General features: G+C 65.4%; 118 protein-coding genes and 1 tRNA gene (1 of these 119 only partly in view). 29 read left to right on the forward strand and 90 right to left on the reverse strand.

Annotated features, from left to right (window positions below):
* The 6 genes in view from NGK62_RS05780 to ccmA are tightly spaced (at most 12 nt apart) and all read right to left on the reverse strand, a layout consistent with a single transcriptional unit that may run on beyond the window.
* Positions 1-1,417 carry the 5' portion of a heme lyase CcmF/NrfE family subunit gene (locus NGK62_RS05780; protein WP_020204482.1) on the reverse strand. The gene continues 545 nt to the left of window position 1, outside the view, so the window shows 1,417 of its 1,962 coding nt (coding positions 1-1,417); the start codon lies at positions 1,415-1,417; its stop codon lies beyond the left edge, outside the window.
* A 3-nt stretch (positions 1,418-1,420) separates the two neighbouring features.
* Positions 1,421-1,867, reverse strand: coding sequence for a cytochrome c maturation protein CcmE (gene ccmE, locus NGK62_RS05785; RefSeq protein WP_020204483.1), 447 nt, complete (start codon positions 1,865-1,867; stop codon positions 1,421-1,423).
* Positions 1,851-2,042 carry a heme exporter protein CcmD gene (ccmD, locus tag NGK62_RS05790; RefSeq protein ID WP_081651476.1) on the reverse strand — a complete coding sequence of 64 codons (192 nt, stop codon included), beginning with the start codon at positions 2,040-2,042 and terminating at the stop codon, positions 1,851-1,853. The genes ccmE and ccmD overlap by 17 nt, the downstream gene beginning before the upstream one ends.
* Entirely contained in the window at positions 2,039-2,776 is a 738-nt protein-coding gene (ccmC, locus tag NGK62_RS05795) for a heme ABC transporter permease CcmC (RefSeq protein ID WP_020204484.1), read from the reverse strand. The genes ccmD and ccmC overlap by 4 nt, the downstream gene beginning before the upstream one ends.
* A 12-nt stretch (positions 2,777-2,788) precedes the next feature.
* Positions 2,789-3,475, reverse strand: coding sequence for a heme exporter protein CcmB (gene ccmB, locus NGK62_RS05800; protein WP_020204485.1), 687 nt, complete (start codon positions 3,473-3,475; stop codon positions 2,789-2,791).
* A 4-nt stretch (positions 3,476-3,479) separates the two neighbouring features.
* Complete coding sequence (ccmA, locus tag NGK62_RS05805; protein ID WP_029043916.1) at positions 3,480-4,091, reverse strand: cytochrome c biogenesis heme-transporting ATPase CcmA; 612 nt, start codon at positions 4,089-4,091, stop codon at positions 3,480-3,482.
* A 180-nt stretch (positions 4,092-4,271) separates the two neighbouring features.
* On the opposite strand from ccmA, the gene NGK62_RS05810 reads away from it, so the two are divergent.
* Positions 4,272-4,940 (forward strand): response regulator, encoded by a 669-nt coding sequence (locus NGK62_RS05810; RefSeq protein ID WP_020204487.1) that lies wholly within the window; start codon positions 4,272-4,274, stop codon positions 4,938-4,940.
* Positions 4,937-6,322: an ATP-binding protein gene (locus tag NGK62_RS05815; protein WP_251877735.1), complete on the forward strand. Its 1,386-nt coding sequence runs from the start codon at positions 4,937-4,939 to the stop codon at positions 6,320-6,322. Before NGK62_RS05810 ends, NGK62_RS05815 begins: the two co-directional genes overlap by 4 nt.
* A gap of 154 nt (positions 6,323-6,476) precedes the next feature.
* On the opposite strand, the gene lnt is transcribed toward NGK62_RS05815, so the two are convergent.
* From lnt to NGK62_RS05865, 10 genes are all read right to left on the reverse strand, one after another.
* Entirely contained in the window at positions 6,477-8,075 is a 1,599-nt protein-coding gene (lnt, locus tag NGK62_RS05820; RefSeq protein ID WP_020204489.1) for an apolipoprotein N-acyltransferase, read from the reverse strand.
* Between the two features lie 24 nt (positions 8,076-8,099).
* A complete protein-coding gene (locus tag NGK62_RS05825) occupies positions 8,100-10,358 on the reverse strand; it encodes a heavy metal translocating P-type ATPase (RefSeq protein WP_020204490.1) in 2,259 nt (752 codons plus the stop codon).
* Positions 10,339-11,436 carry a c-type cytochrome gene (locus NGK62_RS05830; RefSeq protein ID WP_020204491.1) on the reverse strand — a complete coding sequence of 366 codons (1,098 nt, stop codon included), beginning with the start codon at positions 11,434-11,436 and terminating at the stop codon, positions 10,339-10,341. The genes NGK62_RS05825 and NGK62_RS05830 overlap by 20 nt, the downstream gene beginning before the upstream one ends.
* Positions 11,420-12,226, reverse strand: a complete 807-nt coding sequence (locus NGK62_RS05835; RefSeq protein WP_020204492.1) for a c-type cytochrome — start codon at positions 12,224-12,226, stop codon at positions 11,420-11,422. The genes NGK62_RS05830 and NGK62_RS05835 overlap by 17 nt, the downstream gene beginning before the upstream one ends.
* A gap of 8 nt (positions 12,227-12,234) precedes the next feature.
* Complete coding sequence (locus NGK62_RS05840) at positions 12,235-12,876, reverse strand: cbb3-type cytochrome c oxidase subunit II (protein WP_020423863.1); 642 nt, start codon at positions 12,874-12,876, stop codon at positions 12,235-12,237.
* Positions 12,873-14,429 (reverse strand): cbb3-type cytochrome c oxidase subunit I, encoded by a 1,557-nt coding sequence (locus NGK62_RS05845; RefSeq protein WP_020204494.1) that lies wholly within the window; start codon positions 14,427-14,429, stop codon positions 12,873-12,875. The genes NGK62_RS05840 and NGK62_RS05845 overlap by 4 nt, the downstream gene beginning before the upstream one ends.
* A gap of 525 nt (positions 14,430-14,954) precedes the next feature.
* Positions 14,955-16,625 carry a bifunctional protein tyrosine phosphatase family protein/NAD(P)/FAD-dependent oxidoreductase gene (locus NGK62_RS05850; RefSeq protein WP_020204495.1) on the reverse strand — a complete coding sequence of 557 codons (1,671 nt, stop codon included), beginning with the start codon at positions 16,623-16,625 and terminating at the stop codon, positions 14,955-14,957.
* 47 nt (positions 16,626-16,672) lie between these two features.
* Positions 16,673-17,596 (reverse strand): MBL fold metallo-hydrolase, encoded by a 924-nt coding sequence (locus NGK62_RS05855; protein ID WP_052165952.1) that lies wholly within the window; start codon positions 17,594-17,596, stop codon positions 16,673-16,675.
* Between the two features lie 142 nt (positions 17,597-17,738).
* Positions 17,739-18,266 (reverse strand): rhodanese family protein, encoded by a 528-nt coding sequence (locus NGK62_RS05860; protein ID WP_020204497.1) that lies wholly within the window; start codon positions 18,264-18,266, stop codon positions 17,739-17,741.
* Between the two features lie 22 nt (positions 18,267-18,288).
* Positions 18,289-18,600 carry an ArsR/SmtB family transcription factor gene (locus tag NGK62_RS05865; RefSeq protein WP_020204498.1) on the reverse strand — a complete coding sequence of 104 codons (312 nt, stop codon included), beginning with the start codon at positions 18,598-18,600 and terminating at the stop codon, positions 18,289-18,291.
* Positions 18,601-18,815: 215 nt separating this feature from the next.
* Between NGK62_RS05865 and NGK62_RS05870 the strand changes: the two genes are divergently transcribed.
* From NGK62_RS05870 to NGK62_RS05880, 3 genes are all read left to right on the forward strand, one after another.
* Complete coding sequence (locus NGK62_RS05870) at positions 18,816-19,976, forward strand: MFS transporter (RefSeq protein ID WP_020204499.1); 1,161 nt, start codon at positions 18,816-18,818, stop codon at positions 19,974-19,976.
* Positions 19,977-20,052: 76 nt separating this feature from the next.
* Positions 20,053-20,430, forward strand: coding sequence for a carboxymuconolactone decarboxylase family protein (locus NGK62_RS05875; protein WP_020204500.1), 378 nt, complete (start codon positions 20,053-20,055; stop codon positions 20,428-20,430).
* A gap of 110 nt (positions 20,431-20,540) precedes the next feature.
* Positions 20,541-20,912 (forward strand): DsrE family protein, encoded by a 372-nt coding sequence (locus NGK62_RS05880; protein WP_020204501.1) that lies wholly within the window; start codon positions 20,541-20,543, stop codon positions 20,910-20,912.
* Positions 20,913-20,971: 59 nt separating this feature from the next.
* Here the strand turns inward: NGK62_RS05880 and NGK62_RS05885 are convergent, their stop codons facing one another.
* On the reverse strand, positions 20,972-21,766 hold the full coding sequence (locus NGK62_RS05885) for a crotonase/enoyl-CoA hydratase family protein (protein ID WP_029043919.1): 795 nt from the start codon (positions 21,764-21,766) through the stop codon (positions 20,972-20,974).
* A gap of 404 nt (positions 21,767-22,170) precedes the next feature.
* On the opposite strand from NGK62_RS05885, the gene NGK62_RS05890 reads away from it, so the two are divergent.
* Complete coding sequence (locus NGK62_RS05890) at positions 22,171-23,166, forward strand: AraC family transcriptional regulator (protein WP_020204503.1); 996 nt, start codon at positions 22,171-22,173, stop codon at positions 23,164-23,166.
* 46 nt (positions 23,167-23,212) lie between these two features.
* Here the strand turns inward: NGK62_RS05890 and mobH are convergent, their stop codons facing one another.
* The gene (mobH, locus tag NGK62_RS05895; protein WP_251877737.1) at positions 23,213-25,141 is read right to left on the reverse strand and encodes a MobH family relaxase; all 1,929 of its coding nucleotides are present in this window, start codon (positions 25,139-25,141) and stop codon (positions 23,213-23,215) included.
* Positions 25,142-25,456: 315 nt separating this feature from the next.
* Between mobH and NGK62_RS05900 the strand changes: the two genes are divergently transcribed.
* The 3 genes from NGK62_RS05900 (at position 25,457) to NGK62_RS05910 (ending at position 27,161) form a co-directional block, all read left to right on the forward strand.
* A complete protein-coding gene (locus NGK62_RS05900; RefSeq protein WP_029043920.1) occupies positions 25,457-26,083 on the forward strand; it encodes a hypothetical protein in 627 nt (208 codons plus the stop codon).
* A 12-nt stretch (positions 26,084-26,095) separates the two neighbouring features.
* Positions 26,096-26,728, forward strand: a complete 633-nt coding sequence (locus NGK62_RS05905; RefSeq protein WP_020204506.1) for an RES family NAD+ phosphorylase — start codon at positions 26,096-26,098, stop codon at positions 26,726-26,728.
* Positions 26,729-26,801: 73 nt separating this feature from the next.
* Entirely contained in the window at positions 26,802-27,161 is a 360-nt protein-coding gene (locus tag NGK62_RS05910) for a DUF3742 family protein (RefSeq protein ID WP_020204507.1), read from the forward strand.
* Positions 27,162-27,176: 15 nt separating this feature from the next.
* Here NGK62_RS05910 and NGK62_RS05915 read toward each other — a convergent pair whose 3' ends face one another.
* The 23 genes from NGK62_RS05915 to pilL2 form a co-directional block, all read right to left on the reverse strand.
* Positions 27,177-28,724: a conjugal transfer protein TraG N-terminal domain-containing protein gene (locus tag NGK62_RS05915; protein ID WP_231522157.1), complete on the reverse strand. Its 1,548-nt coding sequence runs from the start codon at positions 28,722-28,724 to the stop codon at positions 27,177-27,179.
* A 14-nt stretch (positions 28,725-28,738) separates the two neighbouring features.
* On the reverse strand, positions 28,739-29,098 hold the full coding sequence (locus NGK62_RS05920; RefSeq protein ID WP_020204509.1) for a hypothetical protein: 360 nt from the start codon (positions 29,096-29,098) through the stop codon (positions 28,739-28,741).
* Positions 29,095-30,489, reverse strand: a complete 1,395-nt coding sequence (locus NGK62_RS05925) for an integrating conjugative element protein (protein ID WP_029043921.1) — start codon at positions 30,487-30,489, stop codon at positions 29,095-29,097. Before NGK62_RS05925 ends, NGK62_RS05920 begins: the two co-directional genes overlap by 4 nt.
* A 9-nt stretch (positions 30,490-30,498) precedes the next feature.
* Entirely contained in the window at positions 30,499-31,449 is a 951-nt protein-coding gene (locus tag NGK62_RS05930; protein ID WP_020204511.1) for a TIGR03756 family integrating conjugative element protein, read from the reverse strand.
* On the reverse strand, positions 31,446-31,892 hold the full coding sequence (locus NGK62_RS05935) for a TIGR03757 family integrating conjugative element protein (protein WP_029043922.1): 447 nt from the start codon (positions 31,890-31,892) through the stop codon (positions 31,446-31,448). Before NGK62_RS05935 ends, NGK62_RS05930 begins: the two co-directional genes overlap by 4 nt.
* A gap of 163 nt (positions 31,893-32,055) precedes the next feature.
* Entirely contained in the window at positions 32,056-32,550 is a 495-nt protein-coding gene (locus tag NGK62_RS05940; RefSeq protein ID WP_020204513.1) for a JAB domain-containing protein, read from the reverse strand.
* Positions 32,551-32,725: 175 nt separating this feature from the next.
* Complete coding sequence (locus tag NGK62_RS05945; RefSeq protein WP_021195316.1) at positions 32,726-33,490, reverse strand: DsbA family protein; 765 nt, start codon at positions 33,488-33,490, stop codon at positions 32,726-32,728.
* Between the two features lie 13 nt (positions 33,491-33,503).
* Entirely contained in the window at positions 33,504-36,392 is a 2,889-nt protein-coding gene (locus NGK62_RS05950; protein ID WP_021195315.1) for a conjugative transfer ATPase, read from the reverse strand.
* Positions 36,392-36,841, reverse strand: coding sequence for a TIGR03751 family conjugal transfer lipoprotein (locus NGK62_RS05955; RefSeq protein WP_031329484.1), 450 nt, complete (start codon positions 36,839-36,841; stop codon positions 36,392-36,394). The genes NGK62_RS05950 and NGK62_RS05955 overlap by 1 nt, the downstream gene beginning before the upstream one ends.
* The gene (locus NGK62_RS05960) at positions 36,822-38,240 is read right to left on the reverse strand and encodes a TIGR03752 family integrating conjugative element protein (RefSeq protein WP_021195313.1); all 1,419 of its coding nucleotides are present in this window, start codon (positions 38,238-38,240) and stop codon (positions 36,822-36,824) included. Before NGK62_RS05960 ends, NGK62_RS05955 begins: the two co-directional genes overlap by 20 nt.
* Complete coding sequence (locus NGK62_RS05965) at positions 38,230-39,144, reverse strand: TIGR03749 family integrating conjugative element protein (protein WP_020207102.1); 915 nt, start codon at positions 39,142-39,144, stop codon at positions 38,230-38,232. Before NGK62_RS05965 ends, NGK62_RS05960 begins: the two co-directional genes overlap by 11 nt.
* Positions 39,141-39,833, reverse strand: a complete 693-nt coding sequence (locus NGK62_RS05970) for a PFL_4703 family integrating conjugative element protein (RefSeq protein ID WP_020207103.1) — start codon at positions 39,831-39,833, stop codon at positions 39,141-39,143. The genes NGK62_RS05965 and NGK62_RS05970 overlap by 4 nt, the downstream gene beginning before the upstream one ends.
* On the reverse strand, positions 39,830-40,240 hold the full coding sequence (locus NGK62_RS05975; protein ID WP_021195312.1) for a TIGR03750 family conjugal transfer protein: 411 nt from the start codon (positions 40,238-40,240) through the stop codon (positions 39,830-39,832). Before NGK62_RS05975 ends, NGK62_RS05970 begins: the two co-directional genes overlap by 4 nt.
* An 11-nt stretch (positions 40,241-40,251) precedes the next feature.
* Positions 40,252-40,611, reverse strand: a complete 360-nt coding sequence (locus NGK62_RS05980) for a TIGR03745 family integrating conjugative element membrane protein (RefSeq protein WP_021195311.1) — start codon at positions 40,609-40,611, stop codon at positions 40,252-40,254.
* A gap of 16 nt (positions 40,612-40,627) precedes the next feature.
* On the reverse strand, positions 40,628-40,861 hold the full coding sequence (locus NGK62_RS05985; RefSeq protein ID WP_003821106.1) for a TIGR03758 family integrating conjugative element protein: 234 nt from the start codon (positions 40,859-40,861) through the stop codon (positions 40,628-40,630).
* Entirely contained in the window at positions 40,858-41,241 is a 384-nt protein-coding gene (locus tag NGK62_RS05990) for an integrative conjugative element protein, RAQPRD family (RefSeq protein ID WP_041106340.1), read from the reverse strand. Before NGK62_RS05990 ends, NGK62_RS05985 begins: the two co-directional genes overlap by 4 nt.
* Before the next feature lie 98 nt (positions 41,242-41,339).
* On the reverse strand, positions 41,340-42,089 hold the full coding sequence (locus NGK62_RS05995) for a TIGR03747 family integrating conjugative element membrane protein (RefSeq protein ID WP_041106338.1): 750 nt from the start codon (positions 42,087-42,089) through the stop codon (positions 41,340-41,342).
* Positions 42,086-44,275 (reverse strand): type IV conjugative transfer system coupling protein TraD, encoded by a 2,190-nt coding sequence (traD, locus tag NGK62_RS06000; RefSeq protein ID WP_029044392.1) that lies wholly within the window; start codon positions 44,273-44,275, stop codon positions 42,086-42,088. The genes NGK62_RS05995 and traD overlap by 4 nt, the downstream gene beginning before the upstream one ends.
* 4 nt (positions 44,276-44,279) lie before the next feature.
* Positions 44,280-44,828 carry an integrating conjugative element protein gene (locus NGK62_RS06005; protein WP_041106336.1) on the reverse strand — a complete coding sequence of 183 codons (549 nt, stop codon included), beginning with the start codon at positions 44,826-44,828 and terminating at the stop codon, positions 44,280-44,282.
* Complete coding sequence (locus tag NGK62_RS06010) at positions 44,825-45,415, reverse strand: transglycosylase SLT domain-containing protein (protein WP_029044393.1); 591 nt, start codon at positions 45,413-45,415, stop codon at positions 44,825-44,827. Before NGK62_RS06010 ends, NGK62_RS06005 begins: the two co-directional genes overlap by 4 nt.
* Complete coding sequence (locus tag NGK62_RS06015) at positions 45,397-46,119, reverse strand: TIGR03759 family integrating conjugative element protein (RefSeq protein ID WP_020206710.1); 723 nt, start codon at positions 46,117-46,119, stop codon at positions 45,397-45,399. Before NGK62_RS06015 ends, NGK62_RS06010 begins: the two co-directional genes overlap by 19 nt.
* Positions 46,120-46,133: 14 nt before the next feature.
* On the reverse strand, positions 46,134-46,778 hold the full coding sequence (locus NGK62_RS06020) for a hypothetical protein (protein ID WP_029044394.1): 645 nt from the start codon (positions 46,776-46,778) through the stop codon (positions 46,134-46,136).
* Positions 46,775-47,353 (reverse strand): PFGI-1 class ICE element type IV pilus protein PilL2, encoded by a 579-nt coding sequence (gene pilL2 / locus NGK62_RS06025; protein ID WP_029044395.1) that lies wholly within the window; start codon positions 47,351-47,353, stop codon positions 46,775-46,777. The genes NGK62_RS06020 and pilL2 overlap by 4 nt, the downstream gene beginning before the upstream one ends.
* A 477-nt stretch (positions 47,354-47,830) precedes the next feature.
* On the opposite strand from pilL2, the gene NGK62_RS06030 reads away from it, so the two are divergent.
* The 5 genes from NGK62_RS06030 to NGK62_RS06050 all read left to right on the forward strand — a co-directional run bounded on the left by NGK62_RS06030 (position 47,831) and on the right by NGK62_RS06050 (position 51,413).
* Positions 47,831-48,037 carry a hypothetical protein gene (locus NGK62_RS06030; RefSeq protein WP_251877739.1) on the forward strand — a complete coding sequence of 69 codons (207 nt, stop codon included), beginning with the start codon at positions 47,831-47,833 and terminating at the stop codon, positions 48,035-48,037.
* A 2-nt stretch (positions 48,038-48,039) separates the two neighbouring features.
* Positions 48,040-48,861, forward strand: coding sequence for a TlpA family protein disulfide reductase (locus tag NGK62_RS06035; RefSeq protein WP_029044396.1), 822 nt, complete (start codon positions 48,040-48,042; stop codon positions 48,859-48,861).
* 290 nt (positions 48,862-49,151) lie between these two features.
* Entirely contained in the window at positions 49,152-49,709 is a 558-nt protein-coding gene (locus NGK62_RS06040) for an OsmC family protein (protein WP_020206716.1), read from the forward strand.
* A 96-nt stretch (positions 49,710-49,805) separates the two neighbouring features.
* Entirely contained in the window at positions 49,806-50,489 is a 684-nt protein-coding gene (locus NGK62_RS06045) for a DsbA family oxidoreductase (RefSeq protein ID WP_020206717.1), read from the forward strand.
* 39 nt (positions 50,490-50,528) lie between these two features.
* A complete protein-coding gene (locus tag NGK62_RS06050) occupies positions 50,529-51,413 on the forward strand; it encodes a DMT family transporter (protein WP_199861596.1) in 885 nt (294 codons plus the stop codon).
* A 13-nt stretch (positions 51,414-51,426) separates the two neighbouring features.
* On the opposite strand, the gene NGK62_RS06055 is transcribed toward NGK62_RS06050, so the two are convergent.
* The 35 genes from NGK62_RS06055 to NGK62_RS06225 all read right to left on the reverse strand — a co-directional run bounded on the left by NGK62_RS06055 (position 51,427) and on the right by NGK62_RS06225 (position 83,055).
* Complete coding sequence (locus tag NGK62_RS06055) at positions 51,427-52,332, reverse strand: DMT family transporter (RefSeq protein ID WP_020424017.1); 906 nt, start codon at positions 52,330-52,332, stop codon at positions 51,427-51,429.
* Positions 52,333-52,415: 83 nt separating this feature from the next.
* Positions 52,416-52,994 carry a TetR/AcrR family transcriptional regulator gene (locus NGK62_RS06060; RefSeq protein ID WP_020206720.1) on the reverse strand — a complete coding sequence of 193 codons (579 nt, stop codon included), beginning with the start codon at positions 52,992-52,994 and terminating at the stop codon, positions 52,416-52,418.
* A 253-nt stretch (positions 52,995-53,247) separates the two neighbouring features.
* Positions 53,248-55,467: a c-type cytochrome gene (locus NGK62_RS06065; RefSeq protein ID WP_079388664.1), complete on the reverse strand. Its 2,220-nt coding sequence runs from the start codon at positions 55,465-55,467 to the stop codon at positions 53,248-53,250.
* Between the two features lie 306 nt (positions 55,468-55,773).
* Complete coding sequence (locus tag NGK62_RS06070; protein WP_020206722.1) at positions 55,774-56,202, reverse strand: hypothetical protein; 429 nt, start codon at positions 56,200-56,202, stop codon at positions 55,774-55,776.
* Between the two features lie 112 nt (positions 56,203-56,314).
* Complete coding sequence (locus tag NGK62_RS06075; protein WP_041106332.1) at positions 56,315-58,594, reverse strand: helicase-related protein; 2,280 nt, start codon at positions 58,592-58,594, stop codon at positions 56,315-56,317.
* A gap of 99 nt (positions 58,595-58,693) precedes the next feature.
* Positions 58,694-59,014, reverse strand: a complete 321-nt coding sequence (locus NGK62_RS06080) for a hypothetical protein (protein ID WP_020207191.1) — start codon at positions 59,012-59,014, stop codon at positions 58,694-58,696.
* Positions 59,015-59,103: 89 nt separating this feature from the next.
* The gene (locus NGK62_RS06085; RefSeq protein WP_020207192.1) at positions 59,104-59,424 is read right to left on the reverse strand and encodes a hypothetical protein; all 321 of its coding nucleotides are present in this window, start codon (positions 59,422-59,424) and stop codon (positions 59,104-59,106) included.
* A gap of 51 nt (positions 59,425-59,475) precedes the next feature.
* A complete protein-coding gene (locus tag NGK62_RS06090) occupies positions 59,476-60,609 on the reverse strand; it encodes a DUF6094 domain-containing protein (protein ID WP_277914973.1) in 1,134 nt (377 codons plus the stop codon).
* Between the two features lie 40 nt (positions 60,610-60,649).
* A complete protein-coding gene (locus NGK62_RS06095) occupies positions 60,650-61,300 on the reverse strand; it encodes a hypothetical protein (protein WP_041106327.1) in 651 nt (216 codons plus the stop codon).
* A gap of 76 nt (positions 61,301-61,376) precedes the next feature.
* A complete protein-coding gene (locus tag NGK62_RS06100) occupies positions 61,377-61,637 on the reverse strand; it encodes a hypothetical protein (RefSeq protein ID WP_041106326.1) in 261 nt (86 codons plus the stop codon).
* Positions 61,638-61,653: 16 nt separating this feature from the next.
* Complete coding sequence (locus NGK62_RS06105) at positions 61,654-62,061, reverse strand: hypothetical protein (protein ID WP_020207129.1); 408 nt, start codon at positions 62,059-62,061, stop codon at positions 61,654-61,656.
* Positions 62,062-62,165: 104 nt separating this feature from the next.
* A complete protein-coding gene (locus tag NGK62_RS06110; protein WP_020207130.1) occupies positions 62,166-62,507 on the reverse strand; it encodes a hypothetical protein in 342 nt (113 codons plus the stop codon).
* 94 nt (positions 62,508-62,601) lie between these two features.
* Positions 62,602-63,291 carry a DUF3275 family protein gene (locus tag NGK62_RS06115; RefSeq protein ID WP_020207131.1) on the reverse strand — a complete coding sequence of 230 codons (690 nt, stop codon included), beginning with the start codon at positions 63,289-63,291 and terminating at the stop codon, positions 62,602-62,604.
* 56 nt (positions 63,292-63,347) lie between these two features.
* The gene (locus tag NGK62_RS06120; protein ID WP_041106323.1) at positions 63,348-64,268 is read right to left on the reverse strand and encodes a DUF3577 domain-containing protein; all 921 of its coding nucleotides are present in this window, start codon (positions 64,266-64,268) and stop codon (positions 63,348-63,350) included.
* A gap of 262 nt (positions 64,269-64,530) precedes the next feature.
* On the reverse strand, positions 64,531-65,040 hold the full coding sequence (locus tag NGK62_RS06125) for an XF1762 family protein (RefSeq protein ID WP_020207039.1): 510 nt from the start codon (positions 65,038-65,040) through the stop codon (positions 64,531-64,533).
* A gap of 150 nt (positions 65,041-65,190) precedes the next feature.
* Positions 65,191-65,544 carry a DUF3085 domain-containing protein gene (locus NGK62_RS06130; protein ID WP_020207038.1) on the reverse strand — a complete coding sequence of 118 codons (354 nt, stop codon included), beginning with the start codon at positions 65,542-65,544 and terminating at the stop codon, positions 65,191-65,193.
* A 123-nt stretch (positions 65,545-65,667) separates the two neighbouring features.
* Entirely contained in the window at positions 65,668-66,492 is an 825-nt protein-coding gene (locus NGK62_RS06135) for a hypothetical protein (RefSeq protein ID WP_020207037.1), read from the reverse strand.
* A 288-nt stretch (positions 66,493-66,780) separates the two neighbouring features.
* A complete protein-coding gene (locus NGK62_RS06140; RefSeq protein WP_020207036.1) occupies positions 66,781-67,059 on the reverse strand; it encodes a hypothetical protein in 279 nt (92 codons plus the stop codon).
* Positions 67,060-67,156: 97 nt separating this feature from the next.
* Positions 67,157-67,894 carry a DUF5983 family protein gene (locus NGK62_RS06145; protein ID WP_020207035.1) on the reverse strand — a complete coding sequence of 246 codons (738 nt, stop codon included), beginning with the start codon at positions 67,892-67,894 and terminating at the stop codon, positions 67,157-67,159.
* A gap of 83 nt (positions 67,895-67,977) precedes the next feature.
* Positions 67,978-68,664 carry a hypothetical protein gene (locus NGK62_RS06150; RefSeq protein ID WP_023110698.1) on the reverse strand — a complete coding sequence of 229 codons (687 nt, stop codon included), beginning with the start codon at positions 68,662-68,664 and terminating at the stop codon, positions 67,978-67,980.
* Between the two features lie 181 nt (positions 68,665-68,845).
* On the reverse strand, positions 68,846-69,238 hold the full coding sequence (locus NGK62_RS06155; RefSeq protein ID WP_003050375.1) for a hypothetical protein: 393 nt from the start codon (positions 69,236-69,238) through the stop codon (positions 68,846-68,848).
* A gap of 21 nt (positions 69,239-69,259) precedes the next feature.
* Entirely contained in the window at positions 69,260-69,481 is a 222-nt protein-coding gene (locus NGK62_RS06160; RefSeq protein WP_003120032.1) for a hypothetical protein, read from the reverse strand.
* A 334-nt stretch (positions 69,482-69,815) separates the two neighbouring features.
* Positions 69,816-70,373, reverse strand: coding sequence for a hypothetical protein (locus tag NGK62_RS06165; protein WP_017512400.1), 558 nt, complete (start codon positions 70,371-70,373; stop codon positions 69,816-69,818).
* A 242-nt stretch (positions 70,374-70,615) separates the two neighbouring features.
* Complete coding sequence (locus NGK62_RS06170) at positions 70,616-72,226, reverse strand: DNA cytosine methyltransferase (protein ID WP_020207086.1); 1,611 nt, start codon at positions 72,224-72,226, stop codon at positions 70,616-70,618.
* A gap of 531 nt (positions 72,227-72,757) precedes the next feature.
* Positions 72,758-74,770 (reverse strand): DNA topoisomerase III, encoded by a 2,013-nt coding sequence (locus NGK62_RS06175; RefSeq protein ID WP_251877742.1) that lies wholly within the window; start codon positions 74,768-74,770, stop codon positions 72,758-72,760.
* Positions 74,771-75,047: 277 nt separating this feature from the next.
* Entirely contained in the window at positions 75,048-75,488 is a 441-nt protein-coding gene (locus NGK62_RS06180; protein WP_017513938.1) for a single-stranded DNA-binding protein, read from the reverse strand.
* A 73-nt stretch (positions 75,489-75,561) separates the two neighbouring features.
* Complete coding sequence (locus tag NGK62_RS06185) at positions 75,562-76,089, reverse strand: DUF3158 family protein (RefSeq protein WP_029043432.1); 528 nt, start codon at positions 76,087-76,089, stop codon at positions 75,562-75,564.
* Positions 76,086-76,883, reverse strand: a complete 798-nt coding sequence (locus tag NGK62_RS06190; protein WP_017513940.1) for a PFL_4669 family integrating conjugative element protein — start codon at positions 76,881-76,883, stop codon at positions 76,086-76,088. The genes NGK62_RS06185 and NGK62_RS06190 overlap by 4 nt, the downstream gene beginning before the upstream one ends.
* A gap of 428 nt (positions 76,884-77,311) precedes the next feature.
* Positions 77,312-78,550, reverse strand: coding sequence for an STY4528 family pathogenicity island replication protein (locus NGK62_RS06195; RefSeq protein ID WP_017513941.1), 1,239 nt, complete (start codon positions 78,548-78,550; stop codon positions 77,312-77,314).
* Between the two features lie 3 nt (positions 78,551-78,553).
* On the reverse strand, positions 78,554-79,114 hold the full coding sequence (locus NGK62_RS06200) for a DUF2857 domain-containing protein (RefSeq protein ID WP_017513942.1): 561 nt from the start codon (positions 79,112-79,114) through the stop codon (positions 78,554-78,556).
* A 14-nt stretch (positions 79,115-79,128) separates the two neighbouring features.
* Positions 79,129-80,814 (reverse strand): ParB family protein, encoded by a 1,686-nt coding sequence (locus NGK62_RS06205; RefSeq protein WP_020202253.1) that lies wholly within the window; start codon positions 80,812-80,814, stop codon positions 79,129-79,131.
* On the reverse strand, positions 80,807-81,076 hold the full coding sequence (locus NGK62_RS06210; RefSeq protein WP_003050422.1) for a hypothetical protein: 270 nt from the start codon (positions 81,074-81,076) through the stop codon (positions 80,807-80,809). Before NGK62_RS06210 ends, NGK62_RS06205 begins: the two co-directional genes overlap by 8 nt.
* Entirely contained in the window at positions 81,060-81,935 is an 876-nt protein-coding gene (locus NGK62_RS06215) for a ParA family protein (RefSeq protein ID WP_017514167.1), read from the reverse strand. Before NGK62_RS06215 ends, NGK62_RS06210 begins: the two co-directional genes overlap by 17 nt.
* A 42-nt stretch (positions 81,936-81,977) precedes the next feature.
* Positions 81,978-82,190 (reverse strand): AlpA family transcriptional regulator, encoded by a 213-nt coding sequence (locus tag NGK62_RS06220; protein ID WP_017514168.1) that lies wholly within the window; start codon positions 82,188-82,190, stop codon positions 81,978-81,980.
* Positions 82,191-82,308: 118 nt separating this feature from the next.
* Positions 82,309-83,055 carry a hypothetical protein gene (locus tag NGK62_RS06225; RefSeq protein WP_017514169.1) on the reverse strand — a complete coding sequence of 249 codons (747 nt, stop codon included), beginning with the start codon at positions 83,053-83,055 and terminating at the stop codon, positions 82,309-82,311.
* Between the two features lie 857 nt (positions 83,056-83,912).
* On the opposite strand from NGK62_RS06225, the gene NGK62_RS06230 reads away from it, so the two are divergent.
* A tRNA-Cys gene (locus NGK62_RS06230) sits at positions 83,913-83,986 on the forward strand.
* Positions 83,987-84,093: 107 nt separating this feature from the next.
* Here the strand turns inward: NGK62_RS06230 and NGK62_RS06235 are convergent.
* Positions 84,094-84,552 carry a hypothetical protein gene (locus NGK62_RS06235; RefSeq protein WP_251877744.1) on the reverse strand — a complete coding sequence of 153 codons (459 nt, stop codon included), beginning with the start codon at positions 84,550-84,552 and terminating at the stop codon, positions 84,094-84,096.
* A complete protein-coding gene (locus tag NGK62_RS06240) occupies positions 84,549-85,523 on the reverse strand; it encodes a D-2-hydroxyacid dehydrogenase family protein (RefSeq protein ID WP_251877746.1) in 975 nt (324 codons plus the stop codon). The genes NGK62_RS06235 and NGK62_RS06240 overlap by 4 nt, the downstream gene beginning before the upstream one ends.
* A gap of 240 nt (positions 85,524-85,763) precedes the next feature.
* Between NGK62_RS06240 and NGK62_RS06245 the strand changes: the two genes are divergently transcribed.
* Together NGK62_RS06245 and NGK62_RS06250 are read left to right on the forward strand one after the other, a co-directional pair.
* Complete coding sequence (locus NGK62_RS06245) at positions 85,764-86,087, forward strand: hypothetical protein (protein ID WP_054451291.1); 324 nt, start codon at positions 85,764-85,766, stop codon at positions 86,085-86,087.
* Positions 86,088-86,089: 2 nt separating this feature from the next.
* A complete protein-coding gene (locus NGK62_RS06250; protein WP_118932886.1) occupies positions 86,090-86,680 on the forward strand; it encodes a DUF2946 family protein in 591 nt (196 codons plus the stop codon).
* A 9-nt stretch (positions 86,681-86,689) separates the two neighbouring features.
* Here NGK62_RS06250 and NGK62_RS06255 read toward each other — a convergent pair whose 3' ends face one another.
* Both NGK62_RS06255 and NGK62_RS06260 read right to left on the reverse strand, forming a co-directional pair.
* Entirely contained in the window at positions 86,690-87,154 is a 465-nt protein-coding gene (locus tag NGK62_RS06255) for a nuclear transport factor 2 family protein (protein WP_502802952.1), read from the reverse strand.
* 96 nt (positions 87,155-87,250) lie between these two features.
* On the reverse strand, positions 87,251-87,652 hold the full coding sequence (locus NGK62_RS06260; protein WP_059371654.1) for a DoxX family protein: 402 nt from the start codon (positions 87,650-87,652) through the stop codon (positions 87,251-87,253).
* Between the two features lie 130 nt (positions 87,653-87,782).
* On the opposite strand from NGK62_RS06260, the gene NGK62_RS06265 reads away from it, so the two are divergent.
* The 5 genes from NGK62_RS06265 (at position 87,783) to NGK62_RS06285 (ending at position 91,966) form a co-directional block, all read left to right on the forward strand.
* Positions 87,783-88,715, forward strand: a complete 933-nt coding sequence (locus NGK62_RS06265) for a LysR family transcriptional regulator (protein WP_251877748.1) — start codon at positions 87,783-87,785, stop codon at positions 88,713-88,715.
* A 10-nt stretch (positions 88,716-88,725) separates the two neighbouring features.
* Positions 88,726-89,307, forward strand: a complete 582-nt coding sequence (locus tag NGK62_RS06270; RefSeq protein ID WP_059371652.1) for an NUDIX hydrolase — start codon at positions 88,726-88,728, stop codon at positions 89,305-89,307.
* Positions 89,304-90,077 (forward strand): leucyl/phenylalanyl-tRNA--protein transferase, encoded by a 774-nt coding sequence (gene aat / locus NGK62_RS06275; RefSeq protein ID WP_251877750.1) that lies wholly within the window; start codon positions 89,304-89,306, stop codon positions 90,075-90,077. Before NGK62_RS06270 ends, aat begins: the two co-directional genes overlap by 4 nt.
* Positions 90,078-90,119: 42 nt before the next feature.
* The gene (locus tag NGK62_RS06280; RefSeq protein WP_251877751.1) at positions 90,120-90,857 is read left to right on the forward strand and encodes an arginyltransferase; all 738 of its coding nucleotides are present in this window, start codon (positions 90,120-90,122) and stop codon (positions 90,855-90,857) included.
* A gap of 68 nt (positions 90,858-90,925) precedes the next feature.
* Entirely contained in the window at positions 90,926-91,966 is a 1,041-nt protein-coding gene (locus NGK62_RS06285; RefSeq protein ID WP_059371649.1) for a quinone-dependent dihydroorotate dehydrogenase, read from the forward strand.
* 145 nt (positions 91,967-92,111) lie between these two features.
* Here NGK62_RS06285 and phaP read toward each other — a convergent pair whose 3' ends face one another.
* Positions 92,112-92,690 carry a TIGR01841 family phasin gene (gene phaP, locus NGK62_RS06290; protein WP_059371648.1) on the reverse strand — a complete coding sequence of 193 codons (579 nt, stop codon included), beginning with the start codon at positions 92,688-92,690 and terminating at the stop codon, positions 92,112-92,114.
* A gap of 381 nt (positions 92,691-93,071) precedes the next feature.
* Here phaP and NGK62_RS06295 point away from each other — a divergent pair, with 381 nt between their 5' ends.
* Positions 93,072-94,049, forward strand: a complete 978-nt coding sequence (locus NGK62_RS06295; protein WP_059371647.1) for a tripartite tricarboxylate transporter substrate binding protein BugD — start codon at positions 93,072-93,074, stop codon at positions 94,047-94,049.
* An 80-nt stretch (positions 94,050-94,129) separates the two neighbouring features.
* Here NGK62_RS06295 and NGK62_RS06300 read toward each other — a convergent pair whose 3' ends face one another.
* The 3 genes from NGK62_RS06300 to NGK62_RS06310 form a co-directional block, all read right to left on the reverse strand.
* Entirely contained in the window at positions 94,130-94,990 is an 861-nt protein-coding gene (locus NGK62_RS06300) for an IclR family transcriptional regulator (protein WP_059371646.1), read from the reverse strand.
* Positions 94,991-95,158: 168 nt separating this feature from the next.
* Entirely contained in the window at positions 95,159-95,974 is an 816-nt protein-coding gene (locus NGK62_RS06305) for a competence/damage-inducible protein A (RefSeq protein WP_059371645.1), read from the reverse strand.
* 34 nt (positions 95,975-96,008) lie between these two features.
* On the reverse strand, positions 96,009-96,818 hold the full coding sequence (locus NGK62_RS06310; protein ID WP_054449954.1) for an EI24 domain-containing protein: 810 nt from the start codon (positions 96,816-96,818) through the stop codon (positions 96,009-96,011).
* 63 nt (positions 96,819-96,881) lie between these two features.
* Here NGK62_RS06310 and NGK62_RS06315 point away from each other — a divergent pair, with 63 nt between their 5' ends.
* Positions 96,882-97,265 carry a thioredoxin family protein gene (locus tag NGK62_RS06315; RefSeq protein ID WP_059371644.1) on the forward strand — a complete coding sequence of 128 codons (384 nt, stop codon included), beginning with the start codon at positions 96,882-96,884 and terminating at the stop codon, positions 97,263-97,265.
* Between the two features lie 81 nt (positions 97,266-97,346).
* On the opposite strand, the gene NGK62_RS06320 is transcribed toward NGK62_RS06315, so the two are convergent.
* From NGK62_RS06320 to NGK62_RS06330, 3 genes are all read right to left on the reverse strand, one after another.
* Positions 97,347-98,837 carry a DEAD/DEAH box helicase gene (locus tag NGK62_RS06320; protein ID WP_118932890.1) on the reverse strand — a complete coding sequence of 497 codons (1,491 nt, stop codon included), beginning with the start codon at positions 98,835-98,837 and terminating at the stop codon, positions 97,347-97,349.
* 322 nt (positions 98,838-99,159) lie between these two features.
* Positions 99,160-99,495 carry an AzlD domain-containing protein gene (locus NGK62_RS06325; protein WP_054449947.1) on the reverse strand — a complete coding sequence of 112 codons (336 nt, stop codon included), beginning with the start codon at positions 99,493-99,495 and terminating at the stop codon, positions 99,160-99,162.
* Positions 99,492-100,241, reverse strand: a complete 750-nt coding sequence (locus NGK62_RS06330) for an AzlC family ABC transporter permease (RefSeq protein WP_059371643.1) — start codon at positions 100,239-100,241, stop codon at positions 99,492-99,494. Before NGK62_RS06330 ends, NGK62_RS06325 begins: the two co-directional genes overlap by 4 nt.
* A gap of 196 nt (positions 100,242-100,437) precedes the next feature.
* Here NGK62_RS06330 and NGK62_RS06335 point away from each other — a divergent pair, with 196 nt between their 5' ends.
* The 4 genes from NGK62_RS06335 (at position 100,438) to NGK62_RS06350 (ending at position 103,235) form a co-directional block, all read left to right on the forward strand.
* Positions 100,438-101,358, forward strand: a complete 921-nt coding sequence (locus NGK62_RS06335) for a branched-chain amino acid transaminase (RefSeq protein WP_059371642.1) — start codon at positions 100,438-100,440, stop codon at positions 101,356-101,358.
* A gap of 77 nt (positions 101,359-101,435) precedes the next feature.
* A complete protein-coding gene (locus NGK62_RS06340) occupies positions 101,436-101,657 on the forward strand; it encodes a zinc-finger domain-containing protein (RefSeq protein WP_059371641.1) in 222 nt (73 codons plus the stop codon).
* 37 nt (positions 101,658-101,694) lie between these two features.
* Positions 101,695-102,117 (forward strand): YybH family protein, encoded by a 423-nt coding sequence (locus NGK62_RS06345; RefSeq protein ID WP_054449940.1) that lies wholly within the window; start codon positions 101,695-101,697, stop codon positions 102,115-102,117.
* 17 nt (positions 102,118-102,134) lie between these two features.
* A complete protein-coding gene (locus tag NGK62_RS06350; RefSeq protein WP_118932892.1) occupies positions 102,135-103,235 on the forward strand; it encodes a YheT family hydrolase in 1,101 nt (366 codons plus the stop codon).
* A gap of 25 nt (positions 103,236-103,260) precedes the next feature.
* On the opposite strand, the gene NGK62_RS06355 is transcribed toward NGK62_RS06350, so the two are convergent.
* Positions 103,261-104,787 carry a M48 family metalloprotease gene (locus tag NGK62_RS06355; RefSeq protein WP_059371639.1) on the reverse strand — a complete coding sequence of 509 codons (1,527 nt, stop codon included), beginning with the start codon at positions 104,785-104,787 and terminating at the stop codon, positions 103,261-103,263.
* A 57-nt stretch (positions 104,788-104,844) separates the two neighbouring features.
* Here NGK62_RS06355 and galU point away from each other — a divergent pair, with 57 nt between their 5' ends.
* Positions 104,845-105,696, forward strand: coding sequence for a UTP--glucose-1-phosphate uridylyltransferase GalU (galU, locus tag NGK62_RS06360; protein WP_059371638.1), 852 nt, complete (start codon positions 104,845-104,847; stop codon positions 105,694-105,696).
* Positions 105,697-105,724: 28 nt separating this feature from the next.
* Here the strand turns inward: galU and NGK62_RS06365 are convergent, their stop codons facing one another.
* A complete protein-coding gene (locus tag NGK62_RS06365; RefSeq protein WP_118932894.1) occupies positions 105,725-107,170 on the reverse strand; it encodes an amino acid permease in 1,446 nt (481 codons plus the stop codon).
* A gap of 84 nt (positions 107,171-107,254) precedes the next feature.
* Positions 107,255-108,670 carry an NAD(P)/FAD-dependent oxidoreductase gene (locus NGK62_RS06370; RefSeq protein ID WP_251877753.1) on the reverse strand — a complete coding sequence of 472 codons (1,416 nt, stop codon included), beginning with the start codon at positions 108,668-108,670 and terminating at the stop codon, positions 107,255-107,257.
* Positions 108,671-108,734 lie beyond the last annotated feature (64 nt).

Here is a 108,734-nt window from a genome sequence, read left to right on the forward strand (position 1 = left end):
GCATTCGACCGAAGATGCCCGTCCCCACGGACACGGCGATCCATGTGGCCAGCATCAAGCCCAACGCCGCGGAGCCTGACCAGTGTCCCAGCACGAATGGAGCGGTCAGGCCCACCACGGGTGCCGCAATCATCGGAACGCGCAACTGCCTGAAGATGGCACCGAACTGGGCGGCCTTCCAATTGGCGACGGGTCCGACCGCAATCAGAAGTAACGCGGGGATCATCAATGGCACGAACACCGCATTGAAGTATGGCGGCCCGACGGAGAGCTTGCCCAGGCCCAACGCGTCGATGAGCAGTGGGTACAGCGTACCGAGTGCGACCGCGCCGGCAGTGACCACCAGCAGCACATTGTTCGCCAGCAGCAAGGACTCCCTGGAGACCGTGTCGAACCGTCCTCCCATTCCGACCTTGGGGGCTCGCCATGCGAACAAAGCGAGCGACGTGCCCACAATGACAGTCAGCAGAATCAGAATAAACAGTCCGCGCCGTGGATCGGTGGCAAATGCATGCACGGAAGTCAGTACGCCCGAGCGCACCAGAAAGGCACCAAGCAACGAGCATGAAAATGCACCGATGGACAGCAGCACCGTCCAATTCTTGAAGCTGGCCCGCTTTTCCGTTACTGCCAAAGAGTGGATCAAGGCAGTGCCCACCAGCCAGGGGATGAACGATGAGTTCTCGACCGGGTCCCAAAACCACCATCCCCCCCAGCCCAACTCGTAGTAGGCCCACCAACTTCCCAAGGCGATGCCGACCGTCAGAAACGCCCAGGCTGCGGTGGCCCAGGGACGCGACCAGCGCGCCCACGTCGAGTCCAGTTGTCCGGCAAGCAATGCGGCGATCGCGAATGCGAAGGCCACCGAAAATCCGACGTACCCCATGTAAAGCAGCGGCGGATGAAAGATCAAGCCGATATCCTGCAAGAGCGGATTCAGATCCCATCCGTCTTGCGGGACCGGGAAAAGTCGTTCGAAGGGATTGGAGGTCAACAGGACGAACAGCAGGAAACCGGCCGTCACCAGCCCGAGCACACCCAGAACGCGCGCCACCATGGCATCCGGAAGCTGCTTCGACAGCCGGCTGACCGCATAGGCCCATCCGGTCTGCATCAGCAGCCAGAGCAGGAGCGAACCCTCATGTCCGCCCCAGACCGCGGCCATTCTGTAGCCCAGCGGGAGCTGAGAATTGGAATTTTGAGCGACGTAGGCGACCGAGTAGTCCTTCGCGACAAAGGCCCAGGTGAGCGCTGTAAAACCGACGATCACCAGCAGGAATTGCGTGCGTGCTGCGGGACGGGCGAACGCGATCCAGGTGAGGTTGGCTCGCGCCGCGCCGGCCAGGGCAAGAACACCTTGAGCGAGTGCCACGAACAAGGCGGCGATGAGGGCGAGGTGGCCGATTTCTGGAATCATGGGTCAAGGCTTCCTTGAAGCTGAATTCTTCTGGGCCTCGTCCAGTGCATGCTGGGCCTCGGGTGGCATGTAGTTCTCGTCGTGCTTGGCCAGCACCTCCTCGGCGCGAAAGAGGCCGGCACTGTCCAGCCGTCCTTGAACAACAACCCCTTTTCCTTCACTGAACAGGTCGGGCAAGATGCCCGAATAAGTGACCGGGATTGTTTTGACCGTATCGGTGATGACGAATTGCACGGCAAGCTCACCACGCTGTCGCTTCAGACTGCCTCGTTCCACCATGCCGCCGACTCGAAAGGTGCGCTCCAATGGTGCCTCCCCGGCACTGATCTGCGAGGGCGTAAAGAAAAACACAAGGTTGCTCTGAAAGGCATTGAGCACCAGCGCCGTGGCGATGCCGATGGCGGATAGCCCGGCGACGATGAGTGCGATGCGTTTATGTCGTGGCTTCACGCCGCACCTCCTTGCCCGGCAATTCCGACTGGATGCGCCGTAGTGCTGCTCGGCGCCGGCGCCGAAGCATTCGGCATTCCGTCCAAAGCAACACCACCGTCATCAGGACGGATCCCCAAACGTACACACCATAACCACCCATCGCCAGGAACTCACCGACACTGGCCCAGTTCATCGCTTCACCTCCTCGATGTCCTGCAACCAGCCGGCGTGATGTTCGCGTTCCAGGATGATGCAGCGCACGCGCGCCAGCGCCGCCGCAGCCGTGTAAGCCCAGGCCGCAAGAACCATGATCAGCATGCCCAGCAACATGACCATCGCCATGGAGGGCGCGCGAGTCAGCGATACCGAGGCACCCTGGTGCAAGGTGTTCCACCATTGCACGGAGAAATAGATCACAGGGATGTTCACCACGCCGACCAGCGCCAGCACGGCGCCTGCCCGATCGGCACGGCGACGATCTTCGATCGCCGATTGGAGTGCGATGAAGCCGACGTACAGAAACAGCAGGACAAGTTCAGAGGTCAGTCGTGCATCCCAGACCCACCAGGTTCCCCACATCGGCTTTCCCCACAAGGCGCCTGTCCACAGCGAAAGGAAGGTGAACAGTGCACCCGTGGGGGCCAGCGCCGAGGCCATCATTGCCGACAGGCGGCTGTTGAACACCAGGCCAATGCCGGCCCAGAACGCCATCGCCAGGTAGATGACCATGGACATCCATGAAACCGGCACGTGCAGGAAGATGATGCGATATCCCTCTCCCTGCTGGGCGTCCGTGGGTGCCAAGAAGAACCCCACACAGACGCCAGCGAGTGACAGCGCCGCGGCGGTCACGCCGAGCCAAGGGATGAGCTTTCCCGCGATAGGGTAAAACGCTTTGGGAGATGAAAATTTGAACCAGTTGACCATTCGCTTCGCTCCTCAATACTCAAGTGCGATGCGCAGCGATGCACTCGTTGCGAATGGCGTGAAGAACGCCGCCAAGACGAACACGGCGGCGAGCAAGGAGAGGTTGGCCGACGCACCCTGACCGAGGATCGACGCATCGACCGCGCCGGCGCCGAAGATCAGCACCGGGATGTAGAGCGGCAGCACCAGCACAGCAACGAGAACACCCCCTGCGCGTACGCCCAGCGTCAGCCCCGCGCCGACGGCGCCGATGAGGCTGAGCACAGGCGTACCGATAGCGAGCGATGCGGTCAGAATCCAGAGGGACGAGGCAGGCAGGTCGAACTGCAATGCCAGCGCGGGCGCAAGCAAGGCCAAGGGCAAACCGGACAACAGCCAATGTGCCGTGATCTTGCCGACGACCAACATGGCCAACGGCGCCGGCGACAGCATCATCTGCTCCAGCGTGCCATCGGCGTGATCCTGCTCGAACAGGCGATTCAGCGAAAGCATGCTGGCCAGCAATGCCGACACCCACAGGACGCCTGGAGCGATCCGCCGGAGTATTTCGCGCTCGGGGCCGATACCCAAGGGAAACAGACTGACGACGACGACAAAGAAGAAAAGAGGTATCAGCGCGTCTGACCTTCGGAGCAAGGCCACTTCCAAGTCCCGGCGAATCACGACAAACACCGGATGGGCAACGAGGGGCTGGCTCACTGGCTCATGCCCCCATCCGGACGGTCTGAGAAGCTTTCACGGCCAGCTCTTGGTGACTTGTCAGAACGACCATTCCGCCACGGGACTGGTGCCCATGGATCACTTCACCAAGCCATCGCGCACCGAATTTGTCCAGCGCTGTGGAGGGCTCGTCGAGAATCCATAATTTCCTCTTGTAGAGGAGCAGTCGAGCCAGGCTTGCACGGCGCTTTTGGCCTTGCGACAACATCCGGACCGGCAGATGCCTGTGCTCGGTCAAGCCAACGTCGTCCAGCGCTGATTCCACACGTTCCGGGGTGAGTGGCTCACCTGCAATGGCGGCTGCGGCGAGCAGGTTGTCCAAGGCATTCAGGTCTTCTTTGAGCCCAATGCCATGGCCGCTGTAGACCAGTTCGCGTTGGTATTCACTCCATTGATTGCGTAGCGGCTTTCCTTTCCATAAAACTCTGCCGGCATCCGGCGTTGCGAAGCCTGCGAGCGATCGCAATAGCGTGGTCTTCCCGCTGCCGTTCTCGCCTTGCACCAACAGGCACTCGCCCGGCGCGATCCGGAAAGTCAAATGGTCAAACAGTCGGTGCTCCCCCCGAATGCCCACCAGATCGAGAGCTTCAAGCATGGGCCGGGTCATAGTTCATACACATGGGCATCCTTGGAAGGTGCGCCCTCAAGGGGCAATCTTCAAAATCATGTCTTCTCCCGATTAACTGAGAATTAGCGGGAACTTGCGTCCTACGTTGCTGTCATTTCTGGCCTAACATGAGCGTGTCAAACAAGCAAACTCAGGTGGGTAGGCGCCATGCGAATACTGTTGGTGGAAGACGACGAACTGATCGGGCGAGGGATCGTGGCCGGTCTGCACAAGCACGGCATCGCGGTGCATCACGTCGCCACCGCAGAAGAAGCCGAAGCCACGCATGCAGAAGACACCTTCCATGCCCTGGTGCTCGATCTCGGGCTTCCCGACCGGGACGGCATGGAGTTGCTGGCCAGCATGCGGGCCGTCGAGCCTCAGTTGCCTGTCCTGATCCTCACGGCGCGGGACGCCATCGAACACAGGCTCAAAGGGCTGCATGAAGGTGCCGACGACTACATGGTCAAACCGTTCGATCTGCGTGAACTCGCGGCCCGGCTGCATGCGCTGGTCAGACGCACGCAAGGCCGTGCGGCCCAGGTCATCTCGGCCGGCCCCCTGCGGCTGGAGCCGGAGAGCGGGCTGGCCTGGTTCCAGGGCGAGTCCGTCTCCTTGTCGCGCCGCGAGGTCGATCTGCTGGCCCATCTCGCCAACGCCGATGGCCGGTGGGTCCCGCCCGACCTGCTCAACGAGCGCTTGTATGGCCTCGGGGAAGAGATCGGCAGCAATGCGCTCAATGTGCATATCCACAACATCCGCCGCAAGCTCGGCGCCGAAGCCATCGAGACGGTCCGGGGGCTCGGCTATCGGCTGGGCTGGAGGCTCGCATCATGAGCCTGCGCCTTCGGGCTGTTCTGATCGCCGGTATCTCGCTGTTGGTTCTGTGGGGTGCTGCCGCCGGCTGGATGATGCGCGGCGTTCATTCCAATCTCGACCGAACCCTCGACGGCCGCCTTGCCATGTCGGCACGCATGGTGTCCGGGCTTCTTGAACGCGCCGCGCTGGCTCCGAATGCGGCGTCCAACGACTTCACCGAGGCGGTGCGCGTCAGCGGCAAGGAGGGCATCGCATGTGAAATCCGGTCCTTGCAGGGAGAGATCCTGGCACAAACGACCACTGGACCTCACTCGGAGTTCGAGTCACTGCCGGCCGGCTTCAGCACGCGGGACGTTTTGGGACATCAGTGGAGGGTCTACGTTCTTCGTGCCAATGGCTACCAGATCACGACGGCGGATCGCGTGGATCAGCGGGATATGCTGATCAACGAACTGCTGAGCGTGGCTGGCGTGCCATTCTTGATTGCTTTCCTTGGCGGCCTGGCTGCCCTTTGGATCGGCATTGGCCGGGGGCTGGCCCCCCTGGAGGCTCTGTCGCAGCAATTGCGCGACAAACACGCGGACGACACGTCCCCCATTGCTGTCAACCATTCGCCCTCGGAACTGCGCCCGGTTCTGGACGCAATGAATGGGCTTCTCAAGCGCCTGGCACGAACACTTGCCAGCCAGCGGGCATTCACCGATGCCGCGGCGCACGAGCTGCGCACACCGTTGACCGTGATCGATACGCATCTGCAGGTGGCCCGGCTCAGTGAAGGCGACGAGGTGGCATCGTCTCTCTCCAGTGCAGAGGAAGGCGTGAAACGACTGCGGCGCACCTTGGACCAGATGATGACGCTGGCCCGCGCCGAGACGTCTGCCGACAAGGCGGACGGTTGCACCTCTGTGGTCGCTTCTGTCGGCGGCGTGCTGGAACAGTGGAAGGCGCACGAAAATGAGCGCTTGTCGTTGAACATCATCGGCGAGGACACCGGAACTCCGGTGCCCAAGTCGATGCTGGAAACGGCAGTTCGCAATCTGGTTGACAACGCAATGCGCTACTCGCCGCGAGATGCGGCGATCGAGGTTGGCGTGTTCCTGGATCCGAATGCACAGCGGTGTGTGGTTACCGTATCGGACCGTGGCCCCGGGCTGACTGCCGAGCAGGCATCCCAAATCGGCCAACGTTTCTGGCGCGGCGACCAGGGCCGAAAGAGTAAGGACGGGGCGGGCCTGGGCATTTCGATCGTGCGGGCCATTGCAGAGAGATTTGGTGGGGCACTGAATCTCGAACCCCGGGAAGGGGGAGGTCTGGTTGCGAAATTTCTCGTGCCCACTGACCCTGCACCCAAAAAAAGCCAAGCCTGGCCTGCAGGACGCAGTTTGGATTCAAAGCCGTAGGTTTGGTGTGCTGCCATGGATGGCGGGGTTACAGCCAAGGGACGGATGCATGCTGATGTGGTTCCCCTTCGTTCGATCTATCGTCTGACTTGGGTGTAACCCGCCGCCGGGGATCGGGCGCATGGCAGTGCTCGTGCGGCTGCCGGTCTTGCGGCTACCGTCGGGTCGGGCGCCATGCGAGACCAGCCAGCACCATCCCTATGAGCAACAGGACGGGCTGGTCGCCATGGCGAACGTACGGCGTCAGGCCGCTCATGCCTTGTACGGTCACGGACAACACGCCCGGCCTGTGTGGCGGCAGAGCGGCAGCGACCCGTCCTTTCGGATCGATCGAGGCTGTGATGCCTGTATTCGTGGAGGTCACCATAGGCCGTGCGGTCTCGATGCTGCGCATCCGCCCGATCTGCAGATGCTGGCGAAGCGCCCAGGTCTGGCCGAACCAGGCGAGGTTGCTCAAGTTCACAAGCACGCTCGCGCCGGGTCCTCCGCCGGGGTTCGGCAGGAGCGACGGGAGCAGCTCGGAACCGAAAACATCCTCGTAGCAAATGTTGAACGCCAAGTGCTGATCATTCACCGAGAACGGTAGCTGGACCGGGGCTCCGCGATCGAAATCGCCCAGCGGCATGTCCAGCATTCGCGTGAACCACTCGAACCCGGCCGGTACATACTCGCCCCACGGAACGAGGTGGTGCTTGTCGTAGCGTAGCGGCAGGGAGGCGTCGACAAGCTGCTGCAAAGGTGTGCCGGCGTCGAAGCCGATGGCGCTGTTGGTGTACCGCGAGCTGCCGTCGGCCGCCATGCTGTGCAAAGGAACGCCCATCGCAATCATGCTGCGCTGGTGCGCGGCGACGTCAAGCCAGGCTTTCCAGATCGTCGGGTTGAGCTGGTCTTGGAATATGGGCACGACCGTCTCTGGCAGGACGATCAGGTCCGGATGCGGCTCTCCGGGACCAGGTGGCTGCGCAGCCAGCCGCAAGTGCCTGACGATGCCGTCTTCGAGCCGCGTCGGATCGAACTTCTGCGATTGATCGATGTTTGCCTGTACCAGCCTCAGATTCAATGGCTCGCCTTCGGCCGTCGACCAATCGAGACGAGCAAGTATCCACCCCATGGCGATCAGGATCAGCACCGTCGCCAGCAAGGACACGTTCCAACGCATGGACGCCGCGGCCGGACGCGACAGGAACGCCACGGTCCCTGAGAGGTACGCCGCGAGCAGCGCGACACCATGCACGCCCAGCAACGGCGCCCAGCCGACCAATGGGCTGTCCACATGGGCGTAGCCAATGTTCAGCCACGGAAAGCCCGAGAACAGCACGCCGCGCAGCCATTCCGAGGCGGCCCAAGCAGCCGACCAGGCCAGCACGTGTGACAGTGCCGCTCGCCGCCGAATGCGGGACTGCAGCCACTTGCTGATCGCACAGGCAAGACCGGGAAACAGCGCGAGAAAGGCAGACAGCGCCACGACGCTGGCCCCGGCCAGTGGCGCGGACAAACCACCGTAGTCATGGATGCTGATGAACAGCCAGTACAAGCCGACCGCAAAATTGACGAAACCGAACCCCCATCCGCGAAGGAATGCCTGCCGGCCGCGCTCGGCGGCGAAGCTGGCGCGTGCCAGAACCGCCAGCGCGAGGATTTGCACGATGGGCAGCGACCACTGGGGCAGCGGATCCGGGGCGAACGTCAACGCATGTGCGCTGCCGGCAAGCGCCAAGGTCACGGCATTTCCCCACCGCACGACCTTGCTCACGGCCTGAGCATTCCAGTGCTCCTTTCAGGATGTAGCAGGGTCGGCCTGCATCGACCTGTCCAAGACAGGGCGGCCGTGCAGCAGCCTGCAGGTGTTCAGAAATACCGACGCACTGCTGGCAAGCATGGCGAGCGCGGCCGCAAAGGGCGTCACGCCTGCTTCGAACAGCACGACAATCACGGCGAGGTTGTACGCGACGGAAAACCCGAGGTTCTGCCGGACGATGCGATCGAACTTGCGAGCCAACTCACGGGTCTCGACGACAGCGCCCACGCTGCCGTGTGCGATCACCACCCCGGCTGCGGAAACAGCCACGGAACTCGATCCTGGAATGGCGATTCCGCAGGCTGCCTGGGCCAGGACCAAGCCATCGTTGGCGCCGTCTCCCACGAAGGCGACAGGCGCTGGGCTCTTTGCCACGATGTCGGCTTTCTCTTCTGGAGAGCAGTGGGTCTCGACCCGGTCGAAGTCTATGCCCAGGTCAGCCGTCAGGCGGTCGGACGCTGCGCTGGAATCCCCGGTCAGCAACCAGAGTTTCAATCCCTGCGCACGCAACTGCTGCAGTGACGAACGAGCATCGTCGCGAGGGGCATCCTGTAGTCGCAAGGAGCCGAGCCAATCCCTGCCTTTGGCAACGTGTACCAGCCCCGGCATGCCATCTTCCGGCGGCATGCCCTCGACACCCGCGGCAAGCAGCCAATTCCTTTCACCCACCCGCACGGCCTCGCCGCCGGGCACCTGCATCGTCACGCCTTTCGCGCATGCCGTCACCTGGCATCCGTCGGGCTCGCACGCGCTGCTCATTCCAGACTGCCGGGCCGCGAGGACCACCGCGTGTGCGATGGGGTGCACGACGCCGGCCTCAGCCCTTGCCGCAAGGTCGATGAGGTCCTGTTCAGACCATCCCTCCCGCGTCTGGATGCTGACGATACGCATCTGACCGCACGTCAACGTACCTGTCTTGTCGAACGCCATGATCCTCGTGCGGGCCAACGCTTCGACGCTCGCAGAGTCTCTTAAGAGGACGCCGCGCCGAGCGGCCTCGCGGCAGGTAAATGCGTAGGCCAGCGGCATTGCCAGACCGACCGCACAAGGGCAGGCTGCGACAAGGATGCTCAGCGCACCGAGCAACGCCCGATCTGCACTTGTGCCGCTCCACAGGTAATGGACGAAGGCGAGCAGAGATGCCGTCACCACGACCGGAAGCAGTATCCGGACGAAGCGCTCGGCCGTCTCGGACAACGACGACCGGGCGCCAAACAGCTCAAGCATGCGCAGGCCGAGGACATCCAATCTTCGCTCTCCCGCACCGGCGGTCACGTGGACCGTCAGAGGACCGCGCAGGTTCACGGACCCGGCGAAGACCCGCTCGCCAGGCTGAACGCTGCGAGGAACGGACTCGCCTTGCAGCAGCGAGAGATCGACGGCCGACTTTCCCGCCACGACGATGCCATCGACCGCGATGCGCTCGTTGGCGCGTATCAGAACGGTATCACCGGGCGCAAGCTCTGCCAGCAGGACGGTGCTCTCGGCCTTTGTGCCGCCGGACGAAGTCAGCTTGGTCACGGTTTCCGGCGCAAGGCTGCGCAATGCTTGCACGGCAAGTCCGCTCTCCTGCCGGGCATGGATTTCGATCAGTCGTCCGATCAGCAGAAAAGTGATCAACATGGTGGCAGCGTCGGTGTAAATCGCCACGGCCCCCATTGCCAGGGAGCCAACCGACACAAAGAGGGAACCCAGGACAGCAACAGAGGCAAAGACGTCCATCCCGGCGATCCCGGCACGCAGTGAACGGGCGGCGGCGCGGTAGAAGTCCAAAGCCGAATATCCGACGACGGGAAGGCTCGCTACGACGCTGGCCCAAGCAATGGCGAGCGCTGCCCCCTCGTCGGCATTGAGGTAAAGCACCCATGAGCCGAGCATGCTCCACATCCCGAAGACGACTGCAACGGTAAGCTGCAAGCGGATCTTCCCAGCCTGCCGCTGCAGGGCCGCTTCCAGCTCATCGGTGCCTTTCAACGGCGACAGTGCGTAGCCCAGGCCCTCGGCCTTTCGCAGCAGCAAGGGGAAGTCGATCGACTCCGGGGCCCAGGTCACAAGTGCCGAGCCCGAGGTGAAATTCACCGTCGCCGAGACCACGCCGGGAACACGCTGCAGGACGCGCTGCAAGGCCATCGCGCAGCTCACGCACCAAAGCCCGTCCACGGAAAACACCATCCGGCCCGCGACACGGGCCTGCTCATAGTCGAAATCCGCGCCGGGACTACGGTCCGCTCGTGGCATCCGTTCCAACCCCAAGCAGCTTCCCACCCAAGACCTTCCCGTAGTAGCTTTGCTCACCTTCGTGGTATTTCTCCAGCGCCTCAGCCACGGTTCCGGTCTGGCGTGTGTCCTTGGGGCGTTCGTGGCTGTTGATGAATGCCGCCACGTCCCAGGCCTCCTGTTCAGTCAGGCTGTACGGCTTTCCAAGGGGCATGTTCGCCCAGATGAAGCCCGCTGCGGTATCGATGCGGGCCATGCCGGCGCCCCAGTTATACGACTCTGCTCCCCAAAGCGGGGGGAATCGCATTTTTCCGTTCGCCTCCCGGGTCCCCTGTCCATTGGGACCATGGCACAGCGCGCAATTTTGTTGATAGACCGCCAGGCCTCGGCCCACGTCGTAGTCGTCCTTTGGCTTCGCCACCTTGGGATAGAGCGCTCCGCGCGGCTTGTTGCCAGCAGGCAACCCATCGGCCATCCAGGCCATGTAAGTCATGAGATCGCGGTACACGTCGCTGCCAGCAGGTGGCGGCTTTCCCGAGGACGACGCCTGGGCGTTCATCGAATAGGTGAAACATCCCATGATCCGGTCTTCGAGCGTGCTGATGGTCCCGGTCTTGCTGCGAAAAGCGGGATAGGACGCATAAGCCGCCCACATCGGTGCGGCATTCTCGCGGCGTCCCGAGTCGAGGTGGCAGTTCGCGCAGGCCAGCGAATTGCCCACGTGGTCCTTGACCATGGCGCCAGTGTCGGTGAAGATTTTCATTCCTCGCCGGATGGCATCGCCATAGGGTCCCTTCGGAATGTCATCCTCCGCAGGCGGGATGTAATAGCCGTCCGCACCGACAGGCATACCGGGCGCAGACGCCTTGGCGTCTTTTGCATAGGCCTTGCGAGCAGCTTCCATGTCTGCTCTCGAATAGGGCGCGGCCGAAGGAATCGTGACCGTTTTGCCGCTGATCGCGCTGTACAGACGCCCGATGACGCCGCTCTCGTAGATGCCGTAACCCGCCGAAAACAGCAGGATACCCAGCCCCGCGGCATAACCGGCACGCCTGAGTGTCCCCGTATGCGCAGAGCGGCGATCACCGTTGTTCATCATGATTGCCTCCTTTGCTGCCTGGACGCAAAGATCCGAAATACTGAGCCACATCGCGCATGTCTTGCTCCGACATGCGCGACGCGATGTCATCCATCAAGGATTGCGGCGAGTTGTGGCGATGGCCGCCTTTCCATGAGACCAACTGGTGGAAGATGTACTCGGGCTGCTGCCCCGCCAGCGCAGGGAAATGGCCACCGACGCCCTCGCCCTGCTGGCCATGACAGGTCACGCACGCCGGGATATCCTTTTTCCAGTCGCCGGTTCGGCTCAGTGCCTCTCCACGTGCCGCGTCTCCGCCCAGATCGACGGGCGGGCCGACAACGCGCGGCAACGCGGCGTAGTAGGCCGCGACTTGCCCGATTTCCTCGGCGCTCATTGCGCTGGCCACGTACTGCATGGACTCGTTGGGGCGGCTTCCGGTGGCGAAGTCGTGGAGTTGCTTCGCGATGTAGGCTTCGGACAAGCCAGCCAGCGCAGGCGTCAGCCCCGCGCCGGCACCATGGTCGCCGTGACATGACGCGCAGGCCCAGACGATGTCGTTCCCCTGAAAGACGAGCGCCGGCGCGTCAGCGGCAACTGCGGGGGCCTGCTGCTTCGGCGCAACGGCCCCGCCAATCGCCGCCCCGCGATTCGGCGCCAGGTCGGCGATGTAGCTCAAAGCGCCCCAGATCGCCAGCGCCAGGAAGATGGCCAGCACAAACAAGGGAATGGGACGCGATTGCTCCCAGGGGTCGAACGTCGGGTCCACGTCTTGAACACGACGCCCCTTGCCGCTCAGATCGGATTTCATCTGGCCCCTCATTGACGCGAGCCCTGCTGAGTTTTCGGATCGTAGCCACGATCACGCAACGTCGCCTCTTTGGCGCTGACGGGGTAGGAACGATCCAGGCTCAACAGGTACGCGACCAGGTCGAGCGCCTCCTGGCGGGCCACCACCACCTTCCCGTCCGCAGGGCGGTACTTCTGCGGCAGCTTGACCACGACCTCGCCGGGCGCGGCCTTCTCCTTGACCTCGAAGAGGAAGGGATACGAAGGCATGATGCTCCAGTCGAAAATGGCCCTGGGCTGGTACAGGTGGGTCAATTGCCAGTCCCGGCTTGGCAGACGCACCCCGACATTCAGCAAATCGGGGCCGGTGCGCATCGTCCCGAGCAGTTGGGGGGCGTCGTAGGCGTAATCACCCGGCGTGGACGGCCTTCCCCAGCCCCGGGCCTGGTCCGCCAGCGTCTGGCCGCTCGAACGGGGCTGCTGGCTGTGACAGTAGACACAGCCATTGGCCACGTACTGCGCACGGCCTCTCAACTGTTCGATTGTGTAGTTCTGCAACTGCGCAGGTGCCTGGACCGTACGGACCTGCAGGCCGGGGAGCACCACGAGCATGATGGTCGCGAACACCAGGATTCCGACAGCGCCGACGAACAATGGAATCAGCCGGTTCATGCGTCACCTCGCCGTTTCGACCAGAGCAGGGCCATCGCATGGAAGGCAAAGACGAAGTGTCCCAGCGTCATCATGCCGCCGCCCACCGATCGACCTTCGAGATACGGCACGATGTTGCGGGTGATGTCGGCGAAACTGGTCTGCGGATCGAGCAGCGACATGCCTTGCAGAAAACCGCCGATGGTCAATGATAGGAAATAGATCAGAAAACCCAAGACCGTCAGCCAATAGTGGAGGGCGATGAGCCGCGGACAGGGCCAGTTCTTGCCTGTCAGGTAGGGCAAGAGATAGTAAAAGGCGCCGAACAGCACGATGGAGACGAATGCGTAAGCCCCCAGGTGCGCATGCCCTACCGTGTAATGCGTGAAGTGGGTGATCGAGTTGATGGCCCGTACGGCCTCCAGCGATCCCTGGAAGGATGCGGCCGTGTACATCAATGCGCCCGTGGACACGAAGCGTAGCGCCATGGACTCCTTGAACGCCCAGAAATTCTGTGCGACCGTCACGTGCTGATTGATCGCCACCGCGATGACAGGAATGAACATCATGACGCTGTGCACGATCGACAGCGTGACCACCCACGTCGGCACTGGCCCACCGATCAGGTGATGAATCCCCACCTGGCTATAGAACAAGGCGAGGCCCCAGAAGCCCAGCAGCGACACACTGTAGGAATAGATCGGCTTGCCGATGATCTTGGGAATCAGGTAGTAGGCCGCGCCCAGGCCCAGCGGTGTCAGCCAGAGGCCGAGCACGTTGTGCGCGAACCACCAGTTGGTGGTCGCTTGCTGCACGCCCGAATGCAGGCCCGGGATATTCGCGATGAAGAACAGGATGGGGAACCAAGCCAGTCCCGCGAGGTAGTACCAGCCGCTGACGTAGATGTGGTGAACGTTGCGTTTTCGGGTCGTCGCGATGGCGGACCATGCGATGAAGAAGCCGCCGAGGGCCAGGACAATGTCGATCTGCCATGGGATTTCGAGCCATTCCAGTCCGTCGCTCCATCCATTGGCAATGGCGATGGCGCCGGCCGCCACGCCGAGGGCCCACAGCACCGCGCCCACCATCGCCATGGCGGGCCTCCGCAGGGGCGTATGAAACATGCGAGGGATGATCCAGAGCGCGACCGCAATACCTCCTGTGGACAGCCAGCCGTACGCGACCAGGTTCAGATGGACGGTGCGCGCGCGCCCGAAGGTGGTGAACGCCTCATTCGCCAGCCAGTCGGGCCAGTGCAACTTCAGTGAGGCAATCATCCCGAACAGCGAGCCAACGATCAGGAACACGAAGGAAACGATGGACAGGACCAGTACGACGTTCCTACCCGGGGCGTCGACGCCGGCACGCAAGGCGTCGAATCGATGCTCGGCCGCCCCTTCATCAAATGAAGATGGGTCATCCGGGGTGCCGGCCTCACCCTCCAGGAATATGGTCGAAGCCTCTTTCTTTCCCGCACGAATCTGGCGCGTCACGATGGACCAGATCAATGCGCCCAGAGCCGCCAGCGAGACGATGAAGCTCAGAGCAAGGAGTAACCCAAGGCTCTCATTCATGGGCGCTCCAGAAATGGCGCGCAACCGTTCGAATTGGTTCCGATGCCAACCACTGGCGTTGGCGATAGTGTTCCATCAGGGCTTGCCTCGGCATTTTTTTTATGAATGTCACAGGTGAATCGCGAGAATGATGGTCAGCCTCGATTAAGCGAAAGTTAAGAACGTTCTTCGAGGCGCCCCGCGTTCTTTGACAGTGGGCAGCCTGGATGGCGAGAGCCAAATACAGTCGGCCGGGGTATTCGAATCGTCGTGATGCGAAGGTCTCGTTCGCCTCGCGGCAGACGCCGACGCTGCGCCGGGGTCTGCCCTGGCACGGGTCGGGACGAACGCTCGTTCGCCTTGCGCAGGAAATCACAACGGAGCACGTATCCGTTGTACCCACCCGCATCCCGAAGGACCGTCAGCCCTGGAAGGGGTAGCCGGCGTTGAGGGTCGAAGGGCCGAATGCCGCCCTCCTTTCGCCCGCTGTTCGCCCCCACTAAAGGCGTCGGCTTCCCATGTCCCGGCGACGACGCACGCCGCTGCTCATCCGTCCGAGAGGACAGGATGCGCGAGCCATTCGCGGCCCTTGAGCATGCCGTCCCAATAGACCGGCGGCAGGATGCGTTCCTTCAGCAGCCACGCCAGCGATGACGGCCGTTTGCCGTCGATGAACCATTTCGGAAACGAAGGTGCCAGCTTGCCGCCGTAGGCAAATTCCGCCAGCACGATCTTGCCGCGCTCGACGGTGAGCGGGCAGGAGCCATAGCCGTCATAGCTGGCTAGGCGCGTGGACCCGCTCCGGGCGGCGAGCAGGTTGTGCGCGACCACCGGCGCTTGCTTGCGCGCGGCCGCGGCAGTCTTGGCATTGGTGGTGTTGGTGCAGTCGCCCAGTGCGAAAACGTTGGCGTACTTCTTGTGGCGCAGGCTCGATGGGTCCACGTCCACCCAGCCCGCACCGTCCGCCAGTGGGCTCACTCGGATGAAGTCCGGCGCCTTCTGAGGTGGCACGGCGTGCAGCAGGTCAAATGGACGGGTGATGCGCTCTTTGGTGCCGTCGGCGTTCGTGCGGACAAAGGTGGCTTCATGCGCTGCGCCATCGACGGCCACGAGCTGGTGGTTGAACTGCAGATCGATGCCGTAAGCCTTCACGTACTCCATGAGCGCAGGCACGTAGTCCGGCACGCCGAAGAGCACGCCTCCCGCGTTGCAGAACTCGATGTGGATGTTCTTGAGCACACCGTGCCGCTTCCAGCGATCGGCCGAGAGGTACATCGCCTTTTGCGGTGCACCCGCGCATTTGATGGGCATGGGCGGCTGCGTGAACAGGGCCTGGCCGCTCTTGAGGTTCTGTACCAGTTCCCAGGTGTAGGGCGCGAGGTCGTAGCGGTAGTTGGAGGTGACGCCGTTGCGGCCCAGTGTCTCCGGCAGGCCCTCGATGCCGTTCCAGTCGAGTTTCAGGCCCGGGCAGACCACGAGCTGCTGGTATTTGACGACGCGGCAGCCGTCGAGCACCACGGCGTTGCGCTCGGGCTCGAACGCGGCGACGGCCATCTTGATCCACTTGACGCCGCGCGGCAGCACGCTCGCCATCGTGCGCGCCGTGTGCGCAGGTGGAAAGATGCCCGCGCCCACCATCGTCCACCCCGGCTGGTAGTAGTGCACGTCCGCCGGGTCGATGATGGCGATGTCCGCGTCCGGCTTGCGCGCGAGCAGACTGGACGCCACCGCGATGCCCGCCGCGCCCGCGCCGACGATCACGATGTCATGCGTGGCGTCCACGACCTCGGTGGGTGTGCGACCGCCGTTGGCGATGCGCCGGGCCACGCCGGAAAGCTCGTAGCCGGCACCGCGTGCGGCTTCGAGGATGGAGGCCAGCGGCTGGCGCTGTGCTTGGCTCAGCGCCCACAGCGTGGCCGAGCGCGTGCCGGTGCGGCAGTAGGCGAACACCGGGCCAGGCAGTTGCGTCATCAGCGTCCCGAAGGCCTGGGCCTGCTGGTCGGTCACTTTGCCGGACTCGACCGGCAGGTAGGTCGTCGCCATACCCAGTGCCTGCGCGGCTTGCTCGATTTCGCTGAAGCCGGGTTGGTCGCCCGCTTCTCCATCGGGCCGGTTGCAAACCACCGCGCGGTAGCCGGCTTCGGCGATGGCCTTCAGGTCAGTAGCAGCGATCTGGCCGCTGACGGCCAGTCCCTGATCCAAGGCTTTGATGTCCATGAGGTCTCCTGCCCGAAAATTGTCCTTTCAGCCGGTCGGTGCCGCTCTCAGAGGGCATCGATGGGAATCTTGAGGTAGTGGACGCCGTTGGATTCGGCGGGCGGCAACTCGCCGGCCCGCATGTTCACCTGTACGGAGGGCAGCAGCAGCACGGGCATCGCCAGCGTGGCGTCGCGCTGCTCGCGCGTGGCCGCGAAGTCATCCTCGCTGATGCCGTCGCGCACATGGATGTTGTGCGCCCGCTCCTCGGCCACGGTGGTTTTCCATTGAAGCTCGCGTCCCCCGGGGCGGTAGTCGTGGCACATGTAGAGCACGGTCTCAGGCGGCAGCGAGAGCACGCGGCCGATCGAGCGAAACAGCGTGCGTGCGTCGCCACCCGGAAAGTCGCAGCGCGCCGTGCCATAGTCGGGCATGAACAGCGTGTCTCCCACGAAGGCCGCGGCAGGCGCGTCAGATGTGGTGTTGTCCTCGACCACATAGGTCATGCACGCAGGCGTATGACCGGGGGTGTGCATGGCCCGCACCTGCAGCGTTCCGAGCATGAAGGTCTCGCCGTCGTCGAACAGACGGTCGAACTGCCGGCCGTCACGCGCGAACGCCGGCTCCGCGTTGAAGAGCTGGCCGAACACCTGCTGTACGGTACGGATGTTCGCCCCGATGCCGGTGTGGCCGCCCACGAGCGACTGGAGATACGGCGCGGCACTCAGGTGATCGGCGTGCACATGCGTCTCCAGAATCCACTGGACGCGCGCGCCCAGTTCCCGCACGCGCTCGGCCATGCGGTCCGCACCGGCGCGCGAGGTGCGGCCGGATTTGGGATCGTAGCCGAGCACACTGTCGATGATGGCGCACTGACCGCTGTTCGTGTCGAGCACGATGTAGCTGAAGGTGCTGCTGTCCTCGTCAAAGAAGGGTTCGATTTTCACGGTGCCTTTGCCTCGCTGACGTATGACCCGTCTGTTGTCGCCCATGCTCCTTTGATCGGATGTTTTCTGGGGCGTTCTCAAATGTCAGATGGTGTCCGGGCCGAATTAACTCAAAATTAAAAATCTGTCGTCGCATGTTCCTGCCGGCCGGCTGCCGGGTGAAGGAATCGCTTCCCCGCCCGTTGACTCAGCCGGGCAGCGCGCGGCGGTTCCAGGGCATGCGCATCAGCACGCGCGCGAGCCCACAGAACCCCGAGACACCGGCGAAGACCAGCCCCGCGCCCACGAAGCCCGAAAGCACATGGAACCATGGCGAGACCGTGGCACCCAGCACTGCACCGAGCACGATCAAGGACCCCGCAACAATCTGCACCTGCCGTTGCAGTTCCAGGGGTTGAGAGGCATCGGCCACGACGGGCAGGCCGGCTTTCTTCCATGCGTCCAGGCCGCCTTCGAGCACGTAGGCGTCACAGGCCGTGCACGCACCCAGCGTCGGGGCGTTCACCCGCGTCCGGTTGCCCGAGCGGCAGTGGAAGATGATTGCCGAAGCGCCGTCGAGCGGCAGGCCGCCACTTCGCAGGCGGTCCATCGGCACATGGCGTGCCTGTGCGATGCGCTCACGGGCATGTTCGTCCGCCGCACGGATGTCCACCAGGACGGCACCCTGGTTCACGAGTTCGCTGGCGGCTTGGGGCGAGATGGATTTCAGGGACATGGCAAGGGCCTCCTAGGGCGGATCATGGACAAAAGATGGCCTTGAGCGTGGCGATGAGCTTGGCCACGTCCGGATTGTCGATACGGTAGTGCAGGGTCTGCGACTCGCGCCGGTAGGTCACCAGGCCTTCCTCGCGCATCTTGGCCAGATGCTGGGACAAGGCGGACTGGCTCAGCGCCACGTTTTCGTGCAGGGCGCCGACGGTCATCTCGCCATGCTCGATCAGCAGGCACAGAACGAGCAGGCGATGCTCATTGCCGACTGCCCGCAGCATGGCCGCAGCCTTGGCCGCGCCGTCCTGTAGAAACGACTGGTCTTTCTTGTCAACCATCATGGCAGCTTGTATTTCATGTTTATCTAATTTAGCATAAACTAATAAAAGATCAAGGAAATTCCTCCAAGGCAGGGAGTGCTGCAGGTCTTCCGGCCGGTGTTCCCATGCTGCGGTATGGGTTCACCTGACACCTCATTCCTGATTTCTTCATGACGCCACCTGCTTCGCTGCCACCGCCAATTGCGACAGACGCTCGACGCAATGTAGGACTGCTGATGGCCGCCCAATCACTGGGCGGCGCCGCGCCACCCATCATCATTTCGCTGGGCGGCATCGTGGGCCAGATGCTGGCCAGCAACCCTTCGCTGGCCACACTGCCGGTCAGCCTCTACAACCTGGGGCTGGCGCTGTCGACCATCCCCGCGGCCCTGCTGATGCGTCGTCTCGGCCGGCGCGCGGCTTATGCGTTGGGGGCGCTGCTGGGTTCGGTGTCCGGACTCATCGCCGCATTGGGCGTCCTGTGGGGCAGCTTCGAGACCTTCTGCATGGGCACGGCGATGGCCGGCTTCTACGGCGCGTGCGTGCAGAGCTACCGCTTCGCGGCCAGCGATGCGGTGCCGCCGCCGCAGCGCGCCACCGTCATCTCGCGCATCATGATCGGCGGCCTGATCGCCGCGGTCATCGGCCCGCAGGTCGTCATCTGGACGCGCGACGCCTGGCCCATGGCGCCGTTTGCTGGCAGCTTCCTCGGGCAGGCAGGCTTGGCGCTGTTGGCCTTGCCGCTGCTGCTGATGCTGCGCATGCCGCCGCCCCAGGCAGCGGCCGTCGTGGGCGCGGCGCGCCCGCTGGCGGTGATCGCGCGCAGCCCAGGCTTCGTCGTGGCCGTCACGGCGGGCATCGTGTCCTACGGTTTGATGGCTTTCATCATGACCGCCGCGCCGATGGCCATGGTGGGTTGCGGCCACACCGTGGGCGAGGCCGCGCTGGGCATCCAGTGGCACGTGCTGGCCATGTTCGCGCCGAGTTTCGTCACCGGCCACCTGATCGCGCGTTTCGGCAAGATCGCGATCACGGCGTGCGGACTGGTGTTGATCGGGACCTCCGGCCTGCTGGCCCTGGCCGGGCTCGAACTTCTGCACTTCTGGGGCTCGCTGATCCTGCTGGGCGTGGGCTGGAATTTCGGCTTCATCGGTGCCACGGCGCTGGTGACCGACTGCTACGCCGCGCCCGAGCGCGCCAAGGTGCAGGCACTCAACGACTTCCTGGTGTTCGGCACCGTGGCCGCCGCCTCTTTCGGGTCGGGCCGGCTGCTGAACAGCTCGGGCTGGGAAACCATCAACGGACTGATGCTGCCGCTCATCGCGCTCGTGCTGGCCCTGCTGGGTTGGCTGGCTTGGCGCAACCGCCAGCAGTCGGCGGCAGCCGCCGCGCCATGAAGCCGTCTGGGTCCGGTCGAGCGTGCGGGTCAACCCCGTTTCATATTCGATGTTCCAAAACCATGAGGAGTTCGCGATGACGACAAGTTACCGGCAACTGACGCAGGACGTGGTGGCCAATCTGGCGCCTCTGCACAAGGGAGTGCCGCAGGTCATGAAGAGTTTTGGTGAGATGGGCAAGGCAGCCATCGCCGACGGCGCACTCGACGCCAAGACGAAAGAGCTGATCGCGTTGGCGATCGGCGTGGCCGCACGGTGCGATGGCTGCATCGGCTTTCATGTCAAGGCATTGGTCAGGCTCGGCGCGACGGCTGCGGAGGTCCATGAGGCCCTGGGCGTGGCCATCTATATGGGAGGGGGCCCGTCGGCGATGTACGCATCGAACGCGGTGGCCGCCTTCAACGAGTTCGCGGCGCTGTCCAGCAACCCGGGCGCGCCGGCCAGCGCCCCGTAGCCTGGGCCCGGACCGTCGTGCGGCGCCGCGGACCGCCTGCATCCGGTGCCAGAGCTTCGCTCCCTCCAACTTGCATCCCCGCAACCACTGTTTACCACAAAGGCCTAACCATGCAGACCACCGACTTCGTTGCGACAGTTTTTGATGGGAGAAGCAATCCCAACAAGGTGACCGTGACCTTTACCATGGCACTCAACGCGCTGCTCAAGGGACATACGGCGACCATCGTCCTGATGGTGGAAGCCGTGGAGCTGGGAAAACCCGGCGCGGCCATTGGGTTGGACATCGGCAAGCCTTTCGAACCCGTTGCCGATCTGCTGGAGAAGTTCTTGGAGAAGGGAGGTCGCATTGCCATTTGCGGCTCTTGCATGATCCACAACGGCATGACCGCCGCGCAGATGGACCCGCGCTTTAGCGTCATCAATGCAGCCGATGTGGTGGAGTTGCTGATGGGCGCCAGGGGGTCCTTGCAAGTCACCTGAGCCCAACCATGACACGATCAAGCGTCGCTGGCTGAGGCCTGTGGCGCGCGTCTTGGAGATCAAGCATTCAGTTGTACCTTGTGCGCCTTCTTGTTCACGAACTCGCCCAGGCGCTCCTGCACATCGTCACCTTGCTGGATCATGGCCATCACCAGCCCCTCGGTGAAGAGCCCGTCCGTGGCCGACATGTCGGCGATGCGGCTGATGGCGCTGACGATGGCGTAGTTGGAAAGCGGCGCATTGCCCGCGATCTTCTTTGCCAGAGTCAGGGCCAACTCCGGTGCGGGCGTGTCGCCTTTCGCGGTGTCGCAAACGTAGTGGGCCAACCCCAGTTCGCGGCCTTCCTGCGCATCGAGGACCCGTCCGGTGAGCATCATCTCCACCATGCGCGGCGCGGAAATGATCCGCGCAGTGCGCACCGTCGCGCCGCCGCCCGTAAAGATGCCCCGCGTGCCCTCGGGCAGCGCAAAGAAGGTGCGGCTGTCGGCAACGCGCACGTGCGCTGCGCTGGCCAGTTCCAGACCGCCGCCCACGACCGCGCCCTGCAGGCAGGCGATCACGGGAATGCCGCCATGCTGGATCTTGTCGAACGCGCGGTGCCAGCCCTGGCAGACGCGCATGAACTCGACGCCGCTGCGCGCCTTGTCGTGGTGCTCCTTGAGGTCCAGGCCGGCACAGAAGTGATCGCCCTTGGCCGTTAAGAGGATGGTCCGGATGTGGCTGGGCACCGCCGAGAAATAGGCGTCGATAGCGGCGATGGCATCCTCGTTGAGCGCGTTGCGCTTGTGCGCCATGTTGAGCGTGACGATGCCGATGTTGCCTTGTTCGGAGGTCAGCAGAATGGGGTCGGACATGAAGTTTTCCTGGCACTGGGTCATGAACATGGTGGGCTGTGGCGGGCAGGTCGACGTGCTCGGTCCGGCGGGCATCGGCCGCCGCTGTGACGGCATGGCCCGCGCCGAAGCGGGCCATGCCGTTCAAGGCCGAGGCTCCATGCCAATGTCGCCATTCATGGGCATTGAGCTTGGCCTGGGCGCGAAATGGCGGATAGACCCCTGGAGTCGCGGTCAAGCCTCACAGTCGATACTATTAAGGGGCGTTTATCTTTTCCATGCCCGTAGATTACCCACCAGGGATGCTGGGCTCAATTGCCAATAGCGTCGTGAAGTTTGCAAAAACTGACAATCTCGTCCGGCCGCCAAGAGGGCTTCCTGCGAGCCCAAAGGCTGTCGCGGCGGCCACGGTCTCATGCGACCTGGTGGAGGATCTGCTGCGCAGCCTGCGCTCGCTGTGCTCGGACCAGGCCCTGGATCGCTGCCTGCAGCAGGCCGGCATCGTGAAGGCATTTATCAACCACCCCGGCTCGCGTCTCACGCACGATCAACTGGTCGGGCTGTACCGGCGAAGCGCCGCCGCCACCGGCGATGAAATGATGGGGCTGTGGAGCCGGCCCATACGGACCGGCGCTTTGAAGTACATCGTCCGAGCGGTCATGGACGCGCCAAGCATCGAGGTAGCGCTGTATCGCTTCACGCAGGTCTGGAACCTGCTGCTGGACGACTACAGGCTGAGTCTCACGAAGGCAGACGCCTCCTTGCGCTTGGACCTTGTCCCGCGGTCTTCCAACACGGGGGTGAACCGATTCGGGCACGCACTGATGCTGAAGCTGACGCACGGCATCGTGTCATGGCTCGCCGGCCGAGAGGTCTCGGTGCGCACTGTGGGCTTCGCTTTTCCACGCCCGTCCTTTGCTGCCGACTACTCGATCCTGTTCCCGGCCCCGATCGATTTCTGCGAACCTTACTCTCAGGTCACCTTTCACGCCGAACTCGGAAAGGTCCAGCCGGAACGCAGCGCGTCCGACGCGCGCAGCTTCCTGGAGCAGGCGCCGCGCGACTGGATTTTCACCTCCTACCACGAGCACGCCCTGCGGCTGAAGGTGCGCGAGTTGCTGCATATGGATCTCGGACGGACGCTGGATGATGTTTCCAGCCGGCTGCACATGTCCTCGCGGACACTGATACGCAAGCTGCAGCAGGAAGGGCTGTCGTTCCAGGGCATCAAGGATGAGTTGCGCAGGGATCTGGCCATTCTCCACCTTGTGCGCAACGACGGCTCACTGGAGGAGATATCCGATGCTTTGGGCTTCAGTGCCCCCGCCGTCTTCCATCGCGCGTTCCGCCACTGGACAGGTATGACCCCCGGACGATACCGAGCGGCGCAGCAAGGCATTTCCCAAGTGGTTACGCTCTGACCTGTGCACCGAAAAGCGGGCATCCGGACCTCGCCACTGGATATCCTCATTTCGCAGCCAGCGAGGCCTCACGCCCGGCCTCCTCGTTGGCGAGGCACAAGTAGGGGTTGTTGGGCGGCACTCGCTCGAACAACGCACCGGGCTGCGTTAGCAGGTAGCCGTGCAACTGCCGCGATTTGCGCGGCCCTGTGACGTGGCAAGTCCAGATGTTCAGGCCGCTGGCCTGCTTACGGTGCACGGCCAGCTTCTCGAAGCGTTTTTGTACCCACTGCCACGGCTCCAGTTTTTCCTGGCGAGCAATGGCTGCCAACTGCGGATGCTCTTGAGCGTAACGCTGGAACACGCCGGGACTGACCAGGTACGCGGTGTCGTCCACGGAGTGCACCAGCGCCTTTGCGTCGTTGATGATGAGCCGGCGGGAAGCGATGCCCTGTTTCAGCCACGCCATGAAGTGCTCGCCTGATGGCGGCGCTGCCGAGGATGTTGGCACTGGCACTGGCACTGGCACTGGCACTGGCGCCGGTGACGAAGGCGAAGGCGAAGGCGAAGGCGAAGGCGAAGGCGCGGCCAAGCTTGGTGCTTCGGGGCGCACGGTAGACGTCTCTTTGGGGAGCGCTTCCGCATCCTGCCGGGTCTCGGGCGAGCCTCCCATACCCACCATCGACAGCATGTCCTCCATGACGTCGGGCACGACCTGGGCCTTCAATGGAGGCGCCGAGAGGGGGCCACCGCTTTCCCATGGCGGAACCGACGGGCCGTCCGAGTTGGACTGCGGCCCCTCCGTCGTGCGGGTGGCGGAAACATCGGCCTCCTTACCCGTGGACGCTGCGTCGATCGCCACTGTGCCGGTAAATGGTACCGGCCGCTGCCCCGGCTCCCAGATCAGCGCGGGTGCGAGGCGCAACAGGGTGAACGAGTGGGACCAGCCGGTGGCGCTGGTCACGGTTGCGCGCCAGACTGCCTTGCCGTCGTATGACGGCTGCAATATGCCGTGGTCCTGCAGCACATTGAAGACGGCGGTGTTGTTGGCCGGGATGCCGTCGATGCCCTGGGACAGCAGGTGCGCACGCAGCTTGTCCGAGACCGTCTTGCTCACCAGCCACAAGGCATCCTCGGTGAGCCAGCCGTCTGAGGCCTCGGGCTGGTTCAGCTTCAACTCTTCCTTGAGCAGGTAACGCAATCCGTCGAGCAGTTTGCGTTGCAGCGCGTGCTTCGGTGCGGCCATGGCGCGCGCCGGGTCACCGCCCAGTTCCTGGGCCACCGAGGCGCGGTCGGCCTGCACGACAAGTTCGCCCAGCACACCCGCGTGCTCGTACTGGCCGGCCAGGACATAGAGTAGCGGTGCCCACAGGTCGGGATAGCCACTGAGCCAGTCCAGGGCATCACGGTCGAGCAGTTGGCGGTAGAGCAAACTTGTCGCGGCACTGTGCAGGCGGTATTCGCGGTCGTCGCGGTAGCGGAAGCGGTACGGCTGGTGCAACGGGCCATGCCACGGGTGCCAAGTGCTGCCGTCGGCAAGCTCGACGTGCAGATCGACGGCGATCTTGCCGATGTCATGGAGCAGCGCGGCATAGGCAACGGCGGCGGTCCAGGCCTCGGACTGTGCGGCCTGGTCCTCGGGACTGGCGCCGATGGGCAGCAGATGGGACTGGCGCAGCTTGAGCGCATAAGCAACGATTTCGAGGCCGTGGTCCAGCATGCCGCCCGGATAGGCATGGTGATGCGCCTCGGAGGCCGGGAAGGCCTGGACCAACTCGGCGTAGCGTTCCAGGGGCGCGCGGTACAGGGTGGCGAATTGCCTGCGTGAGAGCGAGGTGCGCTGCCAGATGTGCTCCAGCAGTTTCTGCCGGCGCGGGGTGGCCAGCATCGATGCGGCAGACTCGGGCCGCAGCAGCCCTTTCGGGAGGACGGTGGCGGGTGGTGGCGTGGGCGCGGCAGCGACCGGGGGCCGTTTTCGCTGGAACAGGGAGAGCATGTCGATGTCCTGATGACGGGCCGACCGGGAGGCCTTTTCGCCTTTTCGAGGTAGGGCCTTTCCCCTTGCACCCCATTCCCTTGCCGTTTCGGCCCTTTGGCCTTTAACCGTTTCGGTATAGCGGGGCCTGGGTTGCGGCTCCAGCGCCAATGTGGAATCTGCTCGAATGGATTGGACGGCGACCAGGTGATGGCCTCGGCCTATGCTGCGGAGATGCTGCTTCCGCCAGGTAGGTTGCCCCTAGGCGTCCAAGTTGACAAACGCGACAAACGCGACTAGAGTGAATCTTGTCTCAAACCTGCTTGGGAGATGACCATGCCCACCGCCATTGAATTCATTGCCGATCGTCTTCCGCGCGTCACCGTGGAGGACGTGCGCCGTTTCGCGGATACCGTTGAAATCCGGGACGCCACGGCATTCGCGGCCGAGTTGCAGGCGTTCGTTCACGAGCGCGTGGAAGCGGTGAAACTGCCCGCTAACCTCGCAGGCGAAACGGTGGAGCATGCCCTGGAGCGCAAAGCGGCCGCGCTGCGTGCCGACACGAGTTGGGCACCGACTGAAACCGACGTCCAGCGTGGCCGCGCCGTGCTGCTGGAGGCCTTCAACCAGCCGCACAACCTGCCGCCCGCGGAGTTCGCCAAGCTGGCGGACAAGTCGCGCCAGCAGATCTACAAGGACATCCTCGCCCGTCGGCTGCTGGCGCTGAACGTGGGACCGCGCGGCCAGAAGCTGCCCGACTGGCAGCTCGACCCGGTGAAGCAGCAGTTGACCCAAACCGTGCTTCAGGAGGTCGAGGGCATCGACCCCTGGACGATCTACCGAGCGCTGACCGAACCGCTCGAAGGCTTGGGCGGTCGCTCGCCGGTGGATGCGGTGACGCATGGCACGATCGACGACGTGGCCGAGGCCGTGTTCAACGTGCTGGGCGTTCAGGTGCATTGAGGCAAGACCGCCGTGAGCCGCGAGCTGCCTTCGTTCCTGATCGATGCCGGCGAACTGCTCCAGCATGTGAGCCGTGTCGTCTATCGAGGCAGCAGGCTGTACTATGGCCGCGGTAGCACCAATCGCTACGATGATCCGGCACGGGCCTATGGCGTGCTCTATTTGGGGCGCGACCTGCCCACGGCGCTGATGGAGTCGGTGTTTCACAAGCATCAGTGGCTTGCGGACACGCAACGCTCGATCGCGCTGAAAGAAGTCCAGGCCCGGATGGTGCGCGCGGTGGGCGTGATGGACGACGTGCTCCTGGCCGACCTCACGGCGTCGGGCGTCATGGCGGGCTACTTCGGCCTGAACCTAGAGCAGTTGGCCAGCCGCGACTACACGCACACGCAGCAGGTGTCTGCCCAGGTGCATGCGATGTTCAGCGGCGATGGCCAGCCGCTGTTCGATGGGGTGCTCTATCCGTCGCGCAACAACTATCCCGCCAAGAGCATCGCCCTGTTCGAGCGTGCGGCAGCAAAGGTTGGCGTTGTCGATGACATCGACCTGGTGGACCATGTGGACTGGCCGCACTTCGTTGCCACGTATCGCGTCGGCGTGGAGCCTGACCCCGGCCCGGTGGAACCGGATGACGAAGCGTCATGAAGCACTTTGAAGCCCGCAGCAGAATGAAATGGACCAAACTCGAATAGGCATCCCTCAGTAGCAGGAGACGACCATGAGCATCACGACCCGCATCAGCACTGCAGAACGCCTCGGCCGCGCCCTTGGCCGCGGGTGGCGCGCCTACGCGCGCAGCGAACGTCGGGCGTCAAACTGGTTGGTGTCCAAGGGTGTGCCGTTGGCCGGCGCTGCTGCGCTGCTGTGGGCCGGCAAACTGGCTGTCCTGGGGCTGCTGCTCTACGTTGCTTTCTGGCTGGCCTTGCTGCTGGTCGCGCTGGTGTTTGTGGCCCAGGGGCACGATACCGTCGAATGGGAGCCGCCCGAACCAGAGTGGCGGCACGGCCACGCCGGTTTTGGCCTCTATACCCACGATGAGTATCGGATAGATCCACATGATCCATCTGATGAGACCTAGCGAAGAAGCATGGCACTATTTCTTCTTGCTAGGTGTCGATGCCCACTTCATAGCGCCGCCAAAGGCCATGTCGGCGGCCTTGCCGCCGGCCGCTTTGGCGCCTGCCGTACCGGCAGCAAGCCCTTGCAACATGCCCCCCACGGCGTAGCCCGCCCATCCCAAGGCGGTTACCCAGAACAAGGGCAGCACGATGAACATCGTCGCCATGACGAAATTCAACAGCATGTCTCCGAAGGCATTGTTGAGGCCCATGACCGGATCGAAATTCGTATGCGGCCGGTTCCATCCCCAGCCCCATCCGTAGAGCGCGTCCAGAATGGTGCTGTCGATCCAGCGCGCGAGTTGAAACCAGAAATCCACGAAGAACAGCGCAAACTGCACCACGCTGACCGTCACGAGTGTTTTCAGGTTGTAGGTGCTAACCATGAGCACCACCGGAATGCAGATAACCAGCGCCATCTTCAAGAGCGCCAGCACCATCGGAAGGGCCTGGCGCATTGCATCCATGGAGGGGAAGTAGCCCAACGAGCCCACCGCCAGTCCTACGTCGGCTGCCGCCCGGGTGATGATGTTCGGGTCGGTCATTTCGATCTGGCCACCGTAGTCCGTATAGACGCTGCCTTGGTTCAGCTTCTGCTGCCGCGGTGACGCGATCGCGCGGATCACCGAATCGTCCACGTCGGCCCGGCTCAGGAAGCCAGCCCAGCCCGCCAAGCGATTGAGCAGGCTCGGGTCCACCTGGCCCAGAAGCCGCGCCCGCAGGCCATTGCTGCCGTCGGCCCACCATTGCCTGCAGGTCGGGTAGCCGCCGCCGCTTGCTACCTGCGCGAGCCCTGCATCTCGGTTGCTGTCGTAAGGCCAGTCATCGCGCGGCGTGCTGGAACGATACGTGTCGTAATAGCCGTTCGTGTCCGTGAAGAAGCGCGAGCCGATCCAGGTCACGTCGTGCATCTGCTGCTCATCGAGCTGAGGGCGCTGCATGAATAATTTCGCCCGTGCAGCCCCATAGCAATCCCGCGAGAAATCCGCCACTTCCTGAGCCAGTACCGGGTCGTCGATGCGCGTGGCGTCGATCTCCATGCGCATCTGCCGCAGGTCCGTGCCGCACGGGATTGCCGCCACCGAAGCGCCGGTGACGGCGCGCGAGAGCGCGTGGATGAACGCCCACCACACCGGCACCTTCGCCGACTGGTTGTTGAGCGTGCTGAAAGATTGCGACCAGCCGGTATTCGAGGGCTGCGGCACACTGACCTGACATTGCGCCGAGCGCGAGCTGTCGTACTGGATGGTGTTCAGGTCCACGTCGATGAACGGGATGCCCGCGAACATCACCACCACGATGGCGACGAAGACCCGGTTCTCGATGCGGGCGGCGCTCAGCACGCCTTTATTGCCCTCGTCGGCGCCTTCTGCACGGGCCTTCAACCACTCCTGCACGATGATCGCCACGAAAGGCAGCGCGAAGACGCCGCTGGATACCAGCACGGCCCAGATGCCGTTGTTGACGATCCAGGACACCAGCGTCAGGTAGTACTCTAGGTAGTCGGTCGTGAACAGGGTCATGGCGCCATCTCCCCTCAACCCGCCTGCATCAGCAGGCTGGCTTCCAGCGCCACGATGGCGATGACGCCCGCGATCTCGGTGCGCACCAGGCGGCGCCGCGCCTGGGCGTCGTCCTCACGTTCCAGCAGCCGGCGGCGCATCCAGATCCACCCGTACACCGTCGCCCCGTACAGACACAGCCGCCACACGAAGAAGTAACCCGCAGCGGCGGCGAGCCACCGCTCCCATCCGGCAACGCTGCCGACCAGGTAGATGCCGGCGATGTTGGCCGCGACCGCGGCGGCAACGATCAGCACCGTCCACAGCAGCGCCTTCGCCGCGCGCCGGCTGAACAGCCAGCGCAAGGGGGGCCAAGTCATGCGCGCCGCGCTCATGGCCTGGCTCCTGGATTGCCCTTCTGCAACTGGTCGAGGCGGTCGGGTACCGGATCACCCTCGTAGATGCCGCGCGAGCCTGCCGCGCGCGTGCCGTGCCGCTGGATGATGGCCATCGGTGAGTTGTTTGCCAGCTCGCGGCGCAGCTCCAGCTCCGTCTTCAGGTTGCGGATCTCCTGGTCGAGCGTGTCGCTCTCGTGGTTCACGGCTTCGACCGCGAGTTCGTTGGCTGCGACGTTGGGCTCCTTCTTGCCCGTGAGCAGCGTGCGCTGGAGCAGCAGCGCTTTTTCCAGCACCGACGACAGCGCCACCTCCGACGCGAGGCGCCGCGCCAGAAGGTCCTGGTCCGGCTCGTCGCGCAGCGCCTCGATCACGCCGCGCGTGATTGGCAGCGACGTACTGCCGGCCTCGCGCAGGTTCTCAAAGGTGGTATTGCGCGTGCCGGAAACCAGCTCCTGAAGGACCTCCAGCTTCGCCTCGTACTCTTCCTGGATCAGCGGCGTCAGCCCGACGCCGGGCACCGTCTCGGTCTTGGTGCAGGAGTCGCAGGTGCGCTGCACCTGCTCTCCGAGGACCCGCGTGGCCCATTCGGTCGCCTGCTGCGGCGACGTCCAGGTCTGGCAGGACAGGCTCGCACAACTGGCGGACGCGATGGAGGACGTGTCCGTCACGCCACGACCGTTGACCAGGTTGTAGCCCGCGCGGGTGACGTCGCCGACCACCCGGATGGCGGACTGGCCTGCGCCACCGGCATTGCTGCCACCCACCCATGGCACGCCGTCGTTGCCGCGGCGCGTCTCGGCCTGCTCGACGGCCGACACGGCATCGTTGCTGCTCACGGCATCGCGCAGTGCCATGCCTTCGGCCATCTGACTCCAGCCAAGCTGCCCGCCCGCCGTCTCAGCCATCTTCTCGGCCATGGCGCGACACGTCAGCTTCGAGCGGTCGAAATCCAGCCTTGCCTGCAGCACGCCGTTGGTCAACAGGTTATACAAGCCCGGATCGGCCCGCTGGATGATCAGCGCAGGCAGCGATGCGACCGCGCTGGTCGCGCTCTGGATCACGTTGCTCATGATCTGCTGGAATCCATTCGTGATCCCATTGAGCTGATTGCGCAGCGTGGTCTGGATGCTCATGTCGCCGCAGATCAGGTTGCTGTTCCAGCCCACACCGACGCCGATGGAGCGCATGCCGGCCGCGCGGCCCATGGACACGGCGCTGCCGCCACCGATCGAGTACATGACGTCATCGCCGATGACGGGGCCGCTGTTCTGGTATCCAACCTGCGCCCACGCCAGGCTGCAGACCAGGGCGAGCGCGCCAGCCAGCGGTGTCGGGCGCAACAGGCGGCACGCCCTGGTGGAGAGGTTCATCGGTTCAGGACGCTTCATCGTGGCACCTCAGAGGAAATCGACGCTGCCCAGAAACACCTGGCCACGGCGTTCGCAGCAGGCATAGGGCCGCCACAGCGCCCAGGCGTAATCGCCTTGCTGGGCCTGGGTCAGCGTGCCGCTGTGGGGGAAAACCACGCAGGTGTTCGACAGCCGAGGCGTCAGTTCTTGCCACTTCCCGGTGGAGGCATCGCCTTCGACCAGCGCGCCGGCTGGCCAGTAGCCATCGCGCGCGCTGGCGAGCAGCGGCTGGTACACGTGCAACTGCCCGCGGCGCGTGACGACATCGCCCGCACGCTGGGCGACCACGGCCCCGGATTTGTGGTCGTCGGTCTGGTGCAGGAAACCACCGCGGGGGTACACATTGCCCCAGAGGTTCACGGTGGTACGAGCGCCCACCTCACGCATTCCCGGAATCAGGGCCTCGGGATAGACGGACTCGGGCACGTTGTAGCGCCAGGCCAGCGTATCCAGGGTGCTGAGCAGATACGGCATGAAGGCCGTGCCCGCGCCTTGGCAGAAGTAGCCGGAGGACGAGGCGAACTGGTTGAACACCTCGCCGCCGGGGTGTCCGATGACGTCACTGTTTTTGAATTTGGCGAGGTTGTTTTCGTGGTCTTCGTTGGTGGTGCCGTCGCCGCCCGCCTGGGCCGAGGCGTTCGGCATGCTCATCGCCCGCACTTCGACCCAGGGGTTCTCTCCGGTGTTGCTGTAACTGGAGACGACCGCATCGGGCACGTAGTGCCGGACCTTGGTGGATGTGCGCACCGTGCAGCCCGTCCAGGTGCAATACAGCCAGTAGCAGATGCCCACCACCCGGTACTCCAGGCAGTCCGGCGACATGACGGAGGACACGATGGTGGCGGTGTTCAGGGCGTAGCTGCCCGTGGCACTGACCAGCAGCAGCGAGGCCACGGCGACGCGCAGGCGGCGCAGCAGGTCGAATGGGCGATGGGTCACGGCTGCGTCCTCCGGTGCTGCTCGATGCGGGACACGGCCCGGGCCATGTCAGGCTCGCCATAGACCACATAGCGTTGATCCACCACGACGGCCGGGATGGTGGCGACGCCCAGGCTCCATGCGTCGGTGATGCCTTGGTAGGCGGTGCCGATGCGGCGCTGAAGGTCGGTGCCCCCATGGTTCAGCCGTTGCCGGACGACGGCTACCGCCCGCTCGGAATCGGCTGGCAGATCCGCGGAAAGCTCAGCTTCGAGTCGGGATGCCTGGTCCAACTCGATCAGCCGTTCGCCGCCCATGGTCTTGACCGGGTGGCGACTGTCGGTGACGACCACCACGTCGGCAGCGAAGGTGGCCGGGCTGAACACCGCCAGAGACGCCGGCAGCGCCACGGCCAGGCCAAGGGTTCGCCAGCCTGGTGCGAACCGGGTAAAAGCTCCTGGCATGTCTTGCACCCCGGAAGTTGATCAGGGCCATAGTCAAACGCCGAACCCCATGCGGCCCCAACAAACAATGCGCATTGCGGCCTCCCCGCATACCTGCTTGTGTCGCCGCGAAGAAAAATCGGAGGCCGAAGCCTCCGCGCTGATCAACGAAGCAGTGCAACCCTTACAGCAGGCCGGACTCCGCAAAGGAGAACGGGGCGCCCTGGCCGACGATGATGTGGTCCAGTACCCGCACATCGATGAGTGCCAGCGCAGCTTGCAGTTGCTGGGTCAGCATGCGATCCGCGCTGGACGGCTCGGAGACACCCGAGGGATGCTGGTGGGCGAAGACCACCGCGGCGGCATTCAACTCCAGCACACGCTGCACGACGACACGCGGATAGACCGAAGTCGAGTTGATCGTGCCCCTGAACAACGGCTCGTAGGCCAGCACCTGGTGCATGCTGTCCAGGAACACAGCGGCGAATATCTCATTGGGCTCGGCGACCAGTTTCAGGCGCAGGTACTCCCGCACGGCGGCCGGTCGGCTGAGGCACGGTCCAGCTTTGAAGATCCGTCTCTCCAGCAGCACGATGGCGTGCTGGATGATCCAGTCCTCGTGTTGGGCAGCGATGGCGGAAAGCGAATCCAGGCAGGAGTCATTGACGACGAAAGACATGGCGAACCTCCAGACGGTGAGATCGGAGGGCGCGCGCCCTGGGAGGGCAAGCCCTCCTGGGGAACGAAAAAACTGCATCCATCACCGCGGCAGCGGTGATCGTTCGCGACCAGGATGCGAGGCGAACGGGGTGCGGTCAGCGCAGCGGACTGCGCCGTAGCCTTGAAGACCGGGGCTACCTGGGCATGTCGCCGACGACGTCGGCAGGCATTTCCGATGTGGGTGTGGCGGCGGGATCGCCGGCCGCGAGCATGTCCATGGCCGACAGCAAGGCATCGCCCTCGATCGGACCCTGCAGCAGAATCGCCTTGCCGGTTTCGCGATCGTGCAGCCGCAGCGACGGCGTGGCGGTCACGCCGCTGTTCGTGGCTTCCGCAGTTTGGGTGCGAATCGCCGCGTCGGGCCGCTCGCTCGCGATGCACTGCTCGATGGCTGGCGTAAGGTCGGGGTAGCGCAGGTCCTCGGGCACGCCCTGGCCGTCGCTGCGTGTATGGGCATAGACCCACTCGACGACCTGCCAGAAGGCGGCATGGCCGTTGGCTTCGCCCGCGCATTCCGCCAGGCGCGCTTCCGCGGACGCGGCCGGCTCATGCGCGGCCAACGGCAGGTGATGCCATTGCAAGGCCACGTCCGCATTGCCGGCCACCCAACGCTTGATTACTGGGAGATAGGACCGGCAGAACGGGCATTCGAGGTCCGCGTAGAGCGTCAGCGTGAAACGGCCTGCCGGGTTGCCCATCTGCCACGGAGGCCCAGCCACCTGCGTCTCGCTGGCCGGCGCTGAAGTCTGAGGCGTGGACTCGCCAGGCAAGCGGGACACGATCCAGATCAGCATCAGCGAAAGCAGCGCGGCGGCCAACGCCCAGGGCCAGCGGGGCCGCCAGCGCCGACGGCGGAACGCCTGGACCTGCATCGGAATGGAAGGACGTTTCTGTTCCATGGCGTTCTCCGGCTTACGAAAGTTCCAAGGCGGGCGACTCGATGCCGCGTGCCTGGTCGATCTTCTCGGCCACCTTGAAGGCGGCTTCCAGCTCGGTGCAACCGTATTGCTGCATGAGCTGGTAGCGCTCGGCCTTCTCCTCGGGCTCGGTCTGCGCGAGCGCGAGGTAAAGGCTCGGCGGCACGGCGCGGAACAACACCTCCATGCTTTTGGAGAGGATGACACCCTCGGTGAACTTGCCTGCCTCTTTGCGCGCCGAGAGCATCAATGCCTTCTGCGCGGGCGAGAGTTCGCGGAACCGAGCGATCTTTTCCACTTCGTCCGGCGGCATCGACAGGCACAACCACCACTCAATCATGTTGAGCATGGGCTCCGCGGCGCGCGGCAGGTCGTCGATATTTTGTGTAGCCAACCAGTACCAGGCCCCTAGCTTGCGCCACATTTTTGTGATTTTTACTACGTAGGGTGCAAGCAGCGGGTTCTTGGTGATGATGTGACCTTCGTCGGTCACGTTGATGATCGGACGGCCCAGGTACTGGTCGCGCTCGGCGATGTTGTTCACCGTGCTGATCAGGCTGATGTAGGCGATGGAGAGCTGCGCGTTGTAGCCTTCGCGCGCATAGGTCGCGAGATCCACCAGGGTGATGTCGGCCTCGGGCCACGGCGTGCCGTCGCGGTCGAACATCTCGCCGTCCGTGCCTTGGCAGAACATGTCCATCGCGTCCGCCATCTCCAGCAGCCGCACGCGCCGCATCTCGGGCAGCGTCGGGGCCTGGCCGCGCGTGCGTAGCGCGTTGCGCACGTCGCGCGTGAGCACGGTGCGCTTCTCGCTACCACCTCCACCGTGGCAGTGCTCGGCGGCGTCGAGAATGCACTGGCGGATCAGCGAGCGATCGGCCCGCGTCATCCGCGCTTCTTCCTTGTCCTCACCGCCCGTGATCATCAGGCGCGCCGTGATCTCCAGTTCGCCCAAGACGTCGCGCTGCTCGTCCGCCTCCATGGCCGAGGCATCCGGTGGCAAGTCTTCGTCCAGCGCGTCGGCATCGAGTGTCTGCACGTCGCTGGGCGTCTCGATCAGCCGGCGTGCGTCAGCGAATGGCGCCAGGGTCACGCCCGAGCCCGGGGCCAGCTTGACCCGGTTCACGGTCAGGCCCAGGCGCCTGGCGAAGTCGCTGAACAAACCGAAGCTGTTGCCGGCTTCCACGATAAAGAGGCGCGGCCGATAAATGGCCGTGACCTGGTTCAGCAGGTTGTTGAGCGTGGCGCTCTTGCCCGAGCCCGTCGGGCCGAACAGGAACAGGTGGGCATTCATCTGCCTGTCCAACCTGTTGAGCGGATCGAAGGTGATCGGTCCGCCGCCACGGTTGAACATCGTGATGCCGGGATGCCCCGTACCCTGGGCACGGCCCCATACCGGCGACAGGTTCGCCGCGTGCTGGGCGAACATCAGTTGCGTGTACCACCGGCGCCGATCCTTGCCGGGGTTGTAGCAGCACGGCAGCCAGCGCAGGTAGCTGTTGAGCGGCGCCACCTCGTCGTCCTCTCGCACTGGTTGCAAGCCGGCGTTGAGCATCACGTTCGTGAGGTCCAGGCCGCGCCGGTCCAGTTCCGCCTCGTCGCGCCCGCGCAGGTAGAACGCCAGCGTGCCCCGGTAGAGCTTGTGCGCGCTGCCGATCAGGGAGCGGGCCTCGTTCACGTCCTTGAGCGTCTGCTCCGACGCCAGCGTCTCGCCCACGGCCTTCTTCGCCAGGTGGTTCAGATCCGATTCAAGGACGTCCTGGGGCGTGGCGACCATCGTGAGACAAAGCAAGGTGTCTTCCGGCATCTGGTCGAACAGCGTGTTGATCGCATCGCCCTTGCGGGTCTCGCCGGTCAGGTGTCCCGTGCCGGGCGGCATGCGCAGCCGGTCGGTGATCAGCACACGGTGCGGCATGCCGTCGAAGTACCAGGTGCCGTGCTCCACGTCAGAGCGTGGCTGGCCGAAGAACAGCCGCTGGCTGAAATCCTGCCCACTCGCCAACTCGATCTCGCCGGCCTCGGTCTCGTCGGGGTAGCGCGCCAGTGCGTAGAAGCGCTCCCGGTCCTCTGTACTGGGCCCGAGCATCGCGGGGCGCGGATTGAACCACCGCAGCAGCCAGTCGTGAACGTCCGCCGCGACCATGCGCCGTGCCTGGATGCCGGCGTTCGCCAGCCCGCCGCACAGGCGGTCGCAGACGATGTTCAGCATCTGTTCGGGCGTCTGGCCGCGGCGGCTTGCCTGCCCGGTGGCACGGCGATAGACCACCATGCGCACGCGCCGCGTCTGCCCGCGCCAGCGCAGACGGGTAACCACCGTGTCCTCGAACAGGCCGCCCGGCTTGGCTACCGCGCGCAGGTGGTGACGGAAGAAGCGCAGGTAGAACTCGGTGAATGCCGTGCCGCGGGCGCGTGGCTGCACGTAGTCGCACAGGGTCTGCATGTATTGGTCAAAGCTCGGTTCGTCCTGTGCGTATAGCTGGAGCACCCAGGGGTTCTCGTCCAGTTCATCGAAGCTGTCCTGGAGCGCGTTTTCCAGGGCGTCGCGGGCATGCGCGAGCCAGCCAGGCTCCCGGCCCTCGGTGCCCAGCGGCACCAGCTCGAAGAAGGCGGCTACGGATTGACCGTCCTCCAACAGCATGGCCTTCGACTCGGGCAAGAATTCCACCCAGGGCAGCAGTTCCACGAAGGACGGGGCGACGCCGTACAGCGCCTGCTCCTCGGCCACGGTCGCCGGCCTGCGGCCCTGCACCGGGGCGCCGGGTTCGGGGATGCCGGCCTGCTGCAAGGCTTCGACGTGGCGCTGCCAGCCGTCCGGCTGCTCATCGCCGGCCGGGCCGCTGATGCCGGCGCCCGCCAGCTTCGGCCAGGGAAGTTTCCACCGCATCAGTAGGCCTCCACGCGCTCGCCTGGCATGGCGTACTGGATGCGCTGGTACAGGGGGAAGACCGTGGTGTAGCCCGGAACCGGCACCGGGTCCGTGCCCGCCAGGTGCGGATACACGTACATGACGAGATCGGGATTGGGCAGGCGCTGGAACTGGTGATGGACCTCGTTGCGCGCGGTGCGCGTATAGCGCATCTGCTCGGCAGGCGCGGCCTGCATGTCGGCGTCGGTCAGCGGCCGACGCAGGCTCTGGCGCGCATCGAGCAGTTGGCGGCCGGCATTCCGTCCGGCTGCGCCACCGCCGTCGCCGGCCTCCTGCTGCCAGATGTCCATCATCGTGCGGTCACCGTGGGTCAGCAGCTTTTCCTTGCTGGTGGCGCAGCCGCCGAGCGCCGCGACGGCGAGGACCAGCGCCAGGCCACGGGCCAAGCTATTCAAGTTCGAGTGCATGGCTTTCTCCTGCGCGGTGATCGACCTTGCGGCCTTCGGGATCGAAGTCGATGGCGAGCGGCTTTTCGAGGTGAACGGCGACCTTCGCGCCGGGCTGGACATAGACGGCGGCGAACGCTTGGCCGTAGAGCTTGTTGACCCAAGCCGACATGTCCCGCACGCCGCCCGCGAGAATTTGGCCGACCGCTTCCTGGCCGCTGATACCCACGGTGCCGATGGAGCCGTCCGAGCCGACATAGGACATGCGCCCGCTGTCGCTCTCGATGAGCGAGGCCACGCCGGCACCGGCCGCGGTGATCAGGGCTTGCGAGCCGAGGTATTGCTGGGCGTTGCTGCGCCGCTCGCCGCTGACGCAGGGAATGCCGTAGGGATCGCTGATCCAGCCCAAGCCATCGCGCTGCTGGTTGTTCTGCTGGTTTCCTTCGCGGTCTTCGGGAATCGTGCGGATCGTGCCGTCGTTGAAGACGAACGTGATGCTGCGCACCTGGCCGCGCACGCACGAAAGCGTCCAGTCGCCCGATGCGGTGCCGCTGAACACGGCGCCGGCCACGTCGGGAACCTCGATGCCATTGGCGGTCAGGTTGTCCGGCCCGACCAGCACTTTGAACGGATACGGATCGTTGACCGTGCCGTCGATCGGCACACGCCCGATCAGCGCGGTCATCGCGACCGAGCCCATGAGCGTGGAGTTCGTGGGGACGGTATAGACGGGCTTCGCGGCTTTGACCCCGGCGGCGCGCGCGTCCGCGTTCGCCACGATCTCAGCCGTGGTTTCCAGCGTGCGTTGCGCGGGGCCGAAGCTCGTCGGGAAGCTCATGCCGCCAGCCGTGCCGCGGCCCCCGTTGCGTCCCTCGGCAGGCTTCGCGTCATCCGGTTCAACCCAGCGCATGCCGCCTTCCATCCCGACCTCGTCCCCCCCCTGCAGCCCCAGGCCCACGGGCAGATCGGCATGGCTGCCGCCACGCCCGCCAATGCTGTCCAGGCGCCGCTGCAGATCGGCGAGCAGCCCCTCGGTCTGCTGGCGCTCGCTGGCCGCCTGCTGCTGGTCGCGCCGCAGGTTGGAGCGTTCGGACTCCAGCGCAGAGTTGATGCGCTGGTCGATCGAGTTCTCGCGCTGACGCAGCCGCTGGTTCTCCTCACGCTGGGACTTGTTGTCCGAGAGCGCCGTCTGAAGCTCGGTGCGCAACTGCTTCACCTGCGCCACCAGGGTCGCCACGGTGTCGCGCGGGGTATCGCCCTCGATGCCCAGTGCTTTCATTTCTTCGGGCGTGAGCCGGGCGCTGGCATCGCCAGCGGGTGGCGCCGACGTGCTGCCGCCCGAGAACAGCCGGATGCCGACGAACAGCACCAGCAGCGCGACCGGGATCATCAGCCACTTGAGCAGGCCGTTACTGCGCATGGTCGGCCTCCTTGCTTTCGGTGGCTTCGGCTTCTGGTTGCGGCAGATGCACGGCTGGATCGAAACGATGAATGGCCGGCAGCAGCGACTGCGCCAGGCCGCGCCCGCGCGTCACCAGGTACAGGACGGTCGTGTCCTCGGGCGTTCCGCGCGGACCCAGCGCCTCGTGCTGGAAGGTCGCGGTGAGGAAGTCGCCTTGCAGCACACGCGGATCAAGGTTGACCCAGCCGGAGCTGGTGTTGGTGAGGCGCACGGCCGTCACCCATTGGTCTTCCAGACGCCACGACGCGAGCGCCACCGCGCGAGCGGGCAATGTCGGCATCAACGTGCCGAGGTCCATGTCGCGCCGCAGATTGACGCGCATGACGCCCGGCAGTGGCTCCACGGTGCGCAGCGGCGCGTAAAGGTTCTGCGCGGCGAAGCGTGTCAGGACAACCGGAACCGGGGTTTCGCGCCGCACCGGCCGCACACCCGGCTGGTCTTGGCCACGCGCGGGAGGCTCCGCACCGTCAAGCTGCTCGCCATAGCGCGGGGGGGTACTGTTGCCCTCGACGATGCGCACTGGCTCCAGTTCGGCTTCCCCGTCCTTGGGCGACTCGGCCGCGATGTCCAGCAAAATCAGCGCGCCGGTGTCGGCGTCCTGCAATTGCAGCCGCGTGGGCTCAATCGGCTCGTTGGCGCGCAGGTACACCGCGCCGCCCGCACTCTGTACGCGCAGGCGTTCGCCGAGGCCCGCGGGCACGCCCACACGCACGTTCCGGTCGATGAACACGATGCGCTCCTGGCCGACCTTCAGCGGCACCGCCAGCGGCATGCGTTCCCAGCGCAGGATTTCCACCGCCTGGGCAACGGGTGCCGCGGCCACGGCCAGCAGCCCCAGCAGCGCGAGTACAGGGTGCTTCATGGGGTGGTTCCTCCTTGAGGAGCTTGCGGAGACAGGCCACTTGGCGCCGAGCGCGTCGGTTCCGGGGCGTTGATGCGCTGGGGCGTGCCGTCGTAGCAGTCGAGTGCCAGGCCGAAGGGGTTGCGCGCGGGGTCGATGTCCACCTTGGTGACTTTCACGGGGTAGCGCACCAGGGCGCGCTTGACTTGTTCCGCGCCGTAGTACTCGTCCGCGGTGATGTCCAGCGTCACCACCCAGTCGCGATCGGAGATCGTGCGCACGCGCGCCGTAGGGTCGTCGCCGTAGCCGCGGCCAGGGATTTCGTAGATGCCGCGCACGCGCTGGCGCAGCTCGCCCGTGCTGCGGCGGTAGTCGTAGTCCGCGCGCAGGAAGGCCTGGCAGGACGGGGTGAGGTACGGCGAGAGCGTGTGAAGGTTGCGCGGGTAGTCCTCTTCGCCATTGGTCGGCCATCGGTTGAGGGTCTGGAACACGTAGAACGTGAACGCATAGACCGATTCGGGCGGCACCTCCCACCACTTGCGGGTGCTGCCCGAGCGCAGGTCAGGCGGGACGTGGATGGTCAGGTCGCGCGGCGCGCTCCACCAGCCGCCACCCATGACCAGGGCGACGATGACCAGGGCACCGGCACCCAGGCGAAGCGTCCTGATGTGCGCCTGCAGGTGGGTGATCTCGTTCTTGAAGCGGCTCATCGTGCGCTCCTTGAAGCAGACCGCCGGGTGGTCCAGAAGCCGGAGCGCGAGATCAGCACATGGCCACCGACCCAGCCCGCCATCAGCGGATGGCGCGTGGCGATGCGCCATTGCAATTGCCGATACAGCCAGGTGTCGGGGCGCCCGCGCTTGAGGCGGCGCAGGATGCCGCCGCCGATGAACACGCCCAGCGCCACGCCCAGGACGACGAACGTCGGTGCCAGCGCGATCGTGCGGAACACCCAGGACAGCGGCGTGCCGACCAGCAGGCCGGCGGCACCGGACAGGCCGCAGCAGATCCACAGTTCGTCGGCGGTGAGGCCCCGCACAACCACGGGATGGCGATTGAGCCGGTTCGGAAGGAACGTGACCGTCCCGTCCGCGCGGACGTGCTGCTGCTCGGACATAGCGGCCTCGCTTACAGGATGCCGGTGGCTTCGGTGAGCAGCCAGATGCCGATCACGAGCAGGACGGCGCCGATGGCGACCGTGAGGCCGAACTGGCCCCACGTCTTGCGGCCAGTGTGGATTTCCGCGTAAGTGCCGTAGGCGTGGTAGCAGACGCCGATGAACATCGATGCCACCACCAGCAGGGCCACGAGCATGATGATGTCGTAGCCGTAGTTGCGGATGGTCTCCATGATGCCGTTGCCGGTGCCGCGCGTCGGGTTCTCCAACTGCGGCAGACCTTGTGCGAACGACAGCGCCGGCAGAGCGGCGGCGCCCAGGGCCACGGCGGCGCGCTGAGCAAAGCGGGAGGTGAGGATGCGGTTGTGCATGGTCGGGCCTTTCAGGTCAGGACAGGAGGAAGAAACTCAGGACGAGGTACATCGCGACGAAGCGGATGCAGACGCCGAGGAACTGGCGCTGGTTGAGGCGGCTCTCGGACCACCCCACGTAGGCCGTTCGGATGGCCCAGACGCCCCACACGAGCAGGACCGCGAACACGGCGCCGACCAGGACGGTCGCCATCGCCGAAGGCGCGATGCCGCTGTTGGCTTGAAATGCCGAGACCTGGGCGCCGTTCATTGCTCGCCCTCCGCAGTCGTCTTCGGCGATGGCGAAGCGGCCCGCTCGGTGCGGTAGTCGCCGGCCAGTTCGGAGGGGTCGCGCGGCTGAGCGCGTGATGGCGTCAGGTGGAACTGGATGCCGGCGCGCACGCGCGCCAAGTCAGCCAGCAGCCGCGGGTAGTCGAAGTGGTAGCGCTCGCCCGGCGTGATGGGGGTATGCGCGGCGCTGTCCGCGACGGTGCGTTCCAGCGCGTCGAGCTGGCGCAGCGCGGCGACCAACTCCTGGCGCTGCGCCGGGGACTCGGCCAACGCCATCGGGGACTGGCCCAGCACGAGGGCCATCACGAGAAAAGTGGGCACGCCGCGATGCGCGGCGCGCAGCCAGATCGAAGCCACCATCGCGCCATTCCTGTGTGATCAGCAATGGGTTGATCGTGGAGATCAGGGCTGTTTTAGGCCGCAAACAATAGGAACCCGCGCACGACCGGATTGATGGTCTAGAGGTACTTTTTGAAGCTGCCCGCGGTCAGGCTCACGGCCAGTCCCAGCAAGGCTGCGCTGGGCAGCAGGATCACCAGCGGATGCACCGAGATCGGCAGCGCCAGGTAGGTGACCCAGGGCAGCACGGCCAGGGGCATCAGGCTGGCCTTCGCGCGGTGGTAGATGAAGCCGGATTCGCGGCCCGCGCCGAACCGGCGCACATCCCGTCGCACCAGGCCGTCGATCAGGCCGACGAATGCCGCAGTGAGGATCAGCGGCAGCGTGAGCACCAGGACCAGCAGGCGCACAAGGAAAGTCAGCGTCGTGAAGGCCGCGGCGACCAGGTAGCTCTCGGCCCAGACATAGGCCTGGCTGATGTAGTAGCGGAAGTTGTGCGTCTGCTCGTGGCTGGGCGCACGGGCGCGCTCGGCGGTCCGGCTCATGCGCTCCAGCAACCCCGAGCGCACGAACACCCATTCGTAGCCGGTATCCACCAGCTCGTGCGCCGTGCGCCCCGGCTCCTGTACGACCACACTGCGCGTAAAGTGGTTGGAGAGGTGTCCCAGCTCGTACTGCAACATCTGCTGGGAGTGGCGCCAGCCCTGATCCTTCCAGAACAGGTGCATGCCGACGCACTCGACCAGGATGGAGAACAGCAGCGAGCCGATCAGTACGCCGAGCAGCCGGAACGGCAAGGTGATGGTGCCGACGATCAGGCCTTGGCGCTGGTTCTGCTCCCGTTGCGCGGTCGAGGCGGCGTCCTTCATGGCGCGGCCTCGTCGGTGCGCTGGTCGGTATCGGTGGATACCGCGCCAGGCTCGACCGGAGCAGCATCATCCAGCAGGTCATCGGGCAAGGCTGCATCCTGCAGGTTCGGGGAACTGGTGAACTCCCACCACTGAGTGGCCTCGCTGTAGCTCTGGCGCATGTACCCGGCCAGTTGCTGCAAGTCCGCCGGCATCACCTCATCCGGGTCCGGCGCCGGCAGCGGCATGCGCACCTTCCAAAGCTGACCGCCCTGCAGCAGCGCGAAGCACTGGCCCTTGGGCAGGCCGACGACGTGCGACGGCTCGATCATCGGCACGCTGGACATGCTGATGCGGTCCTGAGTGTTCGATGTGAAATCCGTCGCGCCACGGATGTCCGAGCTGTCGGTCGCGCCGGAGACGATGGTGGTGGTATAGACCTCGACATTCGGCAACTGCCTCGTCAGCAGTTCGGCGGTGGCCGTCTCGCGCACGCGCAGCATGAACAGGTTGTTGAAGTTGCCGATCACCTGGCCGGCCTTCGCACGGTTGCCGATGCGGGCCTCGATGTCCGAGAGGGTCTGCGTGTACGCCGTGACCTGCAGCCCGGCACCGCCGCCTTTGTTGATCAGCGGCACGAATTCGTCACCCATGAGTTCATTGAATTCGTCCGCATGGACATTGATCGGCACGCGAGCACCAGCCGATGCGCCCGGCAGGCCGTCGTCGATTCCGTGCTTGTAGATGTGGCCGGCGACCGAGACGAGATCGCTGAACATCGAGTTGCCGACCGCTGCGGCGACCTCGGCATCAGACAGCGCATCCAGGCCGACATAGACGACGGCGCGCTTCCTGATCACCTGCATCCAGTCGAAGATCGGCCGTGGGTCGGCCAGGTCGGAGTAGTTCGGCGCCAGGAGCTGGGCGATCTTGCCGCTGGTGAGCTTTTCCAGCAGAGGCAGGAGGCTGGCGACGATCTTGTCGAAGTAGGTCTTGTCGTAGCGGACCGCTGAGCGCAGTCCGTCGAGTACCGGGTCGTAGTTGCGGGCCTGGCTCAGGTACTGCTCCAGCGCCACGACGCGCTTCTCGCGCCCGATCATGTTCCTGGGTATGTTCTTCTCGTTGAGCTTGGCCTCGATCTGGACGATCACCTCCCAGGCCTTGGGCTCCGTCTTGGCAAAGTAGTGCTGGGCGTACTCGATGAACAGCGCGTCGATGTTGATGACGTGGCGCTGGATCAGCATGTAGTCCGGGCGCTGCCCCAGTTCCACCAGGGCGCGAGCGATGATGTTCACGAAGCGCCATGCGAACTCGCGGAACGCCGCGCTGTTGCCTTCGCCGGAGAGCTGCCCCGCGATGCGTGTCGCCACTTCCGAGATCCGACCGAAGCGGCCCACGGCGTTGTAGCGGGCGCTGATTTCCGGCCAGCCCAAGTGGAAGATGTAGAACTCGCCTTCGCGGCCAGCGCGCTGGGCTTCGACGTACATCCGCTTCAAGAGATCGGCATCCCCCTTGGGATCGATGACGATGACGACCTCATGCTCGCCCGCGGCGTTCTTACGCCGGATGTCCTGGGTAACGAACAACTCGGCCAGACGCGTCTTGCCCACCCGCGTGGTGCCCAGCACCAGCGAGTGCCCGACGCGCTCGCCCAGCGGCAGGCTGACGTCCACTTCGTCGGGTTCGATGCCGTGCAGCCTTGGCAGGCCTCCCACAGGCGGCAACGGGCGCACGGGGTTGAAAGGCACGTCCCAGCCGGTGAGCTTCGGCAGGCGCGAGAGCGGCAACGGCGCGAACTCCAGCCGTTCCTCCAGGCGCCTGGTCAGCCGGTAGGCCGGCGTATGCTCGACGTAGCGGCGGAACTCGGGCCGGTACGTCTGCATCAGCCGATGCGTGTGCTTCTGCTCCCAGAGAAAGCCGCGCCCCACGAATAGGCGCTGCTGGCTGACCGGCACGTCCTTGCTGGTCATCACGTACCGCGGCAGACGGCGGATGTTGCGCCGGTAGCGCAGGATGATGCGGGCATCGCGGTAGCGGATCGCGCCGTAGGCGCCGAACGCCAAGGCGCTGCCGATGCCCATGGCCGGGCTCAGCGCGAGCGACCATGGGGCCACCAGGCACAGAAACGCGGCGCCTGCACACGCCGCGACGGTGTATAGCTCCACCGCTGGGCGTAGCAGAACCTCGACCGGCTGTTTGCCTGACATGGCTTCATTGCTCGATGCCGGTGGCCGTGATCAGCGCCGGGTAGTGCCGCAGGCCCAGGCGATCGGCCAGGTCGTCGCCGGCCACGGGCGCGAGCGGTACGCCAGGCACCAGAGCGCGCAGCCGTGCCAGGCCCTGCGCGGTCTCGACGTTGACCACCAAGCCGACCGCGCTGCGTTCACGCAAAGCGGCGGCGCGGCGCTGCAACCAGACCCGGGAAGCCTCGTCGTCGCCGATGACCGCGAACGGCCGCAGGCCGGGCGCTTCGATCACGCGCCGCGCGACGGTGCCGGGCGTGAGCTTGCTGCTGCGCACCGGCAGCATCGCGGCTTCGTCCGCTGGCGTGGCGGGAACCCGGGGCGTCGGGATGGGTGGGCGGGCCGGCGCGTTGGCGCGCGGCTGGAGGTTCAGGGCTTCGTAGTACGGCAATGCCGACGTGCCGCCGCGGTCTTCGACCACGATCAGCGGCTCGCCGGCACGCGAGGCCAGCGGCAGGCCTGCCAGCAGTACGAGAAGGCTCGTCAACGTGATGTTGGTCCGATGGGTTGTCGTCATGGGGAGGTCTCCTGGCGCGCGGCGAGTACCGCGGCGGTTGAGCGCGGGCCCTGCACACGCGCGAGGTGGCGCGACACGCTGCGCCGATAGCGGGCGGCGGGCTCGCCGCCTGCGGGGCGGTGGTAGCGGCCGATCGCCAGCAGCCATTCCTCGCCGGGGGTGTGTTGCTCCTTCAGGATCTCGGCGGCAACGGCCAGGTTGCGATACGGGTCCAGCAAGTCGCACGCGCCGGTAAAGCGGTGCTTGTGGTAGCCGAGGTTGATCTGGCCCAGGCCCGCGTCAATGCGCGTGTGCGGCGTGGCGCGCATCGCCTGCTGCAGGCCAGCGCAGGCGTCGGCGCGCGTGGCGAAGCGGCGCGACTGGCCGGCGACGTTGAGGGACCACGGCCACGGCACCAGGCGCCCGTTGCGCCGGATGCCGCTCTCCTGCAAGGCCACGGCGTAGAGCACGGTCGAGGGGATGCCTGCGCGCTGGGCGGCAAGCTGGTATGCCGGTGGCGGAACCTCCTGGGCCAGGGCGGCACCGGCATACAGGCCGGCAGCGAGCACCAGTGCGCGCAGGGGCATGGCTACGGCTGGCGCTGCCATTGGCCGTTCACTTCGCGCACGGCGGCGGGCAGATCGCCGGGCAGGCCCAGCGACAGCCAGCGGCCGCCGTCGTGGTTCAGCGTGATGCTGCCGGCGCGCACGCGCGCCGGGTCAATCTGCGCGCGCTTGGCCCAGTCGCGGATGCGCGCGTCATCCTGGCGGCTGCCGACCATGTACACATCGAACGCGGTGCCTGAGGATTGCAGGCGCTGCACGAGCTGCCCGCAAGCCGCGCAACCGTCCTTGACGAACACGGCCATGCGCCCGCTGCCGCCCGTGGCGACGGCGCTTGGCTTGTCGTCGGGCAGGTTCACGCGCTGCATGCCAGGGTTCAGGCGCTGCCAGGCCTCGTCGTAGGCGCGCTGGTAGGCGAGCAGCTTCTCGACGCGGCGCGCCTCGACCTGCACCTGCAGCTCCGCGTAGCGCCGCCGTTCTTCGTCGGTGCGCGCCTCGATGCCCAGGGCGGACAGCGGGTCCAGGTTGGGCGACTGGATGCCCAGTCGCCCGTCCATCAGCTCGCGGTAGCGCGCCCATTCCTGCGGTTGCAGACCCCATTCGCTGGCCGCCCGATCGTCCAGGGAGCGGGCGACCGTTGGCCGCTCCTGGCTCTGCGCGTTGCGGGCGGGCACCGTAGCGGGCTGCTGCGCCGAGGCGGGCAAATGCGTCGCCAGCAGGAGCGCGGAAACGATGATCGATGGCTTCATGGTGCCGGCTCCTGTCAGGGAATTGCCACGCGGCGGGTCTGGTCGCCGGCCTGAAACACCGCGGTGTTGCCTTCGACCGCCTGCAAGCGCCATGGGCCGACCGAATCGCCCGGCAGCAGCACCTGAAGCTGGTCGGGCGCGAAGTCCCCGTCATTCGGTGCGACGGACACGCTGCGCTGACCGGCCCGCAGTTCAGCGCCAGCGACGTGGAACGGCAGCGGCGGTGGTTCGGGCCTGGCCGCAGTGGGTTGGTTCTGTGGACGCGGCCGGGCCGATGCAGCGGTTCGCGTCGCCGTCTGGCGCGCCTTGATCTGCTCGACGTCCGCGCGCAGCGCCTGGAGGTCGTCTGCCGCAGCATGGCCGCTCAGCCCCTGCTCGACCTGGGCGATGCGCGCCTCCAGGGCATGGCGGGTGTCCTGCAGGCCTGCGGCGGTGGCGGCCGCGGGCCGCTGCTGCAGGTCCTGAGTGGTCTCGGCCAGTCCGGTCGTCTGCGCTTCAAGGCGTTGCAGGCGGGCATCGAGTCTCTCCTGCTCCGCCGGGTTGCTCATCGTCTGGTGGCCCAGGACCACCAGCACGCTGAGGCAGATCAGCCATAGCCACACCAGGCTCTGCATCACCACTGCGGCAGTTGGACGCCGGGGAGATTGCGGCGTGTTCATGGCTGGCCTCCTGAAACCGAAGGCGCCAGCGGGACCGTCTGCACCGTTTCCGCAGTGGGCGACTCGGAAATCGGCTCGCCGCCTGCGTCGCGGCCAGGCCGCTCGAAGCAGACCTGCCGCGCCCGGTCATCCGCGTGCAGCTCCCAGGCCGGGCCGGCCAGGGTGAGCAGCGCATCGCGTAAGGTCATGGGGCCTAGATGCAGATGTGCCGCCGGCAGCGGCAACGCGTACAGCTCGATCACGGCATGGATGGTCTGGCAAAGGCCGTAGCCGCTGCGCTTGAGCACATGCCGCAGCCCGTCGCCCACCGTGGCGCGGGCGTCCTCGGGCATGGCGACATCGATGGTCTGCAGCAGCAGGTCGCGCTGCGCCGCCATCGGCGCCAGTTCTACGAGGGTGTAGCGGCCATAACGCGCGACGGGCACGAACTCGGGCATTGCCGGCCTGGGCGCGTGCGAAACCTCTTCGACGGCTTCGGGCGCTTGCGGCACCGGAGTAGTCGCGCAGCCGCTGGCCAGCACTGCGGCCAGGAGACCGGCGCCGGCCAGGTGCCGGGATACAGGAATTGCGGGCATGGCATCGGCTCTTCTGTGGTGATGCCGATACCTTGGCGGCGCGCGGTTGCGCGGTCAGCCAGGAATGCGAACTGGGGGTTGCCCGTTTTTTAGGGAGGTGGGCCGGATGCCGTCCGCGTATCGTCCAGGTAGTACAGGAAGTGCAGCCGTTGTTGCGATCGCAGATTTGCGGCGAAACCATGCCCCGACACCTCTCGGAGGTTCTGAACGGATGCGAAGGCATGGGCACGCTGAATGTGCGTGGCACAGACCTGCGCCCCGAGCTGCCCCACACGAGCCCCGAGGTGCTGCGCAAGGCGCTGTACCGCCAGCCGTAGCCGACCCTCAGCATGTCGGTGACCAAACTGGCCCGGGATGCTGATTCCAACCGATGAAGCGAAACTAAAATCCCGCAGGATCGGGCGTCACAACCGGCATGCAGCGAACTTCTCCCCTAGCATGGCCGCCAGGTTCAGGCTAGACGAAGCTCAGATGTGCATGCTGTTGGTTGAGGATAACGAACGAAGTGGCGCGGGGATCGTTGTCAGGTCGCAAGGGCACGGTGTGCTCGATATCGGCCTGCGCGATCGCGACGGCATGGGACTGTTGTACGGCGGCAGGCTGCTGCTGGCATCCCGGCAGGGAGGAGGCCTGATCGCAGAGGTCCCTATGCCGGTCGGCGAATCACCCTTCACCGGAGCATGACCATGGGGACGGCGCTGTACGTTGGCCCGATCGCGCTTCCGTGGTCCTTGCTGATGGCGGTGGCGGCCGCGGCGCTCGGCATGGTCGTTGGTGTGTCCTGGGGCCGACGCCAAGGTGTTGAGGTGGCGGCATTGGCCTGGCGGGTGTTGTTGGTCACGATCGTGGTCTCCCGGCTGGCCTTCGTTTACTCGTACCGCGATGCCTACCTGCAGGCGCCGCTGGATATCCTCGACATCCGCGACGGTGGGTGGAACGGCCAGATCGGTGTGATTGCGGGCTGGTTCTACGCCACGACGCTGGATCGCGACAGGCATTCGCAGTCGCGCAAGCCGCTGCTGGCCGGCCTGGGCGTTGCTACCGTCGCATGGGTGATCGGCTCCGTGAGCCTTCAGTGGAACATGCACAGCGACATCCGCATCCCCGCGGGGGCGGCACTTACCCTGGAGGGCACGAGCGTCGAACTGCAATCCTTCGCGGGAAAGCCAATGGTCGTCAACCTATGGGCCACCTGGTGCCCGCCATGCCGGCGCGAGATGCCGTTGCTGCAACAGGCACAGGCGGACTACCCGCACGCATACTTCGTCTTTTTGAACCAGGGCGAGGCCGCCGAGAGGGTGCAGAGCTTTCTCGTCGGGATGAAGCTTACGCTGCACCATGTGCTGCTCGACCCGAAGGGCCAGGCTACCGCCAGTGTCGGCGGGCAGGCGGCATTGCCCACGACGCTCTTCTTCGACGCTCAGGGTCGCCTGATCTCGCGGTACATCGGCGAGCTTTCCCACGAAACCCTGGCGCAAGGCCTGGCTGGAATCGGGATTGAGCGCTGAAACGCTTGCTGTGCCTGCGTGCGCGTGCGCTCGGGCGGATTTCTCCGCCGGATCGCGGCGTGAGCTGGAAGCATGAGGTCAGCCAGGAATGCGAACTGGGGGTTGCCGACGAGGTGATCGGAACTGGAGCTGCGGTGCGTGCGGCAATGCGCGAGCGCCCCCGATATCCACCATCTGAAAGGGCCTGGATAAAACGCCGCTGTGCAAAACTACCTGCTAGATGGTAGATTACGGGGCGGTATCCGTTTTCGCAGGGCTTCCGGCCTCAATTTCCCACCCAAGGAGATCCCATGACCACCTCTCTCAACGGCATCGACGTCGACGGCTTCCGGCAGTTCGCCGAAGGCATCCGCCAGAACCCCGACAACGCAATTGCCAGGTTCGAGGTCAACACGCGCTGGGACGGCCAGACCCGTTCCGCCACGACCGTCAAGTCCTACGACCTGTGCGGTAAGACCCATGCGCGCGACTTCACCATCACGGCCGACGAACCCGCCGAACTGCTGGGCACCAATACCTCGCCCAACCCGCAGGAGCTGCTCATGGCGGCCCTCAATGCGTGCATGACCGTGGGCTACGTCGCCAATGCCGCCGCCAAGGGTGTGACGGTGCGGTCGCTGGAGATCCAGACGGTCGGCGAACTGGATCTACGTGGCTTCCTGGGGCTGGATGCGAACGTCAACCCCGGCTACGACGAGGTCAAGTACATCGTGCGCATCGACGCCGATGGCACGCCCGAGCAGATGGAGGAGATCCACCGCGCCGTCATCGATACCTCGCCGAACTTCTCGAACTTCGCCAAGGCCGTGCGCATGGTGCCCGAGCTAGTCCTCGTGGAGAAACCATAAGGTCCATGGCGATCACATCGCTTGCGACGGGACTGCGAGGTTGAACCCGCCAGTCCTTTCGCTCGTGCCTGACAGTCCTCAACGAAAGAGTGCTCAATGAAAATCGTCAAAGTGGACATCTGGTCCGACTTCGTTTGCCCCTGGTGCTGGATCGCCAAGCGCCGCTTCGACCAGGCCGTGGAGCAACTGGCCGGGCAGATCCAGGTGGAAGTGAGCAGCCGCGCATACCGGATCGCGCGGGGCATGGCACCCATGGACTTCGCCTCGGCGCTCAGGATGAAGTTCGGCAGCGAAAGCGGAGCACGCCAGATGATGGCGGCGGTCACCGCCCACGGCGCCAGGGAGGGCCTGGCCTACAACTTCGGCACCATGCGCTTCGGCGATACCGCGGACGCCCACGCGCTGGTCAAGAGCCTGCCCACACAGGCGTCGCGCCAACGTCTGATCGAAGCTCTCTCCAAAGCCAGCATCACCGATGGCAAAGACATCTTCAACCGCGACGAGCTGCGGGCCATCGCGGCGCAAGCCGGTCTGTCCGACGCGGAATGGGCCGACCTGGACTTCGAGCGCGTGCGCGAGGTCGAGCACGACGAGATGCAGGCCAATGCCATCGCCAATGGCGTGCCGCTGTTTGTCTTCAACGACAAACTGTACCTGTCAGGCGCGCAACCGACCGAAACGTTCGTGGCGGCGCTGACGCAGGCGGGCGCCTCATCCCCCGAGCCGGTGGCCGCGGCGGCGGACGGCGCCGCTTGCGGTCCCGATGCCTGCCAGATCTGAAGACAAGAGGCGTTTGAAGCCAGTATGGGCGATCCCCACATGCCCCAGGAAACTGGGCAACCGGCCGGCCAGGGCCCACTCGCGGTCGCGCTGGCGGTCTGCGCCATGCTGGCGTTCGCCGCCAACTCCCTGCTGGCCAGGCTGGCGTTTCAGACCACCATCATCGACCCGGCCACGTTCACCTTTGTGCGGCTGGCCTGCGGCGCCGGCGTGTTGTGGTTGCTGGTCCTGGCAGGTCCGCATGGCCGGCGTCCGGGGTTCAAGGCGTCCTGGGCGTCCGCGGTGCTGCTGTTCGTGTATGCCGCAGCCTTCTCGTTCGCCTATCGCGGCATCGACACCGGGGCGGGCGCCCTGGTGCTGTTCGCCTGCGCACAACTGACCATGATCCTCTACGGCGTGGCGCGGGGCGAGCGCACGAACGTGCTGGGGCTGCTGCTGGCCACCGGCGGCCTGATCGCCTTTCTTGCGCCCGGCGCATCGGCTCCGCCGCTGCTGCCCGCGCTGCTGATGGCGCTCGCCGGTATCGCCTGGGGTGGGTTCTCCCTTCTGGGGCGCGGCAGCAACGCACCCGTGGGAAGCACCGCCAGCAGCTTCATCTGGGCCGTGCCGCTGGCGGGTGTCCTGCTGTTCGCCTCGCCAGGCGGCCTCCGGGCGGATGGGGCTGGACTAGGCTACGCCGCGCTCTCCGGCGCATTGGCTTCTGCGCTGGGCTACGCCATCTGGTACTGGGTGCGCGTACGTATGACGGCGATCGCCGCCGGCTCGCTGCAACTGTCCGTGCCCGTGCTCAGCGCCTTGCTGGGCATGCTGGTCCTGGGCGAACATCTCGCTCTGCGCAGCTGGCTGGCCGGTGCCGTGGTGCTGCTCGGCGTCGTGATCACCACCCGATCGAGTTCGCTTCGCCAGGCGCAGCCGCAGCGCTGAAGGCGCGGCGCGATCAGGGCCGTCTCAGCACCAGCGCCACGCCACTGAGCGTCAGCAGCATCGAGATGACTTCCCTGGCGCCGATGGGCTCGCCCAGCATGACGGCGGCGGACAGGACCCCCAGCAAGGGCACCAGCAGCATGCCGGTTGCCGCCACCGATGCCGGCAGGCGCTGCAGCGCCGCGAACCAGGTCAGATAGCAGATCGCCATGGGGATGAGGGCCATGTAGATCAGGCTGGCGAACTGCCAAGGGTTCAAAGCATCCAGCCGGGGATGCTCGAACACGATACCGAATACCAGCATGGGCAGGCAGCCCAGCCCCACCTGCCACGCCGTCGAGACGAGGGGCTGCAAGGGAAGCGGCGCGCCGTTGAGGATCGTGCCCAGGGCGAACAGCACTGCGGCAGCCAGCGCGAAGCCGATGCCCAGCGCCTGCCCGCCAGTGACGGAGAAACCCTGGGCACCCAGCAACACCATGACACCGGCCAGACCCAGCAGCAGAGCGGCAAAGCCGCTCGCCGTGGGGCGCACACCCCGCAAGGGCCAGACCAGCAAAGTGACCCAGATCGGCATCGTGTAGACCAGCAGCACGCCTTCGGCCACGTTCACCCAGTTCAACGCCAGCGTCGAGAAGCCCATCCAGGCAAAGACGTTGGTGAAGGCGGCCAGCGCCAGGCGCGGCATCACCTTGCGCGGCGGCATCAGGCGATGGCCCTGCATGGCGGCCAGCACCGCCAGCCCGATCGCGGCGGCCACCCCCGCAAGGCCGCGAGAGAACATCGGCGGCCAGGCTTGCAGGAGGAGCTTCATGGCGGGCCAATTGACGGCCCAGCCGACAGCGGTGACCAGCAGATAGGCCGTCCCCTGGAGTCGCCGCCTCGCCGCAGCGGTGGGGTCGTGGGTGCCAGGCATCGTCATCCGGCGCTCATTCGGCGGGCTGTGGGCGTTCGATCGCGCATGCGCGAACGGCCCGCCTGGGGAGGCCGGCAGAGAAGGTCAAATCAAGAAACATCGTGCTTGCGCTGCGCAGCAGCCTGTGACCGGACCACCCCGGCAATCCGGTACAGGACATCGCTGGCAAGCGATGGCGGGTTCTCGTTCAAGGCCCAATCGATGAAGCTGACGCCTTCCAGCAAGCCCAGGACCTGGCGGGCACGGGCCGCGGTGTCTGCGTCCTGTGGCAACTGCCCGGCCGCCTTGCCTTCGTCGAGCACTTTTTGCAGCCACTGGAGCTGGAGGCGGAAGAATTGCCGGGTCAACGTCTGAAGGCGCTCGGGCAACACGGTCATTTCGGCGGCCAGCGCGCCGCACAAGGGCAACTGGCGACGCCCCATGCTCTGCGTGAACCATTGCGAAAAAGCGGCCAGGCGGTCATCGACGGTGGGGCACTCGTGCTCGATGCCCTCAAGGCCCCGTGCGACGCGCTCCACATAGGCCTCCACCACAGCCACCCCCAGGTCTTCCTTGGCGGGGAAGTGGTGGTGGATGCTGGCCTTGCGGATGCCGACTGCCTCCGCCAAGTCGGCGTAGCTGAAGCCGGCATAGCCCCGGGTGCACAAAAGAGACTCGGCTGTTTGCATCAGGGATGCCCGAGTACTCGAAGGCATGGTTTGGTTCATGGCCGGTGACGCACTCCACTCGCAGTTGCTCTCTACTAGAAGGTAGATTACCACGAGCCGACGCCCAACCGGGCCGAGACGCCCTCTGGACTGCGACCTTGGCAGCCTTCCATGGGCGGGCGGCCGAGGGCCGAGGGGGTCTGATCACGACCGTGATGTCCCCGGCGCGGGGACGCCACGCCGGCGATCAATCGGCGAGCATCGAACGATTCGGTCAATAGCGGGCATCCGCGGGCTTCTTGTCCTGGGGCCAGTCCTTGACCTTGGCCGGGAAGTCCGGGCGTGGCATATGGCTGAAGTATTCGGCCACGTCGACCGCCTCCTGATCGCTCAGCCCGCCTTGGCCCAAGGGGAAGTGCGTGCCGAAAGCAATGGGCATGTTGCGTTTGACGAAGGCGGCCGCCGTGTAGGTGCGGGCCATACCGGCGCCGATATTGAAGGACTCGTCGCCCCACAGCGGCGGATACACCATCTCCCCCTTGGCGTTCTTGACGCCTTCGCCGTTGTCTCCGTGGCACAGTGCACACTGGGCCGCATAGATCCGCTTGCCGTTCTCGGTGTTGGGAATGAGCCGCTGGTCGATCTTGCCCACGCCGCGCCCTTCCACCTTGTCTTCGGGCTTGGTCTCGCGTTTCATCCAGTCGAAGTAGGCGACCATGGCTTTCATCTCGTCGCTGGTGATGGGCAACGGCTTGCCGTTCATCGAGCGCAGGAAGCAGCCGTTGATGCGGTCCTCCAGGGTGATGACACGGCCCGCGCGCGGAGCGTAGCTGGGGAAGAAGGCAGAGACACCGACATAGGGAGAACCATCGGCCACGGTACCTGCGTTCAGGTGACAACTGGCGCAGTTGAGCTTGTTGCCCACGTTGTTGGGCAGCATGCGCGCCGTGTCGATGTTCAAGCGCGCGCCCAGCACCAGTTGCTCGCCGTTCTTTTCCTTGAGCATCTCAGCCAGGCGCGGGGTCTCGAAGGGACGATGGCTGTCGGCCTTGGCATCGAGTTGCCTGCGGGCGCTGGTCACGTCACTGACCTTGATGTCGCGCGCATCGACGCGGCCCCAGGCGCGGCGCGTGAAGTTCAGGATCTCGGCGATTTCCTGATCGCTCAGTTGCGCGAATGAGGGCATTGTCAAAGGTCGAGCATGGCTTTGCGTGACGGGAGCCCGCCAGCCGGTGAGCATGATATGGATCAGCGTGGACGGGTCCTGCGACTGCAGGGTGTTGTTGCCCGCCAGAGACGGGAACGCGTTGGGCACACCGTCACCATTGGAGCGATGGCAGTCGGCACAGAACTGCAGGTAGCCCAGCCCGCCGCGCGAGGTGAAGATGTCGATGGGCATGTCACCGGGCTTGGCCGCCCCCCCGCTTTGGCGCGGGGTGATGACTGGCCCGGGGCCTTGGACGACCTGCATGGGCAGGTCATCCTTGCCGGGCGGCAGCGATTTCAGATAGGTGCCGATGGCCAGCAGGTCGGCATCGGTCATGTACTGCGTGGAGTGCTGCACCACGTCGACCATGTTGCCCGAGACGGTGCCGTGCCGATTGCGCCCGGTCTTTAGCATCTCGGCGGTTTCCTCCGGCGTCCAGAGGTTGCGCAGGCTCAGTGCGCGCCAGCCTTCCACGGTTTCTCCAGCCAGGAACAGATGGTCATTGCCGCCCTCGCTGGTCATGGTCTTTTCCTGGAAGGCGATGCCGCGCGGCGTATGACAGGCGCCGCAATGGCCCAAGCCCTGAACCAGATAGGCGCCGCGGTTCCACACCTGCCCCTTGTCTTCCAGGGGCTTGAAGGGTTCATCGTCCAGGAACATCCAGTTCCACAGCGACAGGCCCCAGCGCTGGTTGAACGGGAAACCCATGTCGGAAGGCCGGTTGGCCTGCTCGATGGGTTTGACGCCTTGCATCAGGTAGGCATAGAGCGCCTTCATGTCCTCCGCCGTCATCTTGGCGTAGGACGGATACGGCATGGCGGGGTACAGGTTGTGGCCGTCGGCCGCCACACCCTTGCGCATGGCGCGCTCGAACTGCTCGAAGCTGTAGCCGCCGATGCCCGTGGTCTTGTCCGGTGTGATGTTGGTGGAGTAGAGCTTGCCGAACGGCGTCTCCAGCGCGAGGCCGCCTGCCATGGGCTTGGACTTGTCCCCGGTGTGGCAGGCTACGCAGTCGCCCAGACGCGCGACATAGCGGCCGAGATCGACCTGCTCGCGCTGCTGCGGCGTGAGGTCGGCTGCATAGTCGGCGGGCAGATCGTCGATGATCTGGGGAATCTGTGCATGCGCCGTGGCAGGCGTGTCCTGCGCCAAAGCAGCCAGCCATACCAGGGAGACGCATGCCGCAAACGTGACCGCAAGCTGCGAACGGCGGGCTAGAAGCGCTCGAAACAGTCGCTGCGTGGCGCGGGAGGGGGGCTCGGGCTTAGGATGAAGGATCGTAGGCATTGTGAAAATCCATTGACGTTCGCACAGTAGATTTTCCGCCTTGTTGGGATTTGTCTAATTGATTGAAATCAATCACTAAGCATTTGATTTATATGAAAAAAATATTCCCACTGGATTATATTGTTCTACGATTAAGTGAAAATTAAGAAGTCCGACTTTGCTTGCGAACGGGACTGTCCAAACAGTCCCGTTCGCAATGCAAAGCCCCGAAGAGATTCCCAGTCAGGACCATCAATAGAGTTGTACGCGCCACATCATTCCCGAGTCCGCTTCAGACCAGCATCGATCCGCCAACTGAGCATGCGCCTAGCAGCGCACGAGCTGGCCGTTCCCGCTGAGCGGCCGGTCCGCCATCGCCGCCGAGTACTCGTCGGTGTCGCTGGTGTCGTAGCAGACGACCTTGATCTCGCCGGTGTCGCAGCGGATGGAGTGGATCTGGCCGTCGGTCATATCGACCACGACGGCTTGCGGGACAAGACCCAGTTCGCGGGCGGCCGACAGGATGGGGCCATATTCGGCAGCGTCGAAGCAGACGAACGGCCCTTCGTACCGGGCTTCTTCGGCCAGATCCTTGGCTTTGTAGTAGTGGGCACCCTGGTCGTATTCCTCCTGGGTGGTCCTGACCTTGAAGACCGGCATGTCGGGGGTGCCGGAGGCATCGACGCAGGCGACAGCGACTTGCATCTCGATCTCGCCGCCGTCGGCGGGTTCGATCGGAGGGGTGTTGGTGTTCATGGAAATCTCCTTGAAATGAAAATGCGTAGCCATACCCGCGAAGAACGCGGGCATGGCTACGAGGTAGGAACAACAGAAAGCCGGCGGCGCTAGGCCGGCGTTGGCGTGGGGATCAGGCGGCGACCAGTTGCCGGGCCAGGGCGACCTCGACGGAATCACCGTCCTGGTTGAGCACATCCAGCCCCGATTCGGGCACGTCGCCCGAGGTGGACTGCGAGACCATGATCTTCTTGGCCATCAGTTCCAGGCAGGTCATCTGCGAGGAACCGGCGTAGCCGAGGTAGATCACGCGCACCGGCAACTTCTGCCCGATGCGCCAGGAGCGGCGTGCCGCCTGCTGGAGCGAGTACACGTTGTAGCCCGACTGCATGAACACGATCGTCGGAAACTCCAGCAAGTCCAATCCCGTCTTGACCAGCTCGGGATTGGTGATGAGCACGTCGATGCCACGGTCCAGTTGTTCGGCGATCCAGTCCTCGCGGCGGCTGGCGTCCACGCTCGCGCGCAGCACCGCCACCTTGAAGCCTTCCTGCTCCAGCAACACCTTCAGGCGCGACGTGGTGTCGCGCGTGCCGGTATAGACCGTATAGGCCAGGACCTTGCGGCCCTGGGCCCTCTCCTCTTTGCAGATGTCGATCAGCTCACGCTCCTTGGGGCTGATCTCGAACTCGTTGAACTGAGCCGGGACAAACGCCAAGGTGTTGCGCGTGCGCGGATGCACCACGGTTTCCGATCGGAAGCAGCAATCCGGCCAGGCGAGCAGCACGTTGAGCACCACACCCAGCAGCGTCGTATCGCGTCGCGCCAGAGCCTGTTTCAGCTCCGCGGTCAGCCGACCCGCCAGGTCGCGGTAGGCCGCGGCTTGCGCCACGTCCATCTGGACTTCACGAAACTCCTCGTCATACGGCGGCAGCACATTGCCGCCGATGTCCTTGAGTTTGAGGAAGATCGTGAACGGCAGAATGCACCGCAAGACTCCTTTCGGCCCGAAGCCGGGAGCCTTGACCGTGCGCACCGATACCTTGGTGCCCCTGGCCGTCTTGTGCGCCGTGCCGGTGCTCTCGGAATAGATATCGCGCAGTACGCCGTGGTCGCGCATGAAGGCCATGGCGGCGGAGGTCATGCTGCCGCTCGTGGTCGGGCGGTAGCCGTCTTCGATCATCCGTCCAGGCAGTGCTCGGAACAGCAGGTAGAACAGATCGTCGCCGTAGCCGCCCATCAACGTGCCAGTCAGCAGCAAGGTTCTGCGAGCCTTCGCTGCCAGCACACCCATGGCCTGACCCTGTGCGGAACCGCCGTTCTTGTACTCATGCGCTTCATCAGCGATGAGCAGATCGAACGTGCCTTGCGGCAGGTACCTCTTGATGAACTCGGACGGCTGATAGCCGCCCTCGCCGAAGCCGAACTCCATATTGGCCATCGCACGCTCCATGCGCGTGGCCTGACGGTCGGAAAACACCAGCTCGCCGTTGCCGTCCATGAGGTTGATGAACTCATGGATGTTGTCGCCGAGCATCGAGGCCAGGAAGCCGTCGCCGAACTTCTGCATCAGCTTCTGCGCGGTGACTTCCCCGATGGTGGGGATGCGCTTCAAGGCTTTGAGGACGGCCGAGGACTGGTCGCTACCGGCCATGCTTCGCGGACGAATCAGCGTCCACAGGGGCGCGGCGCAGTGGCTGCACTTCCTGCGGTATTCCTCGGCTTCGAGCGCGGCAGGGTTGACCGGCTCGCCGTCGAGGTCGGTGATGACCGTGCCGCAGTCCGGGCAGGCCGCCACGTCGCCGTGACGGGTGCGCCGCTGGGTGAAGACAGGCTTCCAGTGAAAGCCCATCCGCATCCTCACGCGGCCCAGGACGAAGAACTCCTGACCCGTGGGCTGGACACCCAACTGCTCACGCAGCTTGATGAGCTTGACGAGCGTATCCGGCCCGTTGAGCACCCACACTTTGGCGCCCGCTACCGTCTCCTGGATCTCGCGCCGCCACTTGTAAACAAGGTGCGGTGGCGAAAGCACCAGGGTGCGGCGATACCCTTCGGCGTTGAGCACGGCGGCCGTGGCAATGCCGACGGTCGTCTTGCCGCAACCCATTTCGCCGTTGACGATCGCGGCGCGTTCGCCACGGTCGATCAGCAGCTCGGCGGCGGCATGGACGACTTCGGCCTGGGCCGGGAACAGCTTGCGCTTGAGGCTGGCGACGACGAGTTGCCGGTGCGCCTGCGGCTGGCCGGTATAGACCGGCGGGTTGGCGCTGTTGAGGGCGTCGAGCAGTTCGTCGCCGAACTCGCCGACGAAATCCTGAAGGCTCAGGGTCAGAGGGGAAGATTCCGCGTCGAGCAGTTCGCCCTGTACGGACGTGGCTTCGGCGGTGGTGGTTTCGAGATCGAGGGACATGGTGATGCTCCAAAGAAAATGGGGCATGCACCACCCCCAGCGGGGCGATGGCATGCCCCGTGGTGGGAAGAAGATGCGGCGCGCGGCCGCTGGATGCGATTACTCGTAAGGCAGCAGAAGAACCGTCATGCTGCGGTCGTACATGGTCCAGACTTCCAACCAGACGCCGTTCGCAATCGGGTAACGCGAGAACAGTTTTTCTCGGCCTTGCAGCCCATAGTTCTCGTTGATGTGCCGCTCGGCTTCATCGACATCGCCCCAATCTCCGCGCCTATGGCGGTTGAGACAGGTGCCAGCATCGATGTAGCGGCGACGGACCAGGGCCTTGACCCCGGGTGTTAGGACGATCTCCCCTGTAGAGAAAAGCTCGGGGGCAGACGTTGAGGCAGATGCGAGAGCGCAAGACACGCTGGATGCCATGACGTTTCCTTCTGGATGAAGGGGCCGCGGCACCCCAGCGGGGAGACGGCCCCGGTGGGTGGGTAGATGAAGATGGCGATGCAGCGTCTTCAGAGCATGTCGTGCTCTTCGGATAGCTGGACCACCGTGGTTTCATGGTCCTCGCTGGTCTTGACGATCAGTGCCAGGTCCGGCGTGATCCTGAACTGCGAGATCATCAGGTTGTCCTGTTGGATTGCGACGTTGTTGGCTTGGCGGGTGGCCTCGTCGATCTCGCCCCAGTCACCGCGCACGTGGCGCTGGACATAGGCCAAGGGGTCGATCAGGCCTTTGCGTGCCAACCAATGCACCTTCTCGCTCAACTTCAGCGTACCCGGTGCGAACAACGGTTGCTTCTGCGGCGCGGGCCGCTTGAACGGGTTTGCGAACATGGTGTTTCTCCTTCGATGTGGGAATAGCAGGACGGCAGCGCGTCCGGTGAGTCAGCGGATGGTCAACACCTCGCCCCGTGTCGCGGAGCCAGGCGTCATGTCCCACGCGCGGATGACGGGCACAAACTTGTCGGTGAGGATGCGGGTCTCGGCGATCGAGCCGTCTTCGCGTTCGGTGAATTCACGCTGGAGCGTCTTGTCCTTGTGGGTGTCACCTTTGACGACGAGCACGCGCCCGGTCTTGGAGCGCACAACCCCCGAGATCGCGCCCGCGGCCAGAGCCAGGGCGAGATGCCAGTGGGACAAAGCCCGCGCCGGTGGACGCAGCGACTGCTGCGCGGCCCCCAGGTGCGTGTCCAGCGACGGCCAGAGGCCTTGCAGCCTGCCAACCTCGTCGGCGAACTGCTCGGGCTCCATCGTCACGCGGAAGAAATGCTCCGGCTCGGCCGGACTGGCGGGGACGATGTACGGCAGGAACGGCCAATCGCTCGGTAGCTCCTCGGCTTCGACTTCGCCAAGCCCAACCTGCAGCAGCAGATTGCGCACGGCCTTGACGCCATCGGGAGCCTGTTCACGCTGTCGCACCCTTCGGCCGAAGATCACCACCTGCTTGAACTGCGTTTCCACCGCTCGGTAGATGCGCAGGTCCGTGTAGTGGCGTGTCAGCCAACCGACCAACTCCGCGTCGAGCACGTAGCCGGGGACGATGAAGACCAGCACGCCGCCGTACTGCAACAGCGACAGCGAACGCTGATAGAACAGCTTTTCGAGGCGGGCACGGCCCTGGCCTTGGTAGCCGATGTTGCCGTTGACGTCCTTGGACAGGTCGCCATACGGCGGGTTGAGCCAGAGCAACCCGAAGGATTGCTTGGAGACCATCGTGTCCATCAGGTCCGCGTGCAGGCAGTGATCGACCAGGCCACGGGCATGACGTGCCCGCTCCGGGTCGAACTCGACGGCGAACGCCTTGGCCTGCTCGCGCCCGAGGGCATGGGCGGCTTCGGCGATCGCCACGCCTTCGCCGGCGCAGGGATCGAGGATGCACATCGGCCCGTCGCTGGGCATCAGTGCATTGAGGGCTCTTTCGAGCGTGGGTTCATCCGTGGGGAAGTACCCGTTCTTTACGAAATTGCGGGCGAGCCGCGGGAACATGAGGGCCATGGAAGTCTCCTGGTTGGCGGGGATGAAAGACGGAGGTACGCCAAGGCGTGCCTCCGTGGGTGGGTCAGGCCGCTACCACTTCCGGCGTCCAGATCTTGGCCGGATACGGATAGGCGGTGAGCGCGTCACTGCGGATCAGGGAGCCCAGCGCCAGGGTCAGCGCCGGCACGTCGATGGCGAGCCGATGGCCTTCCAGCGGCCCGAGGGCGAACGGAAGGCGGGCCAGCATTTCGCGGCTTTGCAGCAGTTCCAGCACGGTCTCGCGCCAGTGGTCGAGCAGCGGCAACGGGCAGGTGTCCCGCACCAGCATCCACAGGCGGTCAAGCCGGTGGGCGCTGTCGCGCGGCAGCAGTGCCAAAGCGCTGGCGTTGGCCTTGTCGGGCTTGACGCAGCGCCGGTCGAACAGCCACACGTTGGACAGCGAACCGAACAGCGTTCGCCGGTAAGCGCGGGTCATGCGCTTTTCCAGGCGATCGACATTGCCGATGAACACCGGGACGCTGCCGCCCTGGCCGGTGATGACGTGGAACTGGTCCAGTCCCTGCTCGTCGCGCCCGAGGGTCAGGCGAGCGAGGAACTGCTGGACGGCGGTGTCGCGCGCCCAGATCGACAGGAAGATCAGGTTGCCCTGGTCGTCGCCGACGCAAGCGTCGGCCATCACGTCGGGGCATTCGTCGATGCGGTGCAGCGTGGTGGAAGAAGTGTGTGCGGGCATGGTGGTGTCCTCGGATGAACGGGAACAGCACCGCCCGCTGGGGCAAGTACTGCCCCAGGGGGTGGAAGAAAGCCGCTCAGTCCGGCTCGAACTGCCGGGTGTGCGGGTTGAAGTGAAGCGCCTCGTCCACCGCGGTGATCGGCGTGAAGCCGTCCAGGTAGATGTTGTTGAGGTACTGGTCGCGGTAGGTCAGCGCCTGCCGTGCCTGCTCCTCGGTGAGGCCGTTGTCAATGAAGTACGCCAGCATTTCCTCGTCGGAAGAAACTTCGTCGTTGGACAAACTGCCTTCAACGAGCTTCAACAGCGAGGCGGAGAGCGCAGCCAGGATCGGGTCCATGTCGGTTCCTCCTGGCTCAGACCATCAGTGTCGCGGCGGGAGCCGTGACAGCCGTGGGTGTGCGCCGTCGTGCGTGGTAAGCGCGAACGCCTGCACGCCAGTCGGCGGACTGCTCCGGTGCGAGGTCCAGATAGGACAGCGGGCACGAGTAGTAGTACGGGTGCATGGACTCTTCCAGCGGCTTGTAGCCCCACTGGCCGCCGCTGCGTTCAAGCAGATCGCAGCGGATGAAGCGCAGGGACTGGCCCGGCGCCAGATCACGATGCACACCTTCGACCTTGGCGGTCATTTCGACCACGGACCACAGCACGTTGCCGCGCATCGCATGGGCGATGACCTTTGTGCTGACGCGCTCGGTTTCCCGCGGTTCGATCAGTTCCGCGATCAATTCGGATCGCGATTGGTGAGAGAAATACCAGCCCATGAGAGGCCTCCTGAAGAAGTGGGGCCGGAGGCCTCCCCGTGGGGAAGAACCCCCAGCGGGTGATGGAATGTCGCAGGTGCGGCGAAGGAGCCTATGCCTTGTCCTCAGTCCCAGTCGTCATCGTCGCGATCACAACCGGCCGGGCAGTAGCCGAACTCGATCCCGTGCGAGCAATAGCCGTGCTCCGCATTCCAGTCCTGGGTTTCCTGCCGTTCGGCAGGCGTTGCGTAGTCCCATTCCTGGGTGGCGATTTCCAGCGCGTGAGTGCGCTGGTCATGCGGCAACCGACTGGCTTGCGCGTCGATCTCCGAACTGAAAAGCGTGACCCAGTGATCCCAGGACAGGCCGCAACCACGCTGGGCATGCTCGGCGGCCGTCTTGCACACGGCGCGCCACGCGGTTTCGTCCAGCGCGGAACGGGGTGTATCGCAAGCGATGGTGGACATGATGGAGACCTCCAGAAGAAAGCCGAGGCCTCCCCCGCATGGCGAAGGAGCCCCGGCGGGTGGATGGAGAACACCGCGGATGCGGTGTCTGCGATCACGCAGGTTGCAGCTCGGCCTCGCGGCTCCACTCCTGCGTCTTGAAGTCCAGCGCGTAGCCCAGTTCACCCAGGCGGGCGATCTGCGCACGCAAAGCGCGGCGGTCGATGGTCGAATCTAGTTTCACGGATTCGCCCAGCGGCCACAGCAGGCCGAACAGCGCGGAGTCACCGTCTTCGGTGCTGCCGGGGGCAGCGGCCGCAGCAGGTGGCGGCGCATCCACGCCGAAGGGCGTGGTATCGACCAGCGGGTCCGCGGACGATTGCATGGGCGCGGGCTTGGCAGGCCTGGACGCTTTGGCGGGTTTGGCCGGCGTTGCCGCAGGCTGCGTCCCTTGCTCTTCGTCGAGCGGATCGACGTCCTGGGTGGCGAAGCTGCGTGCTTCGTCGCGGCTCAGTTTGTCGATGCCGTTGAGCGTCATGCCGTCGAGGCTGGCCCGGATCTCGAACCGCATGCCACCGCCGACCGGGTAGGACTTCGGGAAGATGTACCTGATGATGAATTCCCCGTCGTACTTGCCTTCGGGGTACTGCTCCAGTTCCGGGTCTTTGACCTCGAACGTACCGAGGTGCGTGGCGAGGCGGCCGACGGTGAACGGGCCGTTCCTGCCGCGGATGGTGCGCAGCGTGAGCTGGCCGGGGACGACGATGGGCGCAACCGATTTCTCGGATGCCGATGTGGCTGCCATGATGGTTCTCCTTGACGAATGGGAAAAAGCAAGGCCCCGTGAGGGGCCATGCCGGATCAGAACGAAGCAGCCAATGCCGGCTCCTGCTCCTCGACTTGCGCCTCGGGCTCGCGCTCGGCGGGCTCGGCAGGCTGGTCGGCAGCGGGGTCGGTGGCCGTGTCGATGGCGTCGTCGGCTTCGGGCGCGGATGCGTCTTTGGCCGGCGGCGCCTCGGCTTGCGCCTGGCTCGTCGGATAGACCTGGGTGCCGTCGATCTTGATCAGACCGATGTGGACCAGCGTCGATTCCAGGCTTGCGGCCGGTTCCCCGGCGTGCTCGCCCTTGGTGCGGATGTACGGATCGATCTTCATGTCGTTCAGACGGAAGGCGATCAGGACCTTGCGGTCACCCTCGATGGCCTGAACGCACCGGCGAACCAGGTGCTCGGCTTCCGGGGTGGCGACGATGGTGTCGAAGTACCGATACTCCGGTTCATCGACAGGCCCGGCCAGTGCCGCGACGGTGCAAGAGAGGAACGAGTCGCCAGCCTTTGGGGTGACGTCCTTCACACGATTGAGATAGCCGATGCCGCGGGTGATCAGCTCGTGCTGCTCGATCGAAGCCAGTTCGGCCAGCTCGGTCTTGAGCAGTCGCGCCTTGAGGGACGCGGCGGCCTGACCTTTTTGCTCGCCCTTGTCGCGGATGTACGCATCGCCCCACAAGTCACCGACGCGAAAGCGCACCAGCGGGCGCTGCTTGGGATCGTCAACGCCGATGTAGCGCTGAACGAGCTTCTTGGCCTCGGCACCCGAGACCTTGACGTCGAAGTAGCGGTAGCTGGGGTCCCGTGCGGGGCCGACCAGCGCGGCGATGGTGCAAGCCAGGAAAGGCTGCGCACGGCGGCCGCCCCGGACGGGCACTTCACGGACACGCTGGATGTAGCCGATGCCCGAGGTGTGGAGGTCGAAATACGATTTCTCGTTGGACGTGGTGTTCATGGTGAATCTCCATTGGGATGAAGCGGAGACACACCGGCCCACGCATGCGGGGAAGGTGCGTAACCCCGCGGTGGGTTGATAAGGCGAAAGCATCCGCCACCAGAGGCTGGTGGCCGCTCGCGGATGGATGCGGTGCGAGCTGGCTCGGTCACGCAATGGGAACTGCGCCGCAACCTCGAAGACCGATGGTTGCCTGGCATGTCGCTGACAACGTCAGCAGGCATGGGGTCAGCATGGCCGGGCCTTGCGCGCGCGGCAGCAATCAATCGGCATCCGGGCGCTTCCCTTTGTCCGCGCCGCCGGGCGCCTGCCACAGGCACTTGGGGCCGCGCAGGTGCTCGGGGGTATCGGTGCGCGGCCGGCCGGGACGGCTCCAGGCGCCGCCGCCGCGCGCGCCGACCAGCCGCCAGCCGGCGGCGCGCAGGCTGGCGCCACCTTCGTCGGACAAGGTGTAGGTGATCAGGCGGATGTAGCCCAGCGCCCTTGCCACCTTCCAGGCCGCGCCGTAGAGCTTGCTGCAGGCGTTGGGTGCGCCGTCGGTGCACAGCCGCGTGACTTCCAGCGTCCAGCCATCGTCCAGGTGCCGCGCGACCGGGCGGCCGACGATGGCCACGCCGCGGATCAGGTCGCTGTCGCTCAGCGTGACGGCCAGGGCGAACTTCGCGCCCTGGACCGGGCGGTGGTGGCGATGGTGTGCCAGCACGAAGACGTTGGCCGTGCGCAGCGACACCGGCAGCAGGTGCAGCCTCGGCGAGGTCGATGATGTGTTCATTCGGTTGTCTCCGGTGGCATGCCGGCGCTGTGGCCGGCGGGGCGTGCCTTGGCGGCTGGAGACGAACGCGCATGCGCGGCGATGGCCGCGGTGCGAACACAAGAAAGCCCCCGGTGCGGGGGCTGCGAGGGCTGCGCGGCGGTTGCCGCTTCAGGCGGGAGGCACCACGGCCAAGGACAGGTGCGTGGCGGTGGCGGACAGCACGAGATCGTCCGCCGAGTGCAGGAGGCGCGTGAACAGGCCGTCCTTCGCGTCGAAGTATTCCGCAAAGTCATCGCCGCCCAGCTCGCGGCCGGCGAGGTGCCACCAGTCATCGAACGGGTCGGTGTCCGGATTGCAGCCGACGGCGTAGGCGAGCAGTTGCTGGCGCCCATCCGGGCGACGCTCCCCACGCTCGGCGAGGAAGTACACGCCCTGGTCCTTGACCAGGACGATGCGGCACTGATTGGCGATGGCTTCGGTCAGCACGGGCCGCAGGTCGGCGCCTTTGAATCGCAGTGACATGGATGAAATCTCCTGTGTAAAAAAAGAGAAAGGCCCTCCACCCGATGGGATGAAGGGCCTGTAGGGCACGCGGCCGGAATGGCTGGAACGCCGTGGCGGGTGCCTCGGGTCAGCCGAGGGGCGTCATGCCGGGACGGCTTGGCGCTTACGGGCCGCCTTCGCGTCGAGGATGCTCACGTCGATCTGGCGCCAGCGCCCGTCGTCGATGAGCCGCTCCAGCACTTCGCCGAGCATGTCGAAATACACCTCGTCGTGCCGATCGACCAGTTCGACCGATTCACCGTTCTGACGGTGCAGTTCCACCACGTAGGTGTCTCCGCCGCGGTCGTAGAGGATCGTCACCCGGCCCTCGAACTTCGCGGTCGAGACCGTGAAGCTGATCGCCGGCGGGGTGTCGATGATCTTGGAGGGCGTGGGATCGACCCAGGTGAAGTCGCGGGCACCGGCATCCACCAGCATGTGGGTGATGCGCCGGAAGCGATCGGGGGCCGGCATCTCTTCCAACTGCTCGATGAGCTGGCCCAACTCCATGCACTGCGGCGTGGGAATGGGCAGCTTGGCCGGCGCCGAGCCGAGGATGTGCCTCGTGATGGTGTACGGCGTGCCATCCGAAGTCTTCTCGGTGATGACCTCCGGCGTGTCCGCGCGCAGTCCGTCGAAGCGACGACGGGCATAGGGTTGGACATGCACCTTGGCGCCTTCGGCAGGAACCGTGGTCACCAGGCTGGGATCGAGCACCGCGAACTCGGAAGGCTTGAGCTTGACGACGATGGCATCGTCGGTCGCGGCGACCACCTTGCCGTCGAAGGGTTGGGGGTCGATGGCAAAGCCCAGCGTTGAGGACAGCGGCTGATCATCGAACACGCGGTACTTGAACGATCGCACGTTGCGGGGCACATGGCCTGCGACCAGCGAAGGCATCATGGATTTGATGAGGGAACGGTCCATGGGGAAACTCCTTGAGGAAAAACAAGGGATTCCCCGCCCGCAAGGGAGAGGTCCCTTGTGGGTGGCGTGGATGGACGCGGTAGGTCCGTAGGAAGAAACGACCAGCACGGTTTCCCGTGCTTGCAGCCTCGAAGGTCTCGACTGCCTGGGCATGTGCCGGCAACGCCGACGAACATGGGGCAAGCATGGTCCCGGGGCGGCCGGCGTGCCCGCAGGAAACGGCACCGCCCCACAACCGTTTTCCTGTGCTGCGGGCAAGAAAAAGCCCCTCGGAAGGGGCTGGAGGGATCAGGCTTGGTACACGAAGTAGTGTTCGCGCTGACGCGGAAAGAACACGTGCTTCCACGTGTCGCCGCTTGTGTTGCCACCGTCGAAGACGACCATTTCGTAGTCGTCCACGTCAGTGTCCACCAGGTCGGCGCTGGCGATATGGCGCATGTGCAGCGTGCCGCTCATGCGCTCGAATACCAGGATCTGGCCGATGGCGTCGTCCTGGCTCATGGCGTTGACGCAGGCGCCAAGCTGGTGCTCGAAGTCGGATGCGGGTGTGATGAGGTCGGGGAACATGGGATCGCTCCTGTGAAAGTGCGCCGGCCCGGCTCCCTGGCGGGAGACCGGGCCGGCATGCTGTGAGGAAAAGGAAGGCTGGGGATGTGTGTGGCAGCTATTCGCCGGCCAGCGGCAGGCCCGGCAACACGGGTGCGTCGGCATCGAGGATGAGGAGGCGCACGTCGGCTTGGCCGGCCAGTTCAAGGATCTGTGCCAGGTCGTCCGGCATGCCCTTGCTGCAGTGCTCCTGCCGAAGCAGTTCGGCGGAGATCCCCTCGACGTCCTGCAGGTGCTGGTCCGTCCAGGGCGTGGAGATCAGCTTGACGCCGATCGCCGGGCTGTAGGGAACCCGGAACGCAACGAACAAAAAGGCCTCCGGCGTCGCGAGGTCAGCCAGGTTGGCCAGGTACTGGCCGGTTTCCTGGCTGATGTGCGCGCTGCTGATTTCCCAGCACCGGCTGTAGTAGCCGGTCTCGAAGCTCAACCGCTGCACGACTTCCCGTGCGGCCTCGGCCGAATAAGTGTCGCCGACGTGGACGGGGCGGCCGTCGAAGTCGTCGCCGTGAATCGCGTACACCACGGCACCCACCACGCCTTCGCCGCTGACCCCATCAGCCGCGTCGCATTCGGCGATCAGTGCGGCGCCGACAGGTTCGGTGCCAGTCCTGACCACCGCGAAGTCGCTGGTGACGATGCAGGGAGAAGAAACCAGCGCCGCGTCGCAGAGGTGCTGCTGGCTCGGGTGGATGTTTCGCCAGACATGCGGGCTTCCGTCCTCGTGGCTGATGGACAGCGTGCGGACGACCTTCAGATTCCAGTAGCCGCGTAGAAAGGGATTGGGATTCTGGGACATGGGATTTCTCCAACAGAATAATGATGGAGCCAATCCCCGCCACCGGGAATTGACCCTGGTGGGTGGAAAGAAAGGAAACAGCGTCAGGTGATGCTGATCGTTGGCGTTTGGGCCAATCGCTCGGCGACGCGCCGGCGCAAATTCATGCGGAATGGCTCGTCGCTGACGCCCGCCAGCAGATTGATGGTCTCCAGCGCGATCAGGGCCGAAGCCTCTTCGATGTCGGCGGCCACAATGGCCTCGTGCAACTGGCAACCGAGTTGGAGGGCCTGGGAGGACGAGCTGATGACGCGGACCTCGCGGCTCAGGTAGCAGCCGTTGCCGCCGAACTCGAACAGCCGCGGCTTGCTGCAATACCAGCATCCCTCGAACTGGATGGCGGTCAGGTTGTGGCCGTCATCGAACCGGGTGGCGATCAGAAACAAGGCGTCGAGATCGGCGGTGTCCTCGAACGAATGACGCTCGATCAAGTTCGCCAGCTCTTCGTCCTCATCGGCACCGAAGTGCACGGCGAGCAATTCGAGCAGCGGCGGGATCGACAGCCCTTCGTCGTCCGGCATAGGAATGCCGAGTTGCGTGGCCAGGTCTTCCAGGCCATCGAGCACGTCCGGCCATTGCGGATTGGTGGTCTCGGCGATCTGGGCGATGTAGGCCTGCCCGTTGCCGGGGTGGCTCTCGTCCAGCGCGAAGGCGCCGAACAGCGCCTGGATGACGGGCGTCACTCGGTCGAGCACGAGAACGCCGGTGGCTTCGTAGTAGTTGTTGGCCATGAAGGCTCCTTTCGATGAATGAACGGAGCCAGCCCTTGCGGACGATGGCATCCGCAGGGGAACCGCCTGATGCCGGATGGCACTGGGCGGGGAGAAAACGCGAGGGACATGGCCTCGGACGAGGCGCATGTCCCTCATGGGGTCGCGTGAACGCAGTGATGAAGGTGTGCCAGGAACCGGCTCACCAACCGCTGTAGTTCAGCAGCAGGTCGGCGATCACCTGGCGACGAGGCAGATCGAGGCCGTCGAAGTCCGACAACCCGTTGAAGTGGCAGCGCTTGAGCATGGCACCGCCCTCGCGCGCGTTGTAGAAGCTGACCATCGCGGACAGGAACATGCGTTCCCCGCTGCTCAGGACGCCGAGGGCGTCGTTGAGGCGCAGCATGTCGGGGCGCAGATCCCACTTGCTCTTGGCCTGGTTCAGACCTTCACGGGTGCCATCGCCAAACCATTGCGGGCCGGCGATCTCGACACCACGCTTCCATGCCTCGAAAAAGGCTTGGGGCGCGGCGCTGAAATGCCGTTCTTCCCGAACGATCTGATCGACGACTTCCTGCGGCAGTAGCTGGTTCATGACGTGATTCCTCCAGTTGGATCAGGGAATGGCGAGCTGGGACCAGCCGCCTCTTTCGAGGGCACGTTGAGCCGCGGCATGGCTGCGGAAGTACTCACGAGATTCCCGCGAAACGGGACCTTCGGTATCGCGCGTGCCGATGTAGTGGCCGGCGGCGCTGTGCAGGACTTCGAGCGGCAGGAACTTGCCGCAGTAGGTCAAGGCCAATTGACCGAATCGGCCGAAAGAGGCTTGCTGGGACATGGATGGGCTCCTTGGAAAAGCGGGGCCCTGTCCCTCACGGGATGGCAGCTCCCGCACGCGGTTGAAAAAAAGCATCAGCGTCTTGGGGACGCGCGTCCGCGCAATGGATGCGATGCGGACTGGTGGGTTGCGCGGAGAGAACCCCGCGGCAGCCTGAAACCCTGGCTGCTGGCATGTGCTGACGAATCAGCGAACACGCGGGCAGCTTCGTGGGGGTGCCGTGCCACGTCAGTTGGAAATCGGCATCTGGTCCCGTCCCGATTGATGTGCGCAGGGACAAAGAAAAAGCCCCGCAACGAGTGCGGGGCGGTCATGACGGTGCGGTGATGCTGGATCAGCGGGGCTTGTCGCCCAGGACATGCTGCTTCCAGATGGCGAATGCCTCGTCCGCTGGCAGCTCGGCCAGGATGACGATGGGCTGGCCCTGTCGGCTGCGCAGCTTTGCGAAATACGCCGCGCAGTCGGCAATGGCCTTGAGCTTGATGCCCTTGAGGAACAGCAGCCTGCCGTCCTTGATGAACAGCACCTTGTTGCCGATGTCGCGGTTGAACGCGGTGCGCAGCTTGCGCTCCGCGTGCATGGCATCGGCCAACTGGTCCACGAGGAAGTCGAGCGTCATGTCGATGAGAAGCGGCTCGTCGTCCTCGCGTTCGACGTCGAGCGATGCCGGCGGCAGGCTCTTGGCGAATTCCTCGGCCTGGGCCAGCAGCGCGGCCTGGCCTTGCAACGCGCGCACGAACGTCGAGCCGCCGTGTCCGTCATTGCGGGCTTCGGCGATGGGCCTGCCGTCGAACATGACGGTGGCGGTGAAGCACAGCGTTTCCTCGCTCGCGAAATCCGCGACCTTGAGGTTCTTGAGCGTGATGCGGTCTTGTCGGGTGATGGTGTCCATGGAAAGTCCTGATATCGACCGGGTTGACGACACGCCCCTGACGGGACGTGCATACATCCCGTGGGTTGGAGGAAGGTGGCATCGATGCCCGGTGGGCAGCGTTCGCCGGTGAGATGCCGAGGCGAACTGGCGGGTGGCGTGGGAGGAGCCCACGGCAGCCTTGACACCCCGGCTGCTCGTTGTTGCCGATGCGTCGGCAATGCAGGAGGGAGGATCACGCGGTCCGCCGGCCGCGTCGTGCATCAATCCGAAGCGCTCGATCCCGTCTTGTGCAGGCACTGCACCAGCCGCTGGCCCAGCCACGCGACGCACGGCACGGCCATGGAGTTGCCGATCGCCTTGTAGCGCGGCGCGTCGGCGGCGGGCTTGCCGCGGTACGGGACCAGCGTGTAGTCGTCGGGCATGCCTTGCAGCCGCTCGCACTCCACAGGCATCAGCCGACGTACCCGCCACTGCGACCAGTCGCCCGGGCCGGGGTCGTTCCAGTCGTAGCGGAAATGTGCCTCGAAGTCAGGTGCCAGCACATGGGGCTTGTCGGCACCGCCGCTGCTGGTGCGCAGCGCGGTCGAGACGCCATCGCCCAGTTCAGCGGCCAGGCCTTCGGTGCGACCGCGCAGCGCCACGCCGATCACCATCGGCCGGCCCTGGCCCGGCTTGCCGCCACCCGAGGAGAGCGTCCCGGCAAGCTTGCCGTGGCCGGATTCCAGCCGCAGCTCGCGGCGCGAGTTCTGCGCGAACGCGATGGCCGGCACGACGCCGGCATTCGCGTGGCTGAGGCGATGCCCGCCGGCACGCAGCGTCGGTGCATGGTTCGTCGTCGCGTCCGCCCCGCAGCCCTGTGCGGTGAAGGCGATGATCGGCACGCCCTTGCCGGTGCCGTCCTCGCTGCAGCCCTTGCCGCCGTTGGCGGTGCTGAGCGTGTGGCTGATGCTGCCCGCGACGGACTGCGCCACGAAGGTCTCGACCTCGAAGTCGTTCTTCGGGCCGGGCGCCGCGGTCAGGCAGGCCGCGACGTCAATGGGTCCTGCGGTGTTGCCCCCGCCGAATCCGAACGTCACCGTGGCCTTGCCGTAGGGCTGCTTCAGTCCTGCATATCCCGAATACCCGCCTGCTGCCGCAGCGCCCGATCCAGCAGCGCCGGCAGCGTCTTGCCACGGCGCGAAGCCCGGCGAAGAATCCCAGCGCACGCCGTCGCACTCAAAAAGTACCTCGGCGGGATCGACGCCACCTCCACCACTTGCCACAAGAAACACGCGACGGCGCCGTTGGGCGACGCCGAAATATTGAGCGTCGAGCACGCGCCAGGCGATGCGGCGCCGGGGTCCAGACACACAACCTGCGTACGCCCATTTTTGCCCTGGCGGTTCGAGCGCACGGCTTTCGCCGACCAGTGCTCCCAGGAAGTGTCCGAAGGCGTTGCTGCGGTCGCTGAGGACGCCGGGGACGTTTTCCCAGACGAGCGTTGCCGGCGGGCGGCGGTCTTGGCGGCGGGTTTGGTCGATGGCATTTGCAAGCTCCACATAGGCAAGGGTCAGGGCGCCGCGCGGGTCATCCAGGCCACGGCGGGCGCCGGCCACGCTGAACGACTGGCACGGCGTGCCGCCGACCAGGATGTCGGGCGCGGGCACGGTGCCGGCACGGACCTGGCGGGCGATCGCAGTCATGTCGCCCAGGTTGGGCACGCGGGGGTAACGGTGGGCGAGCACGGCGCTCGGGAACGGCTCGATCTCGGCGAACCACGCGGCTTCGAGGCCGAGCGGTTGCCAGGCGAGGCTCACGGCCTCGATGCCGCTGCAGACGCTGCCGTAGAGCAGCGGCGTGTTGCGCGGCGGTGCGCAAAGTTTCGGGTGCATGTCGGTCTCCTGTTCGTATGGCGCAGGGCCATCGCCCTGGCCAGGGCGTTGAAAGGCAGGAGAAAGGCGCCGAAGGCCCCAGGGGCCTTCGGCTTGGGAGGAAAGAAGAACCACCCGTGGGCTGATTGGCAGGCCCGGTCGTCGCTAGAACCGTCTGCTCATCCAGCAATCACACCCGGCCCATGTCGTGGCTGGGGCCGGCATCGTCTGGCGCACATCCGCGCACAAAGGGAGCCCGTTTTTGCGCCGGCGGGCACCGGCACCGAATACCGCTGACCGCGAAGGGTCTCCGGATGGCTCGCACAGGCAAGCCATCGGGGGACCCTTCGCAGCGGCGGAAGGAATACAGACGAGGAGAACGCGCGGGGTGCGGTTCGCGGAGAAGCCACCTTCAGGTCCCGCGGCCGGGGACGGCCAGGCGGGACGCGCACACGGAGCAAGAAGGCGTTGCGCGCTGGGGCGTCCCGCAGGGGGTGCGGGACACGGGCCATGCCGCCGATGGCGGGCACGGCTCACGGGGAACAGGGTCGGTCAGGCGCCCTTGCGCCCGCTCTTGCGTGGACGCGAGGCACCACGCCTGGACGTGCCAGTTTCCACCGGCAGCGTGCCCTTGCAGTCGGGGTAGCGACTGCACGACCAGAACGGGCCGCTCTTGCCGGTGCGCTGGCGCGTGGGTGCGCCGCACTGCGGACAAGCCGGTCCTTGGGGAACCTTGATGGACAGGGACGTGCTGCCGTACTGCGCGATCAACTGCGAAATCCACGCGGCCTGCTTGCCGATGAACACGTCCAGGGTGAGCTGGCCGGCCTCGATCATGTCCAGCGCCTGTTCCCACACGGCGGTGGTGCCGGGGTCGGCAATCGCCGCAGGCACGGCGTCGATCAGCGTGAACGCCGCATCCGATGCACGGATGGAGCGTCCCTTCTTCACGATGTAGCCGCGGGCGATCAGCCCGCTGATGATGTTGGCCCGCGTCGCCTCGGTGCCGATGCCCGTCGTGTCCTTGAGCTTCTGCTTCAGGCGCGGGTCGGTCACGAAACGCGCAACGCCCTTCATCGTCTTGACCAGCTCGCCCTGCGTATAGGGCTTGGGCGGCATCGTCTTGAGCGCCTTGACTTCGACCTCGGCCACCTGGCACGCGAGGCCCTCTCGCAGCGCAGGGAGCACCTGGCTGCGCGCGGCACCATCGCCGTCTTCGTCCGCTTGTGGTTCGGCCAGCACCAGCCGCCAGCCCTTCACGACGACCTGCTTGCCCGTGGCCACCAGCTTCTGCTGGCCGCAGGAGAGATCCGCCACGGTGCGGTCGAACTCGTGGTGCGGGAGGAACTGGGCTAGGTAATGTGCCCGGATCAGCCGGTACACCGCCTGCTCCTTCTCGCTCATGGTGGAGAGGTTCGCGGGTTCGAGCGTCGGGATGATGCCGTGGTGCGCCGTCACCTTGCCGTCGTTCCAGGCGCGCGAGCGCTGGGTGCGGTCGAGCTGGCCCATGATCGGGGCCAGCGCGGGATCGGTCTTGAGCAGGCTATCCAGGACCGTGGGCACCTCGGCGAACATGTTATCGGGCAGGTAGCCGGAATCCGAACGCGGGTACGTGGTGGCTTTGTGCGCTTCGTACAGGGCCTGAGCGATCTCCAGAGTCTCCTGCACGTCTAGCCCAAGCTGCTTGGAACAAACCTCCTGAAGCGTGCCCAGGTCGAACAGCAGCGGCGGACCTTCGCGCACGCGCTCGGTCTCGACCGACACCACCTGGGCACTGCCTGCGGCGCGGATCTGTTGCGCGGCCTGCTGTGCGACGGGCTGCTGCAGGCAGCGGCCGGCATCGTCAGTGCAGGCGTCCGGTGCAACCCACTGCGCGGTGAAGGCCTGGCCGCCTGTGAACAGAGACACGTCGATGGCCCAGTACGGCACGGACACGAAGGCCGCGATCTCTCGGTCGCGGTCCACCACGAGTTTGAGCGTCGGGGTCTGTACACGTCCGACCGACAGCACGCCGTCGTAGCCGGCCTGCCGCCCGAGCACGGTGAACAGCCGGCTGAGGTTCATGCCCACAAGCCAGTCGGCGCGCGAGCGCGCCAGCGCCGAGTAATACATCGGCAGCGTCTCGGCCGAGGGCCGCAGCTTGGCGAGCGCGGTGCGGATGGACGCATCGTTGAGCGCCGACAGCCACAGGCGTTCGATGGGACCGCGGTAGCCGCACAGGTCGATGATCTCGCGTGCGATCAGTTCGCCTTCGCGGTCGGCGTCGGTGGCGATGACAAGCTGGGTCGCCTTCGCCAGAAGCGCTTTGACGACCTTGAATTGCGGGGCGGTCTTTGGCTTGACCTCGACCCGCCACTGCTGGGGAATGATGGGCAACTGTTCCAGCGACCAGCGCTTGAGCGCCGCGTCATAGACCTCGGGTGCTGCCGCTTCTACGAGATGGCCGATGCACCAGGTGACGGTGACGCCGGAGCCGCTGAGACAGCCTTCACCGCGCTGCGTCGCGCCGAGAATCCGGCCAATGTCCTTGCCCTGGGAGGGCTTCTCGCACAAGAACAGCCGCATGTTCGTCCATCCGATTTCCGTGGTTCATTGAGTTGCTGGAAACGAGGATGCCGAGCACCACCGGGGGCAGCAGCAAACAAGCCGCATGTGGTGGCGACCACTTTCACGGGATGGAATGGCTGGGGCGGGGATGGCGTGCAGCCGGGGATGTGCGGGCCGGGAGCCGCGATTTTCGGGAGAGCGTGGATGCCGGCGGGCGTTGATGGAGCTATCCCCTGGGGATAGTTCGCGAGCGCATGGAGGGCGGCGAAGACGTGCGACCGCCCTCCATGCCGGTTCACTTCCTGCGCTTGGCTTCTTTCGGCGCAGCCGGCTCCTGCGCGGCCTGGGGCTTGGGTTCTGCCTCCTGCGGCTTCGGGCTGAGGGCCACGGACTCGATGCGGTACGGCAGGATGCCGACGCTGCGCGCGTTGATCTGCCAGGTCTCGCGTGGCTGATCTTCGTTGTCCGTCCAGGGTTCGCGCTCCATGCGGCCCACGACCAGCACGCGCATGCCCTTCTGGTACAGGTCCTTCCAGTGACCGGCGTCGCGGTGCCAGATTTCCACCGGCGCCCAGAAGCCGCCGCGATCCTCATAGTCGCCACCCTTGGTGGGAACGGGGTTGTCGAAATACACGTTCAGCCGCAGCAAGCGCCGCGGTTCGTCGTTGCCGTTGGGGAACTCCCGGTACTCGGGGGGCGAGCCGATGTTGCCTTCGCCCGAAAAATGCGTGCTCATGGTGTGATCTCCGTGGTGGTTGAAATGCCCGCGCCTCACTGCCGCCGGGCGCGTGCTGGGGTGCGCGACGCGATCACCGATCGCGCATTGCGGCGGGAATGGACGTGAGCCGGCGCAGGTAGGCGTCTTCCGCCTCGGCCGCCTTGCTGGCGCATTCCTGCGCCTGCCTGCCCAAGGTGTGCAATAGGCTGATCTGCATGTTCAGCGTGATGCGCTGCAGCTCGATCGCGTGCAGGTCGGCCAGCAGGTTGACCGGCGTGCCGGGGCTCGCCATCAGCTCCTGCCACAGGGCCACGCCCATGGCCGAACGGTCGTGCCTGCGCCAGCGCAAGAAAGCGGTTCCTGCGCCAGTGGTCTGCTGGGCCAGTTCAACGGGCAGCAGGTGGAAGGGATGCCCACACGCCTGCGCCAGCACCTGTCGCTGCGACAAGGCAATCAGTTCGTCGCGCATGGCGAAGCACTGGCTGGCCCAGGCCTCCAAGTCCCCTTTACTCTTAAAGGGCTTTAAAAGGCCTTTTAGAGATGCCGCGTGTTCCAGGCGCATGAAGGCTCCCTGTTGCAGGCCCCGGAAGTAGCGGGTGGGCGGGTTCGGATCGCTCATGCGGGTTCGTCCTCATCAGACGCGGCGGTGGCCTCGGACGGCTCGGCGGTAGCCACTTCGTCGCCATCCGCCGACGGGGCGGCTGCTGAGGCATGAGCCTCACCGCGTTGCTGCAGACCGCGGCGCGCGACCGGCGGCGCAAACTTCGAGCGGCGCGTGCCTTCGAGCACGTCCTGCGGCAGTTCACCGAATTTCTCCAGCGCGGCCCGCGCTGCGGCATTCTTCGCCGCGAAGTCGTCGCGCGTGCAGCCCGAATAGCGGTATTGCTGGGCCAGCGAGAACAGGCTGCGCAGCGCATGCGCACCCTCATTGAGCCAGCGCTCCAAGGTGCTGCGATCGATGAGCGCGGTGTGGTGGGCGAGGATCAGCTTGCGTGCGATGTCGTCGTAGTCGGCCAGCAGATAGACCGCCGCAAAGCCCAGTTGGGCGTTGACGAACAGGGGGAGCTTGACGGGCTGCACGTTGAGGTTCTCGCCCAGGCTCAATGCCGCAGGCACGCCCGCCAGTGCCTGGTCCACCTGTTCGCGCAAGGTCTGCAGCGTGGTCCTGGTCTGGTCGAGCTTGTCTTCGATGCGCAGCATCCACCAGTCGCTGTACGGATCGTCCTGCTCCGAGCCGCGCTTCATCTTGTTCATGACGGCGATGTAGCCGTTCAGGCCGACGATGCCCGGTCGCCCCTCGGCGGCGGCGCGGCCATGCCAGATGCGCGACGCGTGGTGGGTGTGCAGCGTCAGCGACATCGCGCTGCGCAGGGAGCCGAGGTTGAGTTGCAATGGTTCGTTGCTGGTTGCCATGGTGATCGCTCGCTGGTGGACAGGGAGCCGCCAGCATCCGCATGCGGCGGAAGGCAGTCAGTCAACAAACCGAAATGAGCCGGCCCCCGGTTGTGTGCGCTGGCGGCGCAGCGCGCAACGGTCCCCTGGGGACCGCTCCGCAGATGGGCATTCACGTCGGCGCTCCGGGCCTCGGTCGTCGACGGGTTGCGTGCTGCACCGCACGTCGCGCTGCCGTTTGACGCCATCCTTCGCAGCACGGCCGTCCCCAGGGGACCGTTCCGCTGAGCACCATGGAGGTCTGCTTCATGGCCTTGCCAGGCGCTTTGCCCAGGTTTCGCGCAGCATGTCGCGCCGTCACCCGGCACTTCACCGCACAGCCGTCCCCAGGGGACCGTTTCTGCCGACCGCCATGGAGATCTACTTCACGGCTTTGACAAGCCCTGTGCTCAGGTCTTGCGCAGCAGGTCGCGCAGGCGCTCGATGTGCTGCCGGGCCACCTCGGGCGGTACGACGTTGCGCGGCGGCTCGGGTGGTGGCGCTCGCGCCGCCGATGGTGTTGGCGGTGCCGGGCCGGTCTGCTTGGCCCACGCATTGAACTCGCCGCGCATGGCGCGCTGGATGATGCCGAACAGATATCCGGCGGGGTTGCGGATGCCATGCTTGCCGCACCGTGCGGCCCATTCGTCCAGCACGGCCTGCCGCAGGGCAGCGTCCACCTGCTGCAACGCCATCCTGGCTCCGGCCTGCTGTTCCGCCTTCAGTTCCGCGAAGCGCTTGGGCCATTGCAGGTCGCCCAGCGCACGCGCCTGCGCGGTAGTACGTACTTCATTAATACGACTACTACGTACTGTACGGTCCTGCTTCGGATTCCGAAGAGCGCCGTCTGGCGCGGGTTTCGGCCCTGCTTCGGATTCCGAAGAGGGGCGTTCGCCATTCCGAAGAAGGCTCGCAGGCCCTTCTTCGGAATCGTGGACCGCACCCTCCTGTGGATAACTTTCGGTGGCGGTGATGCCCTGGACGGCCAGGCGCTCGGCGAGCACTTGCAGCCGCGACGGCAAGGTGCGTCCGGACAACATCGGGTCGTCCGCGATCTCCTGGAGGGTGTTGAGTCCCACCACCTGGACGGCCTTGGCCGAATGCCCCAGCGATTGGCTGACCAGGGCCAGGTAGTCGGCGTCGAGCTGCATGGCCTCGAACGGTGTCAGGGGTTCGTCGTGCAGGACGTAGAGGTTGCCGAGGATGCGGCCGGTCTTGGCGTCGCGCCGTCGTCGCACGAGGCTCAGCCAGCGCGTCAGGCGCAGCAGCGTCAGCGCCCGCGCGACGGTTTCGTGGGAGGCTTGTCCCGCGCAGGGCATGGACGCCAGCCAAGGGCGCAACTGCTCATAGGTCGGGAACGCCGTCACGCCGTCGTCGTTGAGCATCAATCGGAACACCTGCCAGGCATTACGCTCCAGCGGTGTCAGGCGGCGGTCGAGGAACAGCCGCCGCGGCACGCTCTCGTGCCGATTGCCACTGAACAGGAAGGCGTCGCCGGACGCGGCAGGCGTGGGCGTGGTCACTGCCGTGGGCGCTGGCGCGTTGGGATTTGGCTTGGGCGTGAGGTCCTTCAGCGCAGCGTCGAACAGGTCGGCGAGTGCGATGGGGCCTTGACGCGGTGCTCGTGGGGCGGTGTCGTCCACGGCCATGGCCTAGCCCAATCCCTGATCGACCCAGTTCCTGATCGCGGCCCAGACCACCGAGAGCGGCAGTGACATGCCCTCGGCCAGGTCCATGGCCGCATCGAGAATCGAGGTCTCGTCCTCCAGATCGACGTTCCTGCTGCTGGTCACGGCTTTCCATTGCCGCCAAAGTTCGGTGTCCTGGGTTTCGTCCAGGACGGGGTGGCGCCCCTTGCGCTTGGGCAGGCCGAGGATCTCCCGCCGCAGGGCGACTTCCTGATGGGTCAGGCCATAGAAGCGGCTCACCATTTCCGTGCTGGCCCCCAGCCGCAACATGCGGTCGACCGTGGCGATCTCCTTCTCCACGTCCTGTGCCTGGTGGAGCAGGCGCTGCAGCACTTCGCGGTTGACCGTCACCGAGCACCACGAGACGCTGGCGTTGGCCAGCACGCTGATCAGCGCGGGGTGCTTGAGCGCATCCAGCTCGGCCTCGCCGAAGCCCATGGCCTTGCAGCGGCGCAGTTGGCCGTTGCGAAGGTCATACAGCGCCTGGGCAATCACGGCCTGATTGAGCGGATGCGATGTGGACATGCGGCCTCCCTCGCTCACACCCCGGGCGCCGTTGTGCCGGCTTCCAGGTCCAGCAGACGCCGGGCTAGGCGCAGCAGCCGAAAGAGCTTGACCAACGCCGTGTCGCTCAAGCGCGTTATGCGGATGCCGTGGTCTTGGCCCCGGCCCAGGCCGTGCAGCAGGGTCGGCAGGTCGACGGCGAGCTGCGTGCCATCCACCCCCGCATCGGCGGCGGACTGACCCGTCAGGGAGGCGAGCAGCGTCAGCACCGCGCGGCCAAGCGGCGCTGGGGCGTAGGCGGGCGCGCGGCAAGCGAAGCCGATGCCATCGGTGCGGTCCTCGATGCACTCGTCCAGGTCTGCCTCGCCAGCGATCTCGCGCGCGAACTGCGCGATGTGGATGCGCAGCCGATCGGGTGTGTCCAGGCCGGCGTCGATGTACCAGACGTCGGAGATTGGATAGAGCCCGCCGGCTTGCACCGGGATGGACTGCAGCACGCTCGCCGAGAAGTCGGGCGGCAGCGCATCGCCCAACTGGTCGGCGACCATGCGCTGGATCGACTGCAGCCGTTCGGTCGTCGGTGCTGGCGAGACGATGTGCTCGCGAAGCAGATCGCCCGGTGCGGCCGCCTGGCTTACCGTGGCCGCTTTGCCAGCCGCCGTGTCGTCGTGACGCACGGTGGGCTCGGACACCGGAGGGCCGGCGGGTGATGGACTGGTCGCTGGTGCAGGCGTGGCGATGGACGATGCTGCCCCCGGGGGAGTCGGCGTGCTGGCGGTGGGCGAAGGCAACGCCGGTGGCGCCGCAGGAGGCGTCGGATCGCTGACCAGCGCCCGGTGGCGGCTTTCCGATTCGGTCAGGTCCAGCGCCAACACGTCGTAGCCGATGCCCAGCAGCTCGGACATCTGGCCGATCAGCTCGTCCTGCACGCGCTGCGGCGCGAACTCGTCGCCCTGCGTGTCGAACTGCGCCAGCACCTCCGGAAAGAAGCTGTCGAAGTCGAGCGGCAGCGTGCGGTCCTTGGCATAGTGCTCCCAGGTGCGCTTGCAGGCCGTGCGCATGACCGACAGTCGCTCGACCTGGTGGCGCCCCAGGCCGCCATAGAGCACAGTGGGAATGGCGGGCAGCAGGTAGCGCACCGCGTCGGCCATGCGGGTGATGTGTGACCGCTGGACGGGGAAGCCATCGGCCGCCAAGCGGCGGGCCAGTTCCGACTGGCTCAGGGCGCCGCCGCTCTCCTGCTCGTAGAACTCGCGTGCTTTCTCGACGCCGAGCGCGCGCTCGATGAACGTGAGGCCGCCGCGCAGTTCGTTCTCGGCAAGATGCCCGGTCAGCGCGACGATTTCACCGCGCTCCGGCCATGGCCGAAACAGGCACGATATGCGGAAGAAGCGTTCGTCCTTGGTCTCCGACCAGAGTTCGCGCAGGATCGCCAGTCGCGTGTTGCCGCCGTTGCGGATGATGTAGTGGTCCTCGCCGGGCCGCCGGGTGATGGCCGGCGCCGCGTCCAGGCCGCGCTCGCGGATGGACGCCTTGATTTCCTCGTAAGCAGGGTTGCGCTTCATGCGCGGGTCATGGTCGTAGGGCCGCAACTGGTCCAGCGTCACGACCATGGGCGTGTCCGCGATCGGGTCGCTCAAGGCCGTAGCCGCTGGGCCGCTGCGCTCGAAGCCGGCCGCAAGCAGCTTGCCGGCCATGTCCTGCGAGGTCATGTCAGCCATGCCCGCACCCCTCGCAGTCCCCGCGGCCGCCGGCCGGCGCCATGCGGGCCTCGCGCTCGGCGCGGCGGATCTGGGCACGGGCGTTCAATTCGGCCCGGTGGTCACTCGCTGTCGAACTCGTGTAGATCGCCGCGCAGCCGGCCTTGGTGAACTTGAGGTGTCCGCCCGGCGTGCGCTTGACGTGCCAGCCTTCACCGACCGCGAACTCGATCAGGGCGCGCAGCCGCTTGTGGCCACGGGCCAGCTCATGTGCGTTCGCCATGGGGCCTCCCAGGATCAAGAGGTCGCTGCGGGCGGCCGGATACTTGAGCCAGTCGGTCCTGCCATTGCGGAAACAACTCGCTGGCGAGAGCGCGCATCGTGTCGAGCGCGGCAGGGGCGACTCTGCCGGGCGGCTGGCGGCGCTCAATCCGATGCACCGGCAGGCCGCGCGTTGCGGCACGTGGATACGCTTCTATCGCCGGCACGTCGGTGGCGAGCACGCGGATGCCGACGCTGTCTTGGAACAGGTCGCGCAGGGCCTGCTGAATCAGCCGTGCGTTGGCGGACACCGGGTGGACGCGGTTGATGAGCAGGTGCAGCGGCGGCGGTTCGATGCCCAGGTGTCGGTACGGCGCGATGTCTTCGAGCAACTGCATGGTGCCGCGCCGCAGCTCGCGTGCCGCGAGGATTTCCGGCGTGACGGGCGACAGCGCGAGATCGGAGGCGAGCACCGCCATCTCCAGCAGCACGGAACGCGCGCCCTGGGTGTCGATCAGCATCAGGTCGTAGAGGGGAGCAAGCGCTGGCAGCAGATGCCGCAGCCGCAGGCGGCCATCCGGCGCATGCAGCAACAACGTGTTCAGCTCGCCGCGGTGGTCGTTGGACAGCACCAGGTCCAGGCCCGCGATGATCGTGCGGGACACGAGCTGGCCGAGGTCGCGCTCGTTAAAGGCCAGCAGCTCGTAGATGCCGCCGGGCGCGCGGTGAGCCAGTTCGTAGTAGGAAGACAGCGTGGGCTGCACGTCGAGGTCGAGCAGCAGCACACGCAGGCCCGCATCGGCGGCGAGCCCGCCCAGGTTGGCGGCCGTCGTGGTCTTGCCGACCCCGCCCTTCGTTGAAATGATGGATACGACCTGCATGGCGCTCTCCGGCTGGGAATGGGAAGTCCGCGGGAGAGCGGGTCAGGTCCGGTGGTTGAGGCGCTCGGCGATCCACTGGTCGATTTCGGTCGAGTCCCAGCCGACAGCGCGCACGCCCAGGCGCAGCGCCTGGGGGAACTCGCGCTTCTTCATCAGGTTGTAGATGTGGGCGCGTTTGAAGCCGGACTTTGCTTCGACTTCATCGAGGCGCAGGATGCGGCGCTCGTTCGGCGGGAGTACAGGGGTCTGCGACATGGCGGTCACTCCTGAACGCTCGGTGGCGTTTGTTGGCGTGACCTCTATTCAATAGACACGGCTGCGGAAAGACATTGCAAATGCAATTTCCACGGTTGCACATACAAGCTGGAAAACCTCATGCGCTTGCGCTACGGACGTACTTTCTCGCGTTGGCGAACTTGCCGTTCAAGGTTCGCTCCGTGATGCCCATGGTGCCGCCGTAATGGGCGACCAATGCCGAGACAAGTGCCTCCTGTGTTTTGAAGCTGGAATAAGGCGCACCCGAAGGGGACTGGCCCAGCATCAGCGTCAGCATCCCGCCGATGATGTTGAGATAGGTCGTCTCCGCCCGCTCGCTGATCTCGCATTGCTTGGAGGCCAGCAGCGCGGTGGACTGCTTGAGCAAGGTGTCGCGCTGCTCCTGCAATTCCTGCATCTGGTGCCGGGCATGCTCCAGGGCCGCCTGAAGTGCCAGTCGCTCGATCAGAATCGCCTGTCCTGTTTCCATGGTGATAAAAGGATGCGCCATGCGTTCGCCACGGCTGAACAGAAATCCTGGCCGGTGCTCGGGATAGTGGGTGCGCATCCAGCGCTTCAGATCGACATGGCGAACGGTCAGGTCTGGTGACTGCAGCAGCTTCGGGTCATTGAGTGTGATCCCGTTGTGGCCGTAGGGCAGTTCCCCATTGAGGATGCCGTCATAGATGCGCTCCGAGTACAGCCGGCACTCATTCCACCTTGGGCAATTCAGCGATGGAGGCAGGAAGCGCGGTGATGCGATGGTGGCCAGGATCATTGGCAGGTACCGCAGCAAGCCGGCCCACCGGATGGCCGCTTCGATGGGACGATAGAACACCTTAGCTGTTGGAATGTCCTTGTTCATGTCTTCGTCTCCTTTCGGAAGCGCTACATCACCGGCTCCTTTCTTGCCCTGCCAAGGGCTGTTGTGTCGTTATGGCCTGCGGCGGTTGCCTGGGACGATGCCCTGACAGTAGGCGGGCGAGATGATTGGCATCCGCCGCAGGTGGCCTCGTCTTGCTCGATGTGCAAGAATCGATCGGGTGCCGGCCCATCGAGCGATGAGGACGCAGGCTCGATATTGGCGCTCACGGTACCAGCGTCATGGGTGGCGCAAAGCCCATCAAGACCGATTCGGTATGGTGTGATAGCCCAGCGGTTTCACAGGGCGCGCTAGGGGCGTTCCCGGCACCCGATGCCCAGGTGGACATGGACGAGGGCCAGGTGCGTCATGCTCCGTTCGGCATCCTGATATATCGACATAGCATCCTGCAGTGAAGCACTGTGCCCAGTGGAGCCCGTTGCGTGACGCTCCTACTCAGTCATGTGCGACGGCGTGAGCGTGCAGCATGTGTTTGTCGCCGTGCTCGCGCGCGTCCACTGGTCGGCGACGCAGGAGCGCGCGAGTACGGCATCAGCGCGGGTCCGTTCCAGCCTCCGTCGCAGTCGCGATGCGGTAGGTGGAAGCGGCCGGGGCAGGATGGTTCCGGGTACAGCGACGCGGCGGTTGGAACGTCCTTGGACGTTGATGGATGCCGCTGGATGAACTTTGTTGCCGAGGGCGAAAAACAAGGCTATAATTGAGGTCTTCGCTGATCACCACAGTGGAGAAAGTGATTGGGAAACAGAGACTTAGCGCTCTAGTGCATGACTCGTTTCCCGCTCCAAATACAAAAAGGAAGCAACGGCCAACACCGCGCTTCCTTTTTTCTTGCAAGTGCTGGCGCAATGGCAGAGTGGTTATGCAGCGGATTGCAAATCCGTGTACGTCGGTTCGATTCCGGCTTGCGCCTCCAGCGATTTCCTGAAACCCGCAGATGAAACTCTGCGGGTTTTTTGTTTTTCCGGATCAGCAATGGCGGGCTGCGGACGACGAGCCGCCGCGCCGTTGCCCCGACACGGGCTAGTCAGCCTTGACTGCAGCCAAGGACTCCAGGCATCCCGTCTGCCAGGCGAACTCCGCTTCGAACGATTCAGGATCCGACACGGCGCCGTAGCCGCCCTGACCGTAGACCGCGGCGTAGGCCGCGTATTCGGCTGCGCGCAGCGCCTTGCCGGCAAGGGCGCTGGCGACCGCATAGGTCGCGGACACCGCAGCATGGCCGCAGCCGTCCAGGGATTTCGATCCCTGATGCCGGTTCGCCAGGCGCGCAGCCTCGGCGGCAGCCTGCTGCAGCGGTTCACGGCCGATCGCGCCGTCCAGATAACGGCCGAGGCTCGCCAGGCAATCCACGGCCTCCTGCTCTTCGAGCAGATGCTCGACCCGTTGCGCACAGGCGCGGCCGAAAGCCAGGCGCAGCCGTTCATTGCCCGCATCATCCAGATCGAGCTGCCTGGCCAAGCGTTCCAGCGATGCGTTCATGGTGACACCGCCTGCGGATTCACCATGTTCACGGGTTTGCCCGCCGCATAGGCAAGGATCTGGTTGAACACGTCCTTGAATTGCAGATCCCATTCCTCATAGGTCACATACCCGATATGGGGCGTGCACAAGACGTTGGGCATCTGCAGCAGCGGATTCGCCGTGTCGGTCAGGGGCTCCTGTTCGAATACGTCCAGCGCCGCCATGGCCGGACGGCCGGCGCGCAACGCCTGCACCAGGGCGCCGGGTTCCACCAGTCCGGCGCGGCTGGTGTTGACGAACAGCGATCCCTCTTTCATGGCCGCGAGATCCGCGGCGGTGACGATACCCTTGGTGGCGGGAACCAGGCGCATATGCAGCGACAGCACGTCACAGGAGGCGAAGAACTCCTGCCGGGAGCTTGCGACTTCGTAGCCTTCCTCGCGCGCGCGCTGCAGCGACTCGGGGCGGGCGCAGACCAGCACGCGCATGCCGAACGCCCGCGCGTAGCCGGCAACCACCCGGCCGATGCGGCCATAGCCGAAGATGCCCATGGTCTTGCCGCGGACAGTGTGACCCACGCCGCATTGCCAATGGCCTTGGCGCATGGACTCGACCTGTTGCGGCAGCTGCCGCATGGCGGCCAGCACCAGCGCCCAGGTCAGCTCGGCGGCGGCATAGGAAGGCGTATCGGCGTGCAGGTCGGAACAGACCAGGACGCCGTGCTCGCTGCATGCGGGGACGTCGATATGCGGATAGACGCTGCGCTGGCTGATCAGGCGCAGCTTGGGCAACTTCTCTATCAGTTCGCGCCGTATCGTGGTGCGTTCGCGGATCAGGACCAGCGCTTCCGTATCGGCCAGGCGCTGCGCGAGCACATCGGCATCTTCCGCGTGATCCGTCCAGACCGTGACCTCGTGATCGCGCAGCAGCGCGTAGCAGGGCAGGCGGCGCAGGGTATCGAACCAGTCGTCCAGGATCGCAATCTTCATGTACGGGACTCGTCGGGTGGAAATGAATGTTCAAGTTTTACGCTGCTTCTTGCCTCTCGTAAAACAAAATGATGCCGTTCATTCCTCCGTCGTCAAAGACGTACGCCACGACCGCCCCGCTTCGTCAATCGGCCGCTCAGGTACGATGGCGGCTTTCCCCAGCATCTCGTTACGCATCCCTACGCGCCGTCAATCAAATGATTGCTATGGTGACGCCGTTTGCAACTGATGATGGATACCATGCGTACCATTCCGAACTCTCGAGCCCGTCCCTCCTCCGCGCTGCTGACGCTGTCCACGGCGGCGTTGCTCACGCTGGCCCCGCTTGCCGCGCAGGCCGACTCGGACAAGCACCGCCATCGCCACGGCCGCGAGTACAAGGAACAATATTGGGACGGCGCCTGTAAGGTCGAGCGCAAATGGAAACGCAATGGCGACTACCAGGAAAAGCGCAAATGCCGGGATGACTACCGCCACGGCTATGTGCAGGTGCCGCAGCCGGTGGCCGTGATGCCGGCGCCCGCCATTGTCATCAACCCGCCTCCCATCATCATCCGCCCCTGAACATGGATCAATCGGTGAAGGACGCGCTAGCCCGCTGGCCCGACGTGCCGGCGGTATACGGCTGGCTGTCGCTGGACGCGCGCGGCCGCTGGCGCCTGCATCCGCAGGGCCTTGCGGCAAAGGGCGGCCCGGGTGAATCCATCACCAATACCCAGATCCTGGAATTCATCAACCGCAACTATGAACACGATGACGCGGGCCGCTGGTTCTTCCAGAATGGTCCGCAGCGCGTGTTCCTGCGCTTGGACGCCGCGCCCTATGTGCTGCGGCTGAGCGACGACAACCGCCGACTGCTCACGCACACGAACGTGGCGATCGATTCGGTCGATGGCTGGAAACTGGACGACGCAGGACAGTTGTATGCAATGACGCCTCTGGGCGCCGGCATCGTGCTGGACCGCGATCTGCAGCCGCTCCTGGAAAAGATGGCCACGGCGGACGGCGCGCCGCTGCTGGACGCGCTGGCAGACCTTGCGGCCGGCAGCGCAATCCACGCCGTCCTGCCCGGAATCTATGCGGCCGCGCCGCTGGCGTTGATCGCGCAAAAGGATGTGGCGCGGGAATTGGGCTTCGAAGCGAATCCCCGCGCCTGAACGGCACGCTCAGAACATGCCGTTGGGATTGGCGGACTGCTCGGGAATGGGCTGCACCGCGTCCCAGTGCTCCACGATCTTGCCCTGCTCCAGACGGAAGATGTCGATGATGGCGCTGCCGCGGTCGCCGGGCTGGCGCACCGCGTGCACGTGCAGGATCACATAGTCCCCATCGGTGAAGACACGCTTGATCTCGCTGCGCGACTGCGGAAACTTGTCGCGCAGGAAAGCGATGAATTTGCGAAAGCCTTCGGGCCCGTCCGCGGCATTCGGGTTGTGCTGCACATAGCGGTCGCCGACGTACTTCAACGCCGCATCCGCGTCCTTCTGGTTCAGGCCCTTCTCGTAGAAGGCCAGCACGGCCGCCTTGTTGGCGGTTTCTTGCTCAGCGGAAGCATGGACGGCGGGAGACAGGGCCAGGGCCAGCATGGCCGCCGCAGCGGCGCGCTTGAGGTATGACTTCGTGAAGGACATGGATACTCCGGAAATGGAAAACGGCCGGGCCATTCTATGGGCCGGCCGTCCTGTCGGCCACGTCCGCGGCGGTAGACAGACTGGTGCGCGCAGCGATCAGCCGCGCCAGCTTTTGACCAGCGCAAACTTGCCATCGCCCAGCAGCAGCAACACAGCGGCCGCCACGCTCAGGAAGATCGGGTATTCCCAGCCGCCCCCGGGGTTGCTGAAACCCCAACCGTTGCCGAAATGCACGGTCGCAGCCACGAACAATTGCACCACGGAGATGATGGCCACCCAGCGCGGCAGAACGCCCAGAATCAGCATGATGCCGGCGATGATCTCGAAGAACGTCACCGGATACGCCAGCCAGGCAGGCACGCCGATCTTGGCGAAGAACTGCGCGGTGCCGGGCAGCGTGAACACTAGCAGCTTGGTCAGGCCATGGGCCAGGAACATGACGCCGAGCGCCACGCGCAGCAGCAGCGCGGCATAGGGCGCGGTACGGGTATCAACCATTGCACTCTCCTAGAGCGGTAGGGGAATCGCCCAGGATGGGAAGATTCTTGATGAGCGTTATTCTTGCGATTCCAAAAACAAAGATAAACATGCAGAATTGCAAATTATTGTTCCCCGATAGGAAACAATCTTGGACACGCACATCGCCATGCAGACCTATGCCAAGGTCGTGGAATTGGGCTCTTTTGCGGCCGCGGCCGACAAGATGGGCCAGGCCCGCTCCGTGGTCACGCGCCAGATCGCCTATCTGGAGCAGAAGTACGGCGTGCGTCTCCTGAACCGCACCACGCGCAAGCTGAGCATGACAGACGCCGGACGCGCCTTCTACGAACGCGTGCGGCCCATCCTGGCCGAGGTGGCGGACCTGGAACTGTCGCTGCAGGCCGAGGGCCAGCGGCCCAGCGGCCGGCTGCGGGTGAGCGCGCCGGTGTCGTTCGGCATCCTGCACCTGGGACCCGCCATTGCCGAGTACCTGCAGCGCTACCCCGACGTGATCATCGACCTGGACCTGAACGACCGTCTGGTGGACCTGGTGGAGGACGGCTACGACGTGGCGGTGCGCATCGGTCCGCTGCAGGATTCCTCGCTGGTCGCGCGGCCGCTGGCGCCGCAACAGTTGCGGGTCTGCGCCGCCCCCAACTACCTGCAGCGCCACGGCACGCCGCAGACTCCGGAAGAACTGAAGCAGCATCGCTGCCTGCATTACGCCTATGCCAGCACCGGCAACGAATGGCATTTCGAGAAAGACGGCGTGACCCATCTGGTGCGCGTGAACGCTGCCCTGCGGGCCAACAACGGCGACGTGCTGCGGACCGCCGCGCTGGCCGGGCACGGCATCATCCTGCAGCCCGATTTCCTGGTGGGCGACGACATCCGTACCGGCCGTCTGGTCGCGCTGCTGGCCGATTACGCCCATACCCCGATCTCCATGTACGCCGTCTACCCGCACCGGCGCTTCCTGTCGCCCAAGGTACGATCCTTCGTGGAGCATCTGGAGGGCCGCTTCGGCGCCCCCTCCCCGGCCGTTCCGGGCCGGCGCGCCAGCCCCCGCCGCAGCCGTTAGAATCGTACCCATGACCGCAAAATCGCCCCTCGAATACTTCCCCGCGCCGCGCCGTTCGCATTTCTGCAGCCAATGCGGCTCGCCCATCAGCCGCCGGGTTCCCGAAGGCGACAACCGCGAACGCGACATCTGCGATCACTGCGGCGCGATCCACTACCAGAACCCAAGGCTGGTGGTCGGCACGGTGCCGGTCTGGAACAACCGCGTCCTGCTGTGCCGGCGCGCGATCGAGCCGCGCTACAACACCTGGACCCTGCCCGCCGGCTTCATGGAGCTGGGCGAAAGCACGGCGCAGGGCGCCGCCCGCGAAACGCTGGAGGAATCCGGCGCGCGCATCAAGCTGGGCGAGCTCTACACCATCATCGACCTGCCGCAGATCGACCAGGTGCACGTGTTCTACCTGGCGGACGCGCTGTCGGACGCGCTGGACCCCGGTCCCGAAAGCCTCGAGGCCCGTTTTTTCGACGAGTCCGAGATCCCCTGGGACGACCTGGCGTTCCGCACCGTGGCCACGACGCTGCGGCACTACTTCGAAGACCGCAAGCTGGGCGTGTATCCCCCCCACCACTACACCCTAGAATCGCACCGTTGAAACTCCCCTGGCTCGCCGTCGACACCCCTTTTCCGCCCGCGGAGTTTGCGCTTGCGGATCCCGACGGCCTGCTTGCGGCGGGCGCGGACCTGTCCACGCCCAGGCTGATCGAGGCCTATTCCAACGGCATATTCCCGTGGTACTCCGAGGGCGAGCCCATTCTGTGGTGGAGCCCCGATCCGCGCATGGTGCTGGCCGTGAAGGACTTTGCTCCCTCGCATTCGCTGCGCAAGCTGCTGCGGCAGATCGCCAGCCAGGAGCAGTCCGCGGCGCCGCGCGTGCAGGTGCGCGTGGATACCGCTTTCGCGGAGGTGATGGCGCAGTGCGCCGCGCCGCGCGACGGTCAGCCCGGCACCTGGATCACCGCCGCCATGCAGCAGGCCTATCGCGCCTGGCATGAGGCCGGCTACGTGCACAGCATCGAAACCTGGATCGACGGCGAACTGACCGGCGGCCTCTACGGCATCAGCCTGGGCCGCATGTTCTTCGGCGAATCCATGTTCACCCGCGCGCCCAACGCATCGAAGATTGCGCTGGCCTATCTGGTGCGCTACCTGACCACGCAAGGCGTGCAACGCATCGACTGCCAGCAGCAGACGCGCCACCTGGCCAGCCTGGGCGCGCGCCCTATCCCGCGCGCCGCCTTCCTGCAGCATGTGCGCACTGCCACTGCACAGCCCGCCGTCGCGTGGGCCCGGGGCACGCTGGACAGCGCCGGCCGCTTGCATCCCGACACAGCATCGGGTCCGGGGTTCGGCGTTAATATGTAGCCACTCCCCTTGCGGGCCTGCCGCCGCATTGCGGGACCTCCGATGAGCCAGCTCAAAGAACTCCCCTTCTCCACCCTGCAGTTCTACGCCACCGCTCCGTACCCTTGCAGCTATCTGCCGGGTCGCCAGGCACGGTCGCAGGTCGCCGCGCCCGGTCATCTGATCAACGCAGGCACGTATTCGCAACTGGTGGAGCAGGGCTTTCGGCGCAGCGGGCTGTTCACCTACCGGCCCCATTGCGACAACTGCCACGCCTGTATTCCGGTGCGGGTGGATACGGCGGGCTTCGCGCCCAATCGCAGCCAGCGCCGCGCCTGGCGCGACCACCAGGCTCTGCAGTCGTTCGTGGCCGAGCTGGCCTGGTCGCCCGAGCACTATCGGCTCTACACGCGCTATCAGCAGGGCCGCCATCCGGGCGGCGGCATGGATGAGGACAGCCGCACGCAATATGCGCAATTCCTGCTTACCAGCCGCGTCAACACCCGTCTGGTCGAGTTCCGCGACGAGACGGGCGAGCTGGTCATGGTGTCCATCATCGACGTGCTGGACGACGGCCTCTCGTCCGTCTACACCTTCTACGATCCCGACATTGCCGGCAGCCTGGGCACCTACAGCATCCTGTGGCAGATCGAACAATGCCGGACGCTGAACCTGCCCTGGCTGTACCTGGGCTACTGGATCGCCGACAGCCGCAAGATGTCGTACAAATCCAGCTTCCACCCGGCCCAGTTCCTGGTCGACGGCGTGTGGGGCGAGCAGCCCGCGTTGCCGCCCGCCTGATCCACCCCTCCTTTGGAGCGCCTGGGGGCGGCGCAGGGCCGGCAAAATTCGCTCTACAATTCCGCCCCATGTCTATCCTCTTCCACGCCTACCCCCTGGCCCGCCCGGCGCTGTTCGCCATGGACGCGGAAACCGCCCACGAAGTCACCTTGTCGGGCCTGCAGCGCGCCTATGAATGCGGCGCCACGCGCAAGCTCATGCACGCGCAGCCGAAGGCGCCGAGCACGCTGATGGGCTTGCAGCTGGCCAACCCGATCGGGCTGGCCGCGGGCCTGGACAAGAACGGCGCCTATATCGACGCGCTGGGCAACCTGGGATTCGGCTTCATCGAGGTGGGCACGGTCACCCCGCGCGCGCAGCCGGGCAACCCCAAGCCGCGCATGTTCCGGCTGCCGCGCGCCAATGCGCTGATCAACCGGCTGGGCTTCAACAACCAGGGCCTGGAAGCGTTCCTGGCCAATGTGCAGCGCAGCACCTGGCGCAAGCAAGGCGGCATCCTGGGGCTGAATATCGGCAAGAATGCGGACACGCCCATCGAGCGCGCCGCGGATGACTACCTGATCGGGCTGGAAGGCGTATATCCGCATGCCGACTACGTGACGGTGAATATTTCCTCGCCCAACACCAAGAACCTGCGCGCACTGCAAGGCGGCGACGAGCTGTCGGCCCTGCTGGCGCAACTGGCGGATAAGCGCCGCATGCTGGAAGACAAGCACCAGCGGCGCGTACCCATGGCGGTGAAGATCGCCCCGGACCTGACGCACGAGCAGATCGATTCCATCGCGGAGACGCTGCCGCGCCATGGCATCGACGGCGTCATCGCCACCAACACCACGCTTTCGCGCGACGCCGTCACCGGCCAGCCGCATGCCGAGGAAGCAGGCGGCCTGTCGGGCGCCCCGGTGCATGAATTGTCGTTGGCGGTCATCCGCCGCCTGAAGGAGAAGCTGGGCGGCAGCCTGGCCATCATCGGCGTGGGCGGCGTGATGTCGGGCCGCCAGGCCCGCGAAAAGATGGACGCGGGCGCCGACGCCGTGCAGCTCTACACCGGCCTGATCTACCGCGGCCCGGCGCTGGTGGGCGAGTGCGTGCGCGCCGTGGCGCGCTAGGCAAGCACGGCCGGCATCCGCCGGCCGCAGCGAAAAAAGCAGGCAAAAAAAGGGGCCACCCGGTGGGTGGCCCTAATTCCAGCTCTGCTCTGTCACTCAACAGTACTACATAACTGCGGTTTGCGCAGCCCTGCGCGCCAAAAACTTAGGCGCTGCGGCGGCTGCGGCTGGCAACCTTGGTCGCTGCGTCGGCGGCATCCGTGGCAGCCTTGAAGGTCGCGTTGGCGGCGGCATTCAGGTTCGACTCGGCGACTTCGGCGGCCTGCTTGGCGGCCTTGGTCATCGAATCGTAGGCGCTGGTCGCGGTGGCCAGCGAGGACTTGATCAGGGCAACGGCGCTTTCGGAGCCGGTCGGGGCGTTCTTGGAGAACTGGTCGACGGCTTCGCTCAGCTGCTGCTGGCCTTCGGCGATCTGGTCTTCGGTCAGCTTGACCAGGCTGGTCTGCACGCCGGCAACGATGTCGTACACATGCTTGGTGTAAGCCATGGCCTTTTCAGCGCCCGGCTGCAGCAGGCCCGAGGCGAAAGCGGCGGCTTCCTGCGGATCCTTGACTTCAGCGGCTTGCTGCGACTTCTGGGCGACTTCGTCCAGGGTGGCGCGAACGACCTTCAGGTTCAGTTCGACCAGCTTTTCGAAGCCGGCGAACACGGCCGACTGGGCGGCCACGATGGTGTTGATGCTGGCCTTTTGACGGTCCAGGACTTGTTGCGGGATAGCGCTCATAGGATGCTCCATGGGTAGCCGGAGGCTGTCCGGCAAGTAAGGAATGGTTGTCTGCGACGAACTATAGAAACGTGCGCGGAAACTGGTACTACAAGCTACCGCCGGCCCGTTTGATGCACTGCACAATTGACATTCTAGGCCGGGAAAAATCCTTGTCAAGGAGTTTTTGTGCGACGCAACAAAGAATTGCACTTTGACGGTGCATGCTTTGTCCCGGGTTTGATCCAGCACAAAGGTTTCCCAGGATTCGGGAAATACCCGAAGTGACGTCGTATCAATTGTTTTCTAAACTGCTTTCACGCTGATGACAGACAAATAAACCCATAAGTCAGCGCGCAACAACGAAATCGCAGCAAGCAAAACCCTGCAATTGGAGACTCCATGACCCTCATCCCCCGCACGCTTTCGGCCTTGCTCGCGGCCAGCGCCATGCTCGCAGCCGGCGCCGCCCAAGCCGAATACCCGGATCGCCCCATCAACATGGTGGTGCCGTTCGCCGCCGGCGGCCCGACGGACAACGTCGCGCGTTCGCTCGCGGAAGCCATGCGGCCGAGTCTGGGCCAGACGGTCGTGGTCGAGAACAAGGGCGGCGCCGGTGGCACCATCGGCACGACCCAGGTGGCGCGCGCCCAGCCTGACGGCTACTCCGTCCTGTTGATGCACGCCGGCTTCTCGACGGCGCCCTCGCTGTACAAGAATCCGGGGTACGACCCCTACAAGAGCTTCGAACCCATCGGCCTGGTGGTCGACGTGCCGATGACCATCATCGCGCGTTCGGACTTCCCGCCCAACAACATCAAGGAACTGGCCGAGTACGTCAAACAGAACAAGGACAAGGTGTCCCTGGCTAACGCCGGCATCGGCGCCGCCAGCCATCTGTGCGGCACCATGCTGGTCGAGGCCCTGGGCGTACAGCTGCTGACCATCCCCTACAAGGGCACCGCGCCCGCCATGAACGACCTGCTGGGCAAGCAGGTGGACCTGCTCTGCGACCAGACCACCAACACCACCCAGCAGATCGACAGCGGCAAGGTGAAGGCCTACGCCGTCACCAGCCTGAAGCGCGTCCCCACGCTGCCGAACCTGCCGACCATGGACGAATCCGGCTACAAGGGCTTCGAAGTGGGCATCTGGCATGGCATGTGGGTGCCGAAGGGCACGCCCAAGCCCGTCGTGGACAAGCTGGTCAAGAGCCTGCAGGCCGGCCTGGCCGATCCCAAGTTCCAGGAACGCATGAAGCAGCTGGGCGCGACGGTGCTGACGGCCGAAGCGAACCCGCAAGCCCTGGAAGCCAAGGTCAAGCAGCAAGTCCCGCAGTGGGGCGAACTGTTCAAGAAGGCTGGCGTCGAACAGCAGTAACCCAAACCATGCGCCCTTGCGGCGCATGCAAAGGAAAAGCCCCTTTCGGGGCTTTTCTTTTTTTGCGGGCCTGCGCGGGATTACGGGCGCAGAGCTTCCGCGGCCATGCCCAGGCCGTTGAAGCCGGTCGAAACGGAGGGCTCGTAGCCCAGCGCTTCCGAGATGCTGGCGGCGGTATCGACCAGCGCCTTGATCCAGTCGTCCTGCAGGCGTTCGGCGGGGGCCGAAATGGACAGGCCGGCGACCAGCTTGCCGGTGTCGTCGAAAATGCCCGCGGCGATGCAGCGCACGCCGAGTTCCAGTTCTTCGTTGTCGCGCGCATAACCATGGCGCCGCACCAGCGCCAGTTCACGCTCCAGGCGGTCCAGGTCGGTCAGGCTGTTGCGCGTGTGGCCGGCCAGGCCGGTGCGCAGCGCGTAGGCCCGCACCTGGCGCGCATCGGCGGTGGACAGGAACAGCTTGCCGGTGGAGGTCAGGTGCAAGGGCGCGCGACCGCCGATGGCGCGGACCACCTGCATGCCGGAGCGTTCGCTCCAGGCGCGCTCGATGTAGACGATCTCGTCGCCCTGCTGGACCGACAGGTTGATGGTCTGCCCGGTCAGCTTGTGCAGCGAACGCATGGCGGAAATGGCCGCCTCGCGCACGTTCAGGCGCCCCTTGACCAGCGAACCCAGCTCCAGCAGGCGCATGCCCAGCTGATACAGGCCGTTGTCGACGCGTTCGACGTAGCGGCCCACGACCAGGTCGTTCAGGATGCGATGCGCGGTGGACGCATGCAGGCCGGTGGTCGCGGACAGTTCTTTCAGCGTTACCGGATCCGGCTGCGCAGCCAGGGCGTCGAGCAGGCGCATGGCGCGCTCGATCACCTGGATGGCGATGGGATGGGAGGCGCCTTCGGTCTCGGCGTCCAGGGCATTGCGGGTAGTGGGGAGACGGGACATGGAAAGGGGGACGAGGACAGCTGCGCCGCCTGTAGGGCCCCACCTTCGGGAACCGGACTTGCGGCATCGCAGCAAACAGTTCTTTCCCGTATTGTGAAATTTACTGGCGCGTTTGGCAACCGCTTTTTGTATCAAAAAAAAGGCCGCACCTCGGGTGCGGCCCTGTCTTCATGCTGCTGGCGGGGGCGCCAGCTTGCCGCCCAGACGCAGCACCTCGGCCCGCAAATACTCCAGTGCTTCGGCCGCTGCGGCCGGTTCGCCCTTCACGCCCAGGTCGATGTGGGGGGTGCCGCCGGCCTCGCCCACGCTGGGCAGGCTGAACGCGCGCACGCCCGGCCAGCGCGTTTCCACGGTCTGCATGGCCGGCGTGATGCGCGATTCGGGCATGCTGAATACCAGGAAGGAATGCTCCGCGTGGGCGTGCACATGCTGCAGTGCACGATAACGCGTGTCCAGCGTCCATTCCAGCATGGGCCAGGCCATGACGGGAAATCCCGGCACGAAGGTGTGGTCCTTGATGTAGAAGCCGGGAATGCGGTTATAGGGGTTCGGGACGATCTCACAGCCTTCCGGAAACACGCCCATCTGCAGCCGCTGCTGGTTTTCCGGCGCGCTCATGTCGGCCGTGCCCTGCCCTTTTGCGGCCATCTCGGCCGTGCGCAGCGCGATGGCCTCTTCGGCCTCCGGGTGCAGCGCCAGCGGCAGGCCCAGCGCGGCTGCGGCGGCCTGGCGCGTGTGGTCGTCGGGCGTGCCGCCGATGCCGCCACAGGAAAACACCACGTCGCCGGTGGCAAAGCTGCGCTTGTAGGTGGCGATGAGGGTGTCGCGGTCGTCGGGCACGATTTCGGCCCAGCCCAGCTGCATGCCGCGCGCGCCCAGAAGCTCGACGACCTTGGAAAAATGCTTGTCCTGACGGCGGCCCGAGAGGATTTCGTCCCCTACGATGATGAGGCCAATGCGGCGGGCGGCGGATTCTGCGGCCATGTCCGATTCCAGAAGTTGAGAGGGATGACGCGGTTCAGACGTCGATGACACGGTCCTCGCGCAAGCGCTTGAGCGCTTCCAGACCGTAGTGGGCGTAGACCAGGGCCGAGAACACCGGCAGGATGACCCACGCGGGCGGCAACAAGTTCAACAGCGAGCAGATCAGGCCTATGGTCCAGAAGCCGCCGTTGTTGCGTTCCAGGATGAGCTTGCGCTCGGCGGGGCTGGCGTGTTCGACGATGGCGTCCACGCGCATCATGCGCGAAAACGCGAACGCCCACCAGAAGATCGACAACGCGATGGCCATGGGCGGCACCAGCCACAGCGGCAGCGTAAGCAGCCAGCCCGCGGCAAAGGCCAGCGATACCCAGATCGCGTTCCACACGCTGACCGCGGTCGCGTGCTTGCCTTGCCGCGTGACGCTGACGTATTCACGCTTGCCGACATGGTTCAGCACCAGCGGCATCACGAACACGGCGGCAATCGCCAGGCCCAGGATGCCCGATACCGGCAACAGAATGGCCACCGCGATCACGGGGATCATGTAGACCTTGAGCGAGAACAGCCCCATCGCCAGCATCCAGTCCTCGGCCCGGTTGACGAAGTCCCAGCGCGCCGCCTCGGCCGCCAGCCATTCGTTGAGCGGCGTCCAGAACAGGTATAGCAGCAACAGGGCCCCCACCAGCGCGATCAGAAACGGCAGCAGCACCGCGAACAGCATGGAGGGATGGCATTGGGACACCAGGGCGCGCTTGAACGCCTGGCCGACGCTGACGGCGCCGGCCCCGGCAGCGGAAAATCGGCCGTTGTCGGGCGTGGCGGAATCAGTGCGCAAAGCAGTCATGGAGGAAGAATGAGGGGGTAGACATCCCGGGTATGATAGTCAAACACGCCTTCATCTGCCCACATGTCCCTACTTGTACCCGATACCGACCTGGCCACGCTGCGCGCGCGGTTGGGCTCATCGCCCGACGCCTGGCTGGTGGCCTGCTTCTGCGCGGCCTGGTGCGACACCTGCGAGCAATACAAGCCCAAGCTGCAAGCGCTGGCCCAGGCCATGCCGCGGCATGTCTTCGCCTGGATCGACATCGAGGACCACGCCGAACTGCTGGGCGACGAAGACGTGGAGAATTTCCCCACGCTGCTGGTGCAGATCGGATCGCGGGTGGTGTTCTACGGCCCCATGCTGCCGCACATCGGCCACCTCGAACGCCTGCTCGAAAGCCTGAATGAAAACAGCCCTGCGGTCGCCACCGCGTTGCCGGACCTGCCGCGCCTGCTGGCGGCCTGAGCCGCAGCAGGCGTCACGCGCTCCAGCCATAAAAAAACCCGCGAGCCCTCAGGCTTGCGGGTTTTTTCATGCCGGCGCCTTTCAGGGCTTGCGGCTGCCGCCCAGCAGGACGGCGATCTGGCGTTTCGGCCCGGAGGATGCGCCATTGTTCCTGGGCGCCGGCTCTTCGGCGGGCGCGGACGGCGCCGAGGGCTCGTAGGGCTTCAGGAAGAAATCATCCACGGGCTGGCGCGGCGCGCCGGACGAATAGCTGGAACGACGGTCGGACGAGCGGCCGCGGTCACCGCGGCTGTCACGGCCTTCACGACCCTCGCGGCCTTCACGGCCTTCACGCGACGACGAACCGCGGCGCTCGTCGCTGCGGCGGTGGCTGCGGGCGACCAGATCGGCCGGAACATCCAGCGTGCCGCGCGGCACTTCGCGCTTGATGAGTTTTTCGATGTCGAGCAGGAAACGCTCTTCGTCGGGCGTGAACAAGGCGATGGCCTCGCCCGATGCGCCGGCGCGGCCGGTGCGGCCGATACGGTGCACGTAGTCTTCGGCGTTGTACGGCAGATCGTAGTTGATGACGCAAGGCACGCCGGCCACGTCCAGACCGCGCGCGGCCACGTCGGTGGCCACCAGCACTTCCAGTTCGCCGGCCTTGAAGGCTTCCAGCGCCTTCATGCGGTCGGCCTGGGTCTTGTCGCCGTGGATGGATTCGGCCTTGACGCCGTCGCGCTCCAGGTCGCGGGCCAGCCGCGCCGTGCCGATCTTGGTGTTGGAGAACACGATGACCTGGTTCAGGCCGCGCGACTTCACCAGATGCACGACCGCGGCGCGCTTGGCGTCGCTGGGCATCTTGTAGGCGATCTGGGTGATCGTGTTGGCGGTGGCGTTGCGCGCCGCGACTTCGATTTCGACCGGTTGATTCAGGTACGAGCGGCCCAGCTTGCGGATTTCATTGCTGAACGTGGCGGAGAACAGCAGGCCCTGGCGCTGCGCGGGCAGCAGGCGGATGATGCGCTCCAGGTCCGGCAGGAAGCCCATGTCCAGCATGCGGTCGGCTTCGTCCAGCACCAGGATGCCGACCTGGCTCAGGTTCACGTTCTTTTGCTCGACGTGGTCGAGCAGGCGGCCGGGCGTGGCCACCAGCACTTCGCAACCGCGGCGCAGGGCTTCCTTCTGCGGACCGATATCCACGCCACCGAAAACAACTGCCGAACGCAGCGGCGTCTGCTTGCTGTAGCGCTTGACGCTTTCGTAGACCTGGTCGGCCAGTTCGCGCGTGGGCGTCAGGATCAGCGCGCGCACCGGATGGCGCGCGGGCGATGCGCTGGTGTTGGCCAAGGGCATCAAGCGGTGCAGGATGGGCAGCGTGAAGGCGGCCGTCTTGCCGGTGCCGGTCTGCGCGGCGCCCATGACATCGCGCCCTTCCACCACGACGGGAATGGCCTGGGCCTGGATCGGCGTGGGCGTGGTGTAGCCGGTTTCGGCGATGGACTGCAGCAGCAGAGGGTGCAGCCCGAAATCGGTGAACGTCGGCGCGGGTGCGTCAGCGGCAGGTGCTACGGATTGAGTGGATTCAGTCATCAGGGTTAGGCAGATACCGGGACCAGTGAAAAAGAACAAAACGAGAGTGCTACGCGCACTGCACTACATATGCATCGGAACAGTCTGAACACGCGCAATCCGCATCCTGCGTTGCAGGCCAGGCGGCGCATTCTGGATTCGATACTTATGAGGGCAGTACCAGGCCCGGATTGCTGTGGATAACATGATTTTAGCGCAGCCGCATTACCACACGGTCCACTCGCCTTCTGAAAGGCATTGCAAAGGCCTTCCGCCGGCTGTCAGCAAGCGCCCGCCGGGCATACCAGCAGCGTCCACTGGATGGACGTTTTGGCAACAACCTTCAGCCGGCCAGCCAGCGCAGGCCCCAGAGCGCCAGCATGCCGACGATGATGACCAGCACCGCGCTGCGGGTGCGCAGGAATACCAGGATGGCGAGCACGCCCGCGACCAGCTTGTAGTCGAACACCGGCCCCAGGCCGGCCTTCCACGGCAGCAGGTCGGGCACGATGATGGCGGTCAGGGCGGCGGCGGGCGCGTAGCGCAAGGCGCGGCGCACGCCTTCCGGCAGGGGGATGTAATCGCCGAACAGCATGAAGCCGGCGCGCGTCAGCACGCTGCACAGCGCCAACAGCAGAATGGCGGAATAGACGTAGATCTCGGCGGGCCAGAGGGTCATGCGCGGGCCTTGAAGTAGCGTTCGGCCCAAATGCCGGCGACCACGCCCGCCACCACGGCGGCGGCCAGGCCCAGGCGCAGCGGCAGGACCTGCCCGGTCCAGGCGACCACGCCGGCAGCCAGCATGGAAATCAGCATGGGCTTGGTGTTGGCCAGCGGCACCGTGATGGCCAGCAGCGCCAGCACCGCGGCAAAGTCCAGCGACCAGTCCGTGGGCACCATGGAGCCCAGGTAGATGCCGACAATGGACGAGGTCTGCCAGACGAACCAGCCGGGCGCGATGGCGCCCAGGAAGAACCAGAGCTGCTCGCGGGTGCCGCGCACGGCCGCATCGCCAAAGCGCGGCATGAACAACACGAAGCCCATGTCGGTCGTGAAATACCCCAACCCGAGGCGCTTGGGCCAGGACAGGTGGCGGAAATAGGGATGCAGCGCCGCGCCGAAAATGAGGAAACGCAGGTTCACCACGCAACCGGCGGCGAAGATCAGCCAGAGCGGCGCGCCGGTGGCGATGAGTGGCAGGGAGGTCAGCTGGGCGGAACCCGCGTAAAGCAGCAGGGTCATGGCCAGCGCCATGGTCTCGGTCAAGCCCGACTTGACCATGGCCACGCCGGTGACCAGCCCCCAAGTGGCGGTGGCGATCAGGGCGGGCACGATGGCGTGCACGCCAGCCCGGAATGCAGCGATACGCTCCTGGCGGACCGCGACGGGGTCTTCGGATTCAGGAAGCGCAGATTCAGAGGACAACGGCTGGCCCCTGGCGATTCGGACAGGACGACATGGAAACTCTAAGGAAAAGGAACGCACGACAACCCGTTCGCCCGCCGGGATCAGTACGCGCGGGCCTGGCGGCGCCGCGCCGGGGCGCGAATAGGCGCGTATTGTAACCTCGCTGCTTGATACAATATGGACCTCGGGATTCTTGGGCGCTTGGGAGTAGACCATGTCGATGGCAGACCGCGACGGCTTCATCTGGTATGACGGCAAGCTCGTACCGTGGCGAGACGCGACCACGCACGTCCTGACGCACTCCCTGCATTACGGCCTGTCGGTATTCGAAGGCGTGCGCGCCTACCGCTCCGAGATCGGCACAGCCATCTTCCGCCTGGAAGACCATACCAACCGCCTCTTCAATTCGGCGCACATCTACCAAATCCCCATGCCCTTCGATCGCGACACGATCAACGAGGCGCAGCGGACGGTCGTGCGCGAGAACCAGCTGGAAGCCGGCTACCTGCGCCCGCTGGTGTTCTACGGCCCCGAAAAAATGGGCGTCTCGCCCAAGGGCGCCCGGGTGCACGTGGCCATCGCGGCCTGGCCCTGGGGCGCCTATCTGGGCGAAGAGGCGCTGTCCGCGGGCATCCGCGTCAAGGTGTCGTCATTCGCGCGGCAGCACGTGAACGTCACGATGCCGCGCGCCAAGGTGGCAACTACCTACGCCAATTCGATCCTGGCCAATACCGAGGCCCTGCAGGACGGCTACGACGAAGCCCTGCTGCTGGACACGGAAGGCTTCGTGGCCGAGGGTTCCGGCGAAAACCTCTTCATCATCAAGGACGGCGTGCTCTGCGAGCCTGAGATCGCCTCCGCCCTGACTGGCATTACCCGCTCCACCATCCATGCGCTGGCCGCCGACCTGGGCCTGCGCGTAGTGACCAAGCGCCTGACGCGCGACGACGTCTACATCGCCGACGAGGCGTTCTTCACCGGCACGGCCGCCGAAGTGACGCCCATCCGCGAAGTGGACAACCGCCAGATCGGCTCCGGCCAGCGCGGCCCGATCACTGAGCGGCTGCAGAAAGCATTTTTTGACGTGGTGAATGGCCGCAACCCGAAGTACCATCACTGGCTGAGTAAAGTCTGATCCGCGCGGTCCGGTCCCTGACCTGGCCGCATCATTGCCCCAACCTGCCGATTACCGGTTTTTTTTCAGGAATATCCATGACCGCTGCTGCTCCGGCCGCCGTCCCCCACCCCCACGAAGTCATCGAGGTCGGCGCCGACGACCTGCCCGTGTTCTGTCCGGGCCCCAAGGCGCCGCTCTGGAGCATGCATCCCCGCGTGTTCCTGGACGTGGCCCGCACCGGCTCCGCCAGCTGCGCCTACTGTGGCGCCGAGTACCGCTTGAAGCCCGGCACCGTATTGCACGGCCACGGGCACTGAGTCACCCGCTCTACAACGTCCACCCGTTTCCGCCGCCATGTTCGCCACGCCCGAAGAAGCAGAGCACGCGTTCTACGAAGCCCTCGACCAGGCGGACGTCGTACGCCTGATGCAAGTGTGGGCAGACGACGAGGAAGTCGTCTGCATCCATCCGGGGGGCCTGCGCATCGTCGGCCACTCGGCGGTGCACGATTCCTGGCAGCAGGTGCTGGCCAACGGCCCCCTGCATGTGCGTCCGTTGCGTCCGCTGGTCATGCTCAGCATGATGTGCGCGGTGCACGTGCTGGTGGAACAGGTGGCGGTGCAAACGCGGGAAGGCACGCAATTCGCCAATTGCTACGCCACCAACATCTACCACAAGGGGCCCACCGGCTGGCGCATGGTCATGCACCATGCCTCGCCGGCGCCCACGGAAGCCGGGGTGCTCGACTTGCACGACGTACCCGACATGCTGCACTGAATCGGGTGGATTTTTAGTTGGCCGCTGCTCGTCTTGATACAACGCCCTGCCCCGTCCCCTCCTGGTTGCCCGGAGGCGACAGCCAGACGGTTTACGCCGCCCTGTTCGCGCAGTATCACCGCATCGCATTCGTGCGCGAACGGGTAGACACGCCCGACACCGATTTCGTCGACTTCGATTGGACCGGTCCGGGCCTGTTCCCGCACAAGTCCGCCGACGGCGCGCCCGTCAGCGGTCAGCGTCCGGTCGCCAATGGCAAGACCGCCGCGGCCCGGTGGATGACGGATGCGGACTGGAAGTCCCTGCCGCATACGCCCGATACGCCGGCCCTGATCCTGTTCCACGGCCTGGAAGGCGGCAGCAACAGCCGCTATGCGCAGTCCATCGCGCATCACTTCCGTGCGCGCGGCTGGATCGTGGTGATCGCGCATTTCCGCGGCTGTTCGGGCGTGCCCAACCGCCTGGCGCGCGCCTACTACTCGGGCGATTCGGCCGAGGTCGGCTTCATGCTGAATACCGTGCGCCAGCGCATTCCACATGCGCGCTGGCATGCGGTCGGCGTATCTCTGGGGGGCAACGCCCTGCTCAAGTACCTGGGCGAACACCAGGAGGACACCGGCTGGCTGACGGCCTGCGCGGGCGTGTCCGTGCCGCTGGACCTGGTGGCCTGCGGCAAGACGCTGTCCACCGGCGTGTTCAACCGCAGGGTCTACACCGCCCACTTCCTGAAGACGCTCAAGCACAAGGTGCTGGAGAAGGCGCACCGCTATCCCGGCGCCGTGGACGTCATGCGCATCGCCCATGCGCATGATCTGCGCGAGTTCGACGACACCTACACCGCGCCCATGCACGGTTTTCGCAATGCGCTGGATTACTGGACGCGGGCGTCCAGCAAGCCCTGGCTGCCGAAGATATCCGTGCCGACACTGGTGCTCAATGCCCGCAACGATCCCTTCGTGCCGGCAGCCTCGCTGCCGACGCCCGAGGAATGCTCGTCCACCGTCCTGCTGCATCAGCCCACGGATGGGGGACATGCCGGTTTTCCGACCGGCAGCTTCCCCGCCCACCTGAACTGGCTGCCGCAGCGGCTGGGACGCTTCTTCGAAACTGGCCAGTAGGTCGCAGCGGCGCCCTGCCCGGCGCTCAACCCGACTTGAAGCGTTCCAGCAACTGGCGCTCTTCGGCCAGCTTGTCCTTCACTTCCTTGATCTGCACGTCGATCTGCGACTGCTCGTAGAAGTCGGTGGACATGTTGCGCGCCTGCTGCAGCTGCGACTCCGCGGCGGCGTATGCGCCAGTCATGACGTAGTAGCGCGCCTGGTCGCGGCGCGCAGCCACCGGCTTGCCATTGCGGTCTTCGCTCTGCGCCAGCATCTGGTAGAGGCTGGGTTCGTCGCTGCCCCATTGCTTGATCTTGGCCCGCAGGTACTCCTGCGCGTCCGTGTGGCGGCCGACGCTTTGCAACGCCTGGGCATAGGCAATGCCCAGGGCCCGATGCCCGGGCCAGCGCTTGGTGCCGGCCTGGGCCAGCTCCAGCGCCCGGGGGTACTCCTTGCGGGCCAGGGCAATATCCACGCTGAGCTTGGCCAGCTGGGCCGAGCTGCGGCCGTCCGCCGACGCCAGGCTCCAGTTGCGCTCGGCATCAGCCAGGTTGTTGCGCTGGAACGCCTGCAGCGCCAGGCCGTAGTAGGCGGCCGACTTGCGCACGCCCGACAGCGCCTGGGCCTCGTCCTGCAATTGCTGGCCGGCGGTACGCAGGCTGACCGCGTCGCGGCCCTGCACCACGCGCATCTTGGCGCGTATGTACCAGAAGTCGTCGCTATCCACGTGGCGCGCCACGGGAGACTGGTTGCGCACCCGATTCTGCACGTCCGACATGCGCTCGATGGACAGCGGGTGGGTGCTGGCCCAGGAGCCGCCGCCCGCGCCTTCGTTCAGGCGCGACGCGTTCATCAGGCGCCCGAACATCTGCGCCATGCCTTCGGCGTCGTAGCCCGCCTTGGTCAGCATCTGCAGCCCTGCCCGGTCGGCTTCGCGTTCCGCGTCGCGCGAAAAGCCCAGCTGGCGGTTGATGGCCGCAGCCTGGCCGAATGCCGCCACGCCCATCGCCAGGTTGCCGCCGCCCCCGGCCAGGGCCGCCAGCAGCGCCCCCGCCAGGCTGGCCAGCATCACCATGCTGTTCTGGTTCTGCTGGGTCATGCCACGGGCGATGTGGCGCTGCACGACGTGGCCGATTTCGTGGGCCAGCACCGCCGCCAGCTCGGATTCGCTGGCGGAAGCCACGATCAGCCCGGTATTGACGCCGATGAAGCCGCCGGGCATGGCGAAGGCGTTGATTTCGGGGTCGCGCACGCCGAACATCTCGACCTCGGGGACCGCGCCGGGCGCGAAGGCCGCCAGCTTGCGCCCCATGGTGGTGAGGTACTGGCTGAGTTCGGAATCGTCCACATAGGTCGGGTCGCGCCGCCCCTGGGCCATGATGGCTTCGCCCAGGCTGCGTTCCAGCGCGGGGGACAGTTCAGCGGCGGAGGCCGCGCCCATCGAGGGCAGGCCTACGGGCTGCGCCCAGGCGGCGATGGGGATGGCGGGCACGGCCAGGGCCACGGACAGCCCGACGATTGCACCCCGTTTCGCAATCGAGCAAATGGATGGCATTTTCCTGCGGTTCATAAGCCTATGATAGCGATGCGCTTAAAATGTTTCATCGATAGCCCCAACGAGGTCTCAATGCGTCCTGTCCGTAAAGCTGTTTTCCCTGTCGCCGGCATGGGTACGCGCTTCCTGCCCGCCACCAAGGCAATGCCCAAGGAAATGCTGCCCGTGGTCGACAAGCCGCTGATCCAATACGCCGTGGAAGAAGCCGTGGCCGCCGGGATCACCGACCTCATCTTCGTGACGGGGCGCAACAAGCGCGCCATCGAAGACCACTTCGACTCCGCGCCGGAACTCGAATCGGACCTGGAAAGCAAGGGCAAGCACGAGCTTCTGGCCATGGTGCGAGGCATTCTACCCGCGCATGTGAATTGCCTCTATATCCGCCAGTCGGCCCCGCTGGGACTGGGCCATGCGGTGCTGTCGGCCGCGCCTGCCGTGGGCGACGAACCCTTTGCCGTGCTGCTCGCCGACGACCTGATCGACGCCGAACAGCCCGCGCTGAAGCAGCTGATCGACGTGGCCGTGGCGCAGAACGCCAGCGTGCTCGGCGTGCAGGACGTGCCGCGCGTGGACACCCGCAAGTACGGCATCGTGGCCACCCGCCAGGGGGATGCCAGCGCCAACGGCCGCACGGAACGCGTCACCCATATCGTCGAAAAGCCCGACCCTGAAGCCGCGCCGTCGACGCTCGCCGTGGTGGGCCGCTACGTGCTGGAAGCCGCGATCTTCGACCACCTGCGCTCGACCAAGATGGGCGCCGGCAACGAGATCCAGCTGACCGACGGCATCGCCTCGCTGATGCGCGAGCGCGCCGTGTATGCGCACCGCTATGAAGGCGTGCGCTACGACTGCGGCAGCAAGGCCGGCATGTTCCAGGCCACCGTGGCGCTGGGCAAGAAGTACCACGGCCTGCTGCCGGAATAGCCGCAAGCCTGCGGCCATTCATGCCGCGTCAAGGCTTGAGCGCCGCGGCCTCGCTCAGGCCGTTCAAGCCTTGTCCTGGAATCCTCCGCGCCGCGGGCTCCTGGGCCTTCGGCCCGCCAATGCCGAAGCGCTGCGCCGCCACGCCCATCAGGACGATTACAGCGCCCAGCGCGGAGGTGTACGCCACCTCCTGGCGATACGTTCCCTCCAGCACCATCGTCAGCAAGGCTGCGCAGATGAACAGGATGACCGCCCACGTCAGCCAGGGAAACAACCACATCTTGAACTTCAGCTCGACTCCCTGAGCCTGCAGGCGTTGCCGCATTCGCAGTTGGCAGCATGCGACGGTCAGGTAGACAAACAGCGCCACGCAGCCCGTGGTTTGCATGAGGACGTCGTACAGGTCCATCGAGGACGTCGCCATCATGTAGACGGCAACGAATGCGAACACGCTGGATATGACCACGCCCACGTACGGCGCGCCCGAGGAAGCGCCAGTGACAGCCATGATGCGATGCGCGTCGCCACGGCGGGCCAGCGAATAGAGCATGCGCGACGAGACATACAGCGCCGAGTTGAAGCAGCTGCAAACCGAGGTCAGCACGATGGCGTTGACGATCAGCTGCGCGTACGGAATGCCCATCGCGTCCAGCACCACGTTGTAGCTGCCGCGCGTCGGGTCGACCAGCGCGGGAGTGTCATAGGGCACCAGGCAAACCACCAGAAAGATGGACCCTACATAGAACAGGCAGATCCGCCAGACCACCGATCGGATGGCTTTCACGATTTGGCCGCCGGGCTCGGAGGTCTCACCCGCCGCCACCGTGACGACTTCCGCGCCCATCATGGCGAACATGATGCCCAGCAATGCGGTGACCACGGCGCCGGGCCCATTGGGCATGAATCCCCGATCGGTGAGATTGGACATGCCGCCGGCATCGCCGAAGGGCCACAGGTGCACAACCGCCAGCGTGCCGACCACCAGGAACAGGACGATGGCCACCACTTTGATCAGGCCGAACCAAAACTCGAATTCCCCGTAGTTCCTGACGTTCATGAAGTTGACGCCTATCAACCCTAGCGTCAGGAGCAGTGCGTAGACCCAATTGGGCGCCACGGGGAACCAGCCATGCAGAATCTGTCCCGCGACATAGGCTTCCCAACCCATCAGCAGCGCCCAGAAGTACCAGTACAGCCAACCGATGGTGAAACCCGCCCAGCGCCCGATAGCGCGATCCGCGTAGGTCGAAAAAGAACCGGTATCGGGCTGGGCCACGGCCATCTCGCCCAGCATGCGCATGACCAGAAACACCAGGATCCCGCCGCCCAGATAGGCCAGGATCACCGCTGGTCCGGCCAGCGCGATCTGCTTGCCCGACCCCACAAACAAGGCTGCGCCGATGACCCCCGCAATGGAAATCATCGTCATGTGGCGCGATTGCAGCCCACCCTTGAGTCCCTCACCCTTAGACATGCTTTCTCCTTTTGCCGCGCCCCCGGTATGGAACGCGCTTGTTTTGGTTATCCCGCGCAGGCCTGATGCACGGCGCGCTTGACGCTAGTCCTCAAGTCCTGCGGGCGCGAACCCAGCCAGGAGCACGTCAAGCCAGCGCGGCGCAAGATCCCGCGCTTCACGCTCTTCCTTTCTACGCACGGCGTTGCGGACCAGCGAACCGCCGAAGTACTTGATGGGTTCAGGCGGAAACCGCTTGGGCTTGCGGTCGACCAGGGCGCAGCGGCGCCACGCATCGTTGCGATCCAGGGCCAGGCTTGCCAGAATCCTGCCGCCCAACAGGCTGGGCGCGACGCCGTTGCCGCTCCAACCCACTCCGTAGTGGATGTGTCCGGTACCCGCCAGGGTGCCGAAAACGGGCAGGCTGTCGTAGGTCCGATCGATCGGACCCGACCACGCATGCGAGACGCGCACATCGGCAAGCATCGGGTAGGCGCGGCGGAAATCCTGCTCCGCCATCAGGCAGCTTTCTTCGTGGCGGCTGAAGGTGGCGTCGATGACGCCACCCCGGGAAAGCGCGCCCGTGCCCTTGCCGTATGCGATTCGCCCGTCCCGCGTGGTCCGGTAGTACCCGACCATCAACTGCGAGTCGGTGATGGCTTCGCCCCCCGTCCAACCCAGCGCGGCCAGGCGCTCGGGAATCGCCTGCGTCACGACGATGGAACTGTTGACGGGCACGATCAGCCTTGAGATTTCAGGAATGGCGACGGCCCATGCATTCGTCGCCAGCACGACGCTTTTGGCCAGTATCGTGCCCGAGGCGCTGCGGATCACCGCCGGATAGCCGTGGCTCAACTCCAGCACCGGCGTGTTTTCGTGGATCACGATGCCGCGCTCCAGGGCCACCCTGCGCATGCCTCGCACCAGCCTTGCCGGCTGCACCGTGGCGTTGCCGCGTTCGAACACGCCCGCCCTGTGCATGCGAGACCCGGTTCGACGTGCGACATCCTCCGGCAGCATGTGCTCGAAGGGACGCGCGCCGACCCGGGCGCAGGCCTGGAGCGTGCCCTCCCATGACTCCTGTTGCGCATCGGAAGTGGCCGTCCAGAGCCATCCCCCGCAGCGAAAGTGCGCATCGATGCGATGGCGGCCGCAGAACTGTGCGATTTCATCGATGGCACGTTCCGAGGCCCGGGCCAGGAACAGCGCATCGTCGACATCCGCGAAAGCAAGCAGCGAAGCGATTTTCGGCCACCAGGACATGGCCATGCCGCCGTTGCGCCCTGAAGCGCCTCCGCCGCAGACGTCCCGCTCCAGGACCACGACCTTGGACTGAGGGCTGAGTTCCTTGATGCTCAACGCCGTCCACAGGCCTACATAGCCTCCACCGATAATCACGATGTCGGCGGCCTGACTGCCGGTCAGCGGCGCACTTGCCTGCAAGGCGGGTTCCGCCTCCCGCATCCAGAAACTGCGTTGCAGGAAAGGTCCGGCCTGGCTTGAATGGTGTGAAATGATCATGAGCAAAGCGGCCCAATCTGGCCGCACCTGGAATCAAATATATCTACATAATTTCTGTAGGTTG

Source organism: Achromobacter sp. Marseille-Q4954, assembly GCF_943737025.1.
GTDB classification, from domain to species: Bacteria; Pseudomonadota; Gammaproteobacteria; order Burkholderiales; family Burkholderiaceae_B; genus Achromobacter; species Achromobacter bronchisepticus_A.

What these genes read in the sequence shown, in the direction of transcription:
- ccmD (WP_081651476.1), bottom strand. Translation starts at nt 2,042, where the DNA reads ATGAACTGGGCCAGTGTCGGTGAGTTCCTGGCGATGGGTGGTTATGGT.
- ccmC (WP_020204484.1), bottom strand. Translation starts at nt 2,776, where the DNA reads ATGGTCAACTGGTTCAAATTTTCATCTCCCAAAGCGTTTTACCCTATC.
- ccmA (WP_029043916.1), bottom strand. Translation starts at nt 4,091, where the DNA reads ATGCTTGAAGCTCTCGATCTGGTGGGCATTCGGGGGGAGCACCGACTG.
- NGK62_RS05810 (WP_020204487.1), top strand. Translation starts at nt 4,272, where the DNA reads ATGCGAATACTGTTGGTGGAAGACGACGAACTGATCGGGCGAGGGATC.
- NGK62_RS05815 (WP_251877735.1), top strand. Translation starts at nt 4,937, where the DNA reads ATGAGCCTGCGCCTTCGGGCTGTTCTGATCGCCGGTATCTCGCTGTTG.
- NGK62_RS05825 (WP_020204490.1), bottom strand. Translation starts at nt 10,358, where the DNA reads ATGCCACGAGCGGACCGTAGTCCCGGCGCGGATTTCGACTATGAGCAG.
- NGK62_RS05830 (WP_020204491.1), bottom strand. Translation starts at nt 11,436, where the DNA reads ATGATGAACAACGGTGATCGCCGCTCTGCGCATACGGGGACACTCAGG.
- NGK62_RS05835 (WP_020204492.1), bottom strand. Translation starts at nt 12,226, where the DNA reads ATGAAATCCGATCTGAGCGGCAAGGGGCGTCGTGTTCAAGACGTGGAC.
- NGK62_RS05840 (WP_020423863.1), bottom strand. Translation starts at nt 12,876, where the DNA reads ATGAACCGGCTGATTCCATTGTTCGTCGGCGCTGTCGGAATCCTGGTG.
- NGK62_RS05845 (WP_020204494.1), bottom strand. Translation starts at nt 14,429, where the DNA reads ATGAATGAGAGCCTTGGGTTACTCCTTGCTCTGAGCTTCATCGTCTCG.
- NGK62_RS05850 (WP_020204495.1), bottom strand. Translation starts at nt 16,625, where the DNA reads ATGGACATCAAAGCCTTGGATCAGGGACTGGCCGTCAGCGGCCAGATC.
- NGK62_RS05855 (WP_052165952.1), bottom strand. Translation starts at nt 17,596, where the DNA reads ATGGGCGACAACAGACGGGTCATACGTCAGCGAGGCAAAGGCACCGTG.
- NGK62_RS05860 (WP_020204497.1), bottom strand. Translation starts at nt 18,266, where the DNA reads ATGTCCCTGAAATCCATCTCGCCCCAAGCCGCCAGCGAACTCGTGAAC.
- NGK62_RS05865 (WP_020204498.1), bottom strand. Translation starts at nt 18,600, where the DNA reads ATGATGGTTGACAAGAAAGACCAGTCGTTTCTACAGGACGGCGCGGCC.
- NGK62_RS05870 (WP_020204499.1), top strand. Translation starts at nt 18,816, where the DNA reads ATGGCCGCCCAATCACTGGGCGGCGCCGCGCCACCCATCATCATTTCG.
- NGK62_RS05875 (WP_020204500.1), top strand. Translation starts at nt 20,053, where the DNA reads ATGACGACAAGTTACCGGCAACTGACGCAGGACGTGGTGGCCAATCTG.
- NGK62_RS05880 (WP_020204501.1), top strand. Translation starts at nt 20,541, where the DNA reads ATGCAGACCACCGACTTCGTTGCGACAGTTTTTGATGGGAGAAGCAAT.
- NGK62_RS05885 (WP_029043919.1), bottom strand. Translation starts at nt 21,766, where the DNA reads ATGTCCGACCCCATTCTGCTGACCTCCGAACAAGGCAACATCGGCATC.
- mobH (WP_251877737.1), bottom strand. Translation starts at nt 25,141, where the DNA reads ATGCTCTCCCTGTTCCAGCGAAAACGGCCCCCGGTCGCTGCCGCGCCC.
- NGK62_RS05900 (WP_029043920.1), top strand. Translation starts at nt 25,457, where the DNA reads ATGCCCACCGCCATTGAATTCATTGCCGATCGTCTTCCGCGCGTCACC.
- NGK62_RS05910 (WP_020204507.1), top strand. Translation starts at nt 26,802, where the DNA reads ATGAGCATCACGACCCGCATCAGCACTGCAGAACGCCTCGGCCGCGCC.
- NGK62_RS05915 (WP_231522157.1), bottom strand. Translation starts at nt 28,724, where the DNA reads ATGACCCTGTTCACGACCGACTACCTAGAGTACTACCTGACGCTGGTG.
- NGK62_RS05920 (WP_020204509.1), bottom strand. Translation starts at nt 29,098, where the DNA reads ATGAGCGCGGCGCGCATGACTTGGCCCCCCTTGCGCTGGCTGTTCAGC.
- NGK62_RS05925 (WP_029043921.1), bottom strand. Translation starts at nt 30,489, where the DNA reads ATGAAGCGTCCTGAACCGATGAACCTCTCCACCAGGGCGTGCCGCCTG.
- NGK62_RS05935 (WP_029043922.1), bottom strand. Translation starts at nt 31,892, where the DNA reads ATGCCAGGAGCTTTTACCCGGTTCGCACCAGGCTGGCGAACCCTTGGC.
- NGK62_RS05940 (WP_020204513.1), bottom strand. Translation starts at nt 32,550, where the DNA reads ATGTCTTTCGTCGTCAATGACTCCTGCCTGGATTCGCTTTCCGCCATC.
- NGK62_RS05945 (WP_021195316.1), bottom strand. Translation starts at nt 33,490, where the DNA reads ATGGAACAGAAACGTCCTTCCATTCCGATGCAGGTCCAGGCGTTCCGC.
- NGK62_RS05950 (WP_021195315.1), bottom strand. Translation starts at nt 36,392, where the DNA reads ATGCGGTGGAAACTTCCCTGGCCGAAGCTGGCGGGCGCCGGCATCAGC.
- NGK62_RS05955 (WP_031329484.1), bottom strand. Translation starts at nt 36,841, where the DNA reads ATGCACTCGAACTTGAATAGCTTGGCCCGTGGCCTGGCGCTGGTCCTC.
- NGK62_RS05960 (WP_021195313.1), bottom strand. Translation starts at nt 38,240, where the DNA reads ATGCGCAGTAACGGCCTGCTCAAGTGGCTGATGATCCCGGTCGCGCTG.
- NGK62_RS05965 (WP_020207102.1), bottom strand. Translation starts at nt 39,144, where the DNA reads ATGAAGCACCCTGTACTCGCGCTGCTGGGGCTGCTGGCCGTGGCCGCG.
- NGK62_RS05970 (WP_020207103.1), bottom strand. Translation starts at nt 39,833, where the DNA reads ATGAGCCGCTTCAAGAACGAGATCACCCACCTGCAGGCGCACATCAGG.
- NGK62_RS05975 (WP_021195312.1), bottom strand. Translation starts at nt 40,240, where the DNA reads ATGTCCGAGCAGCAGCACGTCCGCGCGGACGGGACGGTCACGTTCCTT.
- NGK62_RS05980 (WP_021195311.1), bottom strand. Translation starts at nt 40,611, where the DNA reads ATGCACAACCGCATCCTCACCTCCCGCTTTGCTCAGCGCGCCGCCGTG.
- NGK62_RS05985 (WP_003821106.1), bottom strand. Translation starts at nt 40,861, where the DNA reads ATGAACGGCGCCCAGGTCTCGGCATTTCAAGCCAACAGCGGCATCGCG.
- NGK62_RS05990 (WP_041106340.1), bottom strand. Translation starts at nt 41,241, where the DNA reads ATGGTGGCTTCGATCTGGCTGCGCGCCGCGCATCGCGGCGTGCCCACT.
- NGK62_RS05995 (WP_041106338.1), bottom strand. Translation starts at nt 42,089, where the DNA reads ATGAAGGACGCCGCCTCGACCGCGCAACGGGAGCAGAACCAGCGCCAA.
- traD (WP_029044392.1), bottom strand. Translation starts at nt 44,275, where the DNA reads ATGTCAGGCAAACAGCCGGTCGAGGTTCTGCTACGCCCAGCGGTGGAG.
- NGK62_RS06005 (WP_041106336.1), bottom strand. Translation starts at nt 44,828, where the DNA reads ATGACGACAACCCATCGGACCAACATCACGTTGACGAGCCTTCTCGTA.
- NGK62_RS06010 (WP_029044393.1), bottom strand. Translation starts at nt 45,415, where the DNA reads ATGGCAGCGCCAGCCGTAGCCATGCCCCTGCGCGCACTGGTGCTCGCT.
- NGK62_RS06015 (WP_020206710.1), bottom strand. Translation starts at nt 46,119, where the DNA reads ATGAAGCCATCGATCATCGTTTCCGCGCTCCTGCTGGCGACGCATTTG.
- NGK62_RS06020 (WP_029044394.1), bottom strand. Translation starts at nt 46,778, where the DNA reads ATGAACACGCCGCAATCTCCCCGGCGTCCAACTGCCGCAGTGGTGATG.
- pilL2 (WP_029044395.1), bottom strand. Translation starts at nt 47,353, where the DNA reads ATGCCCGCAATTCCTGTATCCCGGCACCTGGCCGGCGCCGGTCTCCTG.
- NGK62_RS06030 (WP_251877739.1), top strand. Translation starts at nt 47,831, where the DNA reads ATGCTGTTGGTTGAGGATAACGAACGAAGTGGCGCGGGGATCGTTGTC.
- NGK62_RS06035 (WP_029044396.1), top strand. Translation starts at nt 48,040, where the DNA reads ATGGGGACGGCGCTGTACGTTGGCCCGATCGCGCTTCCGTGGTCCTTG.
- NGK62_RS06040 (WP_020206716.1), top strand. Translation starts at nt 49,152, where the DNA reads ATGACCACCTCTCTCAACGGCATCGACGTCGACGGCTTCCGGCAGTTC.
- NGK62_RS06045 (WP_020206717.1), top strand. Translation starts at nt 49,806, where the DNA reads ATGAAAATCGTCAAAGTGGACATCTGGTCCGACTTCGTTTGCCCCTGG.
- NGK62_RS06050 (WP_199861596.1), top strand. Translation starts at nt 50,529, where the DNA reads ATGCCCCAGGAAACTGGGCAACCGGCCGGCCAGGGCCCACTCGCGGTC.
- NGK62_RS06055 (WP_020424017.1), bottom strand. Translation starts at nt 52,332, where the DNA reads ATGACGATGCCTGGCACCCACGACCCCACCGCTGCGGCGAGGCGGCGA.
- NGK62_RS06060 (WP_020206720.1), bottom strand. Translation starts at nt 52,994, where the DNA reads ATGCAAACAGCCGAGTCTCTTTTGTGCACCCGGGGCTATGCCGGCTTC.
- NGK62_RS06065 (WP_079388664.1), bottom strand. Translation starts at nt 55,467, where the DNA reads ATGCCTACGATCCTTCATCCTAAGCCCGAGCCCCCCTCCCGCGCCACG.
- NGK62_RS06070 (WP_020206722.1), bottom strand. Translation starts at nt 56,202, where the DNA reads ATGAACACCAACACCCCTCCGATCGAACCCGCCGACGGCGGCGAGATC.
- NGK62_RS06075 (WP_041106332.1), bottom strand. Translation starts at nt 58,594, where the DNA reads ATGTCCCTCGATCTCGAAACCACCACCGCCGAAGCCACGTCCGTACAG.
- NGK62_RS06080 (WP_020207191.1), bottom strand. Translation starts at nt 59,014, where the DNA reads ATGGCATCCAGCGTGTCTTGCGCTCTCGCATCTGCCTCAACGTCTGCC.
- NGK62_RS06085 (WP_020207192.1), bottom strand. Translation starts at nt 59,424, where the DNA reads ATGTTCGCAAACCCGTTCAAGCGGCCCGCGCCGCAGAAGCAACCGTTG.
- NGK62_RS06095 (WP_041106327.1), bottom strand. Translation starts at nt 61,300, where the DNA reads ATGCCCGCACACACTTCTTCCACCACGCTGCACCGCATCGACGAATGC.
- NGK62_RS06100 (WP_041106326.1), bottom strand. Translation starts at nt 61,637, where the DNA reads ATGGACCCGATCCTGGCTGCGCTCTCCGCCTCGCTGTTGAAGCTCGTT.
- NGK62_RS06105 (WP_020207129.1), bottom strand. Translation starts at nt 62,061, where the DNA reads ATGGGCTGGTATTTCTCTCACCAATCGCGATCCGAATTGATCGCGGAA.
- NGK62_RS06110 (WP_020207130.1), bottom strand. Translation starts at nt 62,507, where the DNA reads ATGTCCACCATCGCTTGCGATACACCCCGTTCCGCGCTGGACGAAACC.
- NGK62_RS06115 (WP_020207131.1), bottom strand. Translation starts at nt 63,291, where the DNA reads ATGGCAGCCACATCGGCATCCGAGAAATCGGTTGCGCCCATCGTCGTC.
- NGK62_RS06120 (WP_041106323.1), bottom strand. Translation starts at nt 64,268, where the DNA reads ATGAACACCACGTCCAACGAGAAATCGTATTTCGACCTCCACACCTCG.
- NGK62_RS06125 (WP_020207039.1), bottom strand. Translation starts at nt 65,040, where the DNA reads ATGAACACATCATCGACCTCGCCGAGGCTGCACCTGCTGCCGGTGTCG.
- NGK62_RS06130 (WP_020207038.1), bottom strand. Translation starts at nt 65,544, where the DNA reads ATGTCACTGCGATTCAAAGGCGCCGACCTGCGGCCCGTGCTGACCGAA.
- NGK62_RS06135 (WP_020207037.1), bottom strand. Translation starts at nt 66,492, where the DNA reads ATGGACCGTTCCCTCATCAAATCCATGATGCCTTCGCTGGTCGCAGGC.
- NGK62_RS06140 (WP_020207036.1), bottom strand. Translation starts at nt 67,059, where the DNA reads ATGTTCCCCGACCTCATCACACCCGCATCCGACTTCGAGCACCAGCTT.
- NGK62_RS06145 (WP_020207035.1), bottom strand. Translation starts at nt 67,894, where the DNA reads ATGTCCCAGAATCCCAATCCCTTTCTACGCGGCTACTGGAATCTGAAG.
- NGK62_RS06150 (WP_023110698.1), bottom strand. Translation starts at nt 68,664, where the DNA reads ATGGCCAACAACTACTACGAAGCCACCGGCGTTCTCGTGCTCGACCGA.
- NGK62_RS06155 (WP_003050375.1), bottom strand. Translation starts at nt 69,238, where the DNA reads ATGAACCAGCTACTGCCGCAGGAAGTCGTCGATCAGATCGTTCGGGAA.
- NGK62_RS06160 (WP_003120032.1), bottom strand. Translation starts at nt 69,481, where the DNA reads ATGTCCCAGCAAGCCTCTTTCGGCCGATTCGGTCAATTGGCCTTGACC.
- NGK62_RS06165 (WP_017512400.1), bottom strand. Translation starts at nt 70,373, where the DNA reads ATGGACACCATCACCCGACAAGACCGCATCACGCTCAAGAACCTCAAG.
- NGK62_RS06170 (WP_020207086.1), bottom strand. Translation starts at nt 72,226, where the DNA reads ATGCACCCGAAACTTTGCGCACCGCCGCGCAACACGCCGCTGCTCTAC.
- NGK62_RS06175 (WP_251877742.1), bottom strand. Translation starts at nt 74,770, where the DNA reads ATGCGGCTGTTCTTGTGCGAGAAGCCCTCCCAGGGCAAGGACATTGGC.
- NGK62_RS06180 (WP_017513938.1), bottom strand. Translation starts at nt 75,488, where the DNA reads ATGAGCACGCATTTTTCGGGCGAAGGCAACATCGGCTCGCCCCCCGAG.
- NGK62_RS06185 (WP_029043432.1), bottom strand. Translation starts at nt 76,089, where the DNA reads ATGAGCGATCCGAACCCGCCCACCCGCTACTTCCGGGGCCTGCAACAG.
- NGK62_RS06190 (WP_017513940.1), bottom strand. Translation starts at nt 76,883, where the DNA reads ATGGCAACCAGCAACGAACCATTGCAACTCAACCTCGGCTCCCTGCGC.
- NGK62_RS06195 (WP_017513941.1), bottom strand. Translation starts at nt 78,550, where the DNA reads ATGGCCGTGGACGACACCGCCCCACGAGCACCGCGTCAAGGCCCCATC.
- NGK62_RS06200 (WP_017513942.1), bottom strand. Translation starts at nt 79,114, where the DNA reads ATGTCCACATCGCATCCGCTCAATCAGGCCGTGATTGCCCAGGCGCTG.
- NGK62_RS06205 (WP_020202253.1), bottom strand. Translation starts at nt 80,814, where the DNA reads ATGGCTGACATGACCTCGCAGGACATGGCCGGCAAGCTGCTTGCGGCC.
- NGK62_RS06210 (WP_003050422.1), bottom strand. Translation starts at nt 81,076, where the DNA reads ATGGCGAACGCACATGAGCTGGCCCGTGGCCACAAGCGGCTGCGCGCC.
- NGK62_RS06215 (WP_017514167.1), bottom strand. Translation starts at nt 81,935, where the DNA reads ATGCAGGTCGTATCCATCATTTCAACGAAGGGCGGGGTCGGCAAGACC.
- NGK62_RS06220 (WP_017514168.1), bottom strand. Translation starts at nt 82,190, where the DNA reads ATGTCGCAGACCCCTGTACTCCCGCCGAACGAGCGCCGCATCCTGCGC.
- NGK62_RS06225 (WP_017514169.1), bottom strand. Translation starts at nt 83,055, where the DNA reads ATGAACAAGGACATTCCAACAGCTAAGGTGTTCTATCGTCCCATCGAA.
- NGK62_RS06235 (WP_251877744.1), bottom strand. Translation starts at nt 84,552, where the DNA reads ATGAACGCATCGCTGGAACGCTTGGCCAGGCAGCTCGATCTGGATGAT.
- NGK62_RS06240 (WP_251877746.1), bottom strand. Translation starts at nt 85,523, where the DNA reads ATGAAGATTGCGATCCTGGACGACTGGTTCGATACCCTGCGCCGCCTG.
- NGK62_RS06245 (WP_054451291.1), top strand. Translation starts at nt 85,764, where the DNA reads ATGCGTACCATTCCGAACTCTCGAGCCCGTCCCTCCTCCGCGCTGCTG.
- NGK62_RS06250 (WP_118932886.1), top strand. Translation starts at nt 86,090, where the DNA reads ATGGATCAATCGGTGAAGGACGCGCTAGCCCGCTGGCCCGACGTGCCG.
- NGK62_RS06255 (WP_502802952.1), bottom strand. Translation starts at nt 87,154, where the DNA reads ATGTCCTTCACGAAGTCATACCTCAAGCGCGCCGCTGCGGCGGCCATG.
- NGK62_RS06260 (WP_059371654.1), bottom strand. Translation starts at nt 87,652, where the DNA reads ATGGTTGATACCCGTACCGCGCCCTATGCCGCGCTGCTGCTGCGCGTG.
- NGK62_RS06270 (WP_059371652.1), top strand. Translation starts at nt 88,726, where the DNA reads ATGACCGCAAAATCGCCCCTCGAATACTTCCCCGCGCCGCGCCGTTCG.
- NGK62_RS06280 (WP_251877751.1), top strand. Translation starts at nt 90,120, where the DNA reads ATGAGCCAGCTCAAAGAACTCCCCTTCTCCACCCTGCAGTTCTACGCC.
- NGK62_RS06285 (WP_059371649.1), top strand. Translation starts at nt 90,926, where the DNA reads ATGTCTATCCTCTTCCACGCCTACCCCCTGGCCCGCCCGGCGCTGTTC.
- phaP (WP_059371648.1), bottom strand. Translation starts at nt 92,690, where the DNA reads ATGAGCGCTATCCCGCAACAAGTCCTGGACCGTCAAAAGGCCAGCATC.
- NGK62_RS06295 (WP_059371647.1), top strand. Translation starts at nt 93,072, where the DNA reads ATGACCCTCATCCCCCGCACGCTTTCGGCCTTGCTCGCGGCCAGCGCC.
- NGK62_RS06300 (WP_059371646.1), bottom strand. Translation starts at nt 94,990, where the DNA reads ATGTCCCGTCTCCCCACTACCCGCAATGCCCTGGACGCCGAGACCGAA.
- NGK62_RS06305 (WP_059371645.1), bottom strand. Translation starts at nt 95,974, where the DNA reads ATGGCCGCAGAATCCGCCGCCCGCCGCATTGGCCTCATCATCGTAGGG.
- NGK62_RS06310 (WP_054449954.1), bottom strand. Translation starts at nt 96,818, where the DNA reads ATGACTGCTTTGCGCACTGATTCCGCCACGCCCGACAACGGCCGATTT.
- NGK62_RS06315 (WP_059371644.1), top strand. Translation starts at nt 96,882, where the DNA reads ATGTCCCTACTTGTACCCGATACCGACCTGGCCACGCTGCGCGCGCGG.
- NGK62_RS06320 (WP_118932890.1), bottom strand. Translation starts at nt 98,837, where the DNA reads ATGACTGAATCCACTCAATCCGTAGCACCTGCCGCTGACGCACCCGCG.
- NGK62_RS06325 (WP_054449947.1), bottom strand. Translation starts at nt 99,495, where the DNA reads ATGACCCTCTGGCCCGCCGAGATCTACGTCTATTCCGCCATTCTGCTG.
- NGK62_RS06335 (WP_059371642.1), top strand. Translation starts at nt 100,438, where the DNA reads ATGTCGATGGCAGACCGCGACGGCTTCATCTGGTATGACGGCAAGCTC.
- NGK62_RS06340 (WP_059371641.1), top strand. Translation starts at nt 101,436, where the DNA reads ATGACCGCTGCTGCTCCGGCCGCCGTCCCCCACCCCCACGAAGTCATC.
- NGK62_RS06345 (WP_054449940.1), top strand. Translation starts at nt 101,695, where the DNA reads ATGTTCGCCACGCCCGAAGAAGCAGAGCACGCGTTCTACGAAGCCCTC.
- NGK62_RS06355 (WP_059371639.1), bottom strand. Translation starts at nt 104,787, where the DNA reads ATGAACCGCAGGAAAATGCCATCCATTTGCTCGATTGCGAAACGGGGT.
- galU (WP_059371638.1), top strand. Translation starts at nt 104,845, where the DNA reads ATGCGTCCTGTCCGTAAAGCTGTTTTCCCTGTCGCCGGCATGGGTACG.
- NGK62_RS06365 (WP_118932894.1), bottom strand. Translation starts at nt 107,170, where the DNA reads ATGTCTAAGGGTGAGGGACTCAAGGGTGGGCTGCAATCGCGCCACATG.
- NGK62_RS06370 (WP_251877753.1), bottom strand. Translation starts at nt 108,670, where the DNA reads ATGATCATTTCACACCATTCAAGCCAGGCCGGACCTTTCCTGCAACGC.